The sequence below is a fragment of the Brevundimonas sp. EYE_349 genome (assembly GCF_023147505.1).
Taxonomy (GTDB): Bacteria; Pseudomonadota; Alphaproteobacteria; order Caulobacterales; family Caulobacteraceae; genus Brevundimonas.
In genome coordinates, this window is the sequence record NZ_JAHXPB010000002.1 from 1 (window position 1) to 115,343 (window position 115,343).

Annotated in this window: 85 protein-coding genes and 1 pseudogene (1 of these 86 running past the window's edge); 44 read left to right on the top strand and 42 right to left on the bottom strand. The window is 67.0% G+C overall.

The window, feature by feature from the left end:
* Positions 1-220 precede the first annotated feature (220 nt).
* Together KZX42_RS03860 and KZX42_RS03865 are read right to left on the bottom strand one after the other, a co-directional pair.
* Complete coding sequence (locus KZX42_RS03860) at positions 221-646, bottom strand: CBS domain-containing protein (RefSeq protein ID WP_248117287.1); 426 nt, start codon at positions 644-646, stop codon at positions 221-223.
* A gap of 106 nt (positions 647-752) precedes the next feature.
* Positions 753-1,442 carry a rhomboid family intramembrane serine protease gene (locus KZX42_RS03865; protein WP_248117289.1) on the bottom strand — a complete coding sequence of 230 codons (690 nt, stop codon included), beginning with the start codon at positions 1,440-1,442 and terminating at the stop codon, positions 753-755.
* Positions 1,443-1,561: 119 nt separating this feature from the next.
* Here KZX42_RS03865 and hfaA point away from each other — a divergent pair, with 119 nt between their 5' ends.
* The 4 genes from hfaA to KZX42_RS03885 all read left to right on the top strand — a co-directional run bounded on the left by hfaA (position 1,562) and on the right by KZX42_RS03885 (position 7,190).
* A complete protein-coding gene (hfaA, locus tag KZX42_RS03870; protein ID WP_248117292.1) occupies positions 1,562-2,002 on the top strand; it encodes a holdfast anchoring protein HfaA in 441 nt (146 codons plus the stop codon).
* A complete protein-coding gene (gene hfaB, locus KZX42_RS03875) occupies positions 1,999-3,015 on the top strand; it encodes a holdfast anchoring protein HfaB (protein ID WP_248117294.1) in 1,017 nt (338 codons plus the stop codon). Before hfaA ends, hfaB begins: the two co-directional genes overlap by 4 nt.
* Complete coding sequence (hfaD, locus tag KZX42_RS03880; protein WP_248117296.1) at positions 2,942-4,201, top strand: holdfast anchor protein HfaD; 1,260 nt, start codon at positions 2,942-2,944, stop codon at positions 4,199-4,201. Before hfaB ends, hfaD begins: the two co-directional genes overlap by 74 nt.
* 109 nt (positions 4,202-4,310) lie before the next feature.
* Entirely contained in the window at positions 4,311-7,190 is a 2,880-nt protein-coding gene (locus KZX42_RS03885) for a M16 family metallopeptidase (RefSeq protein ID WP_248117298.1), read from the top strand.
* 135 nt (positions 7,191-7,325) lie between these two features.
* Here KZX42_RS03885 and KZX42_RS03890 read toward each other — a convergent pair whose 3' ends face one another.
* A complete protein-coding gene (locus KZX42_RS03890) occupies positions 7,326-8,234 on the bottom strand; it encodes a hypothetical protein (protein WP_248117300.1) in 909 nt (302 codons plus the stop codon).
* Between the two features lie 316 nt (positions 8,235-8,550).
* Here KZX42_RS03890 and ileS point away from each other — a divergent pair, with 316 nt between their 5' ends.
* Positions 8,551-11,469, top strand: a complete 2,919-nt coding sequence (gene ileS / locus KZX42_RS03895) for an isoleucine--tRNA ligase (protein ID WP_248117302.1) — start codon at positions 8,551-8,553, stop codon at positions 11,467-11,469.
* 198 nt (positions 11,470-11,667) lie between these two features.
* On the opposite strand, the gene KZX42_RS03900 is transcribed toward ileS, so the two are convergent.
* The gene (locus KZX42_RS03900) at positions 11,668-12,942 is read right to left on the bottom strand and encodes an EAL domain-containing protein (RefSeq protein WP_248117305.1); all 1,275 of its coding nucleotides are present in this window, start codon (positions 12,940-12,942) and stop codon (positions 11,668-11,670) included.
* 110 nt (positions 12,943-13,052) lie between these two features.
* On the opposite strand from KZX42_RS03900, the gene KZX42_RS03905 reads away from it, so the two are divergent.
* Together KZX42_RS03905 and KZX42_RS03910 are read left to right on the top strand one after the other, a co-directional pair.
* Positions 13,053-13,835 carry an SDR family oxidoreductase gene (locus KZX42_RS03905; protein ID WP_248117307.1) on the top strand — a complete coding sequence of 261 codons (783 nt, stop codon included), beginning with the start codon at positions 13,053-13,055 and terminating at the stop codon, positions 13,833-13,835.
* Entirely contained in the window at positions 13,825-14,751 is a 927-nt protein-coding gene (locus tag KZX42_RS03910; RefSeq protein ID WP_248117309.1) for a lipid A biosynthesis acyltransferase, read from the top strand. Before KZX42_RS03905 ends, KZX42_RS03910 begins: the two co-directional genes overlap by 11 nt.
* Here KZX42_RS03910 and KZX42_RS03915 read toward each other — a convergent pair.
* The 4 genes from KZX42_RS03915 to KZX42_RS03930 are packed head-to-tail and all read right to left on the bottom strand — an operon-like array spanning position 14,718 to position 17,602.
* Positions 14,718-15,224 carry a response regulator gene (locus KZX42_RS03915; RefSeq protein WP_248117311.1) on the bottom strand — a complete coding sequence of 169 codons (507 nt, stop codon included), beginning with the start codon at positions 15,222-15,224 and terminating at the stop codon, positions 14,718-14,720. The genes KZX42_RS03910 and KZX42_RS03915 overlap by 34 nt on opposite strands.
* 11 nt (positions 15,225-15,235) lie before the next feature.
* The gene (locus tag KZX42_RS03920) at positions 15,236-16,099 is read right to left on the bottom strand and encodes a M23 family metallopeptidase (protein ID WP_248117313.1); all 864 of its coding nucleotides are present in this window, start codon (positions 16,097-16,099) and stop codon (positions 15,236-15,238) included.
* Positions 16,096-16,308: a DUF2093 domain-containing protein gene (locus KZX42_RS03925; protein ID WP_248117315.1), complete on the bottom strand. Its 213-nt coding sequence runs from the start codon at positions 16,306-16,308 to the stop codon at positions 16,096-16,098. Before KZX42_RS03925 ends, KZX42_RS03920 begins: the two co-directional genes overlap by 4 nt.
* A gap of 40 nt (positions 16,309-16,348) precedes the next feature.
* Positions 16,349-17,602: a cation:proton antiporter gene (locus tag KZX42_RS03930; protein ID WP_248117317.1), complete on the bottom strand. Its 1,254-nt coding sequence runs from the start codon at positions 17,600-17,602 to the stop codon at positions 16,349-16,351.
* A 220-nt stretch (positions 17,603-17,822) separates the two neighbouring features.
* On the opposite strand from KZX42_RS03930, the gene KZX42_RS03935 reads away from it, so the two are divergent.
* From KZX42_RS03935 to KZX42_RS03945, 3 genes are read left to right on the top strand one after another with little or no spacing between them, the layout of a single operon-like run.
* Positions 17,823-18,692, top strand: coding sequence for a TIGR01459 family HAD-type hydrolase (locus KZX42_RS03935; protein WP_248117320.1), 870 nt, complete (start codon positions 17,823-17,825; stop codon positions 18,690-18,692).
* A gap of 39 nt (positions 18,693-18,731) precedes the next feature.
* On the top strand, positions 18,732-19,193 hold the full coding sequence (locus KZX42_RS03940) for a MaoC family dehydratase (protein WP_248117322.1): 462 nt from the start codon (positions 18,732-18,734) through the stop codon (positions 19,191-19,193).
* Positions 19,193-20,122 carry a bifunctional riboflavin kinase/FAD synthetase gene (locus KZX42_RS03945; protein WP_248117324.1) on the top strand — a complete coding sequence of 310 codons (930 nt, stop codon included), beginning with the start codon at positions 19,193-19,195 and terminating at the stop codon, positions 20,120-20,122. The genes KZX42_RS03940 and KZX42_RS03945 overlap by 1 nt, the downstream gene beginning before the upstream one ends.
* 18 nt (positions 20,123-20,140) lie before the next feature.
* On the opposite strand, the gene KZX42_RS03950 is transcribed toward KZX42_RS03945, so the two are convergent.
* Positions 20,141-20,668 carry a gamma carbonic anhydrase family protein gene (locus tag KZX42_RS03950; RefSeq protein ID WP_248117326.1) on the bottom strand — a complete coding sequence of 176 codons (528 nt, stop codon included), beginning with the start codon at positions 20,666-20,668 and terminating at the stop codon, positions 20,141-20,143.
* Between the two features lie 308 nt (positions 20,669-20,976).
* Here KZX42_RS03950 and KZX42_RS03955 point away from each other — a divergent pair, with 308 nt between their 5' ends.
* The 6 genes from KZX42_RS03955 to KZX42_RS03980 all read left to right on the top strand — a co-directional run bounded on the left by KZX42_RS03955 (position 20,977) and on the right by KZX42_RS03980 (position 28,588).
* A complete protein-coding gene (locus KZX42_RS03955; protein WP_248118037.1) occupies positions 20,977-21,768 on the top strand; it encodes a PhoH family protein in 792 nt (263 codons plus the stop codon).
* A 233-nt stretch (positions 21,769-22,001) separates the two neighbouring features.
* On the top strand, positions 22,002-23,324 hold the full coding sequence (locus KZX42_RS03960) for a UDP-glucose/GDP-mannose dehydrogenase family protein (RefSeq protein ID WP_248117328.1): 1,323 nt from the start codon (positions 22,002-22,004) through the stop codon (positions 23,322-23,324).
* Positions 23,321-24,298, top strand: a complete 978-nt coding sequence (locus KZX42_RS03965; RefSeq protein ID WP_248118039.1) for an NAD-dependent epimerase/dehydratase family protein — start codon at positions 23,321-23,323, stop codon at positions 24,296-24,298. The genes KZX42_RS03960 and KZX42_RS03965 overlap by 4 nt, the downstream gene beginning before the upstream one ends.
* Positions 24,299-24,309: 11 nt before the next feature.
* Positions 24,310-25,590, top strand: coding sequence for an outer membrane beta-barrel protein (locus KZX42_RS03970; protein ID WP_248117330.1), 1,281 nt, complete (start codon positions 24,310-24,312; stop codon positions 25,588-25,590).
* Between the two features lie 72 nt (positions 25,591-25,662).
* Positions 25,663-27,861: an AAA family ATPase gene (locus KZX42_RS03975; RefSeq protein ID WP_248117331.1), complete on the top strand. Its 2,199-nt coding sequence runs from the start codon at positions 25,663-25,665 to the stop codon at positions 27,859-27,861.
* 49 nt (positions 27,862-27,910) lie between these two features.
* Entirely contained in the window at positions 27,911-28,588 is a 678-nt protein-coding gene (locus tag KZX42_RS03980; protein ID WP_248117334.1) for a hypothetical protein, read from the top strand.
* Positions 28,589-28,660: 72 nt separating this feature from the next.
* Here KZX42_RS03980 and KZX42_RS03985 read toward each other — a convergent pair whose 3' ends face one another.
* Together KZX42_RS03985 and KZX42_RS03990 are read right to left on the bottom strand one after the other, a co-directional pair.
* Entirely contained in the window at positions 28,661-31,936 is a 3,276-nt protein-coding gene (locus KZX42_RS03985; protein ID WP_248117336.1) for a S8 family serine peptidase, read from the bottom strand.
* Between the two features lie 212 nt (positions 31,937-32,148).
* Positions 32,149-33,906 carry an ATP-binding protein gene (locus tag KZX42_RS03990; protein ID WP_248117338.1) on the bottom strand — a complete coding sequence of 586 codons (1,758 nt, stop codon included), beginning with the start codon at positions 33,904-33,906 and terminating at the stop codon, positions 32,149-32,151.
* 650 nt (positions 33,907-34,556) lie between these two features.
* Here KZX42_RS03990 and galA point away from each other — a divergent pair.
* The 8 genes from galA to KZX42_RS04030 all read left to right on the top strand — a co-directional run bounded on the left by galA (position 34,557) and on the right by KZX42_RS04030 (position 50,804).
* The gene (gene galA / locus KZX42_RS03995) at positions 34,557-36,959 is read left to right on the top strand and encodes a beta-galactosidase GalA (RefSeq protein ID WP_314135671.1); all 2,403 of its coding nucleotides are present in this window, start codon (positions 34,557-34,559) and stop codon (positions 36,957-36,959) included.
* A 25-nt stretch (positions 36,960-36,984) separates the two neighbouring features.
* On the top strand, positions 36,985-39,618 hold the full coding sequence (locus KZX42_RS04000) for a TonB-dependent receptor (protein ID WP_248117342.1): 2,634 nt from the start codon (positions 36,985-36,987) through the stop codon (positions 39,616-39,618).
* 53 nt (positions 39,619-39,671) lie between these two features.
* Positions 39,672-41,072, top strand: coding sequence for a glycosyl hydrolase 53 family protein (locus KZX42_RS04005; protein WP_248117344.1), 1,401 nt, complete (start codon positions 39,672-39,674; stop codon positions 41,070-41,072).
* 197 nt (positions 41,073-41,269) lie between these two features.
* On the top strand, positions 41,270-43,105 hold the full coding sequence (locus tag KZX42_RS04010; protein ID WP_248117346.1) for a Ca2+-dependent phosphoinositide-specific phospholipase C: 1,836 nt from the start codon (positions 41,270-41,272) through the stop codon (positions 43,103-43,105).
* Between the two features lie 143 nt (positions 43,106-43,248).
* Entirely contained in the window at positions 43,249-45,999 is a 2,751-nt protein-coding gene (locus tag KZX42_RS04015; protein ID WP_248117348.1) for a TonB-dependent receptor, read from the top strand.
* A 45-nt stretch (positions 46,000-46,044) separates the two neighbouring features.
* Entirely contained in the window at positions 46,045-46,623 is a 579-nt protein-coding gene (locus KZX42_RS04020; RefSeq protein ID WP_248117350.1) for an RNA polymerase sigma factor, read from the top strand.
* 87 nt (positions 46,624-46,710) lie between these two features.
* A complete protein-coding gene (locus KZX42_RS04025; protein WP_248117352.1) occupies positions 46,711-47,709 on the top strand; it encodes a FecR domain-containing protein in 999 nt (332 codons plus the stop codon).
* Between the two features lie 86 nt (positions 47,710-47,795).
* Entirely contained in the window at positions 47,796-50,804 is a 3,009-nt protein-coding gene (locus tag KZX42_RS04030) for a TonB-dependent receptor (protein WP_248117354.1), read from the top strand.
* Between the two features lie 239 nt (positions 50,805-51,043).
* Here the strand turns inward: KZX42_RS04030 and KZX42_RS04035 are convergent, their stop codons facing one another.
* Genes KZX42_RS04035 through KZX42_RS04045 form a run of 3 tightly spaced genes read right to left on the bottom strand, consistent with a single transcriptional unit; the run spans position 51,044 to position 54,275 of the window.
* Positions 51,044-52,048, bottom strand: coding sequence for an ABC transporter ATP-binding protein (locus KZX42_RS04035; protein ID WP_248117356.1), 1,005 nt, complete (start codon positions 52,046-52,048; stop codon positions 51,044-51,046).
* Positions 52,048-53,091 carry an iron ABC transporter permease gene (locus KZX42_RS04040; protein WP_248117359.1) on the bottom strand — a complete coding sequence of 348 codons (1,044 nt, stop codon included), beginning with the start codon at positions 53,089-53,091 and terminating at the stop codon, positions 52,048-52,050. Before KZX42_RS04040 ends, KZX42_RS04035 begins: the two co-directional genes overlap by 1 nt.
* On the bottom strand, positions 53,088-54,275 hold the full coding sequence (locus KZX42_RS04045) for an ABC transporter substrate-binding protein (RefSeq protein WP_248117361.1): 1,188 nt from the start codon (positions 54,273-54,275) through the stop codon (positions 53,088-53,090). The genes KZX42_RS04040 and KZX42_RS04045 overlap by 4 nt, the downstream gene beginning before the upstream one ends.
* A gap of 104 nt (positions 54,276-54,379) precedes the next feature.
* On the opposite strand from KZX42_RS04045, the gene KZX42_RS04050 reads away from it, so the two are divergent.
* Positions 54,380-56,455 (top strand): TonB-dependent siderophore receptor, encoded by a 2,076-nt coding sequence (locus tag KZX42_RS04050; RefSeq protein ID WP_248117362.1) that lies wholly within the window; start codon positions 54,380-54,382, stop codon positions 56,453-56,455.
* Between the two features lie 128 nt (positions 56,456-56,583).
* Here KZX42_RS04050 and KZX42_RS04055 read toward each other — a convergent pair whose 3' ends face one another.
* From KZX42_RS04055 to KZX42_RS04080, 6 genes are all read right to left on the bottom strand, one after another.
* Positions 56,584-58,281: a carboxylesterase family protein gene (locus tag KZX42_RS04055; RefSeq protein ID WP_248117364.1), complete on the bottom strand. Its 1,698-nt coding sequence runs from the start codon at positions 58,279-58,281 to the stop codon at positions 56,584-56,586.
* Positions 58,278-59,567, bottom strand: a complete 1,290-nt coding sequence (locus KZX42_RS04060; protein ID WP_248118042.1) for an MFS transporter — start codon at positions 59,565-59,567, stop codon at positions 58,278-58,280. Before KZX42_RS04060 ends, KZX42_RS04055 begins: the two co-directional genes overlap by 4 nt.
* A gap of 71 nt (positions 59,568-59,638) precedes the next feature.
* Complete coding sequence (locus KZX42_RS04065) at positions 59,639-60,889, bottom strand: serine hydrolase domain-containing protein (RefSeq protein ID WP_248117366.1); 1,251 nt, start codon at positions 60,887-60,889, stop codon at positions 59,639-59,641.
* Positions 60,882-61,583 (bottom strand): TetR/AcrR family transcriptional regulator, encoded by a 702-nt coding sequence (locus tag KZX42_RS04070; RefSeq protein WP_248118044.1) that lies wholly within the window; start codon positions 61,581-61,583, stop codon positions 60,882-60,884. Before KZX42_RS04070 ends, KZX42_RS04065 begins: the two co-directional genes overlap by 8 nt.
* Before the next feature lie 73 nt (positions 61,584-61,656).
* Entirely contained in the window at positions 61,657-63,246 is a 1,590-nt protein-coding gene (locus tag KZX42_RS04075; protein WP_248117368.1) for an AMP-binding protein, read from the bottom strand.
* A gap of 72 nt (positions 63,247-63,318) precedes the next feature.
* Positions 63,319-65,493, bottom strand: coding sequence for a TonB-dependent receptor (locus KZX42_RS04080; protein WP_248117370.1), 2,175 nt, complete (start codon positions 65,491-65,493; stop codon positions 63,319-63,321).
* A 178-nt stretch (positions 65,494-65,671) separates the two neighbouring features.
* Here KZX42_RS04080 and KZX42_RS04085 point away from each other — a divergent pair, with 178 nt between their 5' ends.
* From KZX42_RS04085 to KZX42_RS04105, 5 genes are all read left to right on the top strand, one after another.
* Positions 65,672-66,550 carry an SDR family NAD(P)-dependent oxidoreductase gene (locus tag KZX42_RS04085; RefSeq protein ID WP_248117372.1) on the top strand — a complete coding sequence of 293 codons (879 nt, stop codon included), beginning with the start codon at positions 65,672-65,674 and terminating at the stop codon, positions 66,548-66,550.
* A gap of 390 nt (positions 66,551-66,940) precedes the next feature.
* Complete coding sequence (locus KZX42_RS04090) at positions 66,941-68,869, top strand: TonB-dependent receptor (RefSeq protein WP_248117374.1); 1,929 nt, start codon at positions 66,941-66,943, stop codon at positions 68,867-68,869.
* A gap of 4 nt (positions 68,870-68,873) precedes the next feature.
* The gene (gene cobN, locus KZX42_RS04095; protein WP_248117376.1) at positions 68,874-72,731 is read left to right on the top strand and encodes a cobaltochelatase subunit CobN; all 3,858 of its coding nucleotides are present in this window, start codon (positions 68,874-68,876) and stop codon (positions 72,729-72,731) included.
* Positions 72,718-73,194, top strand: coding sequence for a MotA/TolQ/ExbB proton channel family protein (locus tag KZX42_RS04100; protein WP_248117378.1), 477 nt, complete (start codon positions 72,718-72,720; stop codon positions 73,192-73,194). The genes cobN and KZX42_RS04100 overlap by 14 nt, the downstream gene beginning before the upstream one ends.
* On the top strand, positions 73,194-73,496 hold the full coding sequence (locus KZX42_RS04105; RefSeq protein WP_248117380.1) for a DUF2149 domain-containing protein: 303 nt from the start codon (positions 73,194-73,196) through the stop codon (positions 73,494-73,496). Before KZX42_RS04100 ends, KZX42_RS04105 begins: the two co-directional genes overlap by 1 nt.
* A gap of 11 nt (positions 73,497-73,507) precedes the next feature.
* On the opposite strand, the gene KZX42_RS04110 is transcribed toward KZX42_RS04105, so the two are convergent.
* Entirely contained in the window at positions 73,508-73,720 is a 213-nt protein-coding gene (locus KZX42_RS04110) for a hypothetical protein (protein ID WP_248118077.1), read from the bottom strand.
* Positions 73,721-73,743: 23 nt separating this feature from the next.
* Here KZX42_RS04110 and KZX42_RS04115 point away from each other — a divergent pair.
* Positions 73,744-74,269: pseudogene (locus tag KZX42_RS04115) on the top strand (IS6 family transposase); the annotation flags it as partial.
* Between the two features lie 77 nt (positions 74,270-74,346).
* On the opposite strand, the gene KZX42_RS04120 reads toward KZX42_RS04115, so the two are convergent.
* Genes KZX42_RS04120 through KZX42_RS04130 form a run of 3 tightly spaced genes read right to left on the bottom strand, consistent with a single transcriptional unit; the run spans position 74,347 to position 77,330 of the window.
* Positions 74,347-75,339, bottom strand: coding sequence for a nitronate monooxygenase family protein (locus KZX42_RS04120; RefSeq protein ID WP_248117382.1), 993 nt, complete (start codon positions 75,337-75,339; stop codon positions 74,347-74,349).
* A gap of 34 nt (positions 75,340-75,373) precedes the next feature.
* Positions 75,374-76,546 (bottom strand): acetyl-CoA C-acetyltransferase, encoded by a 1,173-nt coding sequence (locus tag KZX42_RS04125; protein ID WP_248117384.1) that lies wholly within the window; start codon positions 76,544-76,546, stop codon positions 75,374-75,376.
* Between the two features lie 22 nt (positions 76,547-76,568).
* Positions 76,569-77,330: an SDR family NAD(P)-dependent oxidoreductase gene (locus KZX42_RS04130; RefSeq protein WP_248117386.1), complete on the bottom strand. Its 762-nt coding sequence runs from the start codon at positions 77,328-77,330 to the stop codon at positions 76,569-76,571.
* A 405-nt stretch (positions 77,331-77,735) separates the two neighbouring features.
* Here KZX42_RS04130 and KZX42_RS04135 point away from each other — a divergent pair, with 405 nt between their 5' ends.
* The 5 genes from KZX42_RS04135 to KZX42_RS04155 are packed head-to-tail and all read left to right on the top strand — an operon-like array spanning position 77,736 to position 83,703.
* Complete coding sequence (locus KZX42_RS04135; protein WP_248117388.1) at positions 77,736-79,274, top strand: acyl-CoA synthetase; 1,539 nt, start codon at positions 77,736-77,738, stop codon at positions 79,272-79,274.
* On the top strand, positions 79,271-80,458 hold the full coding sequence (locus tag KZX42_RS04140; RefSeq protein WP_248117390.1) for an acyl-CoA dehydrogenase family protein: 1,188 nt from the start codon (positions 79,271-79,273) through the stop codon (positions 80,456-80,458). The genes KZX42_RS04135 and KZX42_RS04140 overlap by 4 nt, the downstream gene beginning before the upstream one ends.
* Complete coding sequence (locus KZX42_RS04145; protein ID WP_248117392.1) at positions 80,455-81,525, top strand: phosphotransferase family protein; 1,071 nt, start codon at positions 80,455-80,457, stop codon at positions 81,523-81,525. Before KZX42_RS04140 ends, KZX42_RS04145 begins: the two co-directional genes overlap by 4 nt.
* The gene (locus KZX42_RS04150; protein ID WP_248117394.1) at positions 81,522-82,364 is read left to right on the top strand and encodes an enoyl-CoA hydratase-related protein; all 843 of its coding nucleotides are present in this window, start codon (positions 81,522-81,524) and stop codon (positions 82,362-82,364) included. Before KZX42_RS04145 ends, KZX42_RS04150 begins: the two co-directional genes overlap by 4 nt.
* Positions 82,365-82,401: 37 nt before the next feature.
* Positions 82,402-83,703 (top strand): MFS transporter, encoded by a 1,302-nt coding sequence (locus tag KZX42_RS04155; RefSeq protein WP_248117396.1) that lies wholly within the window; start codon positions 82,402-82,404, stop codon positions 83,701-83,703.
* Positions 83,704-83,821: 118 nt separating this feature from the next.
* Here the strand turns inward: KZX42_RS04155 and KZX42_RS04160 are convergent, their stop codons facing one another.
* The 13 genes from KZX42_RS04160 to KZX42_RS04220 all read right to left on the bottom strand — a co-directional run bounded on the left by KZX42_RS04160 (position 83,822) and on the right by KZX42_RS04220 (position 100,367).
* Entirely contained in the window at positions 83,822-86,056 is a 2,235-nt protein-coding gene (locus KZX42_RS04160) for a TonB-dependent receptor (RefSeq protein WP_248117398.1), read from the bottom strand.
* 139 nt (positions 86,057-86,195) lie between these two features.
* Entirely contained in the window at positions 86,196-87,092 is an 897-nt protein-coding gene (locus KZX42_RS04165) for an AraC family transcriptional regulator (RefSeq protein WP_248117400.1), read from the bottom strand.
* Positions 87,093-87,413: 321 nt separating this feature from the next.
* The gene (locus tag KZX42_RS04170) at positions 87,414-88,613 is read right to left on the bottom strand and encodes an FAD-dependent oxidoreductase (protein WP_248117402.1); all 1,200 of its coding nucleotides are present in this window, start codon (positions 88,611-88,613) and stop codon (positions 87,414-87,416) included.
* A gap of 4 nt (positions 88,614-88,617) precedes the next feature.
* Positions 88,618-88,932, bottom strand: a complete 315-nt coding sequence (locus tag KZX42_RS04175; RefSeq protein ID WP_248117404.1) for a 2Fe-2S iron-sulfur cluster-binding protein — start codon at positions 88,930-88,932, stop codon at positions 88,618-88,620.
* Positions 88,933-89,102: 170 nt separating this feature from the next.
* Positions 89,103-90,206: an NAD(P)-dependent alcohol dehydrogenase gene (locus tag KZX42_RS04180; RefSeq protein WP_248117406.1), complete on the bottom strand. Its 1,104-nt coding sequence runs from the start codon at positions 90,204-90,206 to the stop codon at positions 89,103-89,105.
* 41 nt (positions 90,207-90,247) lie between these two features.
* Positions 90,248-91,720 carry an aldehyde dehydrogenase family protein gene (locus KZX42_RS04185; protein ID WP_248117408.1) on the bottom strand — a complete coding sequence of 491 codons (1,473 nt, stop codon included), beginning with the start codon at positions 91,718-91,720 and terminating at the stop codon, positions 90,248-90,250.
* Entirely contained in the window at positions 91,717-92,589 is an 873-nt protein-coding gene (locus KZX42_RS04190; RefSeq protein ID WP_248117410.1) for an AraC family transcriptional regulator, read from the bottom strand. The genes KZX42_RS04185 and KZX42_RS04190 overlap by 4 nt, the downstream gene beginning before the upstream one ends.
* A gap of 10 nt (positions 92,590-92,599) precedes the next feature.
* Positions 92,600-93,847 carry a cytochrome P450 gene (locus KZX42_RS04195; protein WP_248117412.1) on the bottom strand — a complete coding sequence of 416 codons (1,248 nt, stop codon included), beginning with the start codon at positions 93,845-93,847 and terminating at the stop codon, positions 92,600-92,602.
* Positions 93,847-96,045 (bottom strand): TonB-dependent receptor, encoded by a 2,199-nt coding sequence (locus KZX42_RS04200; protein ID WP_248117415.1) that lies wholly within the window; start codon positions 96,043-96,045, stop codon positions 93,847-93,849. Before KZX42_RS04200 ends, KZX42_RS04195 begins: the two co-directional genes overlap by 1 nt.
* Before the next feature lie 407 nt (positions 96,046-96,452).
* Positions 96,453-98,336, bottom strand: a complete 1,884-nt coding sequence (locus KZX42_RS04205) for a TRAP transporter large permease subunit (RefSeq protein WP_248117417.1) — start codon at positions 98,334-98,336, stop codon at positions 96,453-96,455.
* The gene (locus KZX42_RS04210) at positions 98,333-99,343 is read right to left on the bottom strand and encodes a TRAP transporter substrate-binding protein (RefSeq protein ID WP_248117419.1); all 1,011 of its coding nucleotides are present in this window, start codon (positions 99,341-99,343) and stop codon (positions 98,333-98,335) included. The genes KZX42_RS04205 and KZX42_RS04210 overlap by 4 nt, the downstream gene beginning before the upstream one ends.
* Before the next feature lie 90 nt (positions 99,344-99,433).
* Positions 99,434-99,835 carry a PPC domain-containing DNA-binding protein gene (locus KZX42_RS04215; RefSeq protein ID WP_248117421.1) on the bottom strand — a complete coding sequence of 134 codons (402 nt, stop codon included), beginning with the start codon at positions 99,833-99,835 and terminating at the stop codon, positions 99,434-99,436.
* Positions 99,813-100,367, bottom strand: coding sequence for a DUF296 domain-containing protein (locus KZX42_RS04220; RefSeq protein ID WP_248117423.1), 555 nt, complete (start codon positions 100,365-100,367; stop codon positions 99,813-99,815). Before KZX42_RS04220 ends, KZX42_RS04215 begins: the two co-directional genes overlap by 23 nt.
* A 197-nt stretch (positions 100,368-100,564) precedes the next feature.
* Here KZX42_RS04220 and KZX42_RS04225 point away from each other — a divergent pair, with 197 nt between their 5' ends.
* Positions 100,565-101,323 (top strand): 3-oxoacyl-ACP reductase family protein, encoded by a 759-nt coding sequence (locus tag KZX42_RS04225; protein WP_248117425.1) that lies wholly within the window; start codon positions 100,565-100,567, stop codon positions 101,321-101,323.
* Positions 101,324-101,327: 4 nt separating this feature from the next.
* Here KZX42_RS04225 and dld read toward each other — a convergent pair whose 3' ends face one another.
* From dld to KZX42_RS04250, 5 genes are all read right to left on the bottom strand, one after another.
* Positions 101,328-103,061, bottom strand: coding sequence for a D-lactate dehydrogenase (dld, locus tag KZX42_RS04230; protein WP_248117427.1), 1,734 nt, complete (start codon positions 103,059-103,061; stop codon positions 101,328-101,330).
* Complete coding sequence (locus tag KZX42_RS04235; protein WP_248117429.1) at positions 103,058-103,984, bottom strand: AEC family transporter; 927 nt, start codon at positions 103,982-103,984, stop codon at positions 103,058-103,060. The genes dld and KZX42_RS04235 overlap by 4 nt, the downstream gene beginning before the upstream one ends.
* A gap of 27 nt (positions 103,985-104,011) precedes the next feature.
* Complete coding sequence (locus KZX42_RS04240) at positions 104,012-104,809, bottom strand: SDR family NAD(P)-dependent oxidoreductase (protein WP_248117431.1); 798 nt, start codon at positions 104,807-104,809, stop codon at positions 104,012-104,014.
* Positions 104,810-104,898: 89 nt separating this feature from the next.
* Positions 104,899-105,696 (bottom strand): phytanoyl-CoA dioxygenase family protein, encoded by a 798-nt coding sequence (locus tag KZX42_RS04245; RefSeq protein ID WP_248117433.1) that lies wholly within the window; start codon positions 105,694-105,696, stop codon positions 104,899-104,901.
* 41 nt (positions 105,697-105,737) lie between these two features.
* Positions 105,738-106,418 carry a GntR family transcriptional regulator gene (locus KZX42_RS04250; protein ID WP_248117435.1) on the bottom strand — a complete coding sequence of 227 codons (681 nt, stop codon included), beginning with the start codon at positions 106,416-106,418 and terminating at the stop codon, positions 105,738-105,740.
* 203 nt (positions 106,419-106,621) lie between these two features.
* Here KZX42_RS04250 and KZX42_RS04255 point away from each other — a divergent pair, with 203 nt between their 5' ends.
* From KZX42_RS04255 to KZX42_RS04285, 7 genes are all read left to right on the top strand, one after another.
* Positions 106,622-107,464, top strand: a complete 843-nt coding sequence (locus tag KZX42_RS04255; RefSeq protein ID WP_248117437.1) for an IclR family transcriptional regulator — start codon at positions 106,622-106,624, stop codon at positions 107,462-107,464.
* Positions 107,461-108,636 carry an acetyl-CoA acetyltransferase gene (locus KZX42_RS04260; RefSeq protein WP_248117439.1) on the top strand — a complete coding sequence of 392 codons (1,176 nt, stop codon included), beginning with the start codon at positions 107,461-107,463 and terminating at the stop codon, positions 108,634-108,636. The genes KZX42_RS04255 and KZX42_RS04260 overlap by 4 nt, the downstream gene beginning before the upstream one ends.
* A complete protein-coding gene (locus tag KZX42_RS04265; RefSeq protein WP_248117441.1) occupies positions 108,633-110,207 on the top strand; it encodes an acyl-CoA synthetase in 1,575 nt (524 codons plus the stop codon). The genes KZX42_RS04260 and KZX42_RS04265 overlap by 4 nt, the downstream gene beginning before the upstream one ends.
* Positions 110,208-110,307: 100 nt before the next feature.
* A complete protein-coding gene (locus KZX42_RS04270; protein WP_248117444.1) occupies positions 110,308-111,687 on the top strand; it encodes a carbohydrate porin in 1,380 nt (459 codons plus the stop codon).
* A 134-nt stretch (positions 111,688-111,821) separates the two neighbouring features.
* A complete protein-coding gene (locus KZX42_RS04275; RefSeq protein WP_248117446.1) occupies positions 111,822-112,355 on the top strand; it encodes a sigma-70 family RNA polymerase sigma factor in 534 nt (177 codons plus the stop codon).
* Complete coding sequence (locus KZX42_RS04280; protein WP_248117447.1) at positions 112,352-113,320, top strand: FecR domain-containing protein; 969 nt, start codon at positions 112,352-112,354, stop codon at positions 113,318-113,320. The genes KZX42_RS04275 and KZX42_RS04280 overlap by 4 nt, the downstream gene beginning before the upstream one ends.
* 144 nt (positions 113,321-113,464) lie before the next feature.
* On the top strand, positions 113,465-115,343 hold the 5' portion of the coding sequence (locus KZX42_RS04285; protein WP_248117449.1) for a TonB-dependent receptor. It continues 1,049 nt past the right edge of the window; 1,879 of the gene's 2,928 nt are visible here — the first part of the coding sequence; it begins with the start codon at positions 113,465-113,467; its stop codon lies off the right edge, out of view.

Below are 115,343 nucleotides of genomic sequence, written 5' to 3' on the forward strand. Positions count from 1 at the left end.
TATTCAAACCAACCCAGGAAAGCAAGAAGTTTTTCAACTCTTTCTTCCCCTCAAAACCCCGGGAAACCAGTCCCCAAGGCCCCGTAGGCCGGCCCGTTTCCGAGCGAGGCAGCCCTATACGGGCACCACTTTTACTCAGCAAGAAGAATCGTCGGGATTCTCGAAAAAACTGGCAACACAACGGTCGTCAAACCGTCACGCGACAGCAGTCGCTCCCGGTTCAGCCGGCGATATAGGAGCGCAGACTATCGGCCTCCTTAGCGTGTTCGGCGATCTGGCACTTCACCACGTCGCCTATGGAGATGACGCCGATAAGCCGTTCGCCCTCCAGCACCGGCAGATGCCGGATGCGCCGATCGGTCATCCGGCTCATCAGAGCGGACATTTCCTCCCTGGGCTCGGCGAAGATCACCTTGGCCGTCATATAGTCGGCCACCGGCCGGCCAAGAGCGGCGCCTCCGTCCGCCGCCAGGGCGCGCACCACGTCTCGTTCCGAGAAGACGCCCGCGACCCGGTCCCCATCACAGACGACCAGGGCGCCGACCCGCCTCTCTTCCAATGCTGCGCAGGCGTTGGCCACGGTCTGCTCCGGCGCGATGGAGATAACGGCGTCTCCCTTGGTCTTTAGGATTTCGGCGACGAACATCGCGGCTCCTTCTCTCTATCAGAGAAGCGACCGCAGGGCCGGGATGGCGACAGGGCCGCATCAGGGCGCGATGATCGCGCAACCAGGCCGTAGAGGCAAACCCGGGTCAGCCGTGCGCGGGCGCACGATCCACCCCGCGGCCAAAGGCGCGCGCCAAGGGGCCGATGGCCAAAATGCCGACGACGAAGCCGACCGCATGGGCCTCCCACGCGATGGCCGCGCCGTCCGCACCGGGCGCAAAGCCGATCAGGCCCGTCAGGGCGTTGACGCCCATCCAGGCCAGCGACGCCGTGACCACTCTTCTATCGGTCAGCGCCAGCACGCCGCCGCCGGGCGGCACGCCCAGTAGACGCGTCGCCGCCCCGATCAAGCCGAACACCGCCCCCGACGCTCCGACCATCGGCGCGCCGGATCCCCAGTGGATCAGCCCATAGCCCAGCGTCGCCAGCCCGCCGCACGCCACATAGAAGAGGAGAAACACCATCGGACCAATCCGGTCCCCCAGCAGTCGGGCGACCGGCGCGCCGAAGGCCAGGGCGCCGATCGCATTCATCCAGGCGTGGGTCCAGCCGCCGTGCAGCAACATGGCGGTCAGCAGCCCGCTCCACCTTCCCTGCTCCAGATCGACGGGCGCGAAGGCCATGCTCATGCCCATGTCCGGCAGATCGCGCTGAAAGAGATAGAGCAAGGGAATGGAAGCCGCGATCAGCAAGGCGACCAACGGCACGTTGAACAGAGGCTCGCGCGGCGGCCTTGCGTGCTGGGGAGGTTCGAATCGACCGGGCGCGTCTGACATGGCCCACAGATGCGCAACGGATTTCGCGACATCAAGCGCTTCTTAATAACCTTAATGCAAGGGTCGGATGCGGATCGCCGAACGGGGGTCCGTCGTCTGTCTGCGCGAGGAACCGACCAGTGGCCGTCAAGAGGCTGTTTCTAACCACCGCCGTCACGGCTCTGGCTGGCCTGGCCAGCGTGCCCGCCGTCGCGCAATCGACCGGTTCGGGCGGCGCATCGCGCTTTCAGCAAGGCTATGGCGGCGCCCGTTCGGCGGCCACCAACGCCACGACCGGCTCGACCCGCGACGCCAACGGCAATCGCCTGATCGTCAACGGCATAATCCAGTCCGGCGCCTCTTCCTATTCCAGCCAGTCGGGCGGGGTCGCCTCGGCCTATGCGGGCGCGGGGTCGTCCAACCACGGCGGTACGGCCATCGGCGGATCTACCGCCATCGGCAACCAGCTGAACGTGGTGGTGCAGGGCAACCGCAACACCGTGATCGTCAATTCGAACCAGACCAACACCGGCGCGGTCAACGCCGGCACGGCCCTGAACGGGAACATCAACCTGCCATGAGCCGTCGTCATCTCATAAAGGGCGGTGCGGCCGCCTCGGCCGTCGCGCTTCTATTGGCCGGCTGCGTCAGTCCGGTCGCCGGGCCGTCGGGCCAGTACGCCACGCCTATCGGCAATGCGCCGGTTACGGCCAATCCGACGCCCTATTCGGCCTCGCTCTACTGCCTGGCGGACTACGCCCGTCGCTACAACCTGCCCTCGCCGCGCATGGCCGTGGGTCGGATCAGCGACTACACCGGCACCGTATCCTCGGACGGCGGGCGCCAGATCACCGGCGGCGCCTCCCTGATGGCCAACTCGGCTTTGGCCAAGGCCGGCGCCCGCATCGTCGAACGCTACGACACGTCGGTTTCCGAGCTTGAACTGCGTTACGCCAACAATAAGCTGATCGGCGACAATACGCCGGACGCCCAGGGCCCGGAAGACACCCAGTACCGCCGCATCCTGGCCGGACAGGTGCCGGGCTCGGACTTCTACGTGGTCGGCGGCATTACCGAGGTCAATTACAACATCCGCTCCGGCGGCGTCGATATCGGCCAGGGCGAGGTGGATTCCGCCCGTCCCGGCTCGACCATGCTGAACCATCGCGTCTATGTGATGAACATCGCCATGGACCTGCGCCTGGTGCAAACCACCACGCTGGAGGTGGTCGACGTCGTTTCGTACCAGAAGCAGATCATCGGCCGCGAGATCTCGGCCGGGGTGTTCGACTTCCTGAACGGCAATGTCTTCGACATCTCGGCCGGGACAGGCGGAATGGAGCCGGTCCAGCTGGCCGTCCGCGCCCTGGTCGAACGCGCCACGGTCGAGTTCATGGCCAACCTCTATGGGGCGCCCGGCCCCGAAATCTGCCTCAACCCCGCCAACGATCCCCTTGGCGGTTCAACCGTCGGGCCGACCGGCGGCTATTATCCGGCCTATCCCACGCAGGAGACGAACAATGGCCAAACCCGCGCCGATCCGTCTCGCTGGCATGATGGCCGCGACAGCGACGTTCGCCGCACTCGCCACTGAGGCGAGCGCACAGCAGACCCCGGCCTGCGACCCCGCTCTGGTGGAGGCCTGTTTCAGCCGCCAGACCCAGTCCGGCGACGTCACGGGCCAGGTCGATCTGAACCTGACGGTCGATCAGCTGACCGTCACCACCAGCGCCCAGGGCAATTCGCTCGCGGGCGGTGTGACGGCTGCGTCCGCCGGCTTGGCGTCGCGTCAGACCATGACCGGCTCGGCCCGGGCTGGCAGCACTGTCGGTCTGAACGGCGCAGCGGACGGGCAGGTCAGCGTGACCACACAGGCGCGCGGCAACTATTTGGGCGTCACGACAGATGGCGCCACCTTCGCCGTGGACGCCGATCAGTCGACCACGGGCGCCGAGGTTCGCGCCCAGACCGTCGTACGCGCCCCCACCGGCCGTATGTTGCAAGGCGGCTTCGCCTCCAGCGCCGCGACCGCCAACACCGTGGCCATGGGTGGGCCCTCCTCGTCCCTGACCGGCGTCGTCGATCAGCGCGCCCAGACCACCGTCTTTTCCGAGACGGTCGCGGATGTGCAGTACATTCCGGCCCCCGCCGTCTTTGCATCCCAATCGGCGGCCAATGTCGTCCAGACCAACACCACAGGCGCCTCGCACCAGGATCTGGCCGTGCGCCAGTCCAACGCGCCCTCAACCGTTGAGGCCCGCACCGACGTCTATGTCGACAACGCCTGGGACTTGACGGCCAGCGCCAACGCCGGCGCGAACCAAGCCATCATGACCAACGCCGGCGGCTCCATGCTGGCGAATGTGGATCAGTCCAACGCCGGGCGGGTGCGGTCGGACGCGCGCGTTCAGACCAATCTGCAGGGCCAAACCGTCCTTGCGGCCCGCAGCGTGGCCAACGAAACCGTCGCCGGCAACAACGACATCTATCTGAAGCTGGACAACACCCAGTTGAACACCGGCGGGGTCGAGGCGACCGCCACCTATGTCGGCGTTAACGGCTATGACGCCTATGTCGGCGCCGATGCGGTGGGCAATGCGGTGACGGGCTACGCCTGTTCGCGATGCGGCGGCGACGTCAACATCACTAATAGTCAAACCAACAGCGGCAATGTGACCGCCAACGCCAACGCCACAGTCGCCTCTGGCCGCACAGCCGCTGTCGGCGCCAACGCCGTGGGCAACACCGCCACCTTCTACATCAGCCGCCCCGGCGGCTGACCAAAGATGACAAGCTTGTAAGGTTCGACCGCACACCTTGCCGAAAAGGCAAGCTCGCTTTACACATCCGACACCGCGCCATCGGGGGTTGCGGTTTCGGAGAAATTCCATGCGTTCTGCGCGTCGCCTGCTGCTCGTCGCGGCTTCCGGCCTGGCCCTGTCGGCGGGCCTTGTCTCCATCGCCAATGCACAAAGCGCAGCGCCCGTCGCCGCCTCGACCGCCCAGGTCGCGCCGTCGAAGCCTTGGGCCCAGACGGCCAGCGACATTCCGGCCGACCCCGCCGTGCGCTACGGCCTGTTGCCGAACGGGATGCGCTACGCCCTGCTGAAGAATGCGACGCCACCCGGTCAGGCGTCGTTCCGCCTGCGGATCGACGCCGGCTCGCTGATGGAGCGCGACGACCAGAAGGGTCTGGCCCACTTCATGGAGCATATGGCCTTCAACGGCACCAAGGACGTGCCCGAGAACGAGATGATGCGCATCCTGGAACGGCTGGGTCTGGCCTTCGGCGCCGACACCAACGCCTTCACCAGCTTCGACCAGACCGCCTATATGCTGGAGCTGCCGAACACCAAAGACGAGACTGTCGACCCGAGCCTGCACATCCTGCGCGAGATGATGTCGGCGGCCCTGATGGCGCCGGACGCCATCGATTCCGAGCGCGGCGTCATCGTCGGCGAGGAGCGCACCCGCGACACGCCGCAGTTCCGGGTGCTGAAGACCCAGCTGGGCCTGTTGGCGCCCGGCCAGCGCCTGTCCCAGCGCCTTCCCATCGGCGACCTGGACATCATCCGCACCGCCCCCCGCCAACGGTTCGTCGACTTCTACGACGCCTACTACCGCCCCTCGCGCGCGACCTTCATCGCCGTGGGCGATTTCGAAATGGATGCGATGGAGGCCAAGGTGCGCGCCGCCTTCGCCGACTGGACGCCCAAGGCGCCGGACGGCCCCGAGCCAGACCTGGGCGCCGTCGCCGCGCGCCAGCCCCAGACCAGCATCATCGTCGAACCCGGCATCCAATCCTCCATCCAGATCAACTGGATCAAGGCCCCCGACCTGAACGCGGACACGGTGGCCGAGCGTGAAGCCGACATCCGTCGCGGCCTGGGTCTGGCCGTGCTGAACCGTCGCCTGGGCGAGATCGCCCGCGCGGACAATCCGCCCTTCATCGGCGCCGGCGCTGGCTATCAGTCGCTGTTCGACAGTCTGGACGCCGGCACCCTGTCGGTCGCCTTCAATCCCGGCGGCTGGAAGCGCGCGCTGGAGACGGTCGAGCAGGAAAGCCGCCGTCTGGTCCAGTACGGCGTGACCGAGGCCGAGCTTCAGCGCGAAATCGTCAACACCCGCACCGCGCTTCAGAACGCGGTCGCCTCGGCCGCCACCCGCTCCACCCCGACCCTGGCCTCCGCCCTGCTCAGCGCAGTGAACGACGATCAGGTCTTCAGCGCGCCCCAGACCAATCTGGACCTGTTCAACAAGGCCGTCGACGGCCTGACCGTCGCCCAGGTCGACCAAGCCGCCCGCGCAGTGTTCGAAGGCCAGGGTCCGCTGGTCCTGTTCAGCTCTCCGGTCCCGGTCGAGGGCGGCGAGGCCGCCGTCACCGCCGCCTTGGAGGCGTCGCGCAACACCCCGGTCCAGGCCCGCGCCGCCGAGGCGGAACTGAAGTGGCCCTATGACAGCTTCGGCGTCCCGGCGCAGCCGTCCGCCCGCAGCGAGGTGGCCGACCTGGGCGCCACCCTGGTCCGCTTCCCGAACGGCACGCTGCTGAACATCAAGAAGACCGACTTCCGCACCGATCAAGTCCTGGTCAGCGCCCGCACGGGCCTGGGCGAACTGGGCCTGCCCGCCGACCAGCTGTCGCCCCTGTCGATGGCCAGCACCATCCTGACAGCCGGCGGCCTGGGCAAGCTCAGCCTGGACGAGATGAACCGCGTCCTCAGCGGCCGCACCTACAGCGCCTCGGTCAATCAGGCGACCGACGCCTATGTCTTCTCCGGCGCGACCAAGCCCGCCGACCTGCAGCTGGAGCTTCAGGTCCTGGCCGCCTATCTGACCGATCCGGGTCTGCGCGCCGCGCCGTTTGAACAGACCAAGGCCCTGTTCCCGCAGATTCTCGCGCAACTGGGCGCCACCCCTCGCGGCGTGTTCCAGCGTGACGCCTCGGGCCTCTTGGCCGGCGGCGATGTGCGCGAAACCACTCCGACCGCCGATCAGGTGGCCGCCATCCAGATCGACGACGTGAGAAACGGAGTCCGTTCGGCGCTGGCCCAGGGTCCGGTGGAGATCACCGTCGTCGGAGACGTGGACATCGACGCGGTCATCGCCGCCGTCGGCGCCACCTTTGGCGCCCTGCCCGCGCGCAGCGCCGCTCCCGCCCCGTCCGCCGGGTCTGCTCAGCGCAAGTTCCCCGCCCCCACGACCGCGCCGGTCCAACTGCACCACACCGGCCCGGCGGAACAGGCGCTGGGCTTCGTCGCCTGGCCGACCACCGACCAGGTCCACGACCGCAAGACCGCGCGTCAGCTGTCGATCCTGTCCGACGTGCTTCAACTGCGCCTGAACGACGAAATCCGCGAGAAACAGGGACTGGCCTATTCGCCCAGCGCCGGCTCCACCTCGTCAAACGTCTTCCCCGGCTATGGCTTCATCGCCGTGACCGCCGAAACACCGCCGGCGGCCCTGCCCAAGCTGTTCGAGACGGTGGACGCCATCGCCGCCGATCTGCGAGACGATCCTGTCAGCGAGGACGAGCTGAACCGCGCCCGTCGCCCGGCGGTCGAGCGCATCCGTCGCAACATGGCCGACAACGGCTATTGGCTGACCCAACTGTCCCAGGCCCAGTCCGATCCGGCGGGCCTGGACCAGACGCGCAACCAGCTCTCGACCCTGGAAGCCGTCACCGCCGCCGATCTTCAGGCCCTGGCGCGCCAGTATCTGAAGCCCGACGCCGCCTGGCGCGCCGCCGTCACGGCCCAGGGCGCTCAATAGATCAAACAAAAAGGCCCCGGCTCGCATCCTGCGGGCCGGGGCCAGTCGTTTCAGGATCGTCGACGGAGAGCCGGCACATTCGATCCTTTCATCCGTCGCCTGAGCGGCGGCTGAACGGGATCGTCAACCCGCCGTTCAGAACACCCGGCCGCCGACGCCGCCGTCCAGGGTGATGGCGCCGGTCAGGACGGTTGCGCTCTCCACCTGTTCCTCGCGGTACTCGGTGTATTCCTCTTCGCGATACATCGTCAGGATCTTGATCCCGGCGCCGTAGCGACGCAGCAGCGAACGCTCGTTGCAGTCCCGCTCAGGCTTCTCGGGACGGCACTCCAGCTTGCCGCCGTTTCCGAACCACAGGGCCTCGTGCTTGCGGCAGGTCAGGGTCGTGCCGTGGTCGAAGTTCACATTCCCCTCATAGTCCGCCAGCGTCGCCTGCAGCCAGGTGCCCGCCAGGCAGCGATAGATTTCGCCTTCGAACCCGTCGGCGATCTCGCGGTCCGGCCGCACCTGGGACGCAGGGTGCGGCACCTGGCGGTCGTCGATGCAGACGGCCTGGATGACGACGCGCTTCATCATGCTGCGAAAGGCGCTGTAGGGGGTGCGCACCGTCTGGGCGACCATGCCCTCGACCGCCAGACCCTGGATCGTGGTTGGATAGGGCTGGTCCACGCTGATGTAGGCCGCGCCGCCCCCACCGCCGTAGCTGCCCGAGAACCCGCCGGCCCGCGCGTTCAGATAAGACCGCGCGCCGGCGTTGGCGTAACCATTGGCGTTGGCCCCAGCGTTCGCATTGGCGTTCGCGCCGAGGTTCACGTTCACATTGACGTTGGTGTTGACGTTGTTGTTCCACTGGTTGCCGCCGGGAACGCAGCCGCCGCCGCCGCCGCCGCCGCAGGGGGGCTCGGGCGGAGGGGGAGGTTCGCATGAGGTGCAGGGCGGCGGCTCGCACCCCGACCCGCATTGCGCCAGGGCCGCGCCGGCGCCGGCCGACACGGCCAGACCGGCCGCCAGGCCCAGCATCCATTTCGTGATCCGCAGCCGCATCGGCGGGACTCCCAGACGATCATTGCCTCGGCCGAATTGGATTTCGGCCGATCCTTGCCGTCACAAAACGGCAAAAGCCTTTCGTTTCCGTTGATGGCGGCGACGCTTCGGGATGGCGCAATGCCGCATCGGTCTGCTAGACCGCCCTCACAATGACCGTCCGCGTCCTTCTTCGCCTGATTTCGATTAGCCGCCCGGCGTAGCGCTTCCGGGCCATCTGGCCCCGTGCACGCCGGGATCGACAGCCCTTCAAGGCGCGCGACGCGCGACAGGGCGAACAGACCAGCGAACGACAACCTAGACGCCGAGACGACCCATGGCCGACGCCCCCACCGAAACCTCCGCTCGCGATTATCGCGACACCGTCTTCCTACCCGAGACGCCCTTCCCCATGCGCGGCGGCCTGCCCCAGAAGGAGCCGCTGATCCTTGAGCAGTGGGGCGACCTCTATGGAACCCTGCGCGCCGAACGTCAGAAGCAGAATGCGCCTCTGTACGTGCTGCACGACGGCCCCCCCTATGCCAACGGCGACATCCACATCGGCCATGCGCTGAATAAGACGCTCAAGGATTTTGTCGTCCGCAGCCGGTTCCTGCTGGGCTATGATGTCGACTACGTCCCCGGCTGGGACTGCCACGGCCTGCCGATCGAGTGGAAGATCGAGGAACAGTTCCGCGCCAAGGGCCGCCGCAAGGACGAGGTGTCCAAGGACGAGTTCCGCCGCGCCTGCCGCGACTACGCCGGCAAATACATCGACCTGCAGCGCGACCAGTTCAAACGCCTGGGCGTCACCGGCGACTTCGCCAACCGTTACGCCACCATGGACTTCAAGTCCGAGGCGGCCATCGTCGCCGAGTTCCACAAGTTCAAGAACTCGGGCCAGCTGTATCGCGGCTCCAAGCCCGTCATGTGGTCGCCGGTGGAGCGCACGGCGCTTGCCGACGCCGAAATCGAATACCACGACCACGTCAGCCCCACGATCTGGGTCAAGTTCCCGGTCACGGCCATGTCGGACGATCACCCCGACGACCTCTTGGCCTTCCGTTCCAGCACCCCGTCCATCGTCATCTGGACGACCACGCCCTGGACCATCCCGGCCAACCGCGCCATCTCATACGGCCCAGAGATCGCCTATGGCCTGTACGAGGTCACGGCGATGGAAGAGGGTCTTGAGTTCGCGCCCTGGGCCAAGCCCGGCGACCGTCTGATCCTCGCCGACAAACTGGCCGAGGACGTGTTCAAGGCCGCCAAGATCGCCACCTGGACCCGCGTCTACGACATCAATCCGTCGGGCCTCGAAACCGCTCATCCGCTGGCCGCGCTGGACAGCGGCTATGGCTTCTCCGTGCCGCTGCTGGCCGGCGATCACGTCACCGACGATGCGGGCACCGGCTTCGTCCACACCGCGCCGGGCCACGGCGCCGACGACTTCGAGGTGTGGAAGGCCCACGGCCATCACGAGGTGCCCGACACCGTCGATCCCGACGGCGCCTATTACGCGCACGTCCCCCTGTTCGCGGGGCTGAAAGTCCTGGAAACCGAAGGCAAGAAGACCGGCAAGTTCGGCTCCGCCAACGGCGCGGTGATGGAAAAGCTGATCGAGGCGGGCAACCTGTTGGCGCGTGGTCGGATGGAGCATTCCTATCCGCACTCGTGGCGTTCAAAGGCCCCGATCATCTTCCGCAACACCCCCCAGTGGTTCATCCGAATGGACGAGCCACTGAAATCGGGCGACACCCTGCGCGAAACCGCGCTTCAGGCCATCGACGACACCGCCTTCCACCCCGCGTCGGGCAAGAACCGCATCCGCTCGATGGTCGAGGGCCGCCCCGACTGGCTGGTCAGCCGCCAGCGCGCCTGGGGCACGCCGCTGGCCATGTATATGGACAAGCAGACGGGCCAGCCCCTGCATGACGCCGAGGTCGACGCCCGCATCGTCGCCGCCATCGCCGAACACGGCGCCGACATCTGGTTCACCGCGCCCGACAGCGACTTCCTGGGCGCCCACGACCCGGCCCGCTACGAGAAGATCGAAGACATCCTGGACGTCTGGTTCGATTCCGGCTCGACCCACGCCTTCACCCTGGACCCGCGCCTGCCCGAAAACGGCTATGTCGGCGACCGTCCGGCCCATTGGCCCGCCGACCTCTATCTGGAAGGCTCGGACCAGCATCGCGGCTGGTTCCAGTCGTCGCTGCTGGAGGGCTGCGGCACACGCGGCCGCGCCCCGTTCAAGGCGGTCCTGACGCACGGCTTCACCCTGGACGAGAACGGCGAGAAACAGTCGAAATCCAGGGGCAACACCACCGATCCGCTGGTGGTCATCAAGGAATCCGGCGCCGATATCCTGCGTCTGTGGGTGGCCCTGGTCGACTATTCCGAGGACCAGCGGATCGGCAAACAGATCCTGCAGACCACGGTCGACGCCTATCGCAAGCTGCGCAACACCGTCCGTTATCTGCTGGGCGCCCTGGCCGGGTTCGACGAGGCCGAGCGCCTGACCGACTACGACCAGTTCCCGCCGCTGGAGACGTTCATCCTTCACCGCCTGCACGAACTGGACGCCCATGTGCGTCGGGCCTACGCCGAATACCGCTTCCAGGATGTGGTGCGTCCGGTGCTGGAGTTCTGCTCCAACGACCTGTCGGCCCTGTATTTCGACATCAGGAAGGACGCCCTCTACTGCGACCGTCCCGACAGCATCCGCCGTCGCGCCGCCCGCACCGTGATGGACGAAGTCTTCGCCCGCCTGACCGCCTGGCTGGCCCCCCTGACGCCCTTCACCATGGAAGAGGCCTGGACCACGCGCTTCCCCGACGCCGGCACGAACTGCGCCCGCGTCATCCCCGACACTCCGGCCGCATGGAGCAACCCGGCCGAGGCCGAGCGTTGGTCCGCGATCAACACCGTCCTCGAAGTGGTCAATGAATCGCTGGAAGCGGCCCGCCGCGAGAAGCTGATCGGCGGCGCCCTGGACGCCTGGCCCACCGTCACCGGCCCCGCCTCGGCCTTCGCGCCTTTCGAGGGTCTGGACGCGGCCGAAATCTTCCGCACCTCGGGCGCCGACCTGGTCGAGAGTGGTGAATCGATCACGGTGGCGGTCAACCCGGCCGACCACCCCAAATGCGCCCGCTCCTGGCGGCGCGTCCCCGACGTCGGCTCCGACCCGGCCTACCCGGACCTGTCGGCCCGCGACGCCGATGCCGTGCGGTATTGGGACCAGACGCACGCTTGATGGCAAAAATGTCTCCTCCCCACAGCGTGGGGAGGGGGACCACCCCCGGGTCCCGCCAAAGGCGAGCCCGAGGGCAGGCTACGCGGTGAAGGGGCTCTTGAAGTCTCCCAGCCGCGTGTGATGGTTGAAGAGCCCCTCCGTCACGGCGCGAAGGGCGCCGCGCCACCTCCCCACGGGGTGGGGAGGAGACGAACTGTTTTAGCTGAAACGCCGACGCTGTTCGGCGCTGCGCAGGGTGGAGCGCAGGAACTCGGCCGGGGGGTCCGTTTCGGCCAGGACCTGTTCCTTGATGGCGCGGGGTTCGCCGAACAGGTGGCCCTGGCCCATCGCCACATCCAGTTCGAGGATGTCGACGACCTGGCGTTCGTTCTCGACCTTTTCGGCGATGACCTCGACGCCATAGCGGCGGGTCAGGGCGGCGAAGTCGGCGGCCTGGATGTCGGGCATGGAGCGCAAGGGCGCACCGCCGTCCAGGTCAAGCAGTTGTTCGATCATCAGGTCGGCCGCGACCTTGATGAACTTGACGTCCGAGCGTTGCAGGTCGGCGAAGTCCAGGTCCAGCGTCTGCACCTTGTCCAGCGAGAAGCGGAAGCCCAGGTCGGCCAACTTGGCCATGTTGCGCGCCTCGACCGCGCCGCGCGCGTCGAAGGTGGCCTGACCCAGTTCGAAGATCAGGGCCTGGTTCAGGTCGCGGTTCTCGGACAGGAAGTCGAGGAACTGAGGGAAGAAGGTCTCGTCGCCCAGGGAGGTCAGGGCCACGTTGCAGAAGACGCCGACCTTGCGGTCCTGGCGCGCCAGCCGTCGCACGATCTGGGCGCAGCGGAACAGCAGCAGATTGTCGATGGCGGGCACCAGCCCCTCGCCCTCGGCCAAGGACAGATATTCCGCCGGCATCATCACCCGGTCCGTGGCGTCGCGCAGTCGGGTGAAGCTCTCGTAGAAGATGGTCCGGCGCTGCGGCAGGGAGACGACCGGCTGCAGATACAGGTCCACACGGCCTTCGCTGAGCGCCTCGTGGATGGTGCGCAACAGGACGGTGGACTGAGCCTGGCGGCGGCCCTCGAAGGTCTCGACGCCGATGTGTGGCGCGGCCGACAGGCGTTCGTCGATGCTCACGCTCATCTGCTGAACCAAGGATTCCAGCATCCGCACCTCGCCGGTCAAGGCGTCGGTGTCGGACAGGACGCCGCTCTCGATGGCGTGGGCCAGTTCGGTCAGGGCGCCCTGGGTCGATTCCATCGCATCGGCCAGCAGGCGGTGCGCCTCGCGGACCTGGGCGATCTCCTTCTTAAGGGCGCGGCGGTCGGCGATGCCTGTGACGATGCCGTGGAAGGCGCCCAGCAGACCCAAGGCGCCCAGCGTCCCGGCCACGCCCGCGCCGATCCCCAGACCGGCGCGCCACAGGAAGGCGCCCACGGTCATGCCGAGGAACAGATAGGCGAAATACAGAAAGCCCGTGGTTACGTTGCGCATCGGCTGGCGGTCGGCCACTCCCGGATGGAATCGCCTGAGTATCAGGCTATCAATGTCATTCGGCTAGAGCGGGACGATAAATATCCCCGCAGAAACATACGGGAAACGCAATGGAACTGTTCGATCTGACCGGCAAGGTCGCCATCATCACCGGCTCTTCGCGCGGAATCGGCAAGGCCATCGCCGAACGGCTCGCCGAACACGGCGCCAAGGTCGTCATTTCCTCGCGCAAGGCGGGGCCGTGCGAAGAGGTCGCCGGCGAGATCAACGGCAAATACGGCGCCAAAGCCGATGAACCGCGCGCCATTGCTGTTCCCGCCAACATCGCCTCCAAGGAAGACCTCCAGCGCCTGGTGGACGAGACGAACAGCGCGTTCGGCAAGATCGACATCCTTGTCTGCAACGCCGCAACCAATCCCTACGCCGGTCCGATGGCGGGCATCGCCGACGACCAGTTCGAGAAGATTCTTCAGAACAATGTCATCTCCAACCACTGGCTGATCCAGATGGTCGCGCCGCAGATGGTGGAGCGCAAGGACGGGGCGATCCTGGTGATCTCGTCCATCGGGGGCCTGCGCGGCAACGCCCTGATCGGCGCCTACAACATCTCCAAGGCGGCGGACATGCAGTTGGTGCGCAATCTGGCGGTGGAGTGGGGGCCGTCGAACGTGCGGGTCAACTGCATCGCGCCGGGCCTGGTGCAGACCGACTTCGCCAAATATCTGTGGGAGAATCCGGAGTTGCTGAAGACGGTCACCGAACCCGCCCCGCTGAAAAGGATCGGCCAACCGGATGAAATCGCCGGCACGGCGGTCTATCTGTGCAGCCCTGCGTCGGCCTATGTGACCGGACAGACCCTTGTGGTGGACGGTGGATTGACGATTGCCTGGTAAGAGTAGCGATTGGCGACAGGATTTCGCATGGCGTCTGGAAGCCTTCGGCTTTCAGGCGCTGTTCGGCTTTCTGCGGCTGCTGGGCGTGGAGCGGGCGTCTGGCCTGGGCGGCTGGCTGTTGCGCACCCTGGGGCCCCTGACGGGCACGCAGAAGACGGTGATCCGCAATCTGCGCATCGCCTTTCCCGACATGGATGAGGCCGAGCGCAACGCCTTGGCCCTGGCCCAATGGGACCAGACCGGACGCACCTTCGCGGAACTGGCGGTGATGGACCAGTTGACCCCCGAGGGCGGCCGCGTGGAGGTGGTTGGGCTGGAGCGGCTGCACGCTTTGCGCGACAGCGGCAAGCCGGCGGTGCTGATCTCGGGCCACCTGGCCAATTTCGAAGTGATGGCGGCGGTCATCATGGCGGCGGGCGTGCCCTGCCAGGTCACTTACCGGGCCGCCAACAACCCTTATGTCGACGCTCTGATCCGCAAGAGCCGGGAACGGTACGGCATCCGCCTGTTCGCACCCAAGGGCGACGGGACACGCGATCTGATGGCGGGAATGAAGCGGGGCGACTCCATCGCCCTGCTGGTCGACCAAAAATACAATCAGGGGCCGGAGGTGCAGTTCTTCGGCCAGCCAGTGAACGCCTCGCCCGGCGCGGCGCGGCTGGCGGCGCGCTTCGACACGGTGATGCAGCCCCTTTCGGTGGTGCGCCTGCCCAATGCCCGGTTCCGGGTCACGGCGCACGAGCCAATCTCCGTCAACCACAGCGAGGACAAGGCCGCCGACGTCCTGGCTGGAGTCCAGGCCGCCAACCGCTTCGTCGAGGATCGGGTGCGCGAGCATCCGGTGGACTGGTTCTGGGTCCACAAGCGCTGGCCGGACGAGGTCTATGCGGCGCTGGATCGCCCAGCGTCGGTATAGCGGCGGAACGGCCCTTCGTAGTCCGGCGGGTCCCGGCGGCGACGGCATGGGCCGACATAGCCCTCGGCCTTTATGAAGGCGCGCGGCCGCAGGATGACGGCGTTGATCCGGTCCAGCATGGCCTTGGCGGTGATCGGCTTGACGATGAACTCGTTCACGCCGGCGTCGCGCGCCTCATAGACCCGGGCGCGCTCGGAATGGCCGGTCATCATGATGATCGGCAGATAGACGTTGGGGCTGTCGGGACTGGTGCGGACCAGGCGGGTGAACGCGACCCCGTCCAGCGGGAACATGTTGAAGTCCACGATGGCCAGGTCGATCGGGTGGCGACGCAACAGATCGAAGGCCGCCGTCCCCTCCTCCGCCTCCTTGACGCTGCGGATGTCGGCCGAGTGCAGGACGGCGGCGGCGATGGCTCGCATGTTCTGATTGTCGTCCACCAGCAGGACGTTCAGCGATTTCAGGGAAGACATCCGGCCCCTTGTCAGGCGAGCGTTTTCGGCGCCTGGGCGCCCACCATCAGCGATGGGTCCAGATTGCGGTCGCGCCATTTCATGCGCCAGCACAGATGCGGCCCTGTCGCGCGACCGGTCATGCCGACGCGGCCCAGAGGATCGCCGCGCCGCACGCGCTGGCCCTGCTGCACGTCCAGCCGCGACTGGTGCAGATAGCAGGTGATCAGCCCCTGGCCGTGGTCCATCAGGGTCAGGCCGCCCTCGAAATGCATGTCAGGGCGGACAAAGGCGATGCGGCCGTCGGCGGGGGCGCGGATCACGCTGCCCTGCGGCGCCGCCAGGTCGATGCCGTAGTGCGGGCGGGCGGGCGTGCCGTTCAGGATGCGCTGGGCGCCCCAGGCGCTGGAGACGCGGTAGCTGTCCAGCGGCCAGACGAAGCCGTCCTTGAAGTCGTCGGCGTCGATGCGGCTGGCGAAGCCCTCGGTCTTCAGCGCGATCTCGCGCTGGATGCGGACCAAGAGGGCCGGGTCGCTGGGCTCGACGGTCGAGGGCGGCAGGCCGTTCACGCGGGTCGAGGGAAACGCGTAGGGCGCGATGTCCAGCGCGCGCCGGGCTGAGCGGGCGCCGTCGGCCGACCGGACCTCGATCCGTGCGCCGGGGCCGGCGTCGCGGTCGAAGCCGATCACGAACAGACCGGCCGCCGAGGCGGTGGTCAGGGCCTCGCCGTCCACGAAGACCAGGGCGCCCGGCGCGGTGCGGCCCAGCGCATAGCCGCCCTGGCGCCAGGCCCCGTTCAGCGCCAACGGCATGGCGTTTCGGTCCTGCGCCCTCAGCGGGCCGGCGATCAGCCCGGCCCCGGCTCCGGCCAGAACGGCGCGGCGCGTGGCGATCATTTCGCCGCCGACTGAACGGCGATCTGGGCGGCGATGAACTCGGCGGGGCCGTAATAGGGCTGCTGGCGCGAAGGGCTCCAGTAGCGCAGAATCTCCAGCGGGATCGGCCGGTCCGTCACCGCGCAGCGCACGAACCGGCCCGGCTTCAGCACCGCGAACTCGCCGTCGCCATAGTGAAGAACGGCCTGGTCTGCAGCGGTCATGTCCATGGCCCGACGATACCCCCGGCCCGCCCGGACGAAAAGAGCCTCAGGCCGAAGTGACCGCATCCGTAATCGGCCCGTCCGCGGCGGCGGGCCTTGTCGCGCCGGGCGGCGGGGGCTTGGGGCGTCCACCCATCCGGTCCGTGAACAGGAAGACGAAGGGATTCAACGAGATCGACAGCAGGGCGGCGGCCAGGATCAAGTCGTGGGTTTCGCGGCTCATGGCCCCCAGCGACACGCCCAGCGCCGCCAGAATGAAGGAGAATTCGCCGATCTGGGCCAGGGAGGCCGCGACGGTCAGGCCCGTCGGCCGATCCAGCTTGAACGCCTTGGCGATGACCAGGGCGGCGACCGACTTGCCCACGATGACGATGCCCAGGACGCCCAGCACCGCCCAAGGCTGGCGCACCAGGATCATCGGGTCGAACAGCATCCCCACCGACACGAAGAACAGAACGGCGAAGGCGTCGCGCAGCGGCAGCGACCGCTCGGCCGCATTGTGTCCCAGGGGCGAGGCGTTCATCACCAATCCCGCCAGGAAGGCGCCGAGCGCGAAAGAGTGGAACAGGAAATAGGCCAGCCAAGCGATGCCCAGCGCGATGGCCAGTACGCCCAAGGTGAACAGTTCGCGCGACTTGGTGTGGGCGATGCGGATCAGAAGCCAGGGAATGACCTTGCCGCCCACCACCAACATCCCGACGACGAACAGCACGACCTTCACCAGCGTCAGGCCGACGTTCGTTCCCAGGGCCGCCAGGTTCGCTTGGGCGCCCGCGGGCGCCAGGATCATAGGCAGCATGACCAGAGCGATGACGATGACCAGGTCCTCGACGATCAGCCAACCCACGGCGATGCGGCCGATTTCGCCCTTGACCTGTTTGCGCTCTTCCAGCGCCCGCAGCAGGACCACGGTGGAGGCGACCGACAAGGCGAAGCCCATCAACAGGGCCTCGACGTCGCCCAGCCCCAGCACGAACCGCCCCAACCCCCAGCCAAGGCCGGTTGCCGCCGCGATCTGGACCAGGGCGCCGGGGATGGCGACCTCGCGCACCTGCATCAGATCCTTGGGCGAGAAATGCAGCCCGACGCCGAACATCAGCAGAATGACGCCGATCTCGGCCAATTGCGGCGCCAGTTCGGTGTCGGCGACGAACCCCGCCGTATAGGGACCGACCACGATGCCCGCGACCAGATACCCCACCAGAGGCGACAGTCTGAGCCGATGCGCCAACATGCCGAACACGAAGGCCAGGACGAAGCCCCCGACCAGGGTGAGAATCAGGCTGTCGGCATGCGGCATCAGGGCTCCTGTCGCGGGCGGGGTCTCGGTTTTGGATTAGGCTTTGCAGTTGGGGCGCGAGGGCGCGTTTGACAAGATGACGCAGTGTCGCGCGGCGTCGCCCTCGCGCTTTCGCTGCGAAGGGGATGGAGAGCTGGGCCGAGCGGCGGGGTGTCGTCTCCGCACCATTTCATGGGGGAGGAGGCTTTCGCGCCTGCGTCCTAGCGGCTACTCACCCCTCATGACCCTCCCCCACGCCCTGCCCCATTTCGGCGCCGTCGCCGGCGACTATGACATTCTGCTCTGCGACGTGTGGGGCGTGATCCATAACGGCCGCGAAAGCTGGAAAGCGCCATGCGAGGCCCTGGCCCGGTTCAATCGCGAGGGCGGCCATGTGGTGCTGATCTCCAACTCGCCGCGCCCGGCCTCGGACGTTATCGCGCAGCTGGACGGGCTGGGGGTGCCGCGTGAAAGCTGGAAGGCCTTCGTCACCTCGGGCGACGCGACGCGGGCGGAACTGGCCAAGCGCGCGCCCGGGCCGGCCTGGATCGTCGGCCCCGAACGCGACGCCCCCCTTTACGCCGGCCTTGGGCTGGAGCGGGCCGCCTCGCCGGAGGACGCCGCCTTTATCTCCGTCACCGGCCCGGTCGACGACACGACAGAGACGCCCGAAGACTATCGCGCGCGGTTCGCCGTGGGCGCCGGGCGCGACATCGAACTGATCTGCGCCAACCCGGATCGGGTGGTGCAGCGCGGCGACCAGCTGATCTATTGCGGCGGGGCGCTGGCCGATCTCTACGCCTCGCAGGGCGGGCGCGTGGTGATGGCCGGCAAGCCCTTCGCCCCCATCTACGACCTGGCGATCAAGGAGGCGGAATCCCTGCTGGGCCGCCCGGTCGACCGCTCGCGCGTGCTGTGCATCGGCGACGGTGTCGTGACCGACGTCATGGGCGCCAACGCGCAAGGCTTGGACTGCCTGTTCATCGCCCAGGGCATCCACGGCGATCAGGCCAAGGGCGACGACGGATCGCTGGACCCCGCCCGCGCCGGCGCCCTGCTGAAGGCGGAAACCGCCTATGCGCGCTACGCGGCGCTGGAACTGGCTTGGTAAGGCTCGCCATTTTGTCGCACGGCGGCTAAAGCCACAATCATGGTCGAATTGGTTCAGCAGCATCCGTCCGGTGGTTACATCCTGGACGAACTTCACGTCGGCATGGCGGCCGAGAAAATCGTCGTGGCGACGGAGGATCGTATCCGCCTGTTCGCCGAGGCGTCCGACGATTTCAACCCGGTGCATCTGGACGAGGCCTTCGCCTCCAAGACCGCCTATCGCGGCCGGATCGCCCATGGCCTGCTCAGCGCCTCGTTCGGTTCGGCGGTGGTGGGCACCATCCTGCCGGGCGCCGGCTCGATCTACATCTCCCAGACCCTGGCCTTCCACCAACCGGTGCGGATCGACGACATCGTGCGGATTGTCATCACGGTGATCGAGGTCGAGGCCGAAAGCGCGCGGGTCAAGCTCAGCTGCGAGGGCTTCGTGGGCGAGACCATGATCATGGACGGCGTCGCGGTGGTCCGCGTTCCTCGCCGGCGCAAACCGTCCCAGCGCTGATGCAGGTCGTTCGCGACTGGCGCGACCTCCCGGACGCCGCAAAGGGCGCCGCCGTCGCCGTGGGAGCTTTCGACGGGGTGCATCGGGGCCACCAGGCCGTGATCGCCGATGCGAAGGCGGCGGCCGACCGGCTGGGCGCGCCGCTGGGCGTCGTCAGCTTCGATCCCCATCCCCGCCGCTGGTTCCAGAAGGACGCCGCGCCCTTTCGCCTGATGACCGCCGACCAGATGGCCCAGGCCCTGGCGCCGCTCGGCGTGGACACCCTGTATCTGCTGCCCTTCGACGCCGAGATGGCGGGCATGAGCGACGCCGAGTTCGCCGAGCGGGTGCTGGCCCAAGGCCTGGGCATCCGCCATGCCGCCGTCGGTTTCGACTTCACCTTTGGCAAGGGACGGTCGGGCTCGCCCGAGGCTTTGCGCGCCTATGGCGAGCGGCTCGGCTTCAACGTTTCGACGGCGCCGCGCCTGGACGACGCCGATGGTCTGAAACTGTCGTCCAGCGCCGTGCGCGAGGCGCTGAAGGCTGGGGACATGGCCCGCGCCGCCGTCATCCTGGGCCGCCCCTTCGCGATCCAGGGCGAGGTGATCCACGGCGACAAGCGCGGCCGCACCATCGGCGTGCCGACCGCCAATGTGCCGCTGGGCGACTATATGCGGCCCGCCTACGGCGTCTATGCGACGCGCAGCCGGCTGGCGGACGGGCGCGTGGTTGATGGTGTGGCCAGCCTGGGCGTGCGGCCCATGTATGCGCTGGAGACGCCGCTGCTGGAGGTCTGGCTGTTCGACTTCGATGGCGACCTCTACGGGCAGACGCTGGATACCCAGCTGATCGTCTGGCTGCGCGGCGAGGAGACCTTCGACGGCCTGGACGCCCTGAAGACCCAGATCGACGCCGATGCGGCGGCGGCGCGGGTCATTCTGTCCTCCTGACATCCCCTCATCGCGGCGTTACATAGGACGCAGCTCCGCCGCAAACCGCTTCCAGTTCTGCACATAGTGATCGGCCGACATCTTCAGCACGGCGATATGGTCGGGGTCGCGTTCGCGCACCACCTTGCCGGGCTGGCCCATGACTAGGCTGTTGTCAGGGATGACCTTGCCCTCGGTGATAAGGGCGTTGGCGCCGATGACGCAGTTGCGGCCGATCTTCGCCCCGTTCAGCACAACCGCACCGATGCCGATCAGGCTGTAGTCCCCCACTTCGCAGCCGTGCAGCATGGCGTTGTGGCCCACCGTCACCCCGCGCCCGATCGTCAGCGGCGAGCCGAAGTCGGCGTGAAGCACGCTGCCGTCCTGAATATTGCTGTCGGGCCCCACTGTGATGGGATCGGTGTCCCCGCGCAGGGTGGCGCCGAACCAGACGCTGGCGTTCGCATGCAGAATCACATCCCCTATCACCGATGCGCTTGGCGCCACCCAGTATTCGCCCTCCGGCGGAAGCTGAGGCTTGCTGTCGCCCAATGCGTAAACAGTCATCAGAACACCACCTAATCTTTGAAAAATGAGGGCTTTAACGGAACGCTAACCACGATAGCATCATTCTGTTGATGTGATTCGGGCGCGTCTATTCGCTCCCGTATCCGAAGCCGGATCAAGCCCGGTCCGGTCAGTTGTCGGGGCTTTCGCGTGGCGCGTTGGGATCCGGGTTCGGTTGTTCGGCGGCGGGTTGATCCCGTTGCGGACGGCCCTGCTGTCGATCCGGGCGGCTGCTGTGTGGGCCGCGATTCTCTCCTCCCCAAGACCGTCCAAGGCGGCGCCCGTTCGGGTCCGCCTTTTTTCATGCCCTGGAGGCGTCCATGACCAAGCGTGCGGCTACGAAGCGTCAGTCCCGTGAAAACGGCATCCTGGATTCGCGTGACTTCATCGAAGAGTCGAAGGTTCGCCGGCTCCATGCGCCCAACAATGCGCGTGCAGGCTGGTCGCCCTATCCCTCCAACGACGACCGCGACCAGGCCTATCTCAAGACGCTGAAGCCCAAGTCCGAAGGCCAGGGTGAGCTGATGGCGGCCATCGACCACCACAATCTGGTCATGGCCCTGGGGCCGGCAGGTACGGGCAAGACCTACTTAGCCGTCGCCAAGGCGGTTGAGGCGCTGGAGGCCGGCAAGGTCGGGCGCATCGTCCTGTCGCGTCCGGCCGTGGAGGCCGGCGAGTCCATCGGCTTCCTGCCCGGCGACATGGAGGACAAGCTGGCCCCCTATCTGCGCCCCCTCTACGACGCCCTATCGGATCGGCTGTCGATGAAGCGGGTCAAGGCCCTAATGGCTGAGGGCCTGATCGAGATCGCGCCGGTGGGATACATGCGCGGCCGCACCTTGAACAACGCCTTCATTGTCGTGGACGAGGCCCAGAACTGCACCTACGTCCAGTTGAAGATGCTGCTGACCCGCCTGGGCTGGCATTCGACCATGGTGGTGACAGGAGATCCGCAGCAGTCGGACCTGTTGCCCGGCATATCGGGTCTGTCTGACATCTCGGCGCGTCTGGAGGCGGTGCCCGACATCGCCGTGGTGCGCCTGGCCGAGCAGGACATCGTGCGCCACCCACTGGTCGCCTCCATGATCGGCGTCCTCTGAAACCCTGGCTTAGGTCATCATTCCGAGGCTGAGCGTAGCGAAGAACCCGGAACCCAGGGCCGCACGGCCGCCCTATGCATTCGATGCTGGATGCGAGCCGCCTGGGTTTCGGGTTCGTCCTGCGGACGCCCCGGAATGACGACAAGAGACGATCTGACCACTTGGGCCAAACGCCCATTGTCCCCCGCCGCGCTCACCCGCTAAAGGTCGGTCGCCGCTGATGAGGGATGTCGATGCGCGTAGCGATGATTGGGACGGGTTATGTGGGCCTGGTGTCCGGAGCCTGTTTCGCCGACTTCGGCCATGTCGTCACCTGCATCGATAAGGACCCGTCCAAGATCGACCGGCTGGAGCGGGGCGAGATCCCGATCTACGAGCCGGGTCTGGACGATCTGGTCGCCGCGAACGTGCGCGAAGGGCGGCTGTTCTTCACCCTGGACGGGGCCGAAGCCATTCGCACCGCCGATGCGGTCTTCATCGCGGTCGGCACCCCGACGCGCCGCGGCGACGGCCATGCCGACCTGTCCTACGTCCATGCGGCGGCCGAGGAGATCGCCGGACTGATCGACGGTTTCACCGTGGTCGTGACCAAGTCCACCGTTCCGGTCGGCACGGGCGACGAGGTCGAGGCCATCATCAGGAAGGCCAATCCGAACGCCGACTTCGCCGTCGTCTCCAACCCCGAGTTCCTGCGCGAGGGCGCCGCCATCGGCGACTTCAAACGCCCCGACCGGGTGGTGATCGGCGTCAATGACATGGAGGGCGAGGTGGGGCTGCGCGCCCAGAAGGTCATGAGCGAACTGTATCGCCCGCTGAACCTGAACGAGAGCCCGCTGCTGTTCGTGGGCCGTCGCACGTCCGAACTGATCAAATACGCCGCCAACGCCTTCCTGGCGATGAAGATCACCTTCATCAACGAGATGGCGGACCTGTGCGAGGCCGTCGGCGCGGACGTGCAGCAGGTTGCGCGCGGCATTGGCCTGGACAAGCGGATCGGCTCCAAATTTCTGCACGCCGGCCCTGGCTATGGCGGCTCCTGCTTCCCCAAGGACACCATCGCCCTGGTCCGCACCGCCCAGCACTATGGCGCCCCGACCCGGCTGATCGAGGCGACGGTCGAGGTCAATGACGCCCGCAAGAAGGCCATGGCCGGCCGTGTCGAAACCACCCTGGGCGACAGCGTGGCGGGCAAGACCGTCGCCCTGCTGGGCCTGACGTTCAAGCCGAACACCGACGACATGCGCGACGCCCCTTCGCTGGACATCGCCCCCGCCCTGATCGCGGCCGGCGCCCATGTCCAGGCCTTCGATCCCGAGGGGATGCACGAGGCCGCCAAGCTGCTGCCCGGCGTGGAGATGAAGGATAACGCCTATGACGCCGTGGTCGGCGCCGACGCCGTGGTGCTGGTCACCGAATGGGACCAGTTCCGCGCCCTGGACCTGGACCGGATCAAGCTTTTGATGAAACAGCCGGTGCTGGTCGATCTGCGCAACATCTATCGGCCTGACGACATGAAGAGCCGGGGCTTCCGCTACATGGGCGTCGGGCGCGGCTGATGGGGTCGCCGATCCTGGTCACCGGCGCGGCCGGCTTCATCGGCATGCACGTCGCCGAACGCCTGCTGGATCGGGGCGAACGGGTGATCGGCGTCGATGTCTTCAACGACTACTACGACCCGCGCCTGAAGGCGGCCCGCGCGGCGCGACTTGAAGGGCGCGACGGCTTTCGCATGGTGCGCGCCGACATCGCCGAACACGAGCGGATGCGGGCCCTGGTCGCCGATGAGGGCGTGCGGCGGATCGTGCATCTGGCCGCCCAGGCGGGGGTGCGATATTCGCTGGAGAACCCCTTCGCCTATGAGCGGTCCAACCTGGCCGGCCATCTGTCGATGCTGGAGGCCGCGCGCCACGGCGGCGTGACCCATCTGGTCTATGCCTCGTCCAGTTCGGTCTATGGCGACCGCCCCCTGGAGGGTTCGGGCTTTCGAGAGGACGATCCGACCGTCCATCCGGTGTCGCTTTACGCCGCGACCAAACGCTCGTGCGAGTTGATGAGCCAAAGCTACGCCAAGCTTTACGGCTTTCCTCAGTCGGGCCTGCGCTTCTTCACCGTCTATGGGCCGTGGGGTCGGCCGGACATGGCCTATTTCGGCTTCACCCAGAAGATCGTGCGCGGCGACCCCATTGAGGTCTATGGCGAAGGGCGGATGGCGCGCGACTTCACCTATATCGACGACATCGTGGACGGGATCGTCGGCGTGCTGGACCGCCCGCCAGCCTCCGGCCGCCATGAGATTTACAATATCGGCGACAGCCAGCCGGTCGGCCTGATGGAGATGATCTCGACCCTGGAGACCGCCCTGGGCGTCGAGGCCAAGAAGGTCATGCGTCCAATGCAGCCCGGCGACGTCACCGCCACCTATGCCGACGTCTCCAAGCTGAACGCCCTGTGCGGCTACCGGCCCCAGGTGCCCCTCAAGAACGGGCTGGAGAAGTTCGTGGCCTGGTGGCGGCAGTATCAGAACGGCTGACGCGCGCGGTGATGCGACGCGCTGTTCCTCCCGCCGTCGCCGCGTCCTTGGGCCTGTTCGCTGCGGATCAGGCCGGCGCCCAGACCGCCGTCGAGACGCCCGTAGCCGATCCGTTCTTTCGCCAGCGCGGCCAGGCTGTGCGCGACCGGCCCCAGCCGGCCTATGACGCCGTGGGCCTGAAAGTCGGGGGCTTCACCCTCTGGCCGCGTCTCCAGTCGGCGGCCGTGTTCGACGACAATGTCTTCGCCGCCCCGACCGCCCCCCGCGCCGCCACAACCCTGCGCCTGACGCCCGACGTCACGGCCCGCTCCGACTGGGGCCGTCATCAGATCCAAGGGTATGTCCGGCTCGATTTCGACCGGAACCTGAACGTCTCGCGCGAGAGCGCCACCGACTGGCGACTGGGCGGGGCCGGCCGTCTGGACATAGCGCAGGGCGCCCACCTGACCCTGGCCCTTGATCTGGAGCATGGGCATGAGGCCCGGACCGCCGTCGGGACCGACCCCCTGACCGTGCGCCCTGTCGCCTTCGACGGCGTTTCGGCCCGGCTGGCGGGCCGGCGGACACGCGGCCGGCTGCGCCTCGACGCCAGCGCCGAGGTGCAGCGTCGCGACTACGACGACGGCGCCGACGCGGCCGGCGCCCTGGTCAAGCAGGACGACCGCGACCGCACGACCCTGACCCTGACTGGACGCGCGGCCTACGCCCTGTCGCCGGCGACGGCGGTCTATCTGCAGGTCGCCGCCGACGACCGCGACTATCGCCGCGTCCCCAGCCGGCCCGACCGAACCTCGACCGGGCGGGAGACCCTGACAGGCGTGGATTTCGAACTGGGCGGCTTGATACGCGGCGACATCGCGCTGGGCCATCGGCGCCAGACCTTCGACGACCCGAGATTCGCCGACCTGGACGGCTTGGGCGGCCGTGGGCGCGTGAGCTGGTTCCCCACCGCCCTGACCACCGTCTCCGTAGCGGCCGAACGCGCGGTCGCCGATACGGGAGTGGTCGGCGCGGCCGGCGCCCGGCGCACCGACCTGTGTTTTAGCGTCGATCACGAACTTCTGCGCAACCTGATCCTGTCGGGGCGGACGGCGCATGTCGAGGACGCCTACATCGGTCGCGACCGGACCGACCGACGGTTCAGCGCCGGCCTGACCGCCGACTATCGCCTGAACCGCCGACAGGGCCTCACCGCCGATCTGAACTGGATCGACCAGGCGTCGGTCGGCGCCGCGCCCGGTCCTCGCTATCGCGCCTTGTGGTTGATTCTGGCGGCGGTGGCGCGCTTCTAACGCCCGGAGAACATTGACAACCTGCACGCGACAACGCACCACTTCGGCGGACGATCCCCGTTTGGCGGCGCGATGACCTTGACCGACCCATCGCCGGCTTCCGCCGACCGCGCCGCAACAGACGAGATCGACATCGACGCCTGGATCGCGGGCTTTCGCCGCCGCGCGGGCCTGTTCGCCGCCGCCACCGCCCTGGTCGCCCTGATCGTCCTGGCCGTTATGCTCGGCCGCCCGCCTGCCTACACCGCCGTCGCCAGTCTCCAGATCAACACCCGCAAGGCTCAGGTGGTCGCTGGCCCCGCCGTCCTGTCCGCCCTGGACGCCGAGGCCGCCGTCGTGGACACCGAGGTCGAGGTGCTGCGCTCACCGCAACTGGCCGCCGCCGTCGTGGACGACCTGAACCTGACCGGCGACCCCGCCTTGAACCCCGCCCTTCGCCCCACGCTGCTGGCGCGCCTGACCGGCCGCGCGTCGCCTGCGCCTGACCCTGCCGTTACTCGCCAGCGGGTGATCGAGGCCGCAAGCCGCCGTCTGACCGTGCGTCGAGTCGGTCTGACCTATTCCATGGCGGTTGGCTTCACTGCCGACGAGCCGGCCAAGGCCGCCCGTATCGCCAACGCCTTTGTCGATCACTATCTGCGCGCTCAACTGACCGCCAAGTTCGACGCCAACGCCCAGGCCAACGCCTTCCTTGGCGACCGGTTGGAGGATTTGCGCGGTCAGGTCGAGGCGGCCGACGCCGCCGTCTCGGCCTACCGCATCGCCCACGGCCTGCTCAGCGCCCAGGGCGCGACCCTGACCGAACAGGAAATCTCGGTCTATAATCAGCAACTGGCCGCCGCCCGCGCCCATCAAGCCGAGCAGGACGCCCGCCTTCGCACCGCCCGTTCCCAGATGGCGGCCGGGTCGAACGGCGACGACGTGGCTGAGGCGCTGACCTCGCCCGTGGTGCAGAACCTGCGCGGCCAGCGCGCCGCCATCAGCACGCGCGTCGCCGACCTGTCGGTCCGCTATGGCCCGCTGCATCCAGACATGGTTCGCGCCCGCAGCGAACTGGCCGACATCGACGTCCAGATCCAGGCCGAAATCCGCCGCGTCGTCTCCAACCTGGACGCCCAGGCCCAGGTGGCGCGCCAACGGACCGCCTCGGTACAGTCCAGCCTGGAGATCGCGCGCGGCGCTTTAGCCGACAACAACGCCGCCTCCGTCCGCCTGCGCGAACTGGAGGGCGAGGCCGAGGCGGCGCGCGCCATCTACCGCGCCTTCCTGGACCGTTACCGCGAGACCGGGGCCCAGACTGGCGTTGAACAGGCCGACGCCCGCATCGTCTCGCGCGCGACCCCGCCCACGGCGCCCAGCGCGCCCAACCTGACGATCAGCCTGGCCCTGGCGGTCGTGCTGGGCCTGGGCGCCGGCGTCGTCGCCGTCCTGGCCGCAAAAGCCCTGCAGCAAGGCTTGTCCACGCCTCAGGACGTGGAGCGGCGGCTGGGCCTGGCGCCGCTGGGCGCCCTGCCCCTGGCCGCCACGGTCGCCGCCGGGGACGAGCACGACATTAACCCCATCGATCTGGTTGTCCAGCGCCCGACCTCGGTCTTCGCCGAAGCCGTTCGCGCCCTTCGGGCCAGCCTGTCGCCCATGCCTTCAGCCGTCGTCCCTATGGCGACGCCCGGCGCGCGGATCGTGGCCATCACCTCCGCCCTGCCTGGCGAAGGCAAGACGACCGCCGCCCTGTGTCTGGGACGGGTCGCGGCGCGGTCGGGCGGGCGCGTCCTGCTGATCGACGGCGACCCGCGTCGACGCGGCGCCACGCGTATGCTGGGCCTGAATCCCCCGGCCGGTCTGGCCGAGGTGCTGCATGGCGCCGCCGCCTGGCGCAATCTCGTGGTGCTGGATCCCGCGACCGGCCTGCAGGTGTTGCCGATGGCTGCCTTGGGACTGGCGGCCGACGACGCCTTCGCGACACCTGCGATGGACGCCCTGCTGGCCGAGCTTCGTCAGGCCTTCGACTTGATCCTGATCGACACCGCTCCCATGCTGGTCCTGACCGACGCCCGCATTTTAGCCGCCAAGGCCGACGCCGTCTTGTTGTTGGCGCGCTGGCGACGCACGCCAGCCCGCGCCGTCGCCTCGGCCGCCCGCCTGCTTCACCCCGTCGGCGCGCGTCTGCTGGGCGTCTGCCTGACCCAGGTCGACGCTCGCGCCCAGGCCCGCCAAGGCCAAGGTTATGGCCTCTATCCCCACGACCCCTATCGCAAATACTACGCCGCCTGAGGCGCGGCGTTGACAGGGGCGGCGGTCGTGACCTTGATGGCGCATGGCGATGCACAAACCCCTGATGGCCTTCGTCGGTCTGATCGCGCTGGCCGCCGCGAGCAATACGTCCGCCCAGACGCCCCTCACCGCGCGCCCTGACACCCAGACCCTGGACGAGGCCTACGCCATCGTCGAATTCCAGAGCACGCGCTCGGGGCGCGAGATCGGCCGGGCTCTGGAACGCCACTTGGCGAGCCCCGACGTCGCGGTCGTGGCCCGAAACCAGCCCCTCGCGCGGATTCCCCGCATGCCGGGTCGGTTCACCCTGGTCGATCCGGCAGCGCCCGGCGGCTTCGGTCTGCAAGGCCCGGCGGACCGCGCGCCGGCCGGCTGGCTGCGCCCGGTTCGGGCGGCGGTCTGTGACGGCGCCAGCTGGCGCGCCGACGTCGCCCCGCGCCGCCCCGGCCGGGTCGAGCAGCGATACACCCTGTGCCTGTTCCCCTATCGCGACGGCCAGCGCCAGGGCCATCGCCTGGACTTCTACGCGGCGACCCTGTTTCACGGCGACCAGGGCGCCGTCGCCCCGCCCCCGGCCGGTCAGACGCCCGCCGCCTTCATGCGCGGCGCGGTCCAGGCGGTCGAACGTCTGACGCGGGTTCATGGCGTCTGGGTCGAGCAGCGTCTGGCGAACCGTGACCGCCCCTTCACCCAGGACGACGACGCCCTGTCCGCCCAGACCAACTGATCCCTTCAAAACGCAATCGCGCCCCCGGTCAGGAACCGGGGGCGCGACAGTCTTGCGGATTTTCAGCTTCGATCAGAACTTGACGCTGAACCGGCCATAGATGCGGTTGTCGCGGTATTCGTCCTTATAGACGCCGCTATAGCCCATCTCGACGGCCGTGCGTTCGGTCGCCTGGATATTGAAGGCGAGACCGCCCGAGACGACGTCATCGCCCGGATTGGCGCCTTCGATCAGGAAGCGCGGACCATCGGCGAAGGCGGCGTCGAACAGCGGACCGTCACCGTTCAGATCGTGAGTGTAGGCCAGGTGCGTCACCGCCGACAGACGCGGCCGCCCCTCGCCGCCCGCCAGGATGGTGCGGGTGCGGAAGCCGGCCGTCAGCAGATCGGCCTTCTGCTTCACCTTGCCCGACAGGGCGGCGTCCCCGCCCGTTTCGGAGACGTCGGCGTCATATTCGACGTGGCTGTAGGCGCCATAGGGTTCGAACGTGGTGGCGCCGACCGCGCGGCTCCAGGCCACTTCGCCGTAAGCCTGCCAGACGTTGCCGTCGTAGTTGCCGACCAGGGCGTTGGTGAACTGGTTCAGCTGGGCCGTGCGATCGGTGCGGACGTCGGCGTTCGCCCACGATCCGCCAATGCGGATCTGGAAGTCGCCCACGCCGGCGCCGCCATAGACCCCGATCTGTTCGCTGTTGACCCGGCCGGTCGAGCGCAGGCGCGACGACCGCAGTTCCGAGCGCGTCTCTCCCAGAGCCAGGCCGATATGCATGTCGTTCGACAGCGCCTTTTCGGCCCCCACCAGATAGCCCGAGCCTTCGCTGCGGAAGCCGGCGATCCCGTCATGGGCCGAACCACGGCCGTTGCCATAAACACCGCTGCCCCAGACCGAAACGCCGTTTCCGGCGTAGGTCGCGGCGCCGCCCTGGCTGCGGCCGCGCTCGGACATGGCCTCGCGGATCGAACGGGTGTCGGACACGGCCAGGCCGCCCAGCGAGGCGTGAACTTCGCCCGTCAGGCCGCTCAGCGCGCCCTGAACCGCCGGGACGCTGGCGTCCAGCAGGGCGTTTTCCAAGGACAGATCGCGGTTCGCGCCGGTCGAGGTGTTGTTGATCATGACATCCAGCGCGCCGCCGACCGACTTCTGATTGTCGGTCAGACCCAGCGAGGCCACGGTTACGTCGTTGCGCCGCACCGTCAGCACCACCCCGTTGGTCGAATAGGTCAGCACCGGCGCCAGGAAGGCCAGATCGCTCTGCGCCCCGCTGAACGTTCCGGTCACGGCCCCGGTCGAGTTGATGATGTTCATCCGGGTGCGCAGGTTCCACTCGCCGTTATCGGCCTTCAGTATGACCTGACCGCCGTCGATCTTGGTCGTGCCGCCGACGTTCAGGCGCGAATAGGCCGCGCCGTTCACGCTGGACCGAATCCACAGGAAGGAACCCGGCTTGAAGTTCAGATTGCCGGCGACCGTCAGGGTTCCGAACGGATTAACGCCGTCGCCGGGCGAGACCACCCCGCCGCTTTCGGCCGTCAGGTTCAGCAACCGGCCCGTCCCGCCGATCATGCCGACGCCGCCGACCGTGGCGCTGGAGCGCAGCAGGCTGCCATTGACGGTCAACAGGCCGCCCTCGACCCGGGTCGGGCCGCTATAGTCGTTGGCGCCGGTCAGGATCAGCTGGCCGCCGCCCTTCTTGACCAGGCCGCCGATGTCGTTGCCGAAGTTGGCCAGGACCTCGGCCGAATAGCGGTCGCGCGCATCGCCGATATTGTTGCTCCAGATATCGACCGTACCCACGGCGACGGTGACGTCGCGCGTGTCTCGAAGCGCCGTCGGGCCGCGCAGCGCCACGTCCATCTGCGGCGCACCCCAGCCCGAGCGCAGATCGACGCCCGGCGTGTCCAGATCCTTGGAGCTGGACACCAGAATGTCCGAGATCAGGGCCGTGGAGTATTCGGGGAAGTTCTCCATCAGCAGCGCGGCGAAGCCCGAGATGTTCGGCGCCGCCATCGAGGTGCCGGTCAAGGCCTCGTAACCCGCGCCAGTGTATTTGATATACTGGTTCAGCACGCGCTGCAGCTCGTCATTGGCGTACTGCAGGACCGCGCTGGAGAATGCGGGCGTCAAGAGCGCCATATTGCCGGTCGAGGTCAGCAACTGCCCAAGGATCGAGGTGAAGCCATCCGGGTCGCCAAGGCGAGCGCCTGAAACCAGGGTGATGGCCGCAGCCTGACGCGCGACCTCACGGCGCCAGGCTTCTTCGTTGTAGTTGGGGCCGCCGATTCTGCGTGCATCCAGATAGGCGTTCAGAACGCCCAGGAATTGATTGATCGACGCGGTCTGCAGGGCCGAATAGGTGGTCGCCGAATACAGGCCCGCATAGTTAGCGCGCGGATATAGCGCCAGGATGCCCCGCCAATCCATCTCATAGGCCGGCACCGACGAAATGACCTCCGAACCCGGTCCGGCGACGCACCAGGTCGCCGTCTGACCGCAGAAGCTTGTAGAGGGGTCGGCGGCGGTGAAGCTGGAATAGTTGGCGACCGACAGCCAGTTGGAGCGTAGGCGCGGGTCGTTCAGCGGCGCCGCCGCATCAATCCCGGCGTGAACGCCATAGCCGTTGCCGGCCGAGAAGACGACCAGCACGTCCTTGTCCAACACGGGCTTGTAGAAGTCGCCGTAGTTGCGGTTGAAGGACGCCAGCACGGTCGGCAGCGAGGCGTTGAATGGCAGGGTGGTGCTGCTGCCCCAGCTGTTGTTGATGATCCGCACCTGTCCGGTATTGGCCAGATCGACGATGTTCTGGTTCTGGGTCGCGACGATCTTGCCGTCGATGACCGCATCCTTGAACCACAGGAAGTCGCCGGCCGAGAAATTGGCGGTGGCGGCGTAGAGCTTGGCGTTGAAGGCGTTGCCGAACATCGGCTGACCCGCCACCCGGTCGCCCGCGATGGTGCCCGAGACGTGGGTGCCGTGGCCTTCCCAGCGGCGGCGCGGATTGATCAGGCCATCGTTGCCGTATCCGGCGATCGCCTGGGTGCGCAGCCCCGTCACCTTGCCGGCCGAACCGAACAGAGGATGGTCGACATAGACCCCGGCGTCATTGACCCCGACCGTCTGCCCTCGCCCCGACAGCCCCATGGCGTAGGCGTGTTCCAATCCTAGGAAGCCCTTGGAATAATCGATGGAGAACTGCGCGTTCGTGCGCCAGGACGCCAGCGCCGTTTGATAGTTGGTCGTGCGCGTCCCATTGGCCATGTAGAAGCCGCCCGAGGGCGGCGTCGGCGCCGTCGTCGTCTGGGCGCTGGCCGCCGTTCCCGCCAGCATAGCCACGCCAGCCGTCGCGGCCAATAGGCCGAGCTTGAAACTAAAAGACACTCGATATCTCCCCACGGCGTGTCGCCGAACGCTTAAGCTTGCAACCCCACGGCGCAATTCAGGCCCGCATTCCGCACGCTGCCACGTCCCTAGTCAACCACATTTCCGCCACAGACGGTCAGCCGCATGATCCTGCGGGGATCAGATCCAGCCAGGCGACGCGGGCGATCAGAACGACGACCACCCTACTGCCGCACGGCGCGCTCCAGCGCGGCGTAGAGCCGGGACGGCTCCAGCGGCTTGGCCAGCCAATCCGTCATGCCGGCGGCTTTCGTCGCGGCGATCTGCTCGTCTTCGGTTCCGGCGCTGAAGCCGATGACCGGCACGGCCGCATTGGGGCCGCTCGAGGCGCGCAGGCGCCGCGTCGTCTCATTGCCGTCTATGCCGGGCATGTTGACGTCCATCAACACGACATCGAACACCTGCGCGGCCAGGGCCTTCAGGGCCGATGCCCCATCCGACGCCATCGACAGCTCGACATCCAGGGGATGCAGAACCAGGGCCAGCGTGCGGCGGTTGATCTCGTGGTCGTCGACGGCCAGCACCCGCAGCCGTCGGTCAAGCACGGGCGGGGCCGCCGTGTCTTCGAGCGCCTGATCGACCGGAACGCCGCGCGGCAGGCTGATCTCCAGCATGAAGACCGCGCCCTGCCCGTCCTCGCTGCGCGCGGAAAGCTCGCCGCCCATAAGGCGCGCCAGATCGCGACTGACCGTCAGCCCCAACCCGGTCCCGCCATAGGTGCGCGCGACCTGCGCCGACCCTTGGGCGAAGGGCGAGAACAGGCGCGCCATCGCGTCCGGCGCGATCCCCGGTCCCTGGTCGGCGACCGTCATCACCACCGCCACATCATCCAGCGCCCCGTCCCGCGTCGTTACGCCGAAGGTTACGCATCCGCCCTGGGGCGTGAACTTCAGCGCATTGGACATCAGGTTGTTGACGATCTGGCGCAGCCGGAACGGATCGCCCTTCAGCCACAGCGGCTCGGCCATGGGCGAGACGCCGAGCCGCAGCCCCTTCTCGTCCGCCGCCGCCGCCCAGAACCGCGCCGTATCGTCCATGAAGGCCGCCAGGTCGAAGTCCCTGGCCTCCAGCGTCATGGCGCGCGCCTCTATCTTGGAGTGGTCCAGAAGATCATTGAGCATCCCTGTCATCAGCCGGCCGGCGTCCATGATCAGTTGGGCCGTCTCGGGCGTGGTCTCGGGCCTGTCGCCCTTTCGAATGACATGAGCGCCAGCCAGGATGGCGCTGACCGGCGTGCGCAGTTCGTGGCTGACGATGGCGGCCATGGCGGCGCGATCGGCCATGGCGCGCTCGGCCTGCTCCAAGCGGCGCTGCGCCTCGTTCAGGGCCGCGACCTCCTGCGCCCGCGCGGACTTCAGGCGCGACCAGATCACGATGACGGCCAGCACCAGCAGGATCACCGACCCTATCAGGGGCGCGAGCGCCGGCGATGCGGGCTTGGGCGCGATGAAGGGCATGGCGAACAGGGTGGCGAAGTACGGCAGGGCGCCGATCAGGAACAGCGTCTGCGATCCGATGCCGGACACCATGTTGCTGACCAGCGTGCCTGCGATCGCCATCACCGCAATGGCGGTCATGACCTGATCGCCGTGGCTCCACATCACCGCGATGGCGACCGCGAAAGTGATCGAGAACAGGCCCGCGCTGGACAGGGCGGTCAGCACGGGCCGCGCGTCGCTCAACGCCGCCGCGCTGCGGCGACGGTACGGCTCCATCGCGAAATACTCAAAGATTTGCACCGCCGTGCTGATCGCAAGCCAAGGCCCGACAAACGACTTCAGCCCCGCCATCCAGAACACCCAGGCGATCAGCAGGCCCATGGTGACACGAACCGGGGTCTGCTTCAGCCGCTCGCGCGCCGCCAGCGTCAGATGGGGCGCCATCGCCGCGAACCAACTCGCGTCGAGTCTATCGTCGTCCAAGCTCATATCCTGCATGCCGAAACAGCCATTCGCCGCCCGCCCGGCCCTATCGCCGGCCGAACGCCCCCCCAAGCAAACTGCGCCTCGCCCCGCAGCAGGATCAGCGTAAATTTTATCCGTTAAGAAAGAAATCCTCATGTGGGATCGAGCGAGCGCGCCCGCAGCCCGTCCGCTCCAAACCGCGCGTGCTGCAGCAACAGCGCCTTACCCAGCCCGATAATCGGCATCTGCCCCGCCCGCACCGGCGCCGACAGACTGGCCGTAGCCAGTCTCAGGGCCGCAACCAGTAATCTCCACCGGGGGAGGTCGTGGCGAGGGCGTCGAAGCGCTCTGAGGCGTTTCGAAAAGCTGCAGGCCGCGCGAAACGGCATCAACGTCGCGTTCCCCACCCCAACCGCCGCTTGACCATGCGGCGTATGCGCCAGAACAAAACGTCACCTGTGAAATAAATTTCATTGACAGAATAGACCGCCCAATCCTGTATGCGGGAAAGAAGCAGGCGATTTGACCGGCGGAGGGGGGACGACTTGCATAATCGAGGGCGACAGCCGGTTGTCGATCGTCGCGCCCTCGTTCAGGCTGCGGCCGGCGTGGCGATGGCCGCCACTGTTTCCGCCCCCGTTGTCTCCCGCGCCGCTCAGGCTGCGGCCGTGTCTGAGAGCGCTCGCCGTCATCGCGTGAAGCTGGCGTTCGGATGGAAACACGCCTTGGGGCATGCCGCCGACGAGGACAAGGATTTCGGTTTCGGGCGGGACCAGCGCACCTACGCCAAGGTCGGCGGCTCGGCCTCGGCGCCGATCGCGCAGGCCGCCATGGCCGATTTCGACGATTCCGGCTGGGCGTCCGTCCAGATCCCTCACGACTGGGCGATCGACCTGCCTTACGATCCCGGCTCGGCGGCGCCTGCGGATGGGCAGGACGATCCGCGCGCCGCCCATGGCTACAAGGCCCTGGGGCGGGATCATCCCGAGAACAGCGTCGGTTGGTATCGTCGCAAACTGGCCATTCCGGCCGACTGGAGCGGCCGACGTCTGGGGCTGACGTTCGACGGCGCCTTCCGCAGCGTGATCGTCTTCCTGAACGGCGTCATCGTCGCCGAACACGCGGGCGGCTATACGCCGTTCGACGTGGACATCACCGACATCGCCCGACCGGGAGAGGTCAACTGGCTTGTGGTCAGGGTCGACGCCAGCCTGGGCGAAGGCTGGTTCTATGAGGGAGCGGGCCTCTATCGCCACGTCTGGATGACAGCGACCGACCCGCTGCATGTCGCGCCTTACGGGGCCTTCATCCAGGCGGCGCCGCACGGCGCCGGCGCGACCGGCAAGGTTGAGGTCGCCCTTCGCAATCAGTCCGACACGCCCCGACAGGCCCGGGTGCGGATGACGGTTCTGGCGCCGAACGGACTGGCCATGGCCAGGACCGAGCGGTTGGTGGCGGTTGACGCCTGGAGCGAGGGACGCAGCGAGGCGGACCTGGCGTGGGACGCGGCGCCCCTGTGGTCGCCGGCCGATCCGCAGCTTCACCGGCTGTCGGTCGAGGTCGAACTGGATGGCGTGGTGCGCGACGCCGTAGATGTCCCGTTCGGCGTCCGTTCGGCCGTGTTCGATCCGCGTCGGGGCTTCCTGCTGAACGGGCAGCCGTTGAAGCTGTTGGGCGCCTGCTGCCACCAGGACCACGCCGGCGTCGGCGCCGCCCTACCCGATGCGCTTCAGGTGTGGCGAATTCAGCAGCTCAAGGCCATGGGGTGCAACGCCTACCGGGCCGCCCACAACCCAGCGACGCCTGAACTGATGGACGCCTGCGATCGGCTGGGCATGCTGGTCATAGCCGAAACCCGTCGGATGTCTTCCGATCCGGAGTCGTTAGAGGAACTGTCCACCCTGGTGCGGCGGGACCGCAATCGGCCTTCAGTCATCGCCTGGTCCATCGGCAACGAGGAACAGACCATCCAGGGGACGGAGGTCGGCGCGGCCATCGCCCGCACCATGAAGCGGGTCGTCAATCGCCTTGACCCGTCTCGGCCCATCACGGCGGCCAAGGATCAGGACTTCGGCGAAGGGGTGTCGCGGGTGGTCGACATTCTGGGCTTCAACTATCGCACGCCGCAGATGGAGGGCTATCACGCCCGCTTCCCGGATCAGCCCATCATGGGCACGGAGACCGGAAGCACCGTCGCCACGCGCGGCGAATATGTGCTGGACGCCGCCCGTCACATCGTGCCGGCCTATGATCGCGAACATCCCTGGTGGGCCTCGACCGCCGAAGAGTGGTGGATCCTGGCGGCGGATCGTCCCTACATCGCAGGCGGCTTCATCTGGACTGGCTTCGACTATCGCGGGGAGCCGACGCCTTACAATCGCTGGCCCAGCGTCGGTTCCTACTTCGGCGCGATGGATTCCTGCGGCTTCCCCAAGGACAATTATTGGTACTACCGCGCCTGGTGGCGGCCGGAGCCGCTGCTGCACCTGTTCCCTCACTGGAATTGGGAAGGGCGCGGGGGCCAGGACATCGAGGTCTGGGTTCATTCCAACCTGGACCGGGTCGAACTGTTCCTGAACGGCCGGTCGCTGGGCGCCCAGTCCGTGACCCGAAATCGTCACCTGGCCTGGTCCGTCGCCTATGCGCCGGGCGTGCTGGAAGCGCGGGGGTGGAAGGACGGGCGGCTGGTCACGACCCAACGGCGTGAAACGGCCGGTGCGCCGGTCGCCCTGCGGATGTCGGCGGACCGTCTGAGGCTTGTCGCCGACGGCGAGGACGTGGCGATGATCGCCGTCGACGCGGTGGATGCCCGCGGCCGTCCGTGTCCGCGCGCCGCCGACCTGATTCAATTCAGTACGACGGGCGACGGCCGGATCATCGGCGTCGGCAATGGCGATCCCGTCAGCCACGAAGCCGATCGCGCCGACCGGCGGCGATTATTCAACGGCCTGGCCCAGGCCATACTGCAGACAGGCCGCCAGGGCGGCCCCATCACCATCACCGCCAGCGCTGGGGGCCTGCGCCCCGCCTCGCTGCGGCTTGACGCCCGACAAACCAGACAATCGACCTGAAAACAGGCGACCAGGGGAGGATTCCATGATCATCAACCGCAAGACCATCGTCGCCGCCGGCGTATCCGCCTCGGCTCTTTTCGTGGCCGCCGCACCGGCCCTGGCCCAGACGACGGCGCCGGCCGCCGCCCCGTCCGACGGGGCGACCCAGGTCGACGAGGTCGTGGTCACGGGCATTCGCGGCGCCCTGCGCAGCGCCATCGGCGTCAAGCGACGCTCGGACCTGGTGGTCGAAGCCATCTCGTCCGAGGACATCGGCCAACTGCCCAACGTCACCATCGCCGAAGAGCTGGTGCGCCTGCCGGGCATCAACGGCACGCGCGACCGCGGCAATCAGAGCCAGGCTGCGATCCGCGGTCTGGGACCACGCCTGGTGCTGGGCCTGGTCAACGGACGCGAGGTCGCCTCGTCCGAGCCTGACCGCAACATTCGTTGGGAAATCTACCCGTCCGAAATCGTCTCCGGCGTAGAGGTGTATAAGTCCCAGTCCGCCGATCTGGTGTCGGGCGGCATCGCCGGCACGATCGACATCCGCACGACCCGCCCGCTGGACTATCGCGGGCCCGGCTTCGTGGGCACGGCAGGCGCGGCCTACTACGACGCCGGCAAGGATCTGCCGGACTACGACCCCCTGGGCTATCGTTTGAGCGCCAACGTCAACCACGCCGTCAACGACACCCTGGCCGTCAACCTGGGACTGACCCGTCAGGTTCAGAAGAACGGCTATGCGACCTTCGAGGGCTGGGGCTGGAACGACGCGGCGACCGGCGGCTCGCCCGGGGACATCAACAACGACGGCAGGCCTGACGCCACCTTCTACGGCGCGCAAAGCCAGGTGAAGCGCCTGACCGAGACGCGCAACGGCGTCAACGGCGCCCTGCAATGGCGGCCGTCCGACCGGTTCGAACTGAATTTCGACGCCCTGTATTCCGACATCAAGATCGACGAAGACCAGAACCAGATCTGGTACGGAAACAACGGAACCTACGGCAACTGGGGCGGCGGTTCATCCTGGGCCTACAGCGATCCGCAGGCCTCCTACACCCTGATCGACGGCACGGTCGTCGCGGCGCGCCTGCCCTATGCTTCGGTGACCAATGTCATCGCCAAATACACCGAGGACAAGACGCTGTTCGCCACCGGGCTGAACGGCAAGTGGAGCCTGGGCGACTGGACGTTGGTCGGCGATCTCGCCTATTCCTCGGCCAAGCGCGAGAACCTGTGGCGGGCTGTCTTCACCGAACAGTATCCGTCCTTGGCCGGCGTCGACATGACGCCTGGCCGCCGACCTTCAGCCTACGCCGTCTATGACACCGGCAATCCGGCCAGTCAGCCGCTGCAGGATTATCGCCCGGCCCAGGCGGACGGCGGAGACCTGTCGGACGAACTGACCTCGGCCCGGTTCGACGCCACCCGTTACCTGGGCGACAGCGGGATCACCGAACTGTCGTTCGGCGCGCGCGTGACCGACCGCACCAAGTCCTATGACCGCACCTTCTGGACCCAGACGCCGATCATCGCGACCTTGCCGGCCGGATTGCTGACCAGCTTCACCGTCCCGGATTTCGATACGCCGTCCTTCATCAACGGCGATTTCGACGCCGTGGCCAAGGCCGCCATCGGCGGCTTCGTCCAGCCCGCCAACAGCGCCGATCCCAAATCCGGCTGGTCCGTCAAGGAGACGGTGGCCGAGGCCTATGTGAAGGCCAAGTTCGCCGGAACCCTGGCGGGCCTGCCGTTCACGGGCAATGTCGGCGCCCGCGCCGTGCAGGCCGAGACGTCCAGCCACGGTCAGGAATCGGTCAACGGCGGCGCCTACACCCCCGTCAGCGTCGATAACGACCACTTCGAACTGCTGCCCAGCCTGAACCTGACGCTGACCCTGGCGGAAGGCCGGCAGTTGCGCCTCGGCCTGGCCCGCACGCTGGCGCGCCCGCCGCTGGACGAACTGCGCGCCGGCCGCACCCTGTACAACACCACCCCCCCGCCGACGGGCTCGGCCGGCAACCCGCTGCTGAAGCCCTACATCGCCAATCAGGTCGACCTGTCCTACGAATGGTATTTCGCGCCGGAGGCCCTGTTCGCCGCCGCCGTCTATTACAAGGATGTGGAAAGCCATATCGGCTATTCGACCCAGCCCGTAACGATCGGCGGCACGACCTACAACGTCACCGGCCCGTTCAACGGCGGGGGCGGCGGGATCACCGGCGCGGAACTGACCTTCCAGACGCCGTTCAGCTTCATCCCTGCGCTACGGAACTTCGGCATCTACGCCAACTTCGCCTATGTGGATTCCGACCTGAAGGAGTTCTATCCGGCGAACAATCCCCTGTCCGCGACGGGTCTGGCCAAGGAGACCGCGACGGTCGACCTGTGGTATTCGGACGGCAAGCTGGAGAGCCGACTGGGCTTCAAGTACCATAGCCCCTTCACCGTGATCACCGGTTGGGATGGTTCCGCGCTTCGGACCCTGGAAAGCGAAAAGACCCTGGACTTCAGCACCTCCTACCAGCTGACCTCCCAGGTCGGCCTGCGGTTCCAGGCCAGCAACCTGACCGACGAGCGCGTGCGGCTTCACTACGACAACACCGCCAACCGTCTGGCCAGCGACAGCCGCTACGGCCGCCGGTTCAGTCTGGACGCCACCTTCCGCTACTGAGGCGGCGCCGCTGCGCCCTGGCCTATGACCACCGGAGAACGACCATCCGTCGCTTGATTCTTCCTGCCCTCGTCGCCCTCCTCGCCCTGCCCGCGCAGGCCGAGGAGGCGCGCCAGCCGACGCCGCCTTTCTACTTTGGCGCCGACCTGTCCTATGTGAACGAAATGGAGGATTGCGGCGCCGTCTATCGCAAGGACGGTCAGGCCCGCGACCCCTACGCCCTGTTCGCCGAACTGGGCACGAACCTGGTGCGGGTGCGCCTCTGGCACAATGCGGAATGGACGAAGTACAGCGACCTGGACGATGTACGCCAGACGATCCGACGCGCCCGTGCGGCGGGCATGGAGGTGCTCCTAGACTTCCACTACTCGGACGACTGGGCCGACGGCGACAAACAGATCGTGCCCGCCGCCTGGCGGTCCATCCGCGACGACGCGCCCGCCCTGTCCAAGGCGGTGTACGATTACACCTTCCAGACCCTTCGCACGCTGGACGCCGAAGGCCTGATGCCCGATCAGGTCCAGGTCGGCAATGAAACCAATCCCGAACTGATGGGAGAGGCGGACTGGAAGACGACCCGTCCCGGCATCGACTGGCCGCGCAACGCCGCCCTGTTGAACGCCGGGATCAAGGCCGTGCGCGACGCCGGCGCCCAGTCGGCCATCCAGCCGCTCGTCATGCTCCACATCGCCCAGCCCGAAAATGTGGAGCCGTGGTTCGCGGCGGCCTGGGCGCACGGGGTGCGCGATTTCGACCTGATCGGCCTCAGCTACTATCGCAAATGGTCCACGCGCGATCTGGACGGCCTGGAGCAGACGATCAATCGCCTGCGGCATCGCTATCCGGCCGAGGTGGTGGTGGTCGAGACCGCCTATCCCTTCACCACCGACGCCGCCGACGCCTCGCCCAATCTGCTGGGCGCCGATTCTCTTCTGCCGGACTATCCCGCCACCTATGAAGGGCAGCGCCGCTACATGGTCGACCTGACCCAGCGGGTGAAGTTCGCCGGCGGCGTGGGCGTGGTCTATTGGGAGCCGGCCTGGGTCTCCACCCCCTGCTCGACCCGGTGGGGCCAGGGCTCCAACTGGGAGAATGCGACCTATTTCGACTGGCGGCGCGGCAACGAGGCGACCCCGGCGGCCAGCTTCGCCAAGGCGACCTATCGGGAGGCGGCGCCCCTGACCCTGACGCTGCGACGTCCCGCCGGCGCCACAGGCCCGCTCTGGCTATGGGGCGATTTCCTGGGCGCCAACGACATCGCCATCCGCCTGGCGCCCGACCCCCAGGACCCGACCCTCTATCGCTACACGACCACCGTCCAGCCGGACGCGACCCTGCGGTTCCAGGTCTATGACCGCCGCCCGTTCGATCGCGGCGTCCTTGGCGACGGCCAGTTGATCGAGGCGACGGTCACCGGCCAGGGCTTCAGCGCCAGTTACGTGGTCCAGCATTGATCGGGTATCGCTGCCGCACTCGGCCGGCACAGCCTTGACCTGACAGGTCCCGGCGAGCCGGCGTCCGGCTGGCTTTATTGATTTCCATCGCCTGGCCGGCAGGGCGCCCCCGCGTCACACGGCTGTTGAGGAGACGTGGTTCAGGATCGTTGTTGGAGGGACGCGCGATGTCTGGCGGCGTCCCACGGAGATCGATCATGAGCGCCCTTCTCGCCACCCTGTTTCTCGCCGCGACCGCCTGCGACCCGGCCGCGGCCGATGTGCGCGCGGCAGGGGGCGACGCCTGCGCCGCAGCCTGGATGGACCGGTCGTTGCGGATGAACGACATCGCCGCGGTCGGCGCCCACAACGCCTACAAGCTGGCCATTCCCGAGGCGGAACTGGCGGCGATGACGGCGGTCGATCCGCGCGCGGCGGGCCTGGATTACGCCCACCGGCCGCTCGTGGAACAGCTGGACGCCGGTGCGCGCCAGCTGGAGATCGACGTGCTGAACGATCCTCACGGCGGCCGCTACGCCCACCCTTTGTCGGCGCTGGGGCGGCCCGGCGCCGGCGCGCCGGTCGGCGCGGCCTTCCAGCAGGCGATGGCGCGGCCTGGATTCAAGGTGCTGCATAGGCCCGACGTGGATTTCCGCAGCAGTTGCCTGACCTTCGTCGTCTGTCTGACGCAGATTCGCGACTGGTCGGCGGCCCATCCCGATCACGCCCCCCTGCTGATCCTGCTGAACGCCAAGACGGGTGCGGCCTCGATGCCGGGCGGGGTTGCGCCGCTTAACTTCGACGCGACGGCCTGGGACGCCCTCGACGCCGAGATCCGCGCGGTGTTCGAGGCCGGACATCTGATCACGCCGGATCTGGTGCGCGGACGCCACGCCACCCTGCGCGAGGGTGTGATGGCCGGCGGATGGCCGACCCTGGGCGCCGCGCGCGGCAAGGTCTTCTTCGCCCTGGACGAAGCCCCGGAGAAGGTCGCCGCCTATGCGGCGGGCCGGCCGTCGCTGCAGGGCCGGGTCCTGTTCGTCAACACCGACGAGACCAGCCCCGCCGCCGCCTATCTGACGCTGAACGATCCGGTGGGCCAGCAGGCGCGCATCCGCGAAGCCGTGCGCCAGGGCTTCATCGTGCGGACCCGCGCCGACGCCGACACGGTGGAGGCCAGGACGGCCGATGTGTCGCGCCGCACCGCCGCCTTCGCCAGCGGGGCGCAATATGTGTCGACCGACTACTATTGGGCCGATCCGCGCTTCCCGACCTATGAGGTGCGCCTGCCCGGCGCAGAGGCGGCGGCCTGCAATCCGGTGCGGACGGCGGCGCGCTGCGACGGCCTGGCGGTCGAGATGGTGGCGCGCGCTCCCGTGCGCGGCTATCTGGCGCCGGCGGATCGGCCGGACCTGACGAGGGTTCTGGCCCCGCCGCCCGCGCCGGGATCGCCACGCGACCGCGCCAACGCCGAGGTGTTCCGCGAGACCCGCGCGCTGCAGGGCACGCCGCGCTGGGACCTGGCGACTGCGGACGTGTCTGGCGACAAATACGATCACTTCGCCCAGGCGCTGGGGGTGCGGCTGACGCCGGAGACGGCGCCGGTGCTGACCGCCCTGCTGGACCGTTCGGGAAATGACCGGTCGGTCGTCGGCGCGGCCAAGGATCATTGGGGGACCAAGCGGCCCTACCTCGGCACGGACCTGCCGATCTGCGAGGCCAAGAGCGATCATCTGGCGGGCAATCCCGACTATCCGTCCGGCCATTCGGCGCATGGGATGCATATCGCCATGATCCTGGCCGAACTGGCGCCCCAGCGGGCCGACGCCCTCTATGCGCGGGGTCGTGAGTTCGCCGAGAGCCGCTTCATCTGCGGCTCGCACACCTACAGCGCCGTGGAGGCGGGCATCCTGTCCGGGGCGGTGATCTATGGCGCCGAGCAGCGTTCGGATGTGTTCCGGCGCGACATGGAGGCGGCCCGCGCCGAGGTTCAGGCGGCGCTCTCAAAGGCCGGGATCGCGCCGGTTCGGGCCTCGAACGCGACAGCGCCGTGAACCTTGAATGAAATCGACTGTCACATGCTGAGGGGCCGTCCAGGCTTGTCGTTGAGGGCGTTAGATCGGCCGGCGTGAGACGCCACGGGGCCGGTCGGCGCGTCTCGCCACGAGGCGCGCCAGGCTCTCTGGGGGTAGTCCAAATGAAGAACCAAATCCTCGGCACGACGGCCCTGGTCGTCGCAGCCGCCACGCCGTTCGCCGCCTTCGCGCAGAGCGCGGCCCCGACGTCGTCCGACGTCGCCCAGGTGGACGAAATCGTCGTCACCGGCAGCTATCGCCGCAGCCTGGAGCAGGCCGTCGACATCAAGCGCAAGGGCGTCGGCTTCTCTGACTCCATCGTGGCGACCGACGTCGCCAACTTCCCGGAGCAGAACCTGGCCGAAGCGCTGCAGCGCATTCCCGGCGTGACCATCGAACGCAATCGCGGCCTGGGCCAGCGCGTGTCCGTGCGCGGCCTGCCCAGCGAGTTCACCTTCGTCACCATCAACGGCCTGGCGACCGCCTCGGGCAGCGGCGGCCGGGATGTCGAGTTCGACATCTTCGCCTCCGAGATCATCCAGCAGGTCACGGTGCAGAAATCGCCCCGCGCCGCGGACGAAGAAGGCGGCATCGCCGGATCGGTCAATATCTCGACCGCCCGCCCCTTCGACTACGAAGGTCGCCGCGTCGTGGCGTCCGCCGAGGGCGCCTACAACTCCATCTCCGAGAAGACCGATCCCAAACTGTCGTTCCTGGCCAGCGACACCTGGGGCGATTGGGGCGGTCTGGTGTCGTTCTCGAGCGCGCGCCGCACCAACCGGACGGACTCGGAATCGGGCATCAACTTCCGGCCGTTGACGCGCTTTCTGGCCACATCGACCGGCGCTCGGGGCGCCCAGGCCCAGGCCGTGCTGGCGCGCGACGCCGGCGTGGTGGTCCAGAACCGCGCCAACACCGCCGAGACCGACCGGATCATCTTCCAGGACAAGGTCGGCGACCGCGCCTATCTGAACACCCAGGACCAGTGGGGCGGCGCCGTGTCCCTCCAATACCGGCCGTCGTCCAACTTCAGCCTGGCGTTCGACGCCCTGATCGGCCGCTACGAGACCACCGAGGACCAGTATGACGCGGCGGCCTATTCGGCCTCCAGCCGTTCGACGCTGGAAACCATCCACGAGTTCGACAAGACCACCCTGGCCGAATACGGCATGGTGGTTCTGCGCGACGTCTCCTACACCGCCACCCAGCACGAGATGCTCTCCAAGGAGCAGATCAACGAGACCGACTATCGCCAGTTCGGGACCGAGCTGAACTGGAGCGGCGACAGCTGGAAGCTGCATGCCCTGGCCGGCTATTCCGGCGCCGAAAAGACGCTGGACTACGCCAACCTGAAACACGTCGCCTATGCGCCGTCGCGCACCCGCTGGACGGCCGACGGCGGCGAGACGATCAAGAGCGCCAACCCGGCCTCGATCGACATGTACAACAGCCCCGAACGCTATCTGTTCGAGGCCTATGAGACGACGCTGGAGCATATCCAGGACGACAAATACGCCGCCCAGGTGGACTTCACCAAATATCTGGGTCTCAACGTCTTCCCGGCCCTGACCAGCATCCAGATCGGCGCGCGCTATACGGACAAGTCCAAGCAACGCCAGTACGGCGAACTGAAGGTCCAAGGAACGGGTGCAGGCCGCGTCGACTATCTGAACAGGCCGATGTCGCAGAGCGAACTGACGCCCATCGACGATCTGGTGCCCGGCGGCCGCTTCCGTGTGCGGGACCTGAACTGGAGCCAGGTGCCGAACGACTACGCCCGGCGCACCTTCCGCTACGACGGCTTCTTCACGCCGTTCAACGTCGGCGACTATTACGAAGTGTCCGAGAAGGTGCTGGCCCTTTACGCCATGGCCGACCTGAACTTCGACATCGGCCCGGTGCCGGTCTCGGTCAACGGCGGGGCCCGCTACGTGGACACCTCCATCACCTCTGCGGGCTATCACCAGATCCAGAACCCGAACGGCTCGACTGGCTATACGTCCGATCCGGTCTCCAGCGACGGCGGTTACGACAAGGTGCTGCCCAGCGTGAACGTGACGGCGGAACTGACCGACAGCCTGATCTTCCGTGCCGCCGCGTCCGAAACCCTGATCCGCCCGGCCCTGACCGATCTGGCCTACAAACGCACGGCCAGCTTCAACTCGTTCCGGTTCACCGACGGCAACCCGAACCTGAAGCCGACCTACGCCAAACAGTGGGAAGTCGGGCTGGAGCAATATCTGGGCGACGGCGGCCTGTTGGCGGTTTCCTACTTCTGGAAGGAGATCGAGGGGGTGGTGCGCCAGGCCCTGACGGGCACGGTCCCGAACGTGACCAAATACAACGCCAACGGCACCATCGACGGCGTCTACACCTTCGACGTCTATCAACCGATCAACGAGCCAGGCTCCTACGAGGTCAGCGGGGTCGAACTGGTCGCCATCGTGCCGTTCGGACAGTTCTATGCGCCGCTGGAAGGGTTCGGGATCAACGCCAACTATACGGTGCTGGACAGTTCCCTTACCGGATCGTCCAAACTGGGCATTCCCACCCCGCCGGTCGGCCTGGCCGACAACGCCTACAACGTCACCCTGTTCTACGAGAACGCGAAGTTCCAGGCGCGGGCGTCCTATAACTACAAGGACAAGTACGTCGAGGGCATCGGCTACGAGATGTATCCGATCTGGCGCGAAGGTTATGGCCAGCTGGACATGTCGGCCAGCTACAATCTGACCGACAGGCTGCAGATCAATCTGGAAGGCATCAACGTCACCGACGAGGCGACCAAGGGCTATACGATGAACCCGTCCTTCCCCACGATGTACGAACGGTCGGGCCGCCGCATCAATCTGGGGCTTCGGCTGGAGTTCTGACGCACCTGTGCCCCCGACGTCGAACCCCGACCGCCGGGCGGGCGCGTGATCCCCGCGCGCTCGCCTCGCCGAGACGCTCCCTCCGCCGGAGGGGGCGTCTTTGCGCGTGCGCCGCAGGCTTCGGCTGCAAGCGAGATCGAACGGCTGCGCACCGACCTGATCGCCTATCTGCATCGCAGGACGCGCGGCGAAGCCGACGCCGAGGACCTGGTGCAGGAGGCGTTCGTCCGCTTTCATCGGACCGGCCACGACCTGTGCGCCGCCGATGCCCGGCCCCTGCTCTTCGTGATCGCGCGCAACCTTCAGCTGGACCGATGGAAGGCCGCCGGACGAGAGACCGCGCGGCGCAGTCCGCATGACATCAACGACCTGGTCGAAGGCCCGCAGGCCATCGCCAGCGAAACGCCCGACGCCGAGGACGGGCTGATACGGCGCCAGAACCTGGCCGCCGCCGCCGCCGTGATCCGCGCCCTGCCGCCCAGGACGCGCGACGCCTTTCTGCTGCATCGGTTCGAGGACCTGACCTATCGCCAGATCGCCGGTAGGCTGGGCGTCTCGGTCAGCATGGTCGAGAAACATATCGCCGAAGCGCTCCGTCAACTGAAGAAATCGCGGGATGACTGAGGTGTCGCGCATTCGGATCGTTGTAGGTTTCGAGAGGGGTCGCGACGGCGGACCTCGACGCCCTGCGAAGAGGAGACCGCAACGCCGATGCTGCAGCGCCTGAACATTCTGCTCGCGCGCCGTCCGCGGACGGCCGAGGCGTGGCTGGCCCGCATGGCGCGGCCGGGCGTCGGCGCGCGCGATCAGGCGGCCCTGCTGGCCTGGCTGGAGGCCGACCCCGATCACTTGCGCCAATATCGGCAGACCAAGGCGGATCAGGCCGCGCTGGAACCGTTGAAAGACGCCTTCGCCGACGACCTTGCGGCCCTGCGATCTGGCCATAGAAGACCGGCGGCGCGGCGTTCCGTCCTGAGCGGCGCTCTGGCCGGGGGCGTGATCGCAGCAGCGGTCGGCGCCGTGTTCGTGATCCCGATGATGACGTCCACGCCTGAGGCGCGGCTGTACGAAAGCGCGCCGGGCAGGATCACCGACATCGCCCTGGACGACGGATCGCGCATGACGCTGGACGCCGGGTCGGCCGTGCGCGTCGCCCTGGGACGCGACGCCAGACGCGCCACGCTGGAGCGCGGCGCCGCCTATTTCGACGTCGCCCACGATACACGGCGCCCCTTCCAGGTGGCGGTCGCGGACCGCCGCGTGATCGTGACCGGCACCCGGTTCGTGACGGCCCTGGCCGGCGACGCGGCTCAGGTGTCGCTGCTGCAAGGCCGGGTGGCCGTCTCCACGCGCGATGTCGGCGCCAAGGACGCGCTGAACGGCGCGCTGATTCTGTCGCCCGGCGAACGGGCGGACTTCCGCTGGGGACGGCCCGGCGTGCGCAAGGCGGACGCCGACGTGGACATGGCCACGGCTTGGCGCCAGCGGCGGTTGGTGTTCCAGGACGCGCCGCTTTCGCAGGTGATCGCGTCGGCGGCCCGTTATGGGGATCATCCGCTTATCCTGGCCGACCCGGCCCTGGGCCGCACGCGCGTCACACTGGTCGTGCCGCTGGAGGGTCTGCAGCCGCTGGAGCAGCGCCTGACCGCGCTTCTGCCCATTCGCATCGAGACCGCCGACGACGGGCGCCGGATCGTCAGGCGCGAATAGGCCCCGGCTCGATCCCACCGCTTCGCGGACTTGTCACGCGGCTGGGCTAAGGCCTTCGCGGTTCCTGTCTTGCCCGAGGCCCGCCGTTGAGATCGCTCGCTGCATCGCTGCCCGTCGGCGCGCGACGCAGCGACGGTCGGATACTGGCCGCGACCGGCCTCCTGCTTTCACTGGCGGCGACCCAGCCCGCCCAGGCCCAGACAGGACCTTCCGTCCAGACCTTCGACATCGACAGCCAGGCCGCGCCGTCCGCCCTGCTGCACCTTTGTCTTCAGGCGGGCTGCGAACTGGCCTTCGTCCAACCGCCGGGTCGAGAGATCCGCACCCGCGCCGTCCACGGCCGCATGAGCTGGCGCGCGGCGCTGGACGCCATGCTGCAGGGCACCGATCTGCGTTATCGGTTCGTCGGCGCGCGGGGCGTGCGGCTGTGGGTCGAGCCCCGGCGCCCAGACGTCAGACGCCCCGCCGCCACGCACCGCGCCGTCGCGCCCGTCGCCGCGACCGAGGTGGAGGCGGTCGAGGTCGTGGGGCGACTGTCGGACCAGATCGACCGCGCCCTGCGCCGCAAACGCGACGCCGACGTGATCTCCGACGGCGTATCGGCCGAACGGATCGGCGACCTGCCGTCCGCCAATCTGGCCGAGGCGTTGCAGCGCGTGCCGGGCGTAGCCATCGAACGCGAGGTCGGCGAGGGCCAGTTCGTCAGCGTGCGGGGCCTCGGCCCGCTGTTCCAGTCCGTGACCCTGAACGGCGCGCCGGTGGCGTTCAACGAGAACATCCGCAACTCGACCCAGAGCGGTCGCCAATTCCGCTTCCGCGCCCTGTCGGTGGACCTGCTGGCGGGGGCCAGACTGACCAAATCCGCCGCCGCCGACCTGCCCGACGGCGGCATCGGCTCCAACATCGACATCCAGACGCAGGGCGGGCTGGACGGCGCGCCCTTCCTGACGGCGCGGCTGGGCGCCGAGACCGTCGAGCGCCGGACCGATCTCGGGCCAGATGCATCCTTGGCCGGCCGCTGGGTGTCGCCCGGCGGCGCCTTCGGCCTGGTCGCGGGCCTGTCTCAGGAGGGACGGGCGGTGCGCTATGATCGCTTCCAGATCATGCGCTATGGCGAGCAGATGCTGGACGGGCGCATGATCGCCGTTCCGAACGATTTGCGAACCACGGTCGAGCAGGAGGATCGCCGCCGACGCAGCGCCTTCCTGGGGGCCGACTGGCAGGCCACACCGGGCGTTCGTCTCGACTTCGACGCCCTGGCGTCCACCTTCGACAACACCATACGGGAGGATCGGCTGGTCTTCGGCCTGGGCGAGCGACTGATGCGGCCGGGCGGCGCCGTTCAGATGCATGAGGGCGTGGTCGTGGCCGGGCGGGTCGTCGATGGTCGCATCGACAACAACACCGAGTTCTCAGACCAGTCGCACCTGAACCTGGCCGCCTCCATAGGCGCCGAAATCGAGCATGGCGACTGGCGCCTGGTCCCGCGCGTCAGCCTGTCCAGCGCCCAGTCGGTTCTGGAGACGCCTCTGGAACGGCTGTCGGTCCAGTCTCCCGAAGGCGTCGGATACGCCTTCGACCTGGCCGGCGCGGCGGATCGGCGGCAAGCTGCGTGGTTGACGACCGACTTCGACCTTCTGGACCCGTCACGGCTGACGCTGGCGCAGTTGGCGATCCGGGCGGTGGAGTCCCGCGACGACGACATGACCGCCGCTCTGGACGTGCGGCGTCTGTTGGACCGGGGATCGGGTCCGCTGCGATTCACCGGCCTGCGTCTGGGAACACAGTGGGGCCGACGCAGCCGCGACTATCAACGTCGCGATCGCCGCGCCGTCTTGCGAAACGAGGCGGACGGGATCGTCGGACTGTTTGATGCGACCGTTGCCGCCGATGTCTTTTCGGATCTGGTCGGCGCGCGTCCCGGCCCCTGGATCGTCAGCGACTTCGCGCGGGTGCGGGCGGCGTTCGCCACGCCGGACGCGCGGGCGGACGTGGTGTTCCGCCCCGGCGATCTGGTCGCGACCGGCACGGACCTGCAGAACAGCTATGGCGTCCAGGAGCGGGTCGACGCCGCCTACGCCCGGCTCGACTTCGAGGGATCGGGTGCGGGGCTGGTCTGGTCCGGCAATGCGGGGCTCCGGCTGGTGCGCGCCCGCACCCACGTCGAGGGCGCGCGCATGATCGAAGCTCAGGGGCGGGCCGAAGTGCGGCCGGTCGCCCACGACAGCTGCGACACCCGGCTTTTGCCGAGCCTGAACCTGGCGGCGGATATGGGCGACGGCCGTACGCTGCGGCTGGCGGCGTCGCGCAGCCTCACGCGCCCGTCCCTGGCCGATCTGCGCGCCTCCACCGTGCCGGCCAGCGTTCTGATCTCGGCCATCTCGGTCCGCGGTCAGGCGGCTGTCGATCGTCCAGAACCGGGGGTGATCTTCAGCGGCGTCGGCGGCAACCCCGCGCTGACGCCCTATCTCGCGACCAGCCTCGACCTGTCCTATGAGATCACCGGTCGCCGGACCAGTTTCAGCGTGGCCGTCTTCCACAAGACCATCGACGACTTCATCCAGGCCGAAGCGGCGACCGAGACCTTGGTCTTCGAAACCAGGACCGGCGTCGCAGTCCACGCCGACGTCCTGATGTCACGGCCGCGAAACGTCGGCCGCGCCCGGATCGACGGAGTGGAGATGGGAGTGCACCAGCGTCTGGCGGGGGGCCTCGGCGTCTGGGCCAACGCGACCTGGACCCACAGCCGGCTTGCGGGCGGCGAGCGGCTGACGGGCGTGTCCGACCTGGCGTGGTCCATCAATCCCTATCTGGAGCGCGGCCCCCTGGCGGTAAACCTGTCATGGTCATGGCGATCGGCCTTCCGATCCGAGGCGGACCTTCAGGGGGGCGGCGTCTCGGCCTTCGTCATCGGGCCGGCCGGCTATATGGACGCTCAGGCGACCTACCGGATCGATCAGCGGACACGACTGTCCATCGCGGCGACCAACCTGACGGACACGCGCGACCTCGCCTACGAAGGCTCTGCGGCGCGTCTGCTTCAACTCGGTTCGGCGGGCCGACAGTTTTCCCTCGGGCTGGAATTCAACTGGTAGCTTTCCTCCGGCGTGAAAGCGGCGCTCGCACCGTCACCCATCGCAAGGCGCGCCGTGTGGCGGCCGACCTCGCCAATGATCTGATCGCCGTTCGATGATGCGCCGCCGCCGAACTTGCAGGACGTTGACGGGTTGCTGGCCAAGCGCGGCCCTGAAGGCGAGGTCCGCGACGGATTTCACCCCTTACGGACCTTCAAAGCGGCCCAGCGAACCTCGCCTTCGTCTGCAGAGCCTTCACCTCACATTGCGGCGTCCGCACCGACCTTGCTGAGATCCGCCGGATTGCGATGGTCGATGGCTCGGACGAGGTCCCTGATGAAGGGATGGCGCGCCCCATCAAACACAAAACCGTCCGCCGCGCGGCGGATGACGACAGCCGCGCCCCGTTCACTCGCGACGCGGGCGAAGCCGATGCGTTCGACAGCCCTCTGAAGCCATATTGACGCGGCGCCTTCTGCGTCGATGAAGGCCGTCCCGCGGGCGCTGCCCCGCGTTTCGAAACGGCCGCTCGTCAGCGAGAACGCCAGATTGGCCTGATCGAAAGCCTCGCCGATCGCGCCCGAGAGGGCGACATCCTCGGGCGCGCCGTCGATGAAGCGGCCTTCACCGGGCAACAGCCAGATCCGGTCGGCGGCATTGAGCGACAGCTCCAGATCGTGGCTGGACAAGATGATCGAGACGCCGGTCTCACGGGCGATCCGACGCAGGGTCGCCGTGATGGTCACCCGACTGGGCAGGTCCAGAAAGGCGGTGATCTCGTCCAGCAGCATGACCTGTGGGCGCTGCGCCAGGGCTCTCGCGATCATGACCCGCTGGCGCTCCCCGTCCGAGAGACTGTCGACGAACCGGTCGCGAAGATGTTCGCCCTCGACCTGCTTCAAGGCGCTCTCGCAAATCTCTCGATCCTCGTGCGAAAGCGCGCCGGTCCAACCTGTGTAGGGCTGACGGCCCATCTCCACCAGTTCGTGGACCCGCAGCGCGCCGACCTGGGGCCGGTCGGTCAGAACCACGGCGACCTTGCGCGCTCGCTCGGCGGCGGGCCATTGGCGCACCGGCCGCCCGTCGAGGCGGACCTCGCCGTCGACAGCGGGGATGAAGCCCGCCAGCGTCCGCAACAGGGTCGACTTGCCCTGACCGTTTCGTCCCAGCAGGCAGATGAATTCGCCGGGTTCGACGACGACCCGTTCAAGCGTCGACAGGACGTTTCGCCCATAGCCGATCCGCAGAGCATCTATCGCGTACATCAGCCCTCTCCGCCGCGAAGACTGCGCGACTTCAGCAACAGCAGGATCACCAGCGGCGCGCCGATCAGCGCCAGAATGGCGTTGAGATGCAGGAAGTGCTGCTCCCACGGCAGATGAACCACCAGATCCGCCGCCAGGGCCAGCAGCGCTCCGATCAGGGCGGTCGCCGGAATCAGGGCGCCGATCCGCGCCGAACCGATCAGGCCGCGCGCCAGATGCGGCACGATCAGGCCCACGAAGGCCACGGGGCCGCAGAAGGCGGTCACGGGCGCCGCCAGCAGTATGGTCGTCCCCAGCACCAGCCGGCGAAGGCGCGGCACGTTCACCCCCAGGCTCTCGGCATAGACATCGCCCAGCAGAAGCGCGGTCAGAGGCTTGGCCAGCACCACGGCGCCGACCAGACCGAGCACCGACAGCGGCGCCAAGGTGACGAAGTCGCCCCAAACCACATTGGCGAAGGTGGCGTCGTTCCAGGCCTCGAAAATCCGTCCCTGGCTGCGGTTGGTGAAGTGCAGCAAGACGCTGATCAGGCCCTGGGCCAGAAAGCCCAGCATGAGGCCCAGGACCAGCAGGGTGACGGCCCCGACGCGGCGCGCCATGGCGCTCATGGCCATCGCCACGCCGAGCGTGCCCAGGACCGACCCGGCCACGACGCCCAGGCCCGCGAACCCGGTGAGAACCATCAGAAAGCCGGGCCCGACGACCGCGCCAGCCACGATGACCAGGGCGGCGCCGAACTGCCCCCCCGCCATCAGGCCCAACGACCAGGCGTCCGCCAGCGGATTGCGGAAAAGCGTCTGCATCAAAAGCCCGGCCAGGCCCAGGGCCGCGCCGCCGATCACGGCCGCCAGGACCCGGGGCAGGCGAAGATCGACGACGATGCGCGTCTCCATCGATCCCGATCCGATGGCGCCGAGACCGGACAGGACCTCGCCGGGGCTCAGCATCACCTGACCGATCATAAGGCTGGCCAGGATCGCGAGCAGGAGAACCAGGGCCAGAGCCCCTGCGATGAGCGCGGGCCGCGCGAAAACCAGGGTCATTTGTAGACGCCGCGAGCGATGGGTTTGAGGAAGCGGAAGGGTTCGCTGACCAGGTCCGGATGCAGCGCCTTGACGAAGTCGGTCAGGACCCAGTCGGGGCGGACAAAGGCGGTCTGGTACCAGTCATAGGCGTTGGCTGACAGATTGCTGCGCCCTGTGTTGGCGAACAGCCGGTCGGCGCGGAACGCCGGCGAGACGCTCTCCACCACGGTGCTGCGCGGCGGGGCCGCGTGCAGGTCGCCGACGATCCAGACCTGGGCCTGATCCGCCACCGGCAGGATTTGTTCGGTCGCCAGGGTTTCCGAAGACCATTTGCGCGGGTCTTCCGGGCGGAGCAGCAGGTTGCGGCCCCCGGCGTCGGCCAGATACGCCTGCTCGGCTCCACGAACGGTGGCGACCCAGCGATCGCCGCCGGCGGGATAGGCCCACAGCATCGGCACGGCGGGACGCAGGGCCGCCGCCGTCTTCAGCGCCTCGACCTTCGCCTCGATCTGGCCGAACAGACGCTCGGCCTCGGCCTCCCGCCCGGTCAGCAATCCATGCAGCCGAATCCATTCCGCCCTTCCCAGATAGGTGGGCTCGTCCTCTGCGAAGGTCGGCGCCACGATCACACCCAGACGTCGGGCCCGATCAAGCACGGGCGTATGGGCCAGGTCGGACAGGCGCATCAGGAAGACGTCCGGCCGGGCGGCCAGCAGCACGTCCAGATTGGGCGGGGCGTGCCAGTTATAGCCGATCTGGCCAATGCGGCCCTCCATGACGCCGCGCCGGACATCGTCGTCGAAAGACACCCGACCGCCCACCGCCACAAGCCGGTCCTTGACGCCGAGTTGGCCCAGGAAGGCCTCGTCTGAACTGGCGTTGGCGGCGATCCGCATCACAGGCGTCCGGATCAGGGTGGCGTCCCGCAACGCGGGGGGCAAGCGCGGCTCGACGCCCTCGCGCGGCGCCAGAACCAACACGGCCTCCTGCTCCTGCGCCTGGCCGCCGCTCTGATCCGCCACGGGCGCCCGTAGCCGCGCCACCGTGTAGCCGTCGTGCCGCTGCAGCTTGAGATAGCGCGCATGTTTGAGCGGTATCGGCGTTCCACCGGCGCGCCCCGTCTCAGACCCCGCGCCTTGGCCGTCCGAACAGGCCGACAGCGCCGATGCGCCGGCGGCCAGCAGGAATGATCGTCTCAGCATGTCTGCCGCCCCTGTCCGGTGTGGGACAGGAAAAATCAGTCCCCAGGGGTGACTAAACGCAATGTTATAGCATAACAAGCCCGGCCATTTCGTCCGGGGGACCCATGAAATCGCTGCTCGCCACCGCCAGCCTCGCCGCCCTTTTCGCCACGCCGGCCTTGGCCCAGGAAGCGCCGATCGTCACGGCTGAAGACGACGCCGTCGAGCTGGACGCCATCACGGTCTTCGGCCGCCCGCTGGGTCGCGTTCCCGGCGAGACCGCGACCAAGACGGGCGCGCCGGTTCTGGAGACGCCGTTCACGATCAATATCGTGTCGCGCGAACTGCTGGATCTGCGAAACGTCTCCAATATCGGCGAGGCGGCCGAGACGGTCAGCGGGGTCCAGCGGACCATTGGATTCTCGGGCAATCAGCGTTTCCGCATTCGCGGTTTTCAGAACATCTCGACCCTGCGCGACGGCTTCCGCCAGGCGGTGAGCCAGCCCGAGATCGACCTGCAGGGCGTCGAGAGCATTGAGGTGTTGAAAGGCCCCGCATCCGCCCTCTATGGACGCTTCGAGCCTGGCGGCGTCGTCAACTTCGTCTCCAAACGCCCCTATGGCGGGTCGGGCGGCGAGGCCTTCGTCGTCGGCGGGTCGAACGACTACTGGCGCGGCGGTCTGGATGTGAACGCGCCGATCACCGCCGACGGCAGGCTGCTGGCCCGCCTGAACGTCGGTTATGAGAACGCGGACAGCTATCGCGATCTGGTGGACAACGCGCAGTTCTACATCTCGCCGGTGGTGGAATGGCGTCCCGACGCCGACACCAACCTTCTGGCCCGGTTGGAGTATCTGAAGCGCGACGCCGCCTTCGACCGCGGCTTCGGCGCCAACGCCGCATTCCTCGATCAGCCGGTCAGCCGCAACTACGGCGAGGACTTCATGCGGATAAAGAAGGAGCAGTGGGTCGCCGGCCTGGAGTTCAACCGCCGCCTGAACGCCGACTGGCGCCTGCGGCTGGGCGGCTTCGTTTCTGCGGTGGACGTGCCCGAGGAGCAGTTCTTCAACTACGGCTTCCCGCCCCTGTCCGGCACGACCGTGAACCGCAGCTTCGTCAGCTATGACGAAACCCAGGATGATCTGACGCTCCAGGCCGAGCTTTACGGCCGGATCGTCACCGGCCCGCTGGCCCACCGCCTGCTGATCGGCCTCGATCACAGCCGGGACGCCCTATCCTACCTCAACGGTCAGATCGCCTATGGCCAGCCGATCGACCTGCTCAATCCCATCCGCACGGGCCGCCCGACCAGCTATCTGCCGGTCGGCGACAGCCATTACGAATACACCTCGACCGGCCTTTATGTTCAGGATGAGATCGCCTGGAACAACTGGCGCCTGTTGCTGGGCGGACGGCTGGAGGAGGTTCGGACCTACGCCTTCACCGCCGACTTGCTCGACCCGGGCGTGAGCCGCACCGATCGGCCTTTCTCGCCGCGCGCCGGCCTGACGTATCTGGTCACGCCGGACTGGTCGATCTACGGCAGTTGGGCTCGATCCTCGCGCAACGAAGGGGACGCCGGCCTGCTCGATAGCGGCCTGACGCCCAAGCCCACCCGAGGCGAGCAGTTCGAGATCGGCACAAAGGCCCTGGCCTTCGATGGCCGGGCCGAACTCACCCTTTCGGCTTTCGAGATCACCAAGACCGACGCCGTCGTGGCCGACCCCATCGACTTCAACCTGGTCATCCAGGCTGGCGAGATCCGCGTGCGCGGCGTCGAGGCGGGAGTGTCGGCGCGACCGCTCGATCCGTGGACCATCGTCGCCTCCTACGCCTACAGCGACAGCGAGATCGTCGAGGACACCAACAGCTTCATCATCGGCAACCGGCTCGCCGGCGTCCCGGACCATCAGGCGGCCCTGTGGACCTCCTGGGCTTTCGATGGCGCGCTTGAAGGTCTGACCCTGGGCGGCGGCGTCTTCCACGCCTCCAGCCAGGCGGCGACCACCAGCAACACCCTCGATCTGCCGGCCTATACGCGGTTGGACCTCAACGCCGCCTATGGGTTCGGCGACGGCTATGAGGTTCGGCTGAACCTCGACAACGTCACCGACGAGACCATCTTCATCACCGGCGGCTTCTCTCAAATCTATCCGCAGGCGCCCCGCGCCGCGCGCCTGACGCTGAGCAAGCGGTGGTAGAATGCGGGTCGTCCGCCCTCCAGCCTGACGCCTACAAGTCTCGAACCGGCGTGAGCCGCGAACGCGGCGACTTGATCGCCAAGACGGCTGGCTGAAAAGGCCGCCGACACCGTCAGCACCGGGACGATTCAGGAAGCGTCGCCCATCTCCTGGCGACAGGCGGCGGCTGGCGTCAGCACGGGGGACGCCAGGCCCGTATTCCAGTTCCAGGGCTGGCCGCCGTTGGCGCGGCGACGGCACATGGCCTGTTCGTGCAAGGCGAACATGCCAGGCGACAGATGGGTCGCGGCCTTGGGCGCTGTCTGGATGAGAAGATAGTCGGCGTCGTCGCCATAGGCGGGCCATGTGGCGTCGGCGGCCCGCCCCGGCGCGCCGGAACGGGCGAAGCGGGTCCAATAGGCGATCATGGTGTCTGAGAGGGCCGTCTCCTGGGCCGTGTCGGGAATCTTTGGCCACAGGGGCGGCGTGCGGTTCAGCCGTCCGAACATATAGGGCAGTTCGCTGGCGTGGAAGGCGTGCAGGCCCGCCGCATCGGCCGCTGGATAGCCGTGGTCGAAAGCGTAGAGGAACGACGGGCGGCCCAGCGCGGTCTGCGATCGGACGAGCCGTTCAGAGGTCCAGCCGTAGAGGGCGTCGCGGGTCGTCGCCAGAATGCTCTCTCCCATGTCGGACGCCGGATAGAGGGTCAGGAAGGCCTCGGACAGATCGCCATAGCGCTCGCGGATGATCCGCTCGTACTCGGCGGGCGACGACGGCGTCGGCGGGGCCAGCATCTTCAGCGAGCGGATTTCGCCGCTGTTGAACCCGGCCAGGATCGGGACCGGCGCCTGTTCGCCGCGATCGAACGCATCGACCAGCTGACGGGGCAGGATCTGACCATCCACCACGGCGAAGGGCGAGAAGCCCGCCACAGCGGCGGCGTCGGTCAGGGCTTGGGCGTCCATGGACCGCAGCACGCGGGCGCTGGGGGCCTGAAGGGTTCGGGCCAGCCGCGCGCCCGCATCCTCAGCCGAAGGCGCGCCATATCGGGCCGTCTTAAGCTCGGGCGTGGAGATCATATAGGCGCTCTGCGCGATGGCCTTGGCGAACAGGCCGCGCGCGGGCGGTGACGCCATCAGATAGACGACGCTGAGCCCGCCGGCCGATTCACCGGCGATTGTGACGTTCTGCGGATCGCCGCCAAAGGCCGCGATGTTGCGCTGGACCCACCGAAGGGCCTCGATCTGGTCCATCAGCCCATAGTTGCCGGACAGGCCTTGAGGTGATTCCGCGCTGAGCGCCGGATGGGCCAGATAGCCCAGGACGCCCAGTCGATAGTTGATCGACACCACCACCACGCCTTCTGACGCCAGGCGCGCGCCGTCATACAGGGTCTCGCGGCTCGACCCGGTGACCAGGGCGCCCCCGTGGATCCAGACGATGACCGGGGCCTTTTGCGCATCGGCTGGCGACCAGACGTTCAGCGTCAGACAGTCCTCGCTGGTTCGGCCCAGGTCCGAGGAATAGATCGTCTGCACGCGCGGCGTCGGCTGGACGCAGGCCGGGCCGAAGTCGCGGGCGTCGCGCACGCCAGTCCAGCGCGGCGCGGCGACGGGCGGACGCCAGCGGCCCTGCCCTACCGGGGGCACGGCGTAGGGCACGCCCTTGAAGGCGCGAATTCCGTCAGCCGTCACGCCAGACAGGTCTCCGGCCGGGGCGTGGACCACCGCCCGCTCCGGCGGGCTGGCGACGAGCGACGACGCGACCGCGCCGGAGGCGCAGAGACCGAGGGCGGCCGCCAGGCCGAGGGCGGTGCGGCGCGCCAATGTTGCGATCCTGCGGCTCATTGGGAAACCTCCGTAGGGGTGCGGCGGCCCAGCACACGCGCGAGCCACAGGAACAGGCCGATAGCCAGAAGATAGAAGGGCACAAGCGTATAGAGGGCCATCTGCAGCGAATGATCCGGGTGGCTGGCGCGGAAGAAGTCGCTGGCCGCCCCGACATAGGTCGGCCCCAGGCCCAGGCCAATGAAGTTCATCACCAGCAGCAACAGGGCGCCCGACATGACCCGCTGATTGGGCCGGACCTCGGCCTGGACCAGGGCGACAGACGACGACAGGTAGAAATAGTTCAGGAAGGTCGGGCCGGTCAGGAAGGCCAGAGCCAGGGGCCAGGTCGGCGCCCAGACGAAGGCGCAATAGAAGGGAATGGCCAGAACCAGCGACAGGGCCGGCACGAGGCCATAGGCGCGCTTTGACCGGCGGGTGAAGCGGTCGATGGCCCAGCCCGAACAGAAGATGCCCGCGCTCATCCCCACGCCCACGACCAGGGCGTACCAAACGGCGACGTCGGCCAGCGCCATGCCTTTTTCCCGCATCAGAAACAGGGTGGCGAAGTTGCCCAGCCCATAGGTGATGAACTGGGTCGCGCCGCTGCCGAAGGAGGCCAGGAGCAGGGCCGGATTGGTGAAGAACATCTTCAGCGTCTCCAGAAAACCCGCCTTGTGCTGCACGGCGCCCACGGCCAGCCCATCCAGCCCGCCACGCCGGGGTTCGCGCACCGCGAAGACAACCGCGATCGCCGCCACGATCCCAACCGCGCCCACCACCAGGAAGGCGTCACGCCAGCTGAAGGCGGCGGCGATCGAGGCGCCGAAGGCGATGCCCAAGGCCGCGCCGATGGGCGGCCCCAGATTATAGAGCCCCAAGGCCATCCCGCGCCGATGCGGCGGGAAATAATCGGCGATGATGGCGTAGGACGGGGGCACCCCGCCCGCCTCGCCGAACCCCACCGTCATGCGCGCCACGGCCAGCTGCGTATAGGTTCGCGACAGGCCGCACGCCACGGTCGCCGCGCTCCAGATGCCGCAGGCGATGGCCAGGACGCGCACCCGATTGGTCCGGTCGGCCAGCCATCCGACCGGGATGGCGATAAAGCAGTAGAACATCGCGAAATAGAGCCCGCCCAGCAGGCCCAACTGACTGTCGGTGATCTGCAGACTGTCCTGGATCGGCTTGGCCAGGATGGACAGCAGCTGTCGGTCCAGGAAGTTCAGCACATAGATGAACCACAGCGCGCCGAGCGCCACCCAGGCGCGCGCCCCGACCCCCTGGCCCGGCGGCGCAGCCGTCATCGGCCCATCGGGAACAATCGCTTCGGGCTGGCTCATGGTCGTTTCCTCGTGATGCGGACCTGACGGCCCGTCTATTTTTCGGGGTGGGTCAGCGCCTGATAGACGAAGGTGCGCGCCCGGTTTCGGAACTCGCTGCTGACGGGGTCCGCCAGACGCTGAATCATGCCGACGAAGACGATGTCGTTCTCCGGGTCGATCCAGAACCAGGTCCCGCCGCCGCCCCCCCAGCTCAGCGTGCCGCGCCCCTCGACCATGCCGATCCGGCGCGGATCCATGGCCACGGCGAAGTCTAGCCCGAAGCCGAAGGCGGGATTGAAGGGCAGCAGCCGCAAGGGATTTGAGACGGCCAGAACCGCATCCGGCACCACATTGGTCGACATCAGGGCGACGGACGCGGGCGACAGCACGCGCACCCCGTCCAGTTCGCCGCCGTTCAGGATCATCTGGCAGAAGCGGGCGTAGTCCGAGGCGGTGGACACCAGCCCTCCGCCCCCGCCCTCGAACGGCGGAGCTTTGGTGAAGTCGTTGATTGGCATGTCGAAGGCCTCGGTCGCCGGCTTCAGCCTCCCCGTCCCGTCGTCGCAATACATGGCCGCCAGCCGGTGGGCATTGTTCGGCCGCGTCTGGAAGCCGGTATCCGCCATGCCAAGCGGAGCGAAGATGCGGCTTTGCAGAAAATCGCTGAAGCTCTGGCCCGACAGCCGCTGGACGATCAGCCCCTGCAGGTCGGCGGCGATGGAATAGAACCACTCCGTGCCCGGCTGGAACATCAGGGGCAGTTCGGCGACGCGCTGGACCATCTGTTCCAGACTTTCGGCGCGCAGCACGCCGGCCTCGCGATAGGCGCGCTCCACAGGGTGGATATCGAACAGTCCGTAGCCGAAGCCCGCCGTATGACTGAGCAGTTCGCGCATGGTGGGCGGGCGGTGGGCGGGCGTCGTCTGGATCGCGCCGCTGGCGTCACGCCCGGCGAAGACGTTCAGATCGGCCAGTTCCGGCAGGAACCGCGTCACCGGGTCGTCCAGGCTCCAGCGTCCCGCCTCGAACAGGATCATCAGGGCCACGCCCGCGACCGGCTTGGTCATGGAATAGATGCGGAAGATGGCGTCGCGCCCCAAAGGCGCCTCGGACGTCAGATCGGCCTTGCCGTGGGTGTCGAAGGCCACGACCCGGCCGTGCCGCATCAACAGTGTGGCGGCGCCCGCCACATGACCCGCCTCGACCATGCCGGCCATATAGGCGTCGAGACGCCCCAGCCGTTCGGAATCGAAGCCGACCGCCTCCGGGCTGGAGGCGAAGGCCAGGCCGACTGCGTCAGCCATGCCCCGGTCCTTCCCGCGCGTCCGCCCGGCTGCGGCAGATGCCGATGAAGCCGTGCGCCATGAACTCGGCCATCCGCGCTTTGGCCGCCTCGAAGTCGTCGGACCGGCACAGGCCGTCCGAGAGCCGGTCGATCCGCCCGGTGCGCGCCAGGGTCAGGGTCAGGGCGCCCGAGACGAAATGATAACCCCAGAAGATGTCCTCGTCCGATGCGTCGGGCATGGCGTTCTTGAGCAGGCTGATCAGGCGGAGCACCACCGGGTCGTAAAGCCGATCCATGATCTCCGCGCCCCAGGCCGGCGTGTTGTTGATCTGGGCGCTAAGCGAGCCGAAGTTGCGCCACCCCTCCCCGCCGGTCGAATAGGTGTCCAGGTCGGTGTCCAGGAACGCCCTCAGCGCGCCCTCCACGGTCGGCTTGCCGTCCACCGACCGTTCATAGGCGTCCAGCGCATCCATCCGGCGGCCGCTGGTCACCGGCGCCCGGCGCGCCAGAACCTTGTCGAACACGTCCTGCTTGTCGGTGAAATAATAGTGGACCAGCGACTTATGGACCCCGACCTTATCGGCGATGTCCTTGATCGTGACAGCGGAAAAGCCGTTTTGCGAGAACAGGGCCTCGGCCGCGTCCAGCAGTTGCTCCAGGGTTTCGGCGCGCTGCTCGGCCTTGCTGCGCGGCTTGCGGGGCGACTTGGACATGACCACAACCTCAAGACGGTCCGGCGCGGTCCTTGGACGACGCACCGGCTCCATGACGGAAACGGCGCCCATCCTATGCGCCTCCATAGATGGCGCGAAGCTGCGTCTTGTCGATCTTTCCGGTCGCGGCCAGGGGCATGGTGTCGACCCGCACGATCCGGTCGGGAATCCACCAATCGGCGACCCGGCCCTTCAGACTGGCCGTCAGCGCGTGGTCGTCCAGCGCCTCGCCCTGCGCCGGTTCGATCACCATCAGGGGCCGTTCGCCCCATTTGCCATCCACCCGGCCGATCACCGCCACCAGACCCACCGCCGGCAGAGCGCCGACGATGTCCTCGATCTCGACCGGATTGATCCATTCCCCGCCCGACTTGATCAGGTCCTTGGACCGCCCCGCCAGGGTCAGATTGCCCGCGTCGTCCAGACTGGCCAGATCGCCGGTGTCGAACCAGCCCTGGGCGTCCACCGCATCGACGGCCGCCCCGAAGTAGCGGCGCGTGACGCTGTCGCCCCGCACCTTCAGCCGTCCGACCGTGTTGCGCTGGTCCGCCAGCGGCGCGCCATCCTCGTCGGTCAACAGCAGGTCCAGCCCCATCGCCGGCCGCCCCGATCCATGCGGCCCGCCGATATCGGCTGTCGGCGGCGAGATGGCGCCCAGCGGCGAAAGCTCGGTCATGCCCCAACTGGTCTGAACCACCACGCCCAGCCGGCTCTCCATCCGCCGCAGCAGAGCGTCGGGACAACTGGACCCGCCGATGATGATCCTTTGCAGACTTGGGGTCTCGCCCCCGACCGCATCCAGATGATCGAGCAGACCCAGCCACACCGTCGGCACCCCGACCGCAACGGTCGCTTCGTGCTGCTGGATCAGCCGCGCCAAGGACGCCCCATCCGTCGCCCGCCCAGGCAGGATCAGCCCCGCGCCCACCGCCGGTGCGGCGAACGGCAGGCCCCAGGCGTTGGCGTGAAACATCGGCACGGCCACCAGCACCCGGTCGCGCGCCGTCAGCGCCATGGCGTCCGCCTGAAGCGCGCGCAGGGTGTGCAGATAGTTGGAGCGGTGGGTATAGCCGACGCCCTTGGGCGCCCCCGTCGTTCCCGAGGTGAAACACAGACCCGCCAGCGTGCGCTCGTCGAACGCCCCCCACGCGACCGCCCGGCCGCGCTCCGCCAACAGGGTCTCCAGCGCATCGACGGGCAGGCCGCCTTCACCATCGTCCGTATCGCCATCCAGCAGGATCAGCCGTTCCAGCGAGGGGCACGCCGCCGCCAGATCCCGAGCCAGGTCGGACAGGCCGGCGCCGACCGCCAGCACCCGGTCGCCGACCTCGGTGATCATGGTCGTCAGATGCGCGACCGTCAGGCGCGGATTGAGGGTGTGGCACGTCAGGCCGACGCCCATGGCCCCGTACCAGACCTCCAGATGATGCTGTGTGTTCCAGGCCAGGGTCGCGATCCGGTCGCCTGGCCTCAGCCCCAGGTCCAGCAGCGCGCCCGACAGACGGTTGGCGCGCCGACGCAGGTCGGCATAGCCGAGCACGGCGTCCCCCGCCCCGCCCGCCGTCACGACCGTCTTGCGCCCATGCCATTTCGCGCCGTGATCCAGAAAACGATCCACGGTCAGGGCGTAGTCTTGCATGGGATCGAAGGCGGCAGGCGGCATACGCGAAGGGGTTCCGTGAGATCAGCCAGGGCGGCGGGACGACGACGTGCGCCGCCCGCCTTGGCGCAGGGATCAGAAGGTGCGGGTCAGATTGACGCCGTACTGTCGGGGCGGCCCGGCGTAGCGAAGCCCGGAGTTGATGGCGGCGATATAGGTCTCGTCCGTGGCGTTCAGCGCATAGGCCGTCCAGGTCCACTGGCCCGTGTTCAGCCGGACCGAGGCGTTCACGATATCACGCGCACCCAGCCGGTCGCCCAGCGCCGCATTGTTGAAGATGGTGGTCCAGCTTTCGCCGATATGGGCGTAGTCCACTCGCGGCGTCAGCGTCATGTTCGCCCCTATCGGGAAGGCGTATTCGATCCCGGCGTTGAAGGTGAACTCCGGCGCATAGCTCTTGGTGTTGCCCGCGATGTTGACGCAGTTGGCGCTGGCCGGTCCCGTGGACGGATCGCAGAGGCCCGTCCGTCCCAGACGCGGATCGGCGCCGAAGAAGTCGCCCATTTCAGAGTTGGACACCGACCCGGCGATGTCGAACGACAGCGGCCCGAACCGGCCTTGGGCCGAGGCTTCCAGACCCATGATCTTGGTGTCGCCCTGGACGTTCTGGATGCGGCTGATCTGGGGATACTGCGGGTCGCCTATGTTGACCTGGTAATCCTGATAGACGGTGTAATAGGCGCCGATCTGGGTGCGCAGTCGGCCGTCCAGCAAGGTCGACTTCCACCCCAGCTCGTAGTCGATCAGGTCTTCGGCGCCGAAGGTCTGGGCCGGACGATACAGGTTGGGCGCGTTCAGACCGCCCATCTTGTGCCCCGTCGCCACGAAGCCATAGACGAAGTTGGCGTCGTCCATCTTCCAGTTCACCGTGACCTTGCCGGTCACCTTGTCGTCCTTGACCTTGTCGTCCTGGAACAGAACGATCCCGAGCTGCGGATAGGTCGTATAGACGTCGTCGTTGGTCGACACCGAATGGGCGTAGCGCGCCCCGACCTGCAGCTGCAGCCGGTCGCTGATGTCGTAGCTGACCTGGCCGAAGACGGCGGCGGTTTCCTTGGGCGTGTCACCCCACAGGTAGATATCCAGGACGTTCTCGGGGAAACCGATCCGGTATTCGGCCGTGGGGAAGGTCTTGGCCGGGAAACGGGCCATGTCGTATTGATAATAGAGGCCCAGCAGCCATTTCAGTCGCTGCTGATCCGGCGAGATCAGGTTGAACTCCTGTGACCAGACCTCTTCGTCCAGTTGATCGACAAAGGTGTTGTTCAGCGCCGATGTGCCGTCCAGATCGGTGGCGAAGCGCGAGCGGCCGGCCTGATAGCCGGTGATCGACTTCAGCGTCATGCCGCTGTCGAACACATAGCTGACGTTCAGCGACGAGCGCACGAACTCGTCATGCGCCTCGTTCGGGCCGTTCGAGGTGATGTGGAACGGGTCGTTGGTCGCCAGCGCCGGATCGGCCGGATAGCCGCCCAGATCGATGTTGTTGTAATCGGTCTTCCACAACACCTTCAGCGCGTCGGTCGGCTGCCACAACAGGCTGGCGCGCACGCTGTTGGAATCCACCGCGCCCGGACGACCGCGATAGGGTCCGGTGATGGTGTAGAAGCTGTCGCGCGTCTCATGATTGAAGGCCAGACGCGCCGCCAGGGTTTCGCTGAGCGGCAGGTTGATCGCGCCCTGAAGCTTGATGTCGTTGTAGTTTCCGGCTTGGCCGAAAACATAGCCGTTGATGCCCGAGAAGTCGGGATTGCGCGCCGTGATGAAGACCGCACCCCCGGTCGCATTAGCCCCGGCGAAGGTGCCCTGCGGTCCCCGCAACAACTCCAGACTGCCGATGTCGTAATAGGGCTCGGTCTGGAAATAGGCCGGGAAGGCCGCCACGCCGTCGCGATAGGTGATGACCCCCACGCCCACGGCCGTCGTCGCCTCGGACTTGCCGATGCCGCGCACATTGAAGAAATTGCCCTGACCGAAGTTCTGAACCGTGGTGGACGGCGCCGCGAACTGCAGTTGGTCCAGGGACAGCACGCCCTTGGCGGCCAGGTCTTCGCCACTCAGGACCGTGGCGGCGACGGCGGTCGTCTGAAGATTGCTGGTGCGGCGTTCGGCGGTGACCACCACGTCGCCCAGAACGGCGGCCTTGTCCTTGTCCGCCTGGGTTTCAGCAGGGTCGGCCTGCTGGGCCTGCGCTGCTCCACCCCACAGAAGCGCAACGGCGGACGCCGTAATCCAGAGCCTGCGGCCCATGATCGATCCTTCCCGATGTTTCCTCGGCGCTCTTCGGCGCCATGACCGGACGTTCACACCGATCGCGCGCCTTGTCAACTTCACTAGTCGACGGGTGAATATTGACCTGTCGACCAACGCCGGGTCAGGATGCGGTCAACATCGGCTTCCGTCCGATGATTGTTTCTGGAGGAAGACCATGACCATCGACCTGAACGGCCGCACGGCCATCGTCACCGGCGCCGGCGGCGGCCTGGGTCGCACCCACGCCCTGGCCCTCGCCCGCTATGGCGCGAAGGTGGTGGTCAACGATCTGTCGCCCGATGGCGTTCACGCTGTGGTCGAGGAAATCATTCGGTCTGGCGGCGAGGCCCTGCCCCAGGTTTGCAGCGTGACCGATCGCGCCGCCGTCCAGTCCATGGTCGCCTCGACCGTCGATCACTGGGGCGCGGTCGATATCCTTGTGAACAACGCCGGCATCCTGCGCGACAAGACCTTCGCCAAGATGGACCTGGACGACTTCGCCGCCGTCGTCGACGTCCACCTGATGGGGTCCGTCAATGTGACAAAGGCGGCCTGGTCCCATATGCGCGAGCGGAACTATGGTCGGGTGATCTTCACCACCTCCTCTTCAGGCCTCTATGGCAACTTCGGCCAGGCCAACTACGGCGCGGCCAAGATGGCCCTGGTCGGCCTGATGCAGACCCTGGCGCTGGAGGGCGAACGCCATGGCATCCGCGTCAACTGCCTGGCGCCCAGCGCCGCGACCCAGATGACCGAAAGCCTCTATTCGGCCGAAGATCTGAAGGGTCTGTCCTCCGACCTGGTCAGCCCCGGCGTGGTCGCCCTCGCCGCCGCCGACGCCCCTACCCGCATGATCCTTCTGGCCGGCGCCGGCGCCTTCGAACAGGCCAATATCACCCTGACCCGGGGCGTCCACATCGGCGCCGCCCCCGACGCCGCCGACCAGATTCAGGCCAACTGGCCCCGGATCACCGACCGCACCGACGAACAGGTCCCCGCCTCGGGCGCCGCGCAATACAATCACGAGGTTCACCACCCGGATCGACGCGCATGACATGCTGGAAGATCGCGCCGATCCGGCAGCCTCTTCCGGCCTGATCGGCCAGAGTCTGGTGAGGGTTCTGGTTCTCCCTCCCCCCACCGCAACGCGAGCAGGACCATCCCGTCGCGAGGATCGACCCAGACGGCCTTGCCGCGATCGCGCACCAGGATCGCCCTGGCCTGCCCCACGACCAAGACGCCGCGTCCCTTTTTGTCGGGGAAGCTGACGCCCGAGACGCGCAGGTCCGGGTCGGCGGCCTGAGCGCGGGCCATCGAACCGCTGAGGAAGCTTCGCCCGTCCGGCGACAGCCAATCCAAAGTTGACAATTTTGATATGTTATAACATCACCTCCCGCTCGTTTTGGGGGGGCTTGCGTTGAGTTTTCGTTTCGTCACACATGCCATGGCCGCTGGCGCGGTGTCGGCATTCGCTTCAGGCGTATCGGCCGAGGATACAACGCAACCGCCCCAAGCCTTGCCTGAGGTGGTGGTGACGGCGACGGCGACGCCGCGCGCGCTGCAGACCGCGCCCGCCAGCGTGACGGTAGTGGACCGACAGGCGCTGTCGCGTCGACCCGTTCAGGACTTGACCGACGTGCTGCGCGACGTGCCGGGCGTGACGGTCAATGGCGCGGGCTTGACGCGGCGCGGGATTTCCATCCGGGGCATGCCCAGCGAACACACGCTTTTCCTGGTCGATGGTCGTCGTGTGAACGGCTCGGCCAGCGCCATAGCCCACGCGGATTTCGAGCTGAACTGGGTTCCAGTCGAGGCGATGGATCGGGTGGAGATCGTGCGCGGGCCGATGTCGTCGCTCTATGGGTCGGAAGCCTTGGGCGGGGTGGTCAATGTCATCACCCGGAGCGCGACCGATTCGTGGCGCGGCAGTCTGCGGGCCATGGGCGGGCTGCGCGAGGATGGACGCGGCGGCGAGACCTATCAGCTCGGCGCCTATGCCGGTGGACCGCTACTTCAGGACCGTCTGGGCCTCAGCCTTTATGCGGAATCGAAGGCGCGAGGCGACACGCCCCAAGCCCCAAACGCGCGTCTATCAGACCTCGAGGCCCGCGAGGCGCTGTCGGGTTCGGCCACGCTCAGTTGGACGCCGGACGCAGCCCAGCGGATCGACTTCACCATTCTGGCCGGTCGCGACGATCGATCGCGCAACACCGCGACCACAGCCGCGCAACCGGTCTATTACCGCTACGCCGATGCGGTTGATCGTCGGCAGTACGCCCTGTCGCATACGGGGCGTTGGGGCTGGGGTGACAGTGTGCTGCGGGCCTATCGCTCCACCCTGGATCGGACCAACACCGCCACCAACGGCCAGACGGCGTCCCGCCCGGTCGGGATGCAGGAAGACATCGTCGATGGGCGCGTCACGGCGGATCCCATCGCGGGCCACCGCCTAAGCGTCGGCGGCGAGTGGCGCCGCGAGGCGTTGCAGGACGCCGCCGCAGCCGTCTCCGGCGTTCTGACCAGCGAACGCTACGCCGTATTCGCCCAGGATGAGTGGGCGCTGACGCCCAGCCTGTCCCTGACCGGTGGCGCGCGTTTCGACCATCATGACCAGTATGGATGGCAGACAAGCCCACGGCTCTACGCCGTCTGGACGCCACTCGAAGGTCTTACCCTCAAGGGCGGCGGCGGCCGGGGTTTCAAGTCGCCCAGCCTGAAGCAACTGTCGCCCGAGTTCGTGACGGTGGCTGCGGGCGGTCGCTTCACCGTCTATGGCAATCCCGATCTGAAGCCGGAAATCGGCACATCCTATGAGGCGTCGGCGGAGTATCGCCGCGACGGCTGGGCCGTGCGTCTGGGCGGTTTCTCCAATGACATCGAGAATCTGATCGAAACGCGCTGCACGGCCTTCTGCGGCGTTCGCGGGCGCGAGGTGCGGTTGTATCAGAACATCAACGAGGCCCGGATCACCGGACTCGAAGCGGGCGCGGAGACCCGGCTTCCCGCCGGATTCAGCCTGCGCGGCGACTATACCTATCTGGACAGCGAGAACCGGACGACCAACCAACCGCTGTCGGAACGACCGCGCCACAGCGGCCATGCGACCCTGCGCTGGGAGCCCGACGATCACCGCTTCGTGCAGTTGCGCGGCGAATATGTGGGCGAGCAGCTGATGTTGTCGAACGCAGTTCAGTACGCCGTGCCGGACTATGCGCTGGTGTCGCTGGAAGGGGGGCTTCGGCTGGAGGAGAACCTGTGGGTCCGCGCCGGGGTGCAGAACCTGGGCGATGTGCGGCTGGCGAATGAATCGGCCTATTTCTCATTCGCCGAGCCTGGGCGGTTCTACTATCTCGGCTTCACGGCGGGGTTCTGAGCCCTTGCGGCGTATCCTGCAGACGCTGCTGCTGGCGGGCTTCTGGGCTTTCGTCGTCGTGGGCGGCGCGGGAGCGCAAACGGCCCCCGTTCTGCGGGTGAACGTCATCGGCAGCGACTTCGTCCTGCCGGCCAAATACGGACGGCTGGCCGGGTTCGCCGCGCCCGAGGGTGTGGCGGTCCAGGGGTGGTCGCTGTCGGCCCTGCCTGAGGCGACGGCGTGGAACGACGCCGACCTTATCCTTCTGGATACGCCGCGACCGGCCGACGTCGAGGCGGTGGAGGCGCGCATCGGAGAGGCGCTGCGTGCACGGGGCGGACCCTGGGTGCGGGTCGGCGGCGGTCCGCCGGCGTTCGGCGGCCTGCCGCCCGAGACGGGCCGCAGGATCGCGGCCTATTACGCCGCCGGAGGGCGACAGAACTTCACCGCCCTGTTCGCCTATCTGAAGCAATGGAAGATGGGCGACGACCTGTCGGTTCCGCCACCGGCCCCGCTGGGCGCGGTCGGCTATTATCATCCGGCGGCGTCAAGCTTTGCCGCGGCAGCCTTGCCGGCCTGGCTGTCGGCGCGTGCCGAACGTCCCCGCGCCGCCATACTGATCGGCGCATCAACGGTGGCGGATGACGACACGACCGTCGTCGACGCCCTGATCGCCGCCCTGGACGCCAAGGGGATTGATGGCGTGGCGTTGTGGTTCGACCAACGCGCGCCGCGGGGCCTGATCGAGGCCGTTCAGCCGTTGAGCCCCGACCTGCTGATCAATACACAGCACATCGTCGCCGGGGGCGTCGTCCGCGATCAACTGGTCGAACTGGACCTACCCGCCGCCATGACCTTTTCCTACCGAGAGGGCGACGCAGACGCTTGGCGACGGGCCTCCGCCGGTTTGAACAGTCGTTCGGCCGCGGCCCTTCTGGCGCCTGCCGAAACCTGGGGGATGAGCGATCCCATGATCGTTTCGGCCGTCGATCACGGCGCCCTGATTCCTATCCCCGAGCAGATCGAGGCCGTCGCCGCCCGCGCCGCGCGCCAGATCACCCTGCGCCGGACCCCGAACGGGCAGAAGCGTCTGGCGCTGATGTTCTGGAACCATCCGGGCGGGGAAGCCAATATCTCGGCCTCCAACCTCAATGCGCCGCGCAGCCTCGAGGCGCTGAGCACGGACCTGAACGCCGCCGGATACGCCATTCCAGCCCTGTCAGAAGCCCGCTGGATCGCGGCGGCGCGCGCCATGCTGGGCGCCTTCTACCGGCATGAGACTTTGGACGATCTGCCGTCGCAGGGGCTGGCCGTCACCCTGCCGGTCGCCCGCTACCGGGCTTGGCTGGATGGTTTGCCAGCGACCAGTCGCGATCCGATCCTGGCCCGCTGGGGCGATCCGGCGCGGCATTGGTCCGTTCGAACCGTGGATGGCGAGCCCGTCTTCCTGATCCCCGCATTCAGCGACGGCGCCTTGACCGTCCTGCCGCAGCCGCCGCGTGCGGCGCGCGTGGGCGAGGCCTATCACGATGTCGCCGCGCCGCCCGACCATCTCTACCTCGCGGCCTATCTGTGGGTGCGGGAGGTTAGTCAGGCGAACGCCGTGATCCACCTGGGAACCCATGGCACGCAGGAGTTTCTGCCGGGCAAGGATCGCGGTCTGGCGGTCACGGACCACGCCTTCCTGGCGCTTGGCGACCTGCCGGTCATCTATCCCTACATTCAGGACAATATCGGCGAAGCCACCCAGGCCAAGCGCCGTGGTCGCGCCGTCACCGTCAGCCACCAGACGCCGCCCTTCGCCCCTGCGGGATTGAACGACGAACTCAAGACCCTGCACGACCTGATCCACCAGTATCTCCAACTCGACGAGGGCGGGGTGCGGGACGCGGTCGCCGACCAGATCCTGCGCCTGGCCAGCGCGCGTCATATCGATGCGGACATGGGCTGGACGCCGGCCAGGGCGCGAGCGGACATGCCGGTCTTCCTGGGCGAGTTGCATGACTATCTGCACCAGGTCGGCGGGGCGCCGACGCCGATGGGCCTGCACACTTTCGGGCGCGCGGCGTCGCCCGACCACCGGCTGATCACCGTGCTGCAGCAGTTGGGTCGACCCTTCTTCGACGCCTTGGGCGAAACCGAGAGCGAAACCCTGGCCCAAGACGAAGCGGGCCTTCACGCCAGCCGCGCCTTCACCGTCCTGAAGGCCTATCTGCGCGACGGCGCCCTGATCGAGACCGCCGATCCGGCCCTTCGCGAGCAACTGACGCGCGCGCGCCTGCTGGATCGGCGCCTGGCCGACACCGGCGAGATGGAGGGGCTGCTCCAGGCGCTTGGGGGGCGTTTCGTCCGTCCCGGCGAAGGCGGCGATCCCATCCGCAATCCGGACGCCGTAGGGGGGCGCAATCTCTACGCCTTCGAGCCGGACAAGATGCCGGCCTCGGCCGCCTATGCCGCTGCGGCCGGCGCCCTGAAGAGTTTGACGGACGCCTACGCTGTCGAGCATGACGGTCGCCCCCTGACCAAGCTGGCGATCACCCTGTGGTCGTCCGAGACCATCCGCACCCTGGGCTTGCCCGAGGGTGAGATCCTTCACGCGCTGGGACTGCGTCCCCGGTGGGACGAGGGCGGGCGGGTCGTCGCACTGGACATCATTCCGGCGTCGGAGCTGGGTCGCCCCCGCATCGATGTCGTCGTTCATGCGACCGGCGTCTATCGCGATCAGTTCGACGGCTTTCTCAGGCTTCTGGCCGATGCCGTCGATCGCATCGTCGCCCTGGACGAGCCGGACGATCCGGTTGCGAAAAACAGCCTTATCGCCGCCCGGCGTCTGATGACCCAAGGGGTCGCCGCCTCAGAGGCCGCCGCGCTCGGCCGGGCCCGCATCTTCAGCAACGCGCCGGGCGATTACGGCAGCGGCCTGCCCGAGGCGGTGCGCGATACGACGGGCTGGGACGATCCGGCCACCCTGGCCGACCCCTTCCTGGATCGGCTGGGCTATGTCTATGGCGCAGGTCGCTGGGGCGCCAAGATCGAGGGCGCCGACGTCTTCGCCGCCCAGCTGGCCGGGGTCCAGGCCGCCGCCTTGTCGCGCTCCAGCAATCTGCACGGGGTCCTGTCGACCGATCATCCCTTCGAATATCTGGGCGGTCTGTCGCTGGCCATCCGACGGGCGGGCGGGGCCGCGCCCTCGCTCTACGTCACCGATGCACGGGCGGGCGCGCCGCGTACGGTCGCCGCGCGCGACTTCCTGGCCGCCGAGATGCGCAGCCGCTACCTGAACCGCAGCTGGATTCAGGCCATGCAGGCCGAGGGCTATGCCGGGACCCTGGCCGTGGTGGATCTCGCCGACAATCTGTTCGGCTGGCAGGCGACGGCGCCGGACATGGTTCGGGCGGACCAATGGCAGGCCCTGCATGACGTCTATGTCCGCGACGAGCGGGGCCTGGGCGTTCGCGAGTGGTTCGCGACGAACAATCCCTCGTCCGAACGCCAGGTGTTGAACCTGCTGAAGGACGCCATCCGCAAGGGGTTCTGGTCCCCCGACGATCAGACGCGCCGGGAACTCGATGCGCGACTGGCCCAGATTGACGCCTCGGCTTCACGCGCCGTTGTCGGCTTCGGCCGGGACGCCGCGACACCGCAGTCGGCCTCGATGGGGCTCCGACCTGCGTCCCGGCCCGCGTCCGATCAGGCTAAGGCGAAAGCGCCCGCTAAACCGACGCCAGACACAGTCAGCGGCCAGGTCTTGGAAAGAATCGCCCCCCAACAGGCCCAGCCGTCGCCGTCTCCTTGGGGCGCCCTGGTTCTCCTTCTCGTCTTCCTCTGCGGCGGCGCCAGCCGTCTTGTCATCCGTCGAAAGCTCGCCCATGCCCCAGTTTGAAGCCGGCCTCTATCAGGTCTCCAGCCTGTTTTTGATCCCGGCCCTTGTCCTGATCCTGGCCGCCCTGGTTTACGCCGTCTTCGCCCTTGGCGCCTTTCTTGTGGAAGGCGTCCAGCGTCGCCGCGCAGACTGGCGCTCCTCCCTCTCGCGCCGGCAGGCTCAGACGGATGCGGCCAGCGACGATCTGGAGCTGATGATCCTGAAGGACCTCGAAGGCCTTCGCATCGTGTCGCGCAGCGCCCCCATGCTTGGACTGGTGGCCACCATGATCCCGATGGGGCCGGCGCTGCTGTCGCTGGGCCGAGGCGATGCGTCCGGCGTGGGCCAGAACATGGTGGTCGCCTTTTCCGGCGTCACCCTGGCGCTGATCGCCGCCAGCATCGCCCACTATGTCCTGACGGTGCGCCGACGGTGGCTGCTGCAGGACCTGCGCGCCATCGAACGCGCGCAAGAGGCCCGCTGATGCGGTTCCTGGACGAAGACGACGACGACCCGATCACCTCGGTCGTCAATCTGGTGGACCTGTTCGTGGTCATCATCGCCATCCTGCTGGTGGTGCTGGTCCAGAACCCGCTCAACCCGTTCAACGCCCGCAATGTCGTCGTGATCGAAAACCCCGGCCAAGCCCATATGCGGATCACGGTGAAGGACGGAGAACAACTGACCCGCTATGAATCCCAAGGTCGGATCGGTGAGGGCCAGGGCGAGAAGGCCGGGTCCGCCTATCGGCTTCCCAACGGCAATCTGATCTACGTGCCGGAATAGGCGACATCGGCCTAGAAGCGCTCTGACGACCCGAAAATCGAAGCGCGCGATGCGGCGCTCGTTAGATCAGCCCTCGGCCGGGGATTGGCGCCGCCCGCGTTGTAGAAGCGAAGCACGTTGTCCAGGTCGCCGAACAGGCCGGTGTGCATGTAGGGCGCGGTCTTTCGCACGCCGAGCAGGCTGGGCGTGCGGAACGCGCCGACGTCCTGCGACCGGCCTGTCACTTGGTAACGTCCGAGATCTTTCAATCCACGCCCATAGAAGTGAAGGCCAAGGTTGTGGAACTTCTGGTCGGTTTCCGGCGGATGTGATCCGTCATGCGGTGTGGGCGCACTTTCGGTCCAGCCTCAGTTTTCGCGACGTCGAGGAGATGATGGCCGGCGCAGGATCGACGTCAGCTATGAGACGATCCGGTGCTGGACGATCACGTTCGGACCGCTGATCGCGCGGTGATTGAAGAAGCGGAGATGGGCTTCGACGGCGCTGTCTGGACGAGGTCTTCTGCTGAACCGGTGGCAAACAGATGTATCTGTGGCGGGCCTTGGACGACGAGGGCGAGGCCGTGGACGTCGCCGTCCAGCAAAAACGCGACATGGACGCAGCAGTGAGGCTCCTGAAGCGGCTTTTACACAGTCAGCCTGTCGAGCCTGAATCTATCACTACCAACGAGTCTCACTACGCACGCCGCCGTTTACAACACCTGCAACATTCAACGCCATCTTATCAGCAGACGCACTCTCCAAGCCTTCCGTGACGATGCGGCCGCCGCATGGCCACGGCTTTCGTCTGATGGGGGGCTGTTAGCGGGCTTTTCAACTTGGCGATCTCAACTTGACGATGCCTTGGTAGGTCATGCGGCGTGGTCCTGAATGAGCAATCCAGCCAGACGGCGGGCGATGATGGACTCGGCGTCGGCGATCATGGTCGCCAGCAGGGCCTCACAGGTCGGGATGTCGTGGATCAGACCCTGGACCTGGCCGGCCCAGATCAGACCCCGGTCCAGATCGCCGGTCTCCAGCGCCTCCCGCCCTAGCGCGCCGGAGACAAGCGGACGGACATCCTCGAAGACAGCGCCGGGGCTGCGAGATCGGGCGACGACCTCGTCCGAAACGCTGTTCCTGGCGACGCGGCCTGTGTTGTGAAACTGACGAAAGATGAGATTGGTCGCGCGCTCGTCATTGGCCACGATGAACTGTTTGATCTTGTCGTGGATCGGCGCCTCGACCGTGGCGCAGAAGCGGGTGCCCATATTGACCCCCTCGGCGCCCAGCGCCAGGGCGGCCGCCAGTCCGCGTCCATCGGCGATGCCGCCCGAGGCGATGACCGGGATAGAGACCTTGTCCACGGCCGCAGGGATCAGGACCAGGCCCGGGATGTCGTCCTCGCCGGGGTGGCCGGCGCACTCGAAACCGTCGATGGAGATGACGTCGACACCCATGCGCTCTGCCGAGACGGCATGGCGCACGGCTGTGCATTTGTGCAGCACGGTGACGCCGTGCGATTTGAAGTCCTCGACATGCGCCTGCGGCTTGTGGCCGGCGGTTTCGACGATGGTGATGCCGCTTTCGATGATCGCCTTGCGGTACTCGGCATAGGGCGGCGGACTGACCGAGGGCAGGATGGTCAGGTTCACGCCGAACGGCTTGTTCGTCATCGTGCGGCAGCGATCGATCTCGCGGCGAAGCGCATCGGGCGAGCCCGGCGTCAGGCCGGTAATGAGGCCCAGACCGCCGGCGTTGGAGACGGCGGCGGCCAGTTCGGCGCGGCCCACCCACATCATTCCGCCCTGCACCACCGGATGCTGGATGCCGAGCAATTCGGTCAGACGGGTCCGAATGGCCATTACACGTCGCCTCCCTGCACACGACCGCCGATCATCACAACGCTTCCACGATCGTCACATTGGCGACGCCGCCGCCCTCGCACATGGTCTGAAGGCCGTATCGCTTGCCCCGCGCGCGCAGGGCGTGGACCAGGGTCGCCATCAGCTTCGTGCCTGACGCGCCAAGCGGATGGCCCAGGGCGATGGCCCCGCCATTGACGTTCAGTCGGTCTGGGTCGGCGTCCAGCGCTTGAAGCCACGCCAGAGGTACGGGCGCGAACGCCTCGTTGACCTCATAGAGGTCGATATCCTGGATGCGCATCCCGGCTCGCTTCAAGGCGCGCTGGGTGGCGGGAATGGGTTCTTCGAGCATGATGACCGGATCGCCGGCGGTGACGGCGAAGCTGTGGATGCGACCGATCGGCGTCAGGCCGTAACGCTTCAGCGCCGCTTCCGAGACGATCAGCATGCCCGAGGCGCCGTCGCAGATCTGGCTGGCGTTGGCGGCCGTGACCACCCCGCCTTCGACCAAGGTCTTCACCGAGCCAATGCTGTCCATGGTCGCATCGTAGCGAACGCCCTCGTCCTTGGTGTGCATCGCGGGGCCGTCGGGCGTCTGGATTTCCAGCGGCACGATCTCGGCGTCGAAGGCGCCGGCCTCTGTGGCGGCGGCGGCCCGGCGATGGCTTTGCAGGGCGTAAGCGTCCAGCGCTTCGCGGTCGAAGGCGTATTTGCGGGCGATCATCTCGGCCCCTTCGAACTGGCTGAAGACGTCGCGACCGTATTTGGCCTTCAGCCTGGCGCTCAACGGCCCTTCGCCGACGCCCTTCTCCTCGTGGAACGACAGGTTGGTGAACATCGGCACGCGGCTCATGCTCTCCACCCCCGCCGCGACGACCACATCCTGCGAGCCGCTGAGGATGGCCTGCGCGGCGAACTGAACGGCCTGCTGGGACGAACCGCACTGACGGTCGATGGTCACGGCGGGAACCGATTCGGGCAGGCGCGAGGCCAGCACCGCATTGCGGCCGAAGGCGAACGACTGCTCGCCCGCCTGGGTCACGCAGCCCATGATGACGTCCTCGATCGCCGCCGGATCGACGCCCGAACGGTCGACGAGCGCATTGAGGATTTCCGCACCAAGGTCGGCGGGATGCCAACCGGAGACGCGACCGTTGCGACGGCCGCCGGCCGTGCGCAAGCTTTCGACGATATAGGCTTCAGCCATGGACCTTGTCCTTTCCAGCGGTTCAGCGCGGCGCCATGCGGATGGCGCCGTCGAGACGAATGGTCTCGCCGTTGAGCATGGGGTTGGTGACGATGGCCTCGACCAGTTGAGCGTATTCGTCGGGGTCGCCCAGACGGGCGGGGAACGGCACCTGCTGGCCGAGCGAGTCCTGGGCTTCCTGCGGCAGGGTGGCGAGCAGCGGCGTCAGGAACAGGCCGGGCGCAATGGTCGTCACCCGAATGCCGTAGCGGGCGAACTCGCGCGCGACGGGCAGCGTCATGCCGGCGATCGCCGCCTTGGACGCCGCATAGGCGGCCTGGCCGATCTGGCCGTCGAACGCCGCGACGCTGGCGGTGTTGACGATTACGCCACGCTCCTCGCCGACCGGCTCCGCGTCATGCAGACGCTCGGCGAACTTGGACAGGACGTTGAAGCTGCCGATCAGGTTGACGGTGATGATCTTGACGAAATCCGCCAGCGGAATGGCCTTGCCGTCGCGGCCGATGACCTTGGCGGGCGGGCCGATCCCGGCGCAGTTCACCAGGATGCGGGCCTTGCCATACACGCCTTCGGCCTCGGCCAGGGCGTCGGCGACCGCGGTTTCGTCGGCGACGTCCACGACCGCGAAACGTCCTCCGATCCGATCAGCCGTCTCCGCCGACAGATCGGGATTGCGGTCCAGGATCGTGACCTTGGCTCCGGCCTTGGCGAGACGGGCGGCGGTTGCGCCGCCCAGACCCGAGGCGCCCCCTGTGACGATGGCGGCGTGTCCGGCGATGTTCATGGGGGTGGTCCTTCTCGGCAGGTGACGGCGGGCGCGGGGCGTCCGGATAAAGGGTTCGACTTGGAAAGAATGGGCGGCGCAGCGCGCAGCGTACGAACGGCTAGAAGGCGCGCCCGGCGGTCGTTTTCGGGCGTCTGTGGCCGGGGTTCGATCGGGTCGCGCAGGGACGGGATTGGGGCCGCATTCTCATTCCTCCAGGGGGATCGCCGCATTTCAGCGTTGTCGTTGAGTGTCAGGCTACGTCCGATCCCGGTCGAAGGCTTTGCCCCGGCTTGCTGCAAGATTTGACGATTCTTGCGGCGCCCTTGCTTCGCGGCTCCGACTGCGGCTCGCATCACCCCAACAAGATTATCGAGCAGCCCGGATGCGTTCGGCGCGAGACTCGTTCGTAGGAGGATTCAATTCATGGCGGAGGCCACACACCCGCTGGGTCATGCCCGGCGCGTCCCCGACAAGGCCGCCTGCATACTCGCCGAGACAGACGAGGTCATGACCTATGCCGAGATGGAGGCCTCGGCCAACCAGGGCGCCCGGCTGATGCGAGACCTGGGCCTGAAGCGCGGCGACGTGGTCGCGGTCATCCTGGAAAACGGGTTCGAGACGTTTCGGATCGCCTGGGCCGCGCAGCGGATCGGCGTCTTCCTGACCAGCCTGTCGACCAAGAGCAGCGTCGGCGATCTGGCCTACATTCTGCGCGATTCGGATGCGCGTCTTGTCATCGCCTCTGACGCTCTTGCGGGGGAACTTAAGCAGGCGACGGAGGGGCTGGATGTCGCCGCCTATTCCATCACCGGTCAAGGCGGACTGAGGGCCTGGAGCGACGCCCGATCCGCATTTTCCGCCGATCCTCTGGAAGACCCTCAGCCCGGAACGGACATGCTCTATTCGTCCGGCACCACCGGCCGCCCCAAGGGGGTGCGTCCGACGCTGCCCGACGGTCCCTTGGACGCGCCTACGCCCTTGATGACCATGGGCCGCGACCTCTACGGCATGAACGCCGACACCCTCTATCTCTCGACCTCGCCGCTCTATCATGCGGCGCCGTTGCGGTGGGCCATGACGGTGCATCGGTTCGGCGGGACGGTTGTCATCATGAGCCGGTTCGACGCCGAACAGGCCCTGGCCCTGATCGAAAAGCACCGCATCACGGCCAGCACCTGGGTTCCCACCCATTTCGTCCGGCTGCTGAAACTGCCCGATGCTGTCCGCGCGCGTTACGACACCTCCAGCATGACGGCGGCCGTTCATGCGGCGGCGCCCTGCCCCGTGCCGGTCAAACAGGCGATGATCGACTGGTGGGGCCCCATCGTCCACGAATACTATTCCGGCACCGAGACCTGCGGCATCACCGCCCTGTCCGCCCAGGAATGGCTGGCCAAGCCGGGGTCGGTCGGACGCGCCGTCCTGGGCAGGGTGCGGATCCTCGACGACGCCTATCGCGAGCAATCTGTCGGCGCGGTGGGCGAGGTCTATTTCTCGGACGGTCCGGCGTTCGCCTATCACAACGATCCAGACAAGACGGCGAAGGCCCATAGCCCCCAGGGCTGGGCGACGCTGGGCGACATCGGCCGGCTGGACGAGGACGGCTATCTGTTTTTGACCGACCGCAAGGGCTTCATGATCATTTCGGGCGGGGTGAACATCTACCCGCAGGAGATCGAGAACCTGCTGATCGTTCATCCGGCCGTCGCCGACGTCGCCGTCATCGGCGCGCCGGACGACGAAATGGGCGAACGGGTCGTCGCCGTGGTTCAGCCCACGGATTGGGCCGATGCCGGACCAGCCCTGGCCGAAGCTCTGACCCGGATCGCCCGGGAACAGCTTGGCGGGGTCAAGACCCCGCGCCAGATCGATTTTCGCCGGTCCCTGCCGCGCGAACCCACGGGCAAGCTGCTCAAACGCCTGATCCGTGAAGACTATTACGCAAAGGATGTCGCGTCTTGACCCTGATTTCGGATGAAGCGCGCGGCATCGCCGCCCGCGTCGAAACCTTCGTTCGCGACGTCGTCGCGCCCTTCGAGGCCGACCCCCGATGCTCGGCCCACGGCCCTTCCGATGCACTGGTCGACGAACTGCGCGCCCTGGCCAGGCAGGCGGGCGTGCTCACCCCTCACATCCGCTCCGACGGCTCGCACCTGACTCAGCGAGAAACCGCTGTCGTGCTGCGGGCGTCTGGCCTGTCGCCGCTTGGCCCGGTCGCCGTCAACGTCGCCGCGCCCGACGAGGGCAATATGTTCCTGATCGGCAAGGTCGGCTCTCCAGAGATCAAGGCGCGCTTTCTGAGGCCGCTGATCGCGGGCCAGGCCCGCTCGGCCTTCTTCATGACCGAACCCGCCGAGGACGGCGGGGCCGGCTCCGACCCCTCGATGATGAAGACAACCTGTCGGCTGGATGGCAATCACTGGGTCATCAACGGCCGGAAGGCCTTCATCACCGGGGCCGGCGGCGCCGATGTCGGCATCGTCATGGCCAAGTCCGAGGACGGCGCCTGCATGTTCCTGGTCGATCTGCCGGACCCGGCGATAAGGATCGAGCGCATTCTTGATACCCTCGACACCTCCATGCCGGGCGGCCACGCCGTAGTGATGATCGACAACCTGCGGGTCCCTGCCGATCAGATGCTGGGCCACAGCGGCGAGGGGTTCAAATATGCCCAGGTCCGGCTGGCGCCGGCGCGTCTGTCGCATTGCATGCGCTGGCTGGGAGCCTGCACGCGCGCCCATGAGATCGCGACAGCCTACGCCGTCAGGCGGCATGCCTTCGGCAAGCCCCTGATCGACCACGAGGGCGTCGGCTTCATGCTGGCCGAAAACCAGATCGCCCTGAAGCAGGCCGAACTGATGATCGACTGGTGCGCCGGCGTGCTGGACACCGGCGTGCTTGGCACCGTCGAAAGCTCCATGGCCAAGGTGGCGGTGTCGGAGGGCCTCTACGCCGTCGCGGATCGTTGCGTTCAGGTCATGGGCGGAACCGGCGTGACCGATGATACGATCGTGGCCCAGGTCTATAAGGAGTTGCGCGCCTTCCGCATCTACGACGGGCCGACCGAGGTCCACAAATGGAGCCTGGCCAAGGCCATCAAGAGGCAAGCCCGCGCTCAGGCCGAGGCTGAAGGAGCCGCCGCATGACCGAGGCCGAAAACCCCAACGCGGGCTTCACCGAAGTCGGAGACCGCCACCGTTTCGACGAGAGCGCCCTCGCCGGCTGGATGGCGCAGACCATTCCCGACTTCGAAGGCCCCTTGACTGTGCACCAGTTCAAGGGCGGCCAGTCCAATCCGACCTATCGATTGTCGACGCCGCGTCGCAACTATGTCCTGCGCCGCAAGCCGCCAGGCCAGTTGGCGGACGGCGCCCACGCCATCGACCGCGAGGCCCGCATCCTGACGGCGCTGGCCACGGTCGACTTTCCGGTCCCCCATGTGCATGGGCTGTGCGAGGATCCGGCCATCATCGGCACGGCCTTCTATGTGATGGATCTGGTCGAGGGGCGCATCTTCTGGGACGCCACCCTTCCCGACGTCCCGGCCGCCGAGCGGCCCGCCTATTTCGACGCCATGGCCGAGACTCTGGCCCGCCTTCACGACATCGACTATCGCGCCATCGGTCTGGAAGACTACGGCCGCCCGGACGGTTATGTGGCGCGTCAGGTCAGGCGCTGGACGCGGCAGTATCAGGCCGATCTGCCCGAAGCGGGCGAGGAAAAGAACCTTGAAGCCCTGATCGACTGGTTGCCCGCGCATATGCCGGCGGACGGCGCGCCATCCATCGTCCATGGCGATTTCCGCATCGACAACATGATCTTCCATCCCACCGAACCGCGCATCGTCGCGGTGCTGGATTGGGAGTTGTCCACCATCGGCCAGCCCATCGCCGACTTCGCCTACAATATGATGATGTACCGCATACCGCCGACCATGCTGACGGGTCTGGTGGGTGCGGACCTGGAGGCGCTGAATCTGCCGACCGAGGCGGACTATGTGGATCGCTATCGGCGCGCGCGCGGTCTGGAATCGGCGCCGGATCTGGACTTCTACGTCGCCTTCAACCTGTTCCGGCTGGCGGCGATCTTCCATGGCATCAAGGCGCGGATCGCTCGCGGCACCGCGTCTTCGGCCCATGCGCAGGACATGATCGCCACCCTGCCCGTCTTCTCCGCCATCGCCGTCCAGCAAGCCCAAGGGGCCCGCCCATGACCGCCGCCCCGACCGAGGCGCCGCCTCTGCTGGTCGAACGGGACGGGCCCATCGTTCGGCTCGTTTTCAATCGTCCCAAGGCGGGCAACGCCATCGATGTCCCGATGGCCAAGGCGCTGATGGAGGCCGCGATCGCCTGCGACGAGGATCCCGCCGTCCGCTGCGTGGTCCTGACTGGCGCCGGGCGGATGTTTTGCGTCGGCGGGGACGTCAAGCTGTTCTCCTCGGCCGGCGAGCGCATTCCGCATCTGCTGAAGGAACTGACCAGCTACCTGCACTCGGCCATCTCGCGCCTGGCGCGGATGCAGAAGCCGCTGGTCACCGTCGTCAACGGACCGGCGGCCGGGGCCGGGTTCAGTCTGGCGCTGCTGGGGGATGTCGCCCTGGCCTCGCGCGAGGCCAGCTTCACCCTGGCCTACGGCAAGTTGGGACTGTCGCCCGATGGCGGATCGACCTGGCTGCTGCCCCGTCTGATCGGCCTGCGCCGGGCGCAGGAGCTGATGCTCACCGATCCCACCCTGACCGCCACGCAGGCGGCGGACCTGGGGCTGGTGACGCGGTTGTGCGATCCCGACGAGTCGGGCCAGGCGCCGGCCGGCCCGACGACGCTCTCGGCCCAGGCCGCCATTCTGACCGACACCCTGTCGCGCGGCGGCGTCCAGGCCTGGGGTCGCACGCGGGAGCTTCTGCTGAACGCCTATGGCGCATCGCTCGAGAGCCACCTCGAGGCCGAGGCCCGCGCCATCGCAAATGCCGGACGCGGCGCAGAGAGTCGCGAGGGGATCGCCGCCTTCGTCGAGCGCAGACCGGCGAACTTCATCGCCGCAGCCGACGCTTAAAAAGCAGCCCAAAGGGCGCACATCACGGGGAAACACCATGACGGACGACACCATCGGCGAACGGCCAGCCGATCCTGCCCCGCGACGCACCGCATACCACTACTATGTCGTGGCGGTCCTGGTGCTGATCTATGCGGTGAACTTTCTCGACCGCCAGATCATGGCCATTCTGGTGGCGCCGATCGGCAAGGACCTGCATCTCTCGGACACCCAACTGGGCATGCTGAGCGGCGTCGCCTTCGCCCTGTTCTACGCCACGCTGGGCCTGCCCATCGCGCGTCTGGCCGATCGCTACAATCGGGTGCGGATCATCGCCGTCTCCTGCGCGATCTGGAGCGGCTTCACCGTGTGTTGCGGTCTGGCGGGCAACTTCCTGCAACTGGCCGCCGCCCGGATCGGGGTCGGCATAGGCGAGGCCGGCGGATCGCCGCCGAGCTACAGCATCATCGCCGACTATTTCCCCCCGCAGGATCGCGGCTACGCCATGTCCCTCTATTCGCTGGGCATCCCCCTGGGCATCACGCTGGGGACCGCGTTCGGCGCCCTCGTGGCCAATACCTATGGCTGGCGCGTCGCCTTCTTCGCGGCCGGGGCGCCCGGGATCGTTCTGGCCGTGCTTCTTGTGACCACGGTGCGCGAGCCGCTGCGGGGCGGTCTGGACCGGCTGAAACAGGCGTCGATCACATCGTCGCTGCCGACCGCGCTTCGCGCCTTCTTCTCCAATCCGGTGCTGCGGTCCACGGCCTTGTCAGCCGGCCTTTCGGCCTTCTGCGGCTATGGGGCCACGGCCTGGGCGCCAGCCTATCTGATCCGCACCCTGGGCATGACCCTGCCCGAGGTCGCCCTGTGGTACAGTCTGGTCAACGGCGTCGCCATGGCGACGGGCATCTTCCTCAGCGGCTGGGTCGCCGACCGGTGGGCGCGCACCAATCCCGGCGCCTATGCGCTGATGCCCGCCATCGGTCTGCTGATCACCTTGCCCTTCTTCATCGGCTTCCTGACAGCGCATAGCTGGACCTTGGCCCTGCTGCTCTTCGTCGTCCCCGGCCTGACCTTCAGCATGTATCTGGCCCCTGCGCTTTCGGTGATCCAGAACGCTGTCCATCCCAGCGAACGCAGCACTTCGGGCGCCATCCTGCTGCTGATGATCAATCTGATCGGCCTGAGCGGCGGTCCGTTCCTGGTCGGGTGGGTCAGCGACGCCCTGGCTCCGCGTTTCGGCGCCGAGTCGCTTCGTTTCGGACTCGCGGCGCTGATCCCGGCCATCCTGCTGGCGGTCGTCGTCCTGTTCAGAGGCGCGGTGCTGTTGCGCCGACGCGCGGCCGCGGCTCAGGCCTGAAGCGCGCCAAGCCGCTCCTTTCAAGACTCGCTCCAACGACAACAAAGGGCCGCCGGATCGCTCCGGCGGCCTGAAGGCGTTGAGACTTCGCCCGGGAAGACGAATCGCTCGGCGAGAACTAGAACTTCACCTCCAGCGACACGCCGAAGAGACGGCCGGGGTTGTCGAACAGGAAGGTCGAGATGCTGGCGATCCGCGACGCATAGGTCAGATAGTCCTGGTCGAACAGATTGGTGGCGTAGAGGGACAGGGTGTAACCGGCCGCCTGACCACCGCTCAGATTGATCTGGGCGTCCACCGTCGTATAGGCCTTCTGCATGAACAGCGGATCGTTGACGCTGGAGACCAGACGCTCCGATCCGTAGGCCACATTGGCCTGCAGTCGAACATTGTCGAACAGATCGCCGGGCGAACCGATCGGGAAGGTGTAGGACGGCATGAAGCTGGCCGTCCATTCCGGCGCGAACGAGAAGGGCGTGCCGCTCAGGTCGACGCCATTGACGACATAGTTGGTGTATTTGGCGTCCAGATAGCCGACCGATCCCCGAAGCTGCAGGCCGTCCATCGGCTTGACGACGGTCTCCAGCTCGACGCCGCGGGTGCGGGCGCCGGCGATGTTGCGCGTGACCATGATGAAGCCGGTGCCGGTGGACTCGGTCTGGCTGCGCTGCAGATCCTCGAACTTGGTGTCGTAGATCGCCAGGTTCACCAGCCAGCGTCGGTCGTAGAATTCGGTCTTGGCGCCGACTTCCCAGGAGGTCGAGGTCTCGGGCCCGTATCCGCCCACCGACTGGGCCAGCGATCCGACCAGACCGATGAAGCCGCCGCCGCGATAGCCTTCGGAATAACGGCCATAAACCATCTTGGTGTCGTCGATCTGATAGTTCAGACCGGCCTCGATCGAGAAGTTGTCGTCCTTGCGGCTCTGGGTGTTGTCCATGGCCGGCGTCGCCGCCCCCGGCGCCCGCAGGGAGAAGTTGTGCTCGGTCTCGTCCCAGGACTTGCGCGCCCCGAACGAGGCCGTCAGCCGGTCGGTGACGTCATAGTCGAGGTGGGTGAACAGCGCATAGCTGGTCCGCACCGTTTGGCTGGCCTGGTTGGACACGGAAACCCCCGCCGCCGGGCTGAAGCGCGTGTACTGCGGCTGGGTCTGGTCGGAGGTGCTGTGATTGTAATAGGCGGCGACCAGCCAGGCGAGACGCCCGCCCAGGTCCAGACCTCCGTTCTCTTCCGACGACAGCCGGAGTTCCTGGGAGAAGGACTTCACCCGGAAGATCTGATCGTTGACGTGGAAGACCGGAACCGGCGTGATGTCCAGATCCGCGTCATTCAGCAGCGAATACCGGCGATAGCCGCTGATCGCGCTGAGCTTGGCGCCGTTCAGGCTCCATTCGGCGTCAGCGGTGATGTTGTGGTCCCGCGCCCGAGGCCGATCATTGTAGTCGATGTTCATCACCCGGCGCTTGTCCAGGTCCGTGGTGCAATACCCCCAGTTCGCGCATGGGAAGGCGGTGGCCGGCGTGGCGACGCGCCCGACGGACTGGGTGGGATGGCGCGCCGAATAATCGGCGGTCACATACAGGTTGAAGTCCGGCGTCGGCTCGAACACCACGGCGCCCCGCACGGTCCAGGTATCCTCGGCGCCCCCGTCCTCCCCGCCCGGGAAGCGGTTCTCGATATAGCCGTCGCGTTTGCGATAATAGCCGTACAGCTTGCCGGCCAGCACGTCATGAAGGATGGGGAAGGTCGTCAGCGCCTGGGTCTGAACCAGGTTGTAACTGCCGTATTCCGCCTGAATCTTGGTGCTGGGATCGGCGCCCGGCTTGGGACGGATGCGTTGCAGCAGAAGCGCGCCGGCGCTGGCGTTCTTGCCCAGCAGGGTGGATTGCGGACCACGCAACACCTCGACCCGGTCGGTGTCGAACAGTTCGGCCAGGGCGCCGGACACCGTGGGTTGGTAGACGCCATCGACATAGAGGGCCACACCCGGCTCGGTCGCGACCTCGGTGCCGACCACGCCAAAGCCCCGCAGGAAGATCAGCGGGGTGCCGCTGGCGGTCGGGTTCTGCGAAATCTGCAGATTGGGAACCGTGCTGGACAGGGCGCGAACGTCCGGCGCGTGCAGATCCTGGATCATCTGGGCGTTGACCACGGAAACCGCGATCGGCGTCTCCTGCACCGACTCGTCGCGCAGTCGCGAACCGGTGACGACGATTTCGTCGACGACCGTCGCTTCCTCGCCCTGCTGGGGCTGGGCGGTCGGCTGTGGGCTGGTCTGCGCCCATGCCGCGCCTGTCGCGCAAGTCAGGGCCAGCGCGCTGGCCGCCGTGAGAATATGTTTCTTGAGCTTCATTCTATGTCCTCCCTTGATTGTTTTGTTTGATTTGGCACGCGCACGGGTTCGCATTCCGGGGCGGGTGGGCCTCGGGGCGATCTCGTTCACGGTTCTGACGACGGGCCGCCGGCGGCGGCTGATCCTGACGTGGCGCGCGCTACGCCATCTTCGCCCCCTGGCGCCGGGCGCGGAAACTCGTCGGGGTCTCGCCCAGGTGCGTCTTGAAGGCCCGGTTGAAGTGGCTCTGGCTGGTGAAACCCAGCAGATCCGCGATGACCTTCATGGAGGTGTCGGATTCGGCCAGCATGCGCTGCGCCCGATCAAGTCGCGCCTTCAGAACATACTGGTGCGGGCTGGTTCCCGTGGCCTTCTTGAAGACGCGGCAGAAATGCGATGGCGTCAGGCCGGACCGGGCGGCCATCTCCTCGACGCTGTATTCCGCCTCCGGATGCTCGCTGACCGCATTCATGATGTGATGGATGCGATAGGAGGAGAAGGCCGAGGTCGGCAGGGCGCTGGCCGGCGCCGTCGCCGCGCCGCGCAGCATGTGCGCCTTCAGCGCGTCGATCAGGGCCGAGACATAGGCGTCGCGGGCGCCGGACGCCGGCTGATACAGTTCGGTCGAAATCTGCCGCGCCAGGGCGCTGCCCAAGGGATCGGCGAAGGCGAAGCGGAAGTTGGCGAACTGGTCCAGGACCGACGCCGCTTCCAGCCCGTGAGAATCGACCGACAAGGTGATGCAGTCCAGTTCGCCGTCCACCAGCCACCGCGTGGGCATGGTGGCCGGCACGATGGTCGCGGCGCCCGGGAAGGACGTCGCCTCGCTCCAGCCGTCCCTCACCCACGTGCGCACGTCGGCCTTACCGGCCAGCTGAACCACGAAAAGGGGATCGGGAAGGGCCGGAAGCGCATAGCTGCCCAGGAACTGGCGCCAACGGCTGAACCGCCACCGGCCATCGCTTGAGGCGACGCTGATCTCGGGCCCGCGGCGCAGGGTGTCCTTGATGATCGCTTCCGCGCTCCCAGACCGCTCCTGCAGCAGCGCGCCCTGCATCAGACGCCCCCGTCGCAGACGATGGCGCGCGGCGTGCCGGGCGCATCGAGGACGCTAGAGAACGGCGACGGCGCCCGGACCGCCTGCGCGGACGGTCGGGTTTGACGGAACTCGCGATTCGACTGGCCTTGCGCCCGCATCCTGCTTCCCTCTCCATCGGCGGCTGAACCGCTCTTATGAACCCTCATTATGCGCACGATACGCAACATAGGCATTGCCGAATCTGGGTGCGGCTTTTGTCGTTTTTTGCTTTTGGGCCGCGCCGCGCCGATCAACGGGTTTCAGGCATGGCGAACGCTGGCGCTGTCGCGCGCCATCGGTTCAGTCGGACAGGGCCTCGACGCCTGCCCCGCCGGCGACGAGGGCCCGACCGCGCATGAAGGCCTTGGCGGCGTTGACGGCGTCCACGGCGATGATCCGCCCGCCGCGAAGATAGGTCACGGAGAAGCTGCGTGAAGCCGGGTCTCCGCGAACGATTTCCTGATCGAACCCGCCAGACAGGCCGACCGTCTGAAGCTTGAGATCGTACTGGTTCGACCAGAACCAGGGCAAGGCGTCATGATCACGCCCCTGGCCTGTCAGTTCGCGCGCCACCGTCGCCGCCTGCTCCGACACGCTGGGAACGGATTCGATCCGCGTCCGCTCGCCCCCGGCGTAGGCGTTGATCTGGTTGGCGCAGTCGCCAATGGCGAATACGTCCGACAGACTGGTCCGGCAACGCAGGTCGACATCGACGCCATTGGTCGCCGTCGCCCCCGCCCTTTCCAGGGCCGCGACATTGGGCGTTATGCCAACGCCCACGATCACCAGGTCCGCCGCCAATTTCTCGCCGCCCGTCAGAACGACATGAGAAATCCGCGCGTCGCCCTCCAGACGATCGACGCCCTGACCCAGGCGGATATCCACGCCGTGCGTCCGATGCTCCGCTTCGAAGAAGGCCGACAGGGCCGGTCCAGCGACGCGCGACAGCAGTCGCGTCTGGGCTTCGACGAGCGTGACGGCCTTGCCCAGTTTCCTCAGCACGGCGGCGGCTTCCAACCCGATATAGCCGCCGCCGACGATGACGACCCGGTCGACCCTCGGCAGTTCGCCCAGGATCGCGTCGATATCCGCGCGGCTGCGGACGGCGTGGACGCCCGCCAAATTCGCTCCGTCACAGGTCAGCCTGCGAGGCGAACCGCCGGCCGCCCAGACCAGCACCCCGTAGGACAGGCTGTCGCCCGAGGCCGTCCGCGCGGTCTTGGCCAGGGGGTCCAACCCAACCACGGTTTCGCCGCTGACGAGCGTCACCGCCTTGTCCTGCCAATAGGCCGCGGGGCGCAGATGCAGCCGGTCGAACGTCTTCTCCGATGCGAAATACTCCTTGGACAGCGGCGGTCGTTCATAGGGAAGCTCGACCTCATCGCCGACGATGGTGATCGATCCTTCGAACCCCAGTTGACGCAGTGAGATGGCGGTCTGGGCGCCGCCCTGGCCGCCGCCGACGATCAGAACGTCCTGATGAGACGGGACCACGGCCATCGGCTCACTCCTCGGGCGCGATACGGACAACCAGGCCGTCGCTGTCGTCGGTGACGGCCAGTTGGCAGGACAGGCGCGAGTTCGGCTGACGATGCAGGCTGCATTCCAGCATATCGGCCTCGTCGCCCTCCATGGGCGCAAGGGTTTCGCCGCCGGCCTCGACAAAGACGTGACAGGTCGCGCACGAACATGAGCCGCCGCACAGGGCCACGACTTCGTCGATACCGGCGTTGCGGATCGTCTCCATCACGGAGGCGCCGACGGCGGCGGCGATCGGCACGGCGTCGCCCCCACGAAGAATGACGGTCACGGTCGGCATCAGCGACGCTCCCGCCGAGAGGCGCCGCAAGCAGGCCGGGGTTGGGTGAAGGTGAAGGACATGGTCAGGCTTTCGAAAACAAGAGCCCGCCGATCGCCCGGCCCAAAGGCGGCGATCGGCGGAAGTTTCTCCGGGGAGGAGCGGAGGTCCGGCGGCGGCGACGCCGTGGATCAGGGAATGAGGACGGCCTTGACGCATTCACCTCGGTGCTGCGCCTCGACGGCGGCGTTGATTTCGGACAGCGGCCAGGTCTTCGTCAGCTTCTCGATGGGAAACCGTCCCTGGCGATGCAGATCGACCAGTTGGGGAATGAAGCCGTCCAGGTCGCTGTCGCCCTCGATGATGCCCTGGATGCGATGGCCGTAGGTGATCAGCCCGGCCAGGTTGACCGACAGGCTGCTCTCCGGCTTGGGCGGCACGCCGACCAGGCCCAGGACCCCGTGGCTCGAAAGACTGGCCAGCGCGGCCTCGACCACCGGCTCTCGCCCGCTGGTCTCGAAGGCGAAATCCACGCCGTCCGGCAGAATGGCGCGAATGGCGGCCGCCACGTCGCCGACCGCCGGATCGATGACGTGCGTCGCGCCCAGTTCCAGCGCCATCTCGCGACGCGCCGCGATGGGCTCGACCAGGATAATGACGCCGCAGCCCTGGACGACCGCACCCATGACGGCCGACAGCCCGACCGGACCGCCGCCGAAGACGGCCAGGGTGGACTCCGCCGGACAGGCCAGAGACCGCATTATCCCGCCCGCCCCCGTCTGGAACCCGCATCCGAGCGGGCCCAATATCTCCAGCGGCGCGTCGGGGTCTTCGATCTTGATCACATTACGCTCGAACGCCAGGGCGTGGCTGGCGAAGGACGACTGACCGAAGAAGTTTGCTGAAATGGGCGCGCCGTCGATGCTGATCCCCGTCGATCCATCCTTGCGCGCGCCGGCATAGTTCAACGCCGGGAATTCACGGCAGTAGGACGGCAGATCGTCGTTGCAGCGCGAACAATGGCCGCAGCTGGCGAAGCTGAGAACCACCCGATCGCCGGGCGCGACCTTGGTCACTTCGGCGCCGACAGCCTCGACGATTCCCGCGCCTTCATGACCCAGGACGGCGGGCAGGGCGACGGGGATGAAGCCGTCGCGCGTGATGAGGTCGGTGTGACACAGGCCGACGCCGGTGATGCGGACCAGCACCTCATCGGCGCGCGGGGCTTCGATATCGACGGTCTCGACCGAAAAATCGGCATGAGGCTTACGGGCGACGGCGGCGGTGATCTGCATGGTGGCGATCCTGATAACGCAGAGAACTGAGGCGTGAACGACTAGGGCAGGGCCATGACGACGGACTTGGACTCGAGATAGGCGTCGAGCACATCCGGCCCGTTCTCGCGTCCGATGCCCGAGCGTTTCATGCCGCCGAAGGGGAAGGCCGGGTCGGCGGCCAGGATGCAGTTCACGAAGACGGTGCCGGCCTCCAGCTCGGCGGCCGCGCGATGCGCTGCGCCCAGGTCGCGCGTCCAGACGTGAGCCGCCAGGCCGTAATCGCTGTCGTTGGCCATGGCGATGGCCTGATCGAACTCGTCGAACGGCGTCACCGCCAGGACGGGGCCGAACACCTCCTCGCGGGCGATCTCGGCATCGGTCGGCACGTCGCGCAACACGGTCGGCGGATAGAAGTGGCCCCGATCCGGCACCACCGGCGTCGGTCCGTGCCGCGCGATTCCGGCGGCGAGCGCCCGGTCGACATATCCCGAGACGCGCTCATGCTGACGCGCGCTGATCAACGGGCCAAGCTGGGCCTGGCGATCCGAACTCGCCCCGATCGGCAGGGCGGCGGCCGTCGCGGCGAGACCATCCAGAACGGCTTCGTAGATCGAGCGATGGGCGTAAAGCCGTGTCCCGGCGTAGCAGACCTGGCCGGAGTTGAAGAAGCAGCCGAAGGCGGCCTCGGGGATGGCCTTGGCCAGGTCGGCGTCCTGACACAGGATCGACGGGGATTTGCCGCCCAGTTCCAGGGTGACGCGCTTCAGATCGGGAACGGACGCCGCCAGCACGGACTGACCCGTTCGCGTCGATCCCGTGAACGCCACCTTGGCGATCTTCGGATGAGACGCCAGCCGGGCGCCGACCTCTGCGCCGCCCGTCACCACGGACAGCACGCCGGCCGGAAGCCCCGCCTGAATCGCCAGTTCAGCCAACCGAAGCGCCGACAGGCTGGTCTCGGGCGCGGGCTTCAGCACGACCGTGCAACCCGCCGCCAGGGCGGGCGCGATCTTCCACATCGACAGGACAAGCGGGAAGTTCCATGGCGTGATCGCCGCCACCACCCCCACCGGCTCGCGGCGCGTATAGACGTGATGGCCGCCCGGCGTGGCCGCCAGCCCCCCTGCCCGCCCCTGGATCTTGCTGGGCCACCCCGCATAGGCGCGAAGCCAGCCGACCGTCGCCGGAATATCAATCGTTTCGGCCATCGAAATGGGCTTGCCGGCGTCCAGCGCTTCAAGCGCGGCCAAGCGCGGCAGGTCGGCTTCGATGGCGTCGGCGAACCTGTGCAGCAGGGCCTCGCGCTGCAGCGGAATCAGGTCGCGCCAGGCCGGCGACTTAAGAGCGGTCAGAGCGCCATCGACCACAGCATCGACATCGGCCGCCGACGCATCGGGGATTTCAGCGAACACCTCGGCGCGCGACGGGTCTTCGTCGCCGAAGGCGTTGACCACGGAAAGCGGATCGCCGCCGGCCCGAAGCGTCAGCTCCGGCAGTATCAGATCGTCGAAACCTTGGATGCTGGCCATCATGCGGCCTCCTTGCCGCGCCGGCGAAAATCGCTCGGCGTCTCGTGGAAATATTGGCGATAGGTCCGCGTGAAATGGCTCTGACTCTTGAAGCCCAGACTGTCCGAAATCTGCGCCACCGGCAGTTCGGACTGGGCGAGCAGATGCCGCGCGCGGTCCAGTTTGGTCCGCATCACGAACTGGTGCGGCGTGGAGCCCGTCGCCTTGCGGAAGACGCGGCAGAAGTGGGAGGGGGTCAGGCCCGCGGCCGCTGCGAGCGATTCCAGCCCGTGGTCAGCCTCGGGGTGCTCCTTGATCTGGGCCATGACGGTGTGCAGCCGGAACGACGAAGACTGGGTGCTAGGGATCTCGGGGCCGCTGGACAGGCTGGTTCCACGCAGCACATGCGCGGTCAGGGCGTTGACCAGGGTTCCGACATAGGCGTCCCGTTCCGTGCTGGCCGGGGTGTACAGCTCGGACAGCACCTGGCGCGTCAGCGCCGTGCCCAAGGGATCGGAGAAGGCGAACCTGAGCTGGCTGAACCGCGAGGAGTTGGGCGTCGCGTCGATCAGGTGGGGCGCGAAGCTCAGCGTCACCACGTCAAGCTCGCCATCGACCAGCCAACGCGAGGCCATGCCAGGCGGAAGGATGGTGGAATCCCCCGGCATGGAGCCGGCTTCCGTCCACCCGTCCCGCCACCAGGTCTTCACCTGGGACTTGCCGCCGATGTGAACGACGAAGGTCGGCGCCGGCAGGGGCGGCAAGGCGTAGCTGCCCACGAAATGCCGCCAGCGCGAAAGGCGCCAACCGTCTTCCTTGCCGCCCAGCGCCACATCCGGCGCCTCGCAAAGGGTGTCGCTGATGATCGCTTCGTTGGTCCAGTCGTCCGCCATGGTCGCTTCCTCAAGCCGGGACGAGCCTGGTGTCCAGGTTCTTCAGTCCGTTGATGAAGTTCGATCTGAAACGGCGCGGGGGCGCAACGACTTCCAAGCGGGCGACCCTTTTCGCCAGCAGCCGGAACGCCACGCGCAACTGCATCTCGGCCAGGCGCGACCCCACGCAGACGTGCTGTCCCGCGCCGAAACCGACGTGAACGACGCCCTTGCGGGTGACGTCGAACAGGTCCGGGTTCTGGAACACGGCCTCGTCCCGGTTGCCCGACGCATAGAACAGCACGACCTTGTCGCCCTTTCGGATCGTCTGGCCGCCGATGACGGCGTCCTGGGTCGCGGTGCGGCGCATGTGGATCACCGGACTGGCGTGACGCACCATCTCCGCCGTCGCGGTCTTCAAAAGATCGGGGTCGGCGCGCAGCCGATCCCACTGGGACGGGTCATTCGACAGGGCCACGATGGTGTGGCTCAGAGAGTTTCGAGTCGTTTCATTGCCGCCGACCAGCACCAGGATCAGATTGCCGACGAAATCGCGAAACTGGGTCGGCTGTCCATCGATCTCGGCATTGGCCAGCAGGCTGGCGATATCCGGCCCCGGCTCGGCGCGGCGACGCTCGAACAGATCCTGACTGAAGGCGAAGAACTCGCCCATGATCGCGCCCATGGCCTCGGGCGACTGACGGAACTCCGGGTCGTCCTCGCCGACGAAGGCGTTTGTCCAGCGATAGAGATCCTTCCAGCTTTCCGACGGCACGCCGAGCAGTTCGGCCAGGGTCAGCAGCGGAAGGGGGGCCGACAGCAAGGGCACCAGATCCACGACCTCGCCCATCGGGATCTGATCCAGCAGGCCAGACACCCGTTCCTCGATCCGGGTCTCGATGTCGCCCAGCCGCACAGGCGACAGCGCCGGCATGATCACCTTGCGATACTGGGTATGGACGGGCGGATCGATCGAGATGAAGGGGATGCCCACGGCGGAGTCGCCCGCGCCGGTCAACCCGACCTCGTTCTCGTTGAAGATGCGGTGCCCGCCGTTGGCGTAGGCCGACGAGAACAGCAGCGGCTGTTTCGACACCTCCACGATGTCCGCATGGCGCGTCACCGCCCAGAAGCCGGCGCCGTCGGTCTCGGGGTTCCAGTAGACAGGGGCTTCGCGGCGCAGCGTCGCGAAGACGCCATAGGGCATCCGATCGACATAGAGGTCCGGGTTCTTCAGGTCCGGGCCGTCGATGAGGGTTTGGCTGGCGAGGACGGTCATCAGAAGGCCTTCGAAATCGCGAACCCATAGGTGCGCGGCGCCGCTGGAACGAGGAAGTTGAACGGGAAACCCGCCCCCCGTAGGTCCAGACCGTAGGAATAGGTCTTTTCCTCGAAGGCGTTGTTGACGAAGGCGCGGACGGTCAGGTCATCGCGGGTCCAAGCCAGCGAGGCGTTCACCTTGGCGTAGGCGTCCTGCCGCAGCTCGGAGTTGACCTGCCCGGTTCCCGTCGCATTCTTCTCATTGAACGGCGAGAAATACTGTCGGCTGAAATAGCTGACCGTGGGCGACAGCACGAGGTCGCCGCCCGCCGGACGGGCGATGGTCCAGTCGAAACCGAGCTGAGCCGTCACCTTCGGCGCGAAGGGCAGGTCATTGCCGGACAGATCGACCCCCTGCAGCGTCAGGTCCTTGTAGGTCGCATCCAGATAGCCGAACGACCCGTTCAGCCGGAAATCGGGGGTCGCCCGGAAACCGAACTCGACTTCGCCGCCATAGACCTCGGATTTCGGCGCATTGACCAGGAAGGACACAGGGCCGGCGCGCGTGTCCTGCACCTGCTGGTTCGAATAATCGTAGTAGAAGATGGCCGACGACAGGGTCAGCCGGTCGTCGATGAAGCGACCCTTGAGGCCGGCCTCATAGGCGTTCACCTGTTCCGGCTGGATATAGGTGATGCCGATCGAGGAGGTGTAGCCGCCGCCGTTGAAGGCTCCCGAGCGATAGCCCCGGCTATAGCTGGCATAGGCGAGAACGCCGCTGTCGAACGTATAGGCCAGGGCCAGTCGGCCCGTCACCGCGTCGGAATCGCCGTCGATGTTGTAACGCGCCGCCGGATTGTAGGCGCAGGTGCCGGCCGGGGTCGGGCACGGGACCGTCGAGGCGATGGGCGTCGAGGTCCCGCCGACATTGCCTGCGAAAAGATGGGCGAAGCCGTCGCGATATTCGGCGTCATCCTGCGTGTAGCGCACCCCGGCGGTCAGCGTCAGCTTGGGCGTCAGGACGAAATCGGATTGGGCGAACACCGCCCAGGATTTGCGCTCCTGAGCATAATGCTGGAAGAAGCCGCCATTGACCCCTGGCGCCAGGGCGCTGCCGATGTTGAAAAGGTTGTCGGTGGTGATCTTGTCGGCGCCGTAGAAGCCGCCGAAGACCGCGTGGATCTTGTCCGTGTCGTAGTTCAGCCGCAGTTCCTGGCTGAACTGATCGAAGTCGGATCGCCAGTTGATGTCCAGAATGTCGAGCGGCGAACCGTCCGCGGCCTGTTGCAGGTTCTGCTTGCCGCCATCCTTGGACGTGATCGACGTGATCGTGACGGTCGGGCTGAGTTCGGCCGCGACATTCAGCGCGACGCCCCAGGCGTCGGTCTTGTTGTCGCCGACCCGGTTCTCGTTGATCTCGAAGAAGCCTGTCCCGCTGTTCGGACCGAACAGGCCATGGATGCCGGCCTGGGCGCCCCGATCGCGGCCGGCGTAGGCGCGCAGATTGACATCGACCGGCCCGTCGTTCGGCTTCCACCGAAGCGACAGTCGCCCCTGAAGCGTGTCGGTCGAGTTCGCCGCCCGGCCATTCGGGGCCAGGTTCTTCAGCCAGCCGTCGCCCTTCACATAGTTGACCGCCGCGCGCACGCCGAACTGATTTTCGACCGGCGTGAACTCGATGGCGCCCTGGCCGCTGACGGTGTTGAAGTTGGCGTATCCCGCCTCGACCCGGCCTTCGGTTCCGGACAGGTCCGGCCGCATGGTGATGAAGTTGATGGCGCCGCCGGTGGTGTTGCGCCCGAACAGCGTGCCCTGCGGCCCTCGCAGCACCTCGACCCGATCCAGATCGAACAGGCCCATGCCCTGGCTGGTGCGCGAGGCGATATAGACGTCGTCGATATAGACCCCGACCGGCGAGGCCTGGTTGGCGTTGTATTCGTTCGCGACCGAAATCCCCCGCAGCGAGAAGTTCGGCTGGGTCGAGCCATAGGGGCTGGACACCTGAAGGTTCGGAACCGCCGTCGCCAGATTGGCCGAGTTGGTGATGCCCTTGTTCGCCAGGGTTTCGGTGTTCAGGGCCGAAACCGCCAGCGGAACATCGAGCAGCGCCTGGCTGCGTCTTTGCGCCGTCACGACGATATCGTCGACCGAAGACGCGCTCTGGGGCGGAGCAGACGGCGCGGACTGCGCCAGCGCCGCGCCCGCGACCGAACTCATCAAGGCGGCCAACAAGACGCACCTGTGCCGTTTAACGCCCATGCCATTATCCTCCCTAAGGATCAGAGGCCGTGTTTCGACCCGTTTTTATTGACCCTGACGCTAGGGGGGATTTCAGTCGCTGGCTTTGCCTAGGCTTGCCTCACAATTTGACGATTATTGCGGACCACCACCCGCCGAAATCGACCATTTCGGTGGGCTTGATGGGTCTTAAATCTGATTTCCAGGAACGCCGCTTGGGCGCCAACGCCCTGCCCCTGTTACTGGCCAACGGCGCTGTCGCCTGAGCTTTCACCAAGTTGGACAAGCTGCAGCCCACCCCGATCAAGCTTAGAACACTCATCCGACAGCATTCCGACGTGAGCTACGGAACAGTCCTGGGACACCGTAGCTCACATCGGTTATTGCTATTTGGTCGGCAGGAAGCCCGTCGAAATCCAGGGGACCGCGGCCACGACGATCAGGCCGATGACCAGGGCGCCGAGGTAGGGCCAGATTTTCTTCAGGCCGGCGTCGGGATCGACCTTGGCGATGGCGCAGGCGGAGTAGTAGCCGACGCCGAAGGGCGGGGCGAAGAGGCCGATGCCCATGGCGAGGATGACGACCATGGCGTAGTGGACGTCGTGGATTTCCATCGCTCGCGCCACGGGGAACAGCAGCGGTCCGAACAGGACGATGGCGGGAATGCCCTCCAGAATGCTGCCCAGCACGATGAACATGACGATCGACATGGCCAGGAAGCCGAAGGCGCCGCCGGGAAGGTTCGACATCATGTGCGTCAGGTCGGCCGAGAAGCCCGAGGTGGTCAGCGACCAGGCCATGGAGCTGGCCGCGCCGATGATCAGCAGAATGGCGCCGGACAGGGCGGCGGTGCTGGCCAGCATCGGGATGATCCGGCGATAGTCGAACTTGCGGTAGATGAAGAGGCCCGCGATCACCGCATAGGCGATGGCCAGGGTCGAGACCTCGGTCGCCGTCGCCACGCCTTCCGCCACGAAGAAGCGGATGGCCACCGGCAGCAGCAGGGCCGGCACGGAGATCAGGAAGGCGCGCCAGATCATCTTGCGGTTCGGCCGCACGACCTTGCTCATGTCCTCCTTGCGCGCCCGCATCCAGGAGATGACGCCCAGGGCGATGGCCAGGACGAAGGCCGGCAACAGGCCGCCGACGAACAGCGAGGCGATCGACACTCCGGCGACCGACCCGATCGCGATCAGGACGATCGACGGCGGAATGGTCTCTGACATGGCGCCTGAGGCGGACAGCAGGGAGATCATCTCGCCCTCGTCGCCGCCGCGCTTCTTCATTTCGGGGAACAGGATCGGCGCGACGGCGGCCATGTCGGCGGCCTTTGAACCGGAGATGCCGGACACCAGATACATCGCGCCCAGCAGCACGTAGTTCAGACCCCCCCGCACATGGCCCAGCAGCGAGGCCAGGAAGCCGACCATCGCGGCGGCCATGCCCGTCATCTCGATCAGCGCGCCCAGGAAGACGAACAGCGGCACGGCCAGCAGGATCAGCGAACTCATTCCCTCGTCCATCCGGCTGGTCATGACCAGCATCGGGACGTCCGTCATCGTCAGCAGATAGGCGGCCGTCGCCAGCGCGAAGGCGAAGGCGATCGGCACGCCCAGGACCACGCCGCCCAGCAGGACGACGACGAAGAACAGGATCAGGCTGATGTGACCCAGGCCGATCAGCAAGGGAGACAGCGCCCAAAGACCCAGAGCGGCCACCGCCAATATTCCGCCCGTGACGCCGATGGCTTTCAGCGAATGCCGCGGCAACTGCGTCAGGGCCACGATCAGCATCAGGCCGATACCGACCGGCAGGGCGGCGGCGCGCACGCCCAGCGACCAGTTCAGCGCCGGCGTCGTGATCATCGATTCTTCATAGGCGTAGAAGATCGCGTGCGGCAGCATCAGCGCCAGGACCAGCGCAGGTCCCATGACGGCCAAGGCCTCCAGGATCGGTCGCACCCTGGGAGAGGATCGGGTCACGATGGTCGTCAACCGCATATGCTGGCCACGTTGAAGGGCCAGCACAGACCCCAGCATCCCCATCCAGATGAAGAGGGTGGACGCCAGTTCGTCGGCCCAGACGATCGGACTATGCAGGAAGAAGCGGAAGATCACGCTGGTCAGCAACAGCACGATCTCGACCAGCACGATGATGGCGGCCGGGATGGCGACGGCCTGTTCGAAATAATGGGCGAACCGGCCGCGAGGATGAACGGGCGGGGTCACGCCCTCGGCGATGACGGCGTTTTCGACTGCGGCCGTGCTCATGCCAGACCTCCCACATAGTTCTCCAGAACACGCCAGGACGTCTCGCCCAACTGTTCACGCCAATGGGCGTAGAAGCCCTTGTCACGCAGGTGCTGGCGGAAGACCTGGGTGTCGGGACGATTGAGGATCAGGCCCTCGTCCTGCATCTTCTTGGGCAGGGTCTCGGCCAGGACCGCCAGGTCTTCGCGCTGCAGGTCGGCGGCGGCGGAGAACTCGGCCTGGACCAGATCGCGAAGATCGCCGGGCAGCTTGTTCAGCGCCTCTTCGTTCTGCAGCAACCAGAAGCCGTCCCACATATGGTTGGTCAGGGCGCAGTAATGCTGGACCTCGTACAGCTTGCCCGTATCGACCACCGCCAGCGGATTTTCCTGGCCTTCGACGACCCGCGTCTGCAGGGCCGAATAGACCTCGCTGAAGTTGATGGAGGTCGGGGCCGCGCCGAAGGAGCGGAACATCGAGGTCCACAGCGAGCCCAACGGCACGCGGATCTTCATCCCCGCCAGGTCGGCCGGAGAGTTGATGGGTCGGCTGCTGGTGGTGATCTGCCTGAAGCCGCTTTCGAAGACCTTGGGCGTGGCGATCAGGTGGCGAGCGGCCAGGGCCTGTTTGATCTCGGCGCCCAGGGAGCCGTCCATGGCGTTGAACAGCTGCTGGCGGTTCTGGAAGGCGAAGCCGATGCCGCTGAGCGCCGTCTGGGGCACCAGGATCGACATGATGAGGCCCGAGATCGACAGCATCTGGATGGCGCCGGCGCGAACCTGGGCCAGCATATCGGCGTCTGTGCCCAGTTGCGAACTGGGATAGACCTCGATGAACAGCCGATGGCCGGACCGTTCGTAGATCCTGCCGGCCGCCTCCTTCATGCGCGCGCTGAGCGGATGGGTGATCGGCAGGTTCGTGCCCAATCGCCAAACGATGTCGGCGTCCGGCCCCTTGCCGCAGGCGCTGAGCGCAACGGGTGCGACCAGCCCTCCTGCCAGCAGCGTGCGGCGACTTAAGGTGTTCATGGCCTCTTCCTGTCCTCTTCCTCGGGTGATCCGGCTCTTGGCGGCCGGTTCAACCCATTGACGACGGCCGGATCGTCCGGCCGGGATGATTCAAGCGGTGGTCGTCTCCGCTTGGTCGATGACTTCCTCGATCACGATTTCCGCCGTGACGCAGACCAGATTGCGACCGGGCGTGAACCGCCCGGCCCAAACGTCGCCCGTGGTTTCGCCCACGACACCTGATATGCCGGCGGAAGTCGCGCCCTCGGCAAGGACGATCTCGCCCGACAGGGTCAGTATCTCGACCGCCGGACCGCGCAGCACCTTGGGTTCGCCCGAGGCGGTTTCGATGACCGCGTCGTTCAGACTGCCCAGTCCGCTGCGGACCAGGGCGCGTTCGAAACCCAGTTCGGCGGCGGCCTGCTGCAGCCCCTCGACCAGATCCTGGTTCGGCCCCAGCCGAACCGTCGCCAGTCGGCCGGTGCGAATGTCAGTGATGTCCGACGGGTTCATGCGTGTACTCGGATACTGGGAAGAAGGTCGAGAACCGGGTTTCAGGATCGGCCGCCTGGCGGAATCCCGAGCCGGTCATCAGATGGACGCGCACGCCGCCGGGCCCCGCCACGCAGCGATCCACGTTCAGGTGGCCGCCGTGACCGCGTCCGTGGTCGTCGGCCAGGGCGCCGTGAAGGTGCAACAGGGGAGCGCCGGACACTGAGGGCCCGAACGATCCCGATGCGGCGACCACGGCGGCCCCGCCCTCGATCTGGAGCGCCGCGCCGTATTCGACGGCGCGCTCGCTGTCGGCGCGCGGCATGGCGACGTGGTAATAGGCCTCAGCCAGACGGCCGCCGATGAGGCGAAAGCCGCCGCAGGATTCGCCCAAGGCGGCGAACAGGCGTTCGATTCCGGCCTGGATTGTCTCGCCCTCGCGGATCGAGCCCAGCGATTGGCGGGACTGATCGCCGGCGGCCGTCAGGACACGGCTGAAGCGCGAAGCGCCGGGATGGACAACGCGGCGGGTTTCGACAAGCGGAGCGCTCATCGCGCGCCGTCGTTCAAAATAAGCCTAAGTCGATCAGCCAAACTAAATACTCCCTGACGGGTCCATATATTGGACCACTTGTTTCTATATTGCCATTATTAGCAGCCATATTTAGACACGCAACCCGACTACATTAGGAAATATCATCACACCAATAGTCCGTATTGTGGACCTATTGTCAGTTGAGGTTGAGAAACATGGCTGGACGTCTCGATAATCGCGTCGTGCTTGTGACCGGGGGCCTATCCGGAATCGGCGCGGCGGTATGTCAGAAGCTGGCGGCGGAAGGCGCCATTGTGATCGCGGGCGATCTGTCGGCGCAGGCCATCGACCTGAGCGACGCCGCCGTGACGCCGCTGAGACTGGACGTCTCGGACTCCAGCTCGGTCCAGGCCGCCATCGACGCCATCGTCGCCAAGCACGGGCGACTGGACGGGCTGGTCAACAGCGCCGGGATCGCCCGCGAACAACCCTTCCTAGAAACCCCCGTCGAGGCGTTCGATGCGATCATCGCCGTCAACCTGCGCGGCAGCTTCCTTATCGGTCAGGCGGCGGCCAGGGCGATGCAGGCGAGCGGCGGCGGCTCGATCGTCAACATCGCCAGCGTGTCGGGCCTTCTCGGCAATGCGGGCCGCAGCGCCTACGGCGCCTCCAAGGGCGGCGTCGTCACCCTGTCCAAGGTGATGGCGGTGGACCTTGCCCAGTTCGGCATACGGGTGAATGTGATCGCGCCCGGCCCGGTGGAGACGCCGCTGGTGGCCCAGGTCCACTCGCCCGAGACGCGCGCCGAATGGGGCCGCCGTGTGCCGATGAAACGCTATGGCTCGCCCGAAGAGATGGCGGGCGCCGCCGTCTTCCTGCTGTCGGACGAGGCCACCTATGTCACCGGCCATGTGCTGACGGTCGACGGCGGCTTCGTGGCGCAAGGCTTGGCGGCGCCGATCGCCGCCGAATAAGGCCTCAGACCCACTCGGCGCGCCGCGAGGTCATGCCGATGCCCGGGTTCAGACAGTTGCACGGGTCCAGCCGCTTGAAGTGGGCGGCCTGGGCCGGACTGGCCTTGTAGAGATGACCGACGTTGTGTTCGGCCGGATAGGCGGCGCGACGCTGGTCCAGCAGGCCCCACATCCGATGCTCCAGGGCGATGGGGTCGTTCCCTTTGGCGACGATGTAGTCCTGATGGAAGACGTGACAGAAGAAGTGGCCGTAATACAGGCTCTTCAGGATCGGCCGCTGCACGTCTTCGGGCAAGACCTCCATCCAGTCCCGGTCATTGCGACGCAGGGCGATGTCCAGGGCGACGATATCCGACACTTGGCGATGATGGACGGCACGGTAACGCACCGCAGCCCCCGCCGCCGCGAACCGGTGCAGGAAGGCGCGGGCGCCCTCGTCCGGCGTGCATTCGAAGAAGGCCGCGTCGTCGCCCGTCAGGGTGCGCGCCAAATAGGCCCTCGCCTCCTCCACGCCCTCGCCTGACATCTTCAGCATGAGATGGTGTTCGAACCGGTCGCGATACTGGTTCATCCGCGCCGGCAGGTGTTCGGGGAACAGGCTGCTGGCGAACTGCAGCAGGCGGTCGCCGAGGTATTTCGGCAGGAAGCCCAAATCCTCGACAAAGGCGTCGAACCGCGACTTCATGCCGAACAACTGTCCGATCCGTCCCGTGCCCAGCGTTCGGATCGCCAGGAAGGTGTCCTTGCCGTATTTCCGCGCGATGTCGTAGCAGTCGCGGTGCATGTATTCGCCGGCGACCGGCAGATGCGTGAAACCGCTCAGGATGTCGCGCCGGATGCGGGTCAGGACCGCCGGATCGTTGGCCCCGATGTAGAAGACGCCTGTCTCGCCCGCCGCCGGAAAGGTGTCCAGCCGCACCGCGAAGACCACCGCCTTGCCCGCGCTGCCCGACGCCTCGAACAGCCGGTCGGGATCGGCGTTGAAACGGGCCGGGCTGTCGGCGTCCACGTCACGGACCCGGCGGGCGTAGTCGCCGTCCGACGCCTGTCGGCGGTCATCCGCCAGGATTTCCCCCGGCTGGAAGTCGCCCGCCTCGACGCGGGCCAGCACGGCCTCGGGATCGTGGCCCAAGGCCACGCCCAGATGATTGACCAACTCCACCCGGCCGTCCGCGTCGACGCGGGCGTACAGCGCCATCTGGGTATAGGCCGGGCCGCGCTGGATCAGCGAACCGCCCGAGTTGTTGCACACCCCGCCCACGACCGAGGCGCCGATGCAGGACGAACCGATCACCGAATGCGGCTCCCGCCCAAGGGGCTTCAGCATCCGCTCCAACCGATCCAGCGACGCGCCGGGCAGGCAGATGACCTGACGCCCATCCTCGATCAGATGCACGGCCGTCATGCGCAGGGTGGAGATCACCACCACCGGCCGGTCGTAGTCGTGTCCGTCAGGGGTCGATCCGCCGGTCAGTCCGGTGTTGGCCGCCTGCATGATGACGATGCGGCCTGCCTCGACGCAGGCCTTGAAGGCCCGCCACTGCTCGACCAAAGAGCCGGGCCGCACCACCGCCTCCACCTTGCCCTCGCCGAACCGGTAGCCCCGGCTGTAGCGGCGCGTGGCCTTGGGTTCGGTCAGGACATGGGCGGCGCCGACGACGGCCCTTAGTCGGTCGCGAAACTGGTCGGACGAAACGGGCGTGCGCGCAGGGACGGCAGTCGAACGGGGGGCGGTCATCGGATCATGGTCAGGTAAACGGAGATGGAGATGATCGACAGGACGGTCGTCATCAGAATGGTCTGGGAAGCGACAGCGCCGCGCCGGTCATAGACCTGGGCCAGCATGAAGGGGCCGGCGCCGGTCGGCATCATGGCCATCAGCACGGCCATCTGCACCACCTGCAGCGGCGCGTGCAGGATCGGCCCGGCGATCAACCAGGCGATCACCGGCTGGACGATCAGCTTGGCCGCCGTCAGGGACGCCCAGCTCCAATCGCCGAATCCCGCCTTGGCGTTCTCGGCCAGGAACAGACCCAGAGCGACCAGGGCGCAGGGAATGGCGGCGCCGGCCAGCAGCCCCAGCAGGGTGGTCACGCCCTCGGGCGGCTTGAGCCCCAGGGTGGAGAAAACCGCTCCGACCGCCGGGGCGATCATCATCGGATTTCGCACCACCGCCCCGCCGGCCTTCAGCAGCGCCTTGCCCAGCCCATGACCGTGCGCGCGCGCCATCTCCAGGCCGATCAGGCCCAGAGCGTAGAGGACGCAGGCCGTCAGGATCACCGACACGCCCGAGAACGGCAGAGACCAGTCCCCGAACACCAGCAGCCCCAGCGGAATGCCCAAAAAGCCGTTGTTGGCGTAGGCGGCGCTCTGGGCGTCGACCACCGCATCGCCCGCGCCCATCCTGCGCCAGGTCAGGGCCAGAACCAGAACGAAGGTCCCGACCAGGGCCCCGGCCATGGCCAGGGTGAAGTCCAGCCGATAGCTGGACCAGTGGGCGTTGGCGGTGATGCCGAACAGCAGCGCCGGCTGGGCCAGCCAGACCACGAACCGATTGATCTCCGTGACCGCCGCCGGCCCCAGCACATTCACCCGCCGACACAGATAGCCCAGCGCGATCAGCGCAAAGACCGGCAGGACGACGTTCAGCAGGGCGGTCATGACGTCGGGGCGATCATGGTCGTTCGATCAGGCGCATCGCGCGGTCAGGCCGCCATCGACCACGATCTGGGTGGCGTTGACATATTTCGCCTCGTCCGACGCCAGGAACAGGGCGGCGTAGGCCACGTCCCAGGCGTCGCCCATCTTGCCGGTCGGCGACTGGGCGTCGCGCCGGGCCACCATGTCGTCGAAATCGCCGTCATAGCCCTTGGTCAGCGCCCCTTTGATCAGGGGCGTGTTCATCAGGCCCGGCAGCACGCAGTTGGCGCGGATGCCGACACTTGCGTGCTGAAGCGCGATATTCTGGGTCAGACCCATGACCGCCGCCTTTGTCGCCGTATAGGCCGCATAGGGAAAGCCGATCCAGCGCGTGCCGGCGACCGAGCCGACGTTGACGATGGCGCCCTTCTGCTGCTCCACCATATGCGGCAGCACATATTTGCAGGTCAGGAAGACGCTGGTCTGGTTGATGGCGATCAACCTGTGCCAGCTCTCTTCCGAAGCATCGATGGCGCCGCCAGTCTCCGAGATGCCGACATTGTTGTGCAGCACGTCGATGCGGCCGAAGGCGTCGATGCAGGCCTTGACCATGGCCTGGACCTGATCCGATTTGGACACGTCGCAGGCGAAGGTCTGGCACACGCCGCCCTCCTCCTCGATCAGAGCCTTGGTCTCGTCGGCCGCCTCGATCCGCAGGTCGATGGCGAAGACCTTGGCGCCCTCGCGCGCATACAGCACCGCCGCCGCCTTGCCGTTGCCCCATCCCGGCCCGGACGAGCCTGCGCCCGTCACCAGGACCACCTTGTCCTTCATTCGCTCGCCCATCGGCGTCTCCTCACGTCTTTACGTCCGGCGGAAAGAAACGCGGGGCGGCCTCGTGACCGCGCCCGCGTCCGTACTCGCCATATTCAGGTTCAGGCGGCGGCCTTCTGACTGCGCGCATATTCGACCAGAGCGTCGTCAGACACCGGCTCGATCGGCGTGAAATCCGTGTGGGCGATATATTCCGCACGGGTCGGCTTGGTGATGGCGTTCGAAAGGGCCGACAGGGTCAGATAGACGATCTTGCGCGGATACGGGGTGATGTTCCCGGCCGATCCATGCACCAGATTGCCGTGGAACATCAGCAGACCGCCGGCCTTGCCGGTCGGGGCGACGATGCCGCCCTGCTCCACCAGATTGGCGACCGTATCGTTGTCTAAGGTCCACAACGGATAGGCGGTGGTCTCGGTGTCATGACCGGCCTCGATGGCTCCGCCCTCATGACTGCGCGGCACCAGCATCAGCGGGCCGTTGATCGGCAGGACGTCGTCCAGGAAGACGGCGATGTTCATGGCGCGCGGCTCGGGCATGCCGTCGTCGTTGTGCCAGGTCACGAAGTCCTGGTGCCACTGCCAGACGTCGCCGGTGAAGGCCGCCTTCGCGTTGATCTTGAACTGGTGCATGTACACCGGCTCGTCGAAGGCCTGGGCCACCGGCTCGACCAGACGCGGGTGTTTGCCCAGCAGTTCGCAGGCCTTGTTGTAGGTGTGGCAGGCGAAGGCCGTGCGCGGCACGCCCGACTTCTCTCGCCAGATCTCGGGCCGTTCCGGCGCGAAGACATCGACGGCGGCTTCGCGCAGCACCTCGACCTCTTCGGGCGTAAAGGCCTCGGGGATGAAGATATAGCCTTCCGTGCGGAAGTGCTCGAGCTGTTCCTGGGTCAGTTTCACGGACGTTTCTCCTGTTGTTCTGAGGGAATGAGCGCCGGTCTTCACGCCGGATTGGATGCCCGGAGTCTCTGCTCGGTTTCGGAGCCGGCGTTGGCGGCATGGCTCCAGGCGGCCGAGGCCGCGCCTTCCGCATCCCCCGCCCGGACCAGGCGCACGATCTCGGCGTGCTCGCGCCAGGCGCGGATGCGTATTTCGTCGACCGCCATCACGGCATTCATGGCGCGCTGTATGTGCGGCCACAGCGGCGCCAACGTCTCCTCGATCGTCGGATTGCCGCACAGGCCGTAGATGACTTGGTGGAAGGCGACGTCGAGCGCAGCCCGCTCGGCCAGAGGCGTCTTCGGACGAATGGCGTCACCCGCATTAAGGGCCGCATCCAGGCGCTGCACCTCAGACTCCGATACTCGGCCGTCCGCAAATCTCTGAGCAAGCAATCGCGACGCGAGAGAATCGAGCGCCGCTCGGATCTGATAGACATCTCGCAGCTGATCGGGATCCAGAGGCGCGATCTCGACGCCGCGACGCCCGGATTCGATGACCAGTCCCTGATGCTTCAGCAGATGCAGGGCATGGCTGATCGGGGCGCGCGAGACGCCCAGATTTTCCGCCAGTTCGCCCTGACGCACGCGCTGGCCGGGCGCCAGGGAGCCGTCCGTGATCGCCGCCCGAAGGCGTTGATACACCTGCTCCACAAGCATGGGGGCGGTGCTGATCGAGTCCATTGCATGGGTCATGATGGAATACGGAATACCGTAACCGATCCGCATCCACAACTGTCGGCGCGCAAATTTATTCTTTCGGTCCACCATTTGGACCTATCACATTTCTTTAAATGCCCATTTGACAGGGAAAATAAGTCGGTTCAGTTTCCGATCCAGAAATGCCTATATAAGAGTCCAATATATGGACCATTTGGGAGTTTGAGATGACGGACCTGGAAACAAAGGCTGACGGCGCGCAGGCGCTGGACCGGGCGCTGGGAATTTTACGTCTTGTGGGTTCCCGCTCGAAAGAGGGCCTGCGCCTGGCCGACATCGTCAGCCAGTCCGGCCTGGCCAAACCTACCGCTCACAGGATGCTCAAGGCGTTGGAGCGTAACGGCTTCATCGAACAGAGCGCCGAGGACCGTCTCTATCATCTGGGGCCGGAGGCTTTCGTCCTGGGCGTTCTCGCCACCGAACGGTTCGGCATCCATCGTCTGGCGTCCGGCGCCCTGCAGCGCCTGTCGGCCGCCAGCCAAGATACAGTCTTCCTTTCCGTGCCGCGCGACGGCCATGCCGTGTGCCTGGAGCGGCTGGACGGGGCCTTTCCTATCCGCACCCATGTCCTCCAGGCGGGCGACCGGCATCCGCTGGGCGTAGGCGCCGGCAGCCTGGCCATGCTGGCGGCCATGAGTGACGACGAGGTCGAGCGAATTCTCGAGTCCATCGCCCCCGAACTGGCCTTCTCCTATCCGACCTATTCCCCCGCCTTCCTGCGCGAAGCGGTGGCGGAGACCCGCGCCTCTGGATTCGCCTTCAACCCCGGCCGTCTGCTGACCGGCAGTTGGGCCATCGGCGTGGCCGTGATCGGGCCCGACGGCGACTGCGTGGGCGCCCTGTCGATCTCGGCCATCGAGAGCCGACTGGGCGAAGCCCGCCGCGCCGAACTGGCTCCGATTGTCCAGCAAGAAGCACAGAAACTGTCGCTGCGCCTCGCCCGCCCGGAAATCACCTCCCCCGCGCCCGAACCGGCGCGCTCCCCTGTACGCTTGAGGAAAACCCCATGACTGAAGCCGCCATCGTCGGATGGGCCCACAGCCCGTTCGGAAAACTCCATGATGCACCCGACGTCGAAAGCCTGATCGAGATGGTCGCCGCCCAGGCGATCGCCGACGCCGGCATTCAGCAGGACGAGGTCGACGGCGTCTTCGTCGGCGTGTTCAACGCCGGCTTCTCGAAGCAGGACTTTCCTTCCTCCCTGGCCATGCACAGCGTGCCGGGCCTGCGGTTCAAGCCCGCGACGCGGGTGGAGAACGCCTGCGCCTCCGGGGCCGCCGCCGTCTTCCAGGCGCGCGACTTCATCGCCGCCGGCCGGGGCCGCTTCGCCCTGGTCGTCGGCGCCGAGAAGATGACCCACACCACCAGCGCCGTGGCCGGCGACGTCCTGCTGGGGGCCAGCTATCGCAAGGAAGAGGGCGACATTCCCGCCGGCTTCGCAGGCGCCTTCGGCCGTATCGCCCAGATGTATTTCCAGAAGTATGGCGACCAGTCGGACGCTCTGGCCGCCATCGCGGCCAAGAACCACAAGAACGGCGTCGACAACCCCTACGCTCAGATGCGCAAGGACCTGGGCTTCGACTTCTGCCGCAACGAGTCCGAGAAGAACCCCTTCGTCGCCGGCCCGCTGAAGCGCACCGACTGCTCGCTGATCTCGGACGGCGCCGCCGCCCTGATCCTGACGGACGAGGAGACCGCCAAGTCGATGAAGAAGGCGATCCGCTGGCGCGCCGCCGTCCATCTGAACGACTACCTGCCGCTGTCGCGCCGCGATCCGACCCATTTCGAGGCGGGCGCCCAGGCCTGGGCCAGGGCGCTGCAAATCGCGGACATCAAGCTGGACGACCTGTCCTTCGTCGAGACCCACGACTGTTTCACCATCGCCGAACTGATCGAATACGAGGCCATGGGCCTGACGCCGCAGGGCCAGGGCGCACGCGCCGCGCTTGAGGGCTGGACCCAGGCCGACGGCCGCCTGCCCGTCAACCGCTCGGGCGGGCTGAAGGCCAAGGGCCACCCGGTCGGCGCCACCGGCGTCTCCATGCATGTCATCTCGGCCATGCAGCTGGCCGGAGAAGCAGGCGACATGCAACTGCCCAAGGCCGATGTCGCGGGCGTGTTCAACATGGGCGGCGCCGCCGTCGCCAACTACGTCTCCATCCTGGAGCCGATCAGAGCATGACCCTGCCCACCAGCAATCTGGCCTCCATGCTGGTTCACGCCGCCCAGCATTTCGGCGACCGCCCCGGCCTGATCCAGGGCGACCGCGTCTGGACCTGGACCGAAATCAACGACCGCGTCACCCGCGCCGCCTCGGCCCTGGCCGCGCGCGGCGTCCAACAGGGCGACCGCGTCCTGGTCCATTCGCGCAACTGCAACGCCATGTTCGAAACCCAGTGGGCCTGCTGGCGCCTGGGCGCGGTCTGGGTGCCGACCAACTTCCGTCTGACGCCGCCGGAAGTGGCCTATCTGGCCTCCTCCTCGCGCGCCACGACCCACATCTTCGACACCGGCTTTCCTGACCACGCGGCGGCGGCGAAAGACGCCAACACGGCTTGCGATAGGGTCTTCTGGATCGGCGCCGATGCACCGGGCGAGGACTGGGAGGCCCTGGTCGCCGACGTCTCGGCCCCGCACGTCGACCTGGCCGACGTGGGCCGCGACGACGTATGCTGGTTCTTCTACACCTCGGGCACCACGGGACGCCCCAAGGCGGGGATGCTGACCCACGGCCAGATGGCTTTCGTCACCGTCAACCACCTGTGCGACCTGATGCCGGACACGACGGAGCACGACGTCTCCCTGGTCGTCGCGCCCCTGTCGCACGGCTCGGGCATCCACGCTGTCACTCAGGTCGCCAAGGGCGCCGCCAGCGTGCTGCTGTCCACCGAACGGCTGGATTGCGAAGAGGCCTGGCGTCTGGTCGAGACGCACAAGGTGACGAACATGTTCACCGTGCCCACCATCCTGACCATGCTGACCCAGCATGAGGCGGTGGACCGCTACGATCATGCGTCGCTGCGCTACGTCATCTACGCCGGCGCCCCCATGTACCGGGCCGATCAGCAACACGCCCTTCGCAAGATCGGCAAGGTTCTGGTCCAGTATTTCGGTCTCGGCGAGGTCACGGGCAACATCACAGTCCTGCCGCCGCGCCTGCACACGATCGAGGACGATGCGTCGTATCCGATCGGCTCTTGCGGCCTGCCGCGCACCGGCATGGACATCGCAATCCTGTCGGACGACGGCAAGCGCCTGTCGGCCAATGAGACAGGCGAAATCTGCGTACGTGGCCCGGCCGTCTTCCTCGGCTACTTCGAAAACGACGAGGCGAACGCAAAGTCGTTCAAGGACGGGTGGTTCCACACCGGCGACCTCGGCCATCTGGATGACCGCGGTTTCCTCTACATCACCGGCCGGGCGTCGGACATGTTCATCTCGGGCGGATCCAACGTCTATCCGCGCGAGATCGAGGAAGCGATCCTGACCCACCCGGCCATCTCCGAAGCCTGCGTCGTGGGCATGCCGCACGACAAATGGGGGGAATGCGGGGTCGCCGTTCTGGTCGCGCGCAAGGGCCATACGGCCGACGCCCAGGCGGTCCTGTCGCACCTCGACGGCAAGCTGAGCCGTTACAAGCTCCCGACCGACGTCCTGTTCTGGGATGCGCTTCCCAAGTCCGGCTACGGCAAGGTCGCCAAGGCCGAGGTCAAGAAACTGCTTCAGGCGCAGGCCGCAACGGAAGCGGCCTGACCCGACCCGCCGGCGCGGGTTCCAGGCCTTCCGCGCCGGCTCAAATCCAAAAGCGCCGCAAAGGCGCCGGCCGCTTTCATGCATTGGGAGGAACAATCGCATGACCAACACCCGTTCCGTCGCCCTGTGCGGCGGCGCTATCGCCGCCGCCCTGTTGGCCGCCGGCTCCGTCCAGGCCCAGACGGCCTTTTCCACGCCATCCAACGCCCCGTCTGAGGCCGTGACGCAACAAGCCGCCGCGACCCAGCCCGGCCTGTGGGACCGCCCAGCGCTCACGGGCGACTGGGGCGGCGCGCGCCGCCGCTTGGAAGACAATGGCGTGACCTTCACCCTGAACGAGGTCGTGGACGCGGTTCACAACTTCAACGGCGGCGTGCGCGAGGAAAGCCGCGCGGCCGGCCAGCTGTTTTTGGGCGCAACGATCGATACCGAAAAGGCCTGGGGCCTGCCCGGCGGCAAGGTCCAGGCCACCGTTTTCAATCGGCAAGGCAACAGCCTGGCCAATGACGCGGGACTCGATCTTCTTCAGCCGGTTCAGACCATCTACGGTCGCGGCACGATCTGGCGCCTGGGCCAGCTCTGGTACGAGCAGAGCTTCAACGACGGAGCGACCGCCCTCAAGCTCGGCCGTGTCACCCATGGCGAGGACTTCGGCGCCACGCCCTGCGGCAACGTCATGAACCTCATCCTGTGCGGCCCGGCGTCCAGCCAGATCGTCGGCGGCTATCTCTATAACATGCCGGTCAGCTCCTGGGGCGCACGGCTGCGCCAACGCATCACGCCGGAGTTGCACGTCAATCTGGGCGTTATCGAATCCAACCCCGAAAACCTGCGCGAGGATCGCGGCTTCTATCTGGGGACCCAGGGCGCGACCGGCACGATCTACGCCGGCGAGCTGCAGTGGACGCCCAAGTTCGGCGCGAACGGCGACCTTCCCGGAACCTACAAGATCGGCGCCTGGTACGACTCCAGCGAGTCCAACAATATCGTCTATGACGTCAACGGCGACTATCAGGCGCTGACCGGCCTGGCCTTTGCGCGCGAGGGACATCACTCAGGCGTTCACGCCAACGTCCAGCAGCAGCTGATCGCGCCCCAGGCGGACGGCGCCCACGGCCTGTCGGTGGTCGGCAACCTGGCCATCGCGGATCGCGCCACCAACAAGCTGCGCAGCAAGGCGGCGGTCATCGTGACCTATACCGGCCTGATCCCCGGCCGAGCCAAGGACGACGTCACCTTCGGCGTCGGCGCCGCCATCGTGAACGGGCGGGTCACCGACGCCCAGCGCGCCCAGAACGATGCGGGATTACGCGTCGGTGATCCGCAAGACACCGAATATGCGGTCGAGCTGAACTACGGCTACCGCCTGACCCCGGCCATCACCGTGCGCCCCGGCGTCCAGTACATCCACAACCCCGGCGGCCAATCCGACCGCGACGGCATCGTCGTCGGCGGGCTGAAGCTGGTGCTGACGTTGTGAGGAGGTCCGGGCGCGACTAGGCAGCCTGGCCAGCCTCGCACCGTCAGCACAGCCTTCACGCCCACTGTCTTGCAAGCGTCGTCATCGCGGTGTCGCGCTTCCAAGGTAGCGGTCCGCCCCATGTGTGCGAGATCATGCCTTTAACATCCTCGATCGACGACATCGCCGCCTCATTGTCGAGGTTCGTCGGTCGGCGGCTGAGCGACCGTACGTTGCGTGAAGACATGGTGCAGGAGGCTCTTACGCGCCTGCTGGCCTACAGCCACATGCACGAGGTCAAAGACGCCGGCGCGCTTGCACGGCGGATCGCGCTGAACCTGATCGCCGACCATTTCCGCGACCGGATACGTCACCCCACCAACGACCTGTCCGAAGACGTGCCTACGCCCGCCGCAAACGCAGAGGAGATCGTCATGCACCGCGAACGCGTACGCGCCTTCGGACGGGTGCTCAAAACCATGCCGCCGCTGCGTCGAGAGGTCTTTACCCGCTTACGTCTGCACGGCGAGACGCCGAGGGAAATTTCCGCCGCGCTGAACCTCAGCGAGGCAGCCGTGGAGAAACATCTGACCCGCGCACTGGAACAGCTTCACCGTGAAGTCGGAAGAGCCGAACGACCGCGCCCTGTCTCCAACTCGACCTCGCCCGTGGAAGGAGGAGCGCGATGAGCCGCTTCTTATCTTACTGGACGACGCGCCGCGTAGCGCATCGGCGGGCGGCGCGCCACGTTCTGCTCGACGGCGTCCCAAGCGCAGGTGCGTCTGCCGCAGACCCCTCGCTGGTCGAGGCCATGCGGCATACGTTCGACGACCCAGCACTGTCGGAGGCTCTGCGGGCGAGCTCGCCCTACGCGGCTCGCAAGACCGTCCGAACGAAGCGGGCAGGTTGGACCACAAGGGTGATGCGGCCTGTGGTGTGGGCGCCGACGGCCTTGGCCATGGTGGTGGGCGGAGTGCTGGCCGGTCCCCATCTCGCCGATCTCGCCGTCGAGGCCACCGCGCTGGAGACGGTCTACGACACGTCGCGCGGCGAGACCCGCCGGCTTGTGCTTGAAGACGGCAGCCATGTGCTAATGACAGGCGACACCCACCTGAAAGTGAGGATGGCTGGGCGAAAACGAGAAGTATCGCTGACCGGTGGCGAGGCCATGTTCGACGTGGCGCATGATGCCTCCCGTGTCTTCGAAGTCCGTACGGACGAAGGCCAGGTTCGCGTTCTCGGTACGCGGTTCACAATGAGCCTGACCAATGGACGACTGGACGTGGACGTCTATCGCGGTCGCGTCGCGGTCTCGACCGACGCCGGGGCGCGCAGAGAAGTGGGCGCGGGGGAGCGAGCCTCGGCAAGGGACGGCCATGTCAAGGCTGGGGCGGCATTCGCGCCGGACGAAACTGTATGGAGCGACGGATGGATCGAGACCGACGCAATCACCTTGAAAGAATTGGTCCAGCGCCTTTCGCGACGTTCGAAGCGGCCCATAATCATCCAGGACGAGAAGCTGGAAAGCCTTGAAGCGGCTGGGCGTTTTCGTCTGGACGACGCCGAGGGGCAGTTGCGAAACCTCGCTGTCGTGCACGGTTTCCATGTGGCGGCCGGCCCAGACTCGATCATCGTTTCACCCACGAAATCCTGATCCGGTCGAGGATGAACCTTAGCGAATCCGCCATGCTGCGGTTGCGAAAGATTTGCAAAAATCCCTGTCCGGTATCTGGCCCGCCCGCGTCTTAGCCTTCTGACCGTCCGCAGGGGGCTGGCGGGTTCAAGGGATCAAGGCTCAATGAGCACCTCAAAAACTCTTACTCGCCTCAAGGCGACGACATCCGTCATGGCCTTCGTCATGCTCGCGGCGGCCGGTTCCGTCTCGGCTCAGACGTCCGCCCGAGGGCGCGCGCCGGTCGCGGTATCCGCGTCCGCCGGCGATCTGTCGGCCGCATTGGCGCAATATTCGCGGGCTTCGGGACTTCAGGTCATCGCCGATCCCGCCCTTTTGCGCGGTCGGCGCACTCAGGGAGTGTCGGGGACCCTCACGGCCGTACAGGCGCTGGATCGTCTTTTGAGCGGCACGGGACTGGTCTGGCGTCTGAACGGAGACGCTGTCGTCATCACCCGGGGCGCACAGGCTCGGCCGGCCGGGCCGGCGGCGTCGCGCGTGGTTTCGACCGAGGATCAGGCGGAAACCTTCGCCGAGCTTGAAGAGGTCGTGGTCACCGGCAGCTTCTCCTCCAGCCTGACCCAGGCCCTGGACATCAAGCGCCGCGCCGACAATGTCGTCGACGTCATCACCGCCGAGGACATCGGCGACTTTCCCAGCCAGAATATCGCCGAAGCCCTTCAGCGTGTGCCAGGCGTCTCGATCGTCCGCGACCGGGGCGAAGGTTTGTTCGTGCGCGTGCGGGGCCTGGGCGCCAACTTCCAGATCACGACCCTGAACGGCCGCAGCGCCGCCGTGAACGAGAATGTCCGCGACAGCGGTCAGAGCGGGCGTCAGTTCCGGTTCGACACCCTGCCGTCCGAACTGGTCGCGGGGGTGGACGTGATCAAGAGCCCGCTCGCTTCGCTGGACGAAGGGGCGATCGGGGGCGTGGTCAATGTGCGCACCTTCCGTCCGCTGGACCTGAAGACGTCGCGCCTGGCCCTGTCCGGCGAAGTCAACTACGCGGAGAACGCTGGGGATCTGAACCCGCGCCTGTCCGCACTGGGATCCTGGGTCAACGAAGATCGCACCTTCGGCGCCCTGCTCGCCGCCGTATATGACCAGCGTTCCCTGCGCCAGGACCGCATCACCGGCGTCACCTGGGGCACATATGCGGCAGGCGTGGACACGAATGGCGACGGCGTGTCCGACAGCGGCTCCATCATCTATCCGCAGGCGCTGCGCCCTACGCTGGAGACGGAAGATCGTGAGCGCTACGGCCTGAACGCCGCCCTGCAATGGCGGCCTACCGCGACGACCGACGTAAATCTGGACATCACCTACACCGATCTGATGGTCGATTACGACGAACTGACCTATTCGGCCGACGCCAATGTCGCGAATGCGGTGCGCGGCACTGCGCGGGTCGAGAACGGCGCCCTGGTGGGCGGAACCTTCAGCGGCGGCACCAGCCAGATTGGTCACGAAGTCTCGCGCCTGCATCACGACAACCTGTCGGTGGGTCTGAACCTGCGTCAGCAGATCGGCGCCTGGACCGTGTCGGGAGACGCCGCCTATGCCCGCGCCGCAAGCGACACGCCCGACCCGATCACAAGATCGCGGGTTCAGGGCCCGGTCGGGCGGATCCAGATCGACATGCCCAGGTCGGGCGGCGGCGTCCCTTCGATCCGCTTTCTCGACGCGGACATGAACAGTATCTCGACGCTGCCGGGACGGCGTCTGGAATATCGGGTCAACGACACCCTGGACGAAGAGACCGCAATCCAACTGGACTTCGTCCGTTCCGTCTCCTTCGGGCCCATCGCCAAGGTCGCCTTCGGCGCCAAATATCGCGATCGTGCGCGCGACTACAATCGTCGCGATTTCAACATCACGCGCGGCATTTCCGGCGTGACCCTGGCTCCGGACTTTTTCCAGCCCTTCTCGCAGAAGGACTTCCTGTCCAAGGTCGGGGCTGAACTGCCGCGCAACTGGGTCGTGCCGAACCCGACGCGGTTCCTGC

Excerpts from the sequence above, each read along its gene's own strand:
- KZX42_RS03860 (WP_248117287.1), bottom strand. The coding sequence starts at position 646 with ATGTTCGTCGCCGAAATCCTAAAGACCAAGGGAGACGCCGTTATCTCC.
- KZX42_RS03865 (WP_248117289.1), bottom strand. The coding sequence starts at position 1,442 with ATGTCAGACGCGCCCGGTCGATTCGAACCTCCCCAGCACGCAAGGCCG.
- hfaB (WP_248117294.1), top strand. The coding sequence starts at position 1,999 with ATGAGCCGTCGTCATCTCATAAAGGGCGGTGCGGCCGCCTCGGCCGTC.
- hfaD (WP_248117296.1), top strand. The coding sequence starts at position 2,942 with ATGGCCAAACCCGCGCCGATCCGTCTCGCTGGCATGATGGCCGCGACA.
- KZX42_RS03885 (WP_248117298.1), top strand. The coding sequence starts at position 4,311 with ATGCGTTCTGCGCGTCGCCTGCTGCTCGTCGCGGCTTCCGGCCTGGCC.
- KZX42_RS03890 (WP_248117300.1), bottom strand. The coding sequence starts at position 8,234 with ATGCGGCTGCGGATCACGAAATGGATGCTGGGCCTGGCGGCCGGTCTG.
- ileS (WP_248117302.1), top strand. The coding sequence starts at position 8,551 with ATGGCCGACGCCCCCACCGAAACCTCCGCTCGCGATTATCGCGACACC.
- KZX42_RS03900 (WP_248117305.1), bottom strand. The coding sequence starts at position 12,942 with ATGCGCAACGTAACCACGGGCTTTCTGTATTTCGCCTATCTGTTCCTC.
- KZX42_RS03905 (WP_248117307.1), top strand. The coding sequence starts at position 13,053 with ATGGAACTGTTCGATCTGACCGGCAAGGTCGCCATCATCACCGGCTCT.
- KZX42_RS03915 (WP_248117311.1), bottom strand. The coding sequence starts at position 15,224 with ATGTCTTCCCTGAAATCGCTGAACGTCCTGCTGGTGGACGACAATCAG.
- KZX42_RS03920 (WP_248117313.1), bottom strand. The coding sequence starts at position 16,099 with ATGATCGCCACGCGCCGCGCCGTTCTGGCCGGAGCCGGGGCCGGGCTG.
- KZX42_RS03925 (WP_248117315.1), bottom strand. The coding sequence starts at position 16,308 with ATGGACATGACCGCTGCAGACCAGGCCGTTCTTCACTATGGCGACGGC.
- KZX42_RS03930 (WP_248117317.1), bottom strand. The coding sequence starts at position 17,602 with ATGCCGCATGCCGACAGCCTGATTCTCACCCTGGTCGGGGGCTTCGTC.
- KZX42_RS03935 (WP_248117320.1), top strand. The coding sequence starts at position 17,823 with ATGACCCTCCCCCACGCCCTGCCCCATTTCGGCGCCGTCGCCGGCGAC.
- KZX42_RS03940 (WP_248117322.1), top strand. The coding sequence starts at position 18,732 with ATGGTCGAATTGGTTCAGCAGCATCCGTCCGGTGGTTACATCCTGGAC.
- KZX42_RS03945 (WP_248117324.1), top strand. The coding sequence starts at position 19,193 with ATGCAGGTCGTTCGCGACTGGCGCGACCTCCCGGACGCCGCAAAGGGC.
- KZX42_RS03950 (WP_248117326.1), bottom strand. The coding sequence starts at position 20,668 with ATGACTGTTTACGCATTGGGCGACAGCAAGCCTCAGCTTCCGCCGGAG.
- KZX42_RS03960 (WP_248117328.1), top strand. The coding sequence starts at position 22,002 with ATGCGCGTAGCGATGATTGGGACGGGTTATGTGGGCCTGGTGTCCGGA.
- KZX42_RS03970 (WP_248117330.1), top strand. The coding sequence starts at position 24,310 with ATGCGACGCGCTGTTCCTCCCGCCGTCGCCGCGTCCTTGGGCCTGTTC.
- KZX42_RS03975 (WP_248117331.1), top strand. The coding sequence starts at position 25,663 with ATGACCTTGACCGACCCATCGCCGGCTTCCGCCGACCGCGCCGCAACA.
- KZX42_RS03980 (WP_248117334.1), top strand. The coding sequence starts at position 27,911 with ATGCACAAACCCCTGATGGCCTTCGTCGGTCTGATCGCGCTGGCCGCC.
- KZX42_RS04000 (WP_248117342.1), top strand. The coding sequence starts at position 36,985 with ATGATCATCAACCGCAAGACCATCGTCGCCGCCGGCGTATCCGCCTCG.
- KZX42_RS04010 (WP_248117346.1), top strand. The coding sequence starts at position 41,270 with ATGAGCGCCCTTCTCGCCACCCTGTTTCTCGCCGCGACCGCCTGCGAC.
- KZX42_RS04015 (WP_248117348.1), top strand. The coding sequence starts at position 43,249 with ATGAAGAACCAAATCCTCGGCACGACGGCCCTGGTCGTCGCAGCCGCC.
- KZX42_RS04025 (WP_248117352.1), top strand. The coding sequence starts at position 46,711 with ATGCTGCAGCGCCTGAACATTCTGCTCGCGCGCCGTCCGCGGACGGCC.
- KZX42_RS04035 (WP_248117356.1), bottom strand. The coding sequence starts at position 52,048 with ATGTACGCGATAGATGCTCTGCGGATCGGCTATGGGCGAAACGTCCTG.
- KZX42_RS04040 (WP_248117359.1), bottom strand. The coding sequence starts at position 53,091 with ATGACCCTGGTTTTCGCGCGGCCCGCGCTCATCGCAGGGGCTCTGGCC.
- KZX42_RS04045 (WP_248117361.1), bottom strand. The coding sequence starts at position 54,275 with ATGCTGAGACGATCATTCCTGCTGGCCGCCGGCGCATCGGCGCTGTCG.
- KZX42_RS04050 (WP_248117362.1), top strand. The coding sequence starts at position 54,380 with ATGAAATCGCTGCTCGCCACCGCCAGCCTCGCCGCCCTTTTCGCCACG.
- KZX42_RS04055 (WP_248117364.1), bottom strand. The coding sequence starts at position 58,281 with ATGAGCCGCAGGATCGCAACATTGGCGCGCCGCACCGCCCTCGGCCTG.
- KZX42_RS04060 (WP_248118042.1), bottom strand. The coding sequence starts at position 59,567 with ATGACGGCTGCGCCGCCGGGCCAGGGGGTCGGGGCGCGCGCCTGGGTG.
- KZX42_RS04065 (WP_248117366.1), bottom strand. The coding sequence starts at position 60,889 with ATGGCTGACGCAGTCGGCCTGGCCTTCGCCTCCAGCCCGGAGGCGGTC.
- KZX42_RS04070 (WP_248118044.1), bottom strand. The coding sequence starts at position 61,583 with ATGTCCAAGTCGCCCCGCAAGCCGCGCAGCAAGGCCGAGCAGCGCGCC.
- KZX42_RS04075 (WP_248117368.1), bottom strand. The coding sequence starts at position 63,246 with ATGCCGCCTGCCGCCTTCGATCCCATGCAAGACTACGCCCTGACCGTG.
- KZX42_RS04080 (WP_248117370.1), bottom strand. The coding sequence starts at position 65,493 with ATGGGCCGCAGGCTCTGGATTACGGCGTCCGCCGTTGCGCTTCTGTGG.
- KZX42_RS04085 (WP_248117372.1), top strand. The coding sequence starts at position 65,672 with ATGACCATCGACCTGAACGGCCGCACGGCCATCGTCACCGGCGCCGGC.
- KZX42_RS04090 (WP_248117374.1), top strand. The coding sequence starts at position 66,941 with ATGGCCGCTGGCGCGGTGTCGGCATTCGCTTCAGGCGTATCGGCCGAG.
- KZX42_RS04100 (WP_248117378.1), top strand. The coding sequence starts at position 72,718 with ATGCCCCAGTTTGAAGCCGGCCTCTATCAGGTCTCCAGCCTGTTTTTG.
- KZX42_RS04105 (WP_248117380.1), top strand. The coding sequence starts at position 73,194 with ATGCGGTTCCTGGACGAAGACGACGACGACCCGATCACCTCGGTCGTC.
- KZX42_RS04120 (WP_248117382.1), bottom strand. The coding sequence starts at position 75,339 with ATGGCCATTCGGACCCGTCTGACCGAATTGCTCGGCATCCAGCATCCG.
- KZX42_RS04125 (WP_248117384.1), bottom strand. The coding sequence starts at position 76,546 with ATGGCTGAAGCCTATATCGTCGAAAGCTTGCGCACGGCCGGCGGCCGT.
- KZX42_RS04130 (WP_248117386.1), bottom strand. The coding sequence starts at position 77,330 with ATGAACATCGCCGGACACGCCGCCATCGTCACAGGGGGCGCCTCGGGT.
- KZX42_RS04135 (WP_248117388.1), top strand. The coding sequence starts at position 77,736 with ATGGCGGAGGCCACACACCCGCTGGGTCATGCCCGGCGCGTCCCCGAC.
- KZX42_RS04145 (WP_248117392.1), top strand. The coding sequence starts at position 80,455 with ATGACCGAGGCCGAAAACCCCAACGCGGGCTTCACCGAAGTCGGAGAC.
- KZX42_RS04150 (WP_248117394.1), top strand. The coding sequence starts at position 81,522 with ATGACCGCCGCCCCGACCGAGGCGCCGCCTCTGCTGGTCGAACGGGAC.
- KZX42_RS04155 (WP_248117396.1), top strand. The coding sequence starts at position 82,402 with ATGACGGACGACACCATCGGCGAACGGCCAGCCGATCCTGCCCCGCGA.
- KZX42_RS04160 (WP_248117398.1), bottom strand. The coding sequence starts at position 86,056 with ATGAAGCTCAAGAAACATATTCTCACGGCGGCCAGCGCGCTGGCCCTG.
- KZX42_RS04165 (WP_248117400.1), bottom strand. The coding sequence starts at position 87,092 with ATGCAGGGCGCGCTGCTGCAGGAGCGGTCTGGGAGCGCGGAAGCGATC.
- KZX42_RS04170 (WP_248117402.1), bottom strand. The coding sequence starts at position 88,613 with ATGGCCGTGGTCCCGTCTCATCAGGACGTTCTGATCGTCGGCGGCGGC.
- KZX42_RS04175 (WP_248117404.1), bottom strand. The coding sequence starts at position 88,932 with ATGCCGACCGTGACCGTCATTCTTCGTGGGGGCGACGCCGTGCCGATC.
- KZX42_RS04180 (WP_248117406.1), bottom strand. The coding sequence starts at position 90,206 with ATGCAGATCACCGCCGCCGTCGCCCGTAAGCCTCATGCCGATTTTTCG.
- KZX42_RS04185 (WP_248117408.1), bottom strand. The coding sequence starts at position 91,720 with ATGATGGCCAGCATCCAAGGTTTCGACGATCTGATACTGCCGGAGCTG.
- KZX42_RS04190 (WP_248117410.1), bottom strand. The coding sequence starts at position 92,589 with ATGGCGGACGACTGGACCAACGAAGCGATCATCAGCGACACCCTTTGC.
- KZX42_RS04195 (WP_248117412.1), bottom strand. The coding sequence starts at position 93,847 with ATGACCGTCCTCGCCAGCCAAACCCTCATCGACGGCCCGGACCTGAAG.
- KZX42_RS04200 (WP_248117415.1), bottom strand. The coding sequence starts at position 96,045 with ATGAGTTCGGTCGCGGGCGCGGCGCTGGCGCAGTCCGCGCCGTCTGCT.
- KZX42_RS04205 (WP_248117417.1), bottom strand. The coding sequence starts at position 98,336 with ATGAGCACGGCCGCAGTCGAAAACGCCGTCATCGCCGAGGGCGTGACC.
- KZX42_RS04210 (WP_248117419.1), bottom strand. The coding sequence starts at position 99,343 with ATGAACACCTTAAGTCGCCGCACGCTGCTGGCAGGAGGGCTGGTCGCA.
- KZX42_RS04215 (WP_248117421.1), bottom strand. The coding sequence starts at position 99,835 with ATGAACCCGTCGGACATCACTGACATTCGCACCGGCCGACTGGCGACG.
- KZX42_RS04220 (WP_248117423.1), bottom strand. The coding sequence starts at position 100,367 with ATGAGCGCTCCGCTTGTCGAAACCCGCCGCGTTGTCCATCCCGGCGCT.
- KZX42_RS04225 (WP_248117425.1), top strand. The coding sequence starts at position 100,565 with ATGGCTGGACGTCTCGATAATCGCGTCGTGCTTGTGACCGGGGGCCTA.
- dld (WP_248117427.1), bottom strand. The coding sequence starts at position 103,061 with ATGACCGCCCCCCGTTCGACTGCCGTCCCTGCGCGCACGCCCGTTTCG.
- KZX42_RS04235 (WP_248117429.1), bottom strand. The coding sequence starts at position 103,984 with ATGACCGCCCTGCTGAACGTCGTCCTGCCGGTCTTTGCGCTGATCGCG.
- KZX42_RS04240 (WP_248117431.1), bottom strand. The coding sequence starts at position 104,809 with ATGGGCGAGCGAATGAAGGACAAGGTGGTCCTGGTGACGGGCGCAGGC.
- KZX42_RS04250 (WP_248117435.1), bottom strand. The coding sequence starts at position 106,418 with ATGGACTCGATCAGCACCGCCCCCATGCTTGTGGAGCAGGTGTATCAA.
- KZX42_RS04255 (WP_248117437.1), top strand. The coding sequence starts at position 106,622 with ATGACGGACCTGGAAACAAAGGCTGACGGCGCGCAGGCGCTGGACCGG.
- KZX42_RS04260 (WP_248117439.1), top strand. The coding sequence starts at position 107,461 with ATGACTGAAGCCGCCATCGTCGGATGGGCCCACAGCCCGTTCGGAAAA.
- KZX42_RS04265 (WP_248117441.1), top strand. The coding sequence starts at position 108,633 with ATGACCCTGCCCACCAGCAATCTGGCCTCCATGCTGGTTCACGCCGCC.
- KZX42_RS04270 (WP_248117444.1), top strand. The coding sequence starts at position 110,308 with ATGACCAACACCCGTTCCGTCGCCCTGTGCGGCGGCGCTATCGCCGCC.
- KZX42_RS04275 (WP_248117446.1), top strand. The coding sequence starts at position 111,822 with ATGCCTTTAACATCCTCGATCGACGACATCGCCGCCTCATTGTCGAGG.
- KZX42_RS04280 (WP_248117447.1), top strand. The coding sequence starts at position 112,352 with ATGAGCCGCTTCTTATCTTACTGGACGACGCGCCGCGTAGCGCATCGG.